The sequence below is a fragment of the Gammaproteobacteria bacterium genome, from assembly GCA_017999615.1.
Taxonomy (GTDB): Bacteria; Pseudomonadota; Gammaproteobacteria; order JAABTG01; family JAABTG01; genus JAGNLM01.
Genome location: JAGNLM010000001.1, coordinates 575,253 through 690,257, shown reverse-complemented (window position 1 = coordinate 690,257; position 115,005 = coordinate 575,253). Strand labels below are relative to the sequence as shown.

Genomic DNA, 115,005 nt, shown 5'->3' with positions numbered 1-115,005 from the left:
ATGCTGGCCCATGTCGTCAGCAGCGAGACCACGCCGAGGATGTTCGGGTGAAACGTTGGCCCCGCCCAGCGAAACTGATCTCCGATCTCCATGATTGCGAGCCGTGGCTGTCCCCAGACGAGGACAATGGTGGCAATCAGGAGGGAAAAACCGGGGATCCAGAGGGTCTTCGCGACGATACCCGCGGACCCTCTCGCAGCAATGGACGCCGCCATTGCGATGAATGCGTAGCCAAGCATATGGCCGGCGAATGTCATCACCGCGCCTGGATAGCTCGACCATACGGCAGATAGCGCAGCATACGCGATTAGTGCCCACAGGGCCGGCTGCGTCCGAGCCAGGTTCAATGCCTGTGTGGGCCGTCGAAGCAGCAACAGCCCCGCAAACGCGTAAATAGGGCCAAACAGAAGAGCTCTGCGCAGGTCGCCCTCCAGTATCCCACCTGCGGTCGAAGCGTTGCCACTGACGCGCCCAAGGCTCACCGTTGCGGCGACTAACGCCGCACTAAGTGGTAGCAGAAACAGCCACGAGGAGCCCTGGGGCGACTGCGCTGAGGGCAGTACTTGGGCTTCTCGGGTACCCGTCATTCCCCCCATCGTCACACCGTCGGGGCGCGCACGATGCGTGCTTGCCGGGGAATACTTGCTGTGATCCATGTGTTACGCACCTGCGTCCGAGCAGACCATGCCCTTTGCCGATTGCTGACGCGATTGTGCCCGGACCGCATACTGCTGTGCGTTGCTGCGGACCGACTACGAGTAGATGAATCCGTTGAAGGGGTATCGCCGAGCGCCCTCCGCGTCGTCAGGCCGTCGGGGCTCGGAAGCAGAACAGGACGTCCTCGGCGTACTCGGCGTACTCAGCGTTCTCGGCAGGGAGCCTACGAGCGGAACAGCTCGCGCAGGTCGACGACCACGCCGGGCAGCCCCGCCACGGACACGCTGGTGAGATCGGCCAGGCGCTCTGCGTGCCGGTAGCCGTCCGCGCTGGGCTCGCGGAAGACCTCCATCGCATTCTGCTCCAGGTCCACCAGCCACACCTCCGGGACCCCGTGACGGGCGTACAGCGGGAGCTTCACCTGGCGGTCGTAGCGCTGGGTGGTGTCGGCCACCTCGATGACGAGCAGCACGTCCTTGGCCTGCGGGTGGGCGGCCTTGTAGAAATCCGCCCGCGGCCGGAGCAGGGCGAGGTCGGGCTGAGGAGCCGAGCGAGGTCCCAGGATGATCGGGTCCTGCACGGACACGATGGCGCCCTCACCCACGGTCCGCATCAGGATGGCGCCTATCTGCTTCACTGTCCCGGCGTGCCGACTTCCTATCGGTGCCATCTCGGCAATCTCTCCCTCGATCAGCTCGACCCGCTCGTCCGCCCGCAGGATCCCTGCCTCGCCCATACGCAGGAACTCCTCCACCGTGTAGCGGTGGCGGCGGATCAGGTCTTCGGCGCGAGTGGCCATCTCGGTCATTCCCTATGGCTTCTGAGCTCGGTGCCACACTCCGCGCGGGGCACTTCGCCCGCCCCGCTCACCACGGCCCGCCGAGGCTCGCGAGGTACTGGTCCCGCAGGTCGACCAGGATCGCCTCGCCCGCCGCGTCGACCCGCAGTTCCCCGTAGCGGGCCGCGGCGTAGCGCTGGGCGTTGGCCTCGCGGAGCTGGAAGCCGTTGGCCCCGATCGTCGGCTCGCCGATGCGCACCCGGAATCGCACCGCCATCTCGTCCACGGTGAGCGGCGTGCCGTCGTCGAAGCGCACGAAGCTCGCAATCTGGTAGGGGTCGAGGTCCAGCACCAGACGACCTTCGCCGTTCACCCCAACGAGATTACCCCTGCCGAACGCCTCGTCCACGACGCGGAAGCGGAGCGCGAGGAAGTCCCCCTCCTTCAGGTCCCGGGTATCCACCGGCGCAAGCTCCAACAGCACCAGCTCTCCGCCCCGGAGAAGCCGCTCGCGCTGGTAGACCGTGTAGTTGACGGCGCCCAGGACGAGCAGGCCGACGAGAACGGCAACCCAGCGGCCCATGGCGTTGGGGCCCAGGGCGCTGCGGCTCAGGGCGCTGCGGCCCAGGACGCTGCGACCCAGGGCGTTGGGACCCATGGCGTTCGAGCCCATGGCGTTACCCGCAGTCCTCTTCGAGCCCACAGGTGCAGAGCTCACGCTGGGCCAGGGCGACCAGGAGCAGGGCGCCGCCGGTGATCATCATCAGGAGTGCCTTGTCGAGGAGCGGGGCCTCGAGCGCGTAGTAGTAGCGGGTCAGGTACGCCACCAGCGCGAAGACGGCGAGCGCCGTGAGCTGCCGGGAACCGGCGGAGAAGCCCGCGAGGAGCGCCACCATTGCCGGGGAGAAACCCGGGGCCTTGAGGCTCGTGATGGCGAGGATGCTCGCGCCGGCGAGCGCGACCGCCCCCGGGCGGGTGGAGAGCGAGTGGCCCTCGCGCCTCAGGAGCCGCCAGACCACCGCGACCAGGACCACGACGAGCAGTACCGAGCCCGCCCACTCGACCCAGACCCCGAGCGAGTCACCGCCAGGCCAGCCGAGGAGCACCGTGAGGTCGCACACCCGCCGTCCGCAGATGGGGAACTGCAGGGTCGCGAGCGCGAGCCCCCAGGCCGCCGCGTGGGCCCGCTCGCCGTAGTGGGCGAGCTCGGGCTCCTCGAGCCACATCCAGGCGAGGGCCGCCGTCAGCAGCCCCGGCCCCAGGGGCCCGAGCCCCAACTGCAACAGTGCGTGCCAGGCGAAGAACGCCGCCGCCCAGGCGTTCCAGACCCGGTGCACATAGTTCGGCACCAGGATGAAGAGCCCGATCTCGACCGTGACCATCGCCACGGCCAGGAGCCCGAAGTGCTCCCCGAGGAGCTGCCAGAAGCCGTAGCCGAGGAGCGACTGGCCGGCGAGGCTGACTGCGAACCCGAGCTGGCCCGCGAAGTCGCTCTCCGGATAGCGCCGGAAGCCGATGGCCGCGCCCACGCAGGCCGCCGCGCCCACGAGGAACGCCCCCACCGCGTCGGTGAAGAGGAAGGAGAAGGTGTTCCCGAGGAAGGCGAGCAGGAAGAGCGCCCCGAGCCAGCCGGTGACCCCCTGGAGCAGGCGCACGTACCAGGGCACGCGGGGGCGGTGCGGCGGCACCTCGCCGGTGACGATCCCGGCCGCCGCGATCCGCGACCAGACTTCGGCGCGGGTGGGTGCGCTCACCGGGGCTCCTCCTCCGAGGGCTCCTCTGCCGAGACCGCGCGCAGCCAGCGCGCGCCTGCCGCCGAGACGCCAATCACCACCAGGCTGACGATCAGAAGGGCGTTCGACTCGGGGATGTCGGCGCGCCAGATGAGGAAGGTTGCGGCGACCAGGACAATCGAGGACACCGCCGTCGCCAGCAGGAACACGTCATGGATGACGCGCCGGTACACGGCGTAGACGGCCCCGAGCCACAGGATCCAGGCCGGCACCCCCCAGCCCGATCCCCCCGCGGGGTCGACGATGCTCCAGAGCGCGAGCCCCGTGACCAGCCCCCCCGACACGACTCCCACGAGGCGCGGGCCCCAGCGCCCGGCGGCCCCGACCCAGGCCAGCACCTCCCAGAGCACCAGGACGGCGGTGTTCAGGGCGACGAGCGCCCAGAGCAGCCCCTCCACGCCCAGGGGGACGCCGAAGAGCCCGCCGAAGGCCCTGAAGTAGGCGAGGAAGGCCCCGTTCGCGACGGCCAGCAGGAGCAGCCACAGGGTCGGCATCCCGCCGACGGCGGCGAGCGGCACGAGCGCGAGGCCCCAGGCGACGAACAGTCCGTGGCTGTCGGCGCCGGTCGGGTAGGTTTGACCGACGAGTGCGAGCAGCGCCCCCACCAGCACCGCCGCCCCGAGGAGCGCGAGCTTACCCTCGATCCGCGCGAGCCCGAACCAACCGATCACCCCCAGCACCGCGGCGAACAGTCCCTCGACCACCGCGAGGCGCGCGAAGCGCCCCAGGATCTGCCAGTTGTACACGAGGAGCAGGACCACCCCGGCCGCGACCAGGGCGGTGCCGAGCCAGATGAGGAAGCGGGCGACGAACTGCCGCCACTGGGGGCCGGTCGGCAGCGCCCCGGCCGTGCGCAGCGCGCGCCGGGCGTCCTGGGGCGCGATGCGTCCCTCCTCCGTCCAGCCCAGGATGTACCGGCGCGTCCCCATGACTCACCCGGGAGCGGATCGAGCGCTTTTCACCCCACCGGGCGAAGCTTCTGGGTGTCGCCGAGGCGCGCAGGCTCGCGCTCTTCGTCCTGCGGGGCAGTGAACAGACCCGTCGCCACGCGGTCGCGAACCACCTCTTCGACAGTGGCACGGTCGACCTGGGTCTGACCGCTGGCGTACGCGTACACCAATGCCATGTCGCAGATGGTGTTGACGACCCGCGGCACACCCCGGCTGGCCCGGTGGACCCACTCCAGCGCGTCGCTGTCGAAGAGCCGCGGATTGCCGCCAGCGACCTTCAGCCGGTGGCGCACGTAGGCCACGGTCTCCTCGAGAGAGAGCGCCTCGAGATAATAGGCCACCGAGACCCGCTGCGCGAACTGCTCGAGACCGGGTCGGCGGAGCAACATGCGCAGCTCCGGCTGACCCACCAGGACGAGTTGGAGCACCAGGCTCTTGTCGGCGTTGATGTTAGAGAGCATGCGCAGCTCCTCCAACGTCTCGGGCGCCAGGTTCTGCGCCTCGTCGATGATGAGCACGGTGCGCCGGCGCTTCGAATACTCGCTGATCAGGAATTCCGTGAAGCGGTGGTGACGCGCGACCTTGTCGAGCCCCTGGTGCGGGATGCCGAAGGCGAGCAGGACCCACTCGAGGAGCTCCCCGAAGGAGCTGTGCGTGTTGGAGATGAGGCCGACGGTGACGTCCGACTCGAGTTGGTCGAGCAGGTGGCGGATGAGGGTGGTCTTCCCGGAGCCGATCTCGCCCGCGATGACCGTGAAGCCCGCCTGGCTGCGCACGCCGTACTGGAGCATGGCGAGGGCCATGCTGTGCCGGCGCCCGAGGTAGAGGAAGCCCGGGTCGGGGAGCAGCGAGAAGGGTTTCTCGCGAAAGCCGAAGTGCGTCTCGTACATCGCGTTCGTCAGTAATAGTACCCGGCGACGGACTCCTCGGACTTGTTCAGGACGGTGCCGAGCAGCTCGGTGTTGCGCAGGTAACCAACCGCGCGAGTGAGTTCGTCACGAGTGGTCTTGCCCTCCTCCACCACCAGCAGCGCGGCGTCCACGTGCGGGGCGAAGGCGACCGCGTCGTCGGCCGAGAGCAGCGGCGGCAGGTCGAACAGCACGATCCGGTTCGCGTAGCGGTGCTTGAGGTCCTGCACCAGGGCGAGCATCGCGGGCGAGGACAGCACTTCGGAGGAATGGGCCAGGGGCTCACGCCCCGGCAGCACGACCAGGCGATCGATCCCGGGGTGGATGAGCACCTCCGAGACCGGGACTCCTTGCAGGACGATGTCCGCCACCCCCCTCTCCGGCTGGAAGCCGAAACACTCGTGCACCGAGGGGTTGCGCAGATCGAGGTCCACCAGCAGCACGGTGTGGTTGACCTCGCGGGCAAGGCTGATCGCGAGGTTGACCGCGGTGAGCGTCTTGCCCTCCCCCGGCCCCGCGCTGGTGACGGCGAGCGCCCGCCAGCCCTTCTCCTTCATGCGCTGCAGGACCTGCGTGCGCAGCATCTTGTACGCCGCGAGCACGGAGGGCTCCTCGATGCCGCCGAGGATCCGGTTGGCCCTCAGGATGGCGAGGGGCGGCTGGAAGGTGCGGGTCTCGGTGTAGGTGACCTTGACGGGCTCGGCGCCTGCTGGGGCGCGCCGCGCGGTCCCCGCACCGGACAGCGGCATTCCCGCAGGGGGCATCCCCGGCGACGGTGCCTCGCCGCGCTCCAGGCGGGCTCTCTCGAGGGCTTGCTTGATTCGTTCCATGGTCTCTCGGACTCGCTCGATTCAGGCACGCTACCGCCAGGACCGCGCGGCGGGATGCCGGCGAACCGTCAACCGCCCGCATGGGGTGGGTCCGAGCTCCCCCACCCGCCGCCGTGGCCCCCTACAACCCCATCCGCCGCATGGCCACGTACCACGCCACGTCGAGCGGCATCACGTACAGGTGCACGAACAACGCCGCCGCGGCGAGGAGCACGAGCAGACCCAGAACCCACCACACCGGGCGGCGATTCCTGCGCCGGCGCTCCCGGTCGGTCTCGATGCGCGGGATGCTCGCGAGCGGCGGTGCGCCCAGCAACTCCGCCACCGCGGCTCGGCCCCTCACGGTGGTGTCGAGGCTCTCCGAGACCGCCGCGCTGCCGATGCCGCCCGCAAAAGAGAACACCAGGCCGAGGAAGGCGATGGCCAGCCGGTTCGGCTTCACCGGCTCCTCGGGCAGCAGGGGCGGCTCGATGAGCGTGAAGCGCTCGCCCTTGCGCTCGGTCTCGAGCGACTCCGCGAGTTGGGCCTGCATCTCCTTCGCCTTGATCTCCTGGTACTTCGCCACCGCGTTCTCGTAGTCCCGGGTGAGCGCCCGGTACTCACGCTCGACCTGGGGGCCCTGCGTGAGGCGATTCTCGTACTCGGCGAGCTTCTGCTTCAGCTCCTCGCGCTTGCTGCGCTGGGTCTTCAGCTCGGTGTCCGCGGCGTTGACCTGGGCCTGCAACTGCACGTAGGCCGGGTTGTCGGGCGGCGCGCTCGAGCGCACGCTGCCACGCCGGACACCCGCCTGGGCCAGCTCTCTTTCCAGGCTCGCGACACTGCGCTGGGCGCGCCGCACGTCGGGGTGCTCCGGGCCGTACTTCTGCCCCGCCGCGGCCAGCTCTGCCCGGGCCCCGTCGAGCCGGCGCTGCAGGTCCGAGGAGGCGTCCGCGCCGCCGACCTGGGCCTGGAGGGCACGCATCTCCTTGCGGGTCTTGACCACGTCGGGATGATCGGGGCCGTAGAGCGCGCTGAGGCTCGCGTACTGGCTCTGCAGGACCTTCAGGCGGTCCGCGGGCCCCAGGATCCGCTCGCCGGTCTCCGCGACCAGCTTCTCCATGGGGTTGACCTGGGCGAGCTGGGCCTGGAGCAGGATCTTGCGCTCCTCGAGGGAGCTGATCTGGCGCTCCACCTCGAGGATCTCGCGGTCGGTGCGGTCCATCATCTGCAGGTTGAGCTGGGCGAGCTCGGGCAGGAGACCCGCGTTCTTCTCCTTGAACTCCGCGAGCTTCTTCTCGAGCTCCGCGATCTGCTCCGACAGGCGCTTGCCCTCCTCGGCGAGGAACTTCGCGGCGTCCGAGGCGAGCTGGGCGCGGGTCTTCAGGTTCTCGTTCAGGTACAGCGACACCAGCTCGTTCGAGACCCGCTGGGCCAGCTGGGGAGACCGGCTCTCGTAGGAGACCGTGAACGCGATCGAGGCCTGGGTGGGGCGCCCCGTGCGCGGGTCGACGACCTCCGCGCTCACCATATCGACCTTGATGTCCCCGCGCATGTCCTCGACCACGACCTCCGCGGGCTCGCGCTTGCGCTCGTCGGGGTACAGGCCGTACTTGTCGATGATGCCGAGCAGGTTGGCGCTGGTCATCACCCGCTGGCCGATGACCTGGATGCGCTCGTCCGCGTAGCTGGTGACGGTGGACCGCACCAGTTCCACCGGGATCTCCTGCTGCTCGATCAGGATGGTGCCGGTCGACCGGTACACCGGCGGCAGCCCGAACGCGACGGCAAGGCTCGCCGCCAGGATGAGGAGCCCCGCCCACAGCATCTGCGACTTGCGGCGGCCTACGACGCTCAGATAGTCGTGCAGGGTCTTGACGTCTTGGTCCATGGTTCTGTCGGTGCGGCGATGCGGGCACGGCCGGTGCCGTACGCTGGGTTCTCGGCCGGAGGGGCCGGGAGCTTGAGGGAAGACTCTACCGGGACACCGCCCACTTGTCGCCCTGGTAGCCGATGCTGAGCCAGAAGGCGTTGGAGTTGGCGCCGTCGTCCGCGTACTCGTATTTTTCGTAACGGAACTGGTACTGCCCGGACAGCGTCCAGAACGGCGTCAGGCGGTAGCTGACGCCGGCTTCGAGGCGAGCGTACTTGCGGTCCGAGTAGTCCACGCTGCTCTTGAGACCGTCCTCCCGGAACCCGACGAGCCGCAGCCGGCCCGAGGTGCGGGGGGCAAGCTCCCGGGTGAGGCCACCGCTCACCTCGTCCCTGCGTACCAGCACGCCGTCGCCCGTCGGGCTGAGGGTCCGCGAGGCGGCGAGGTCCCACGTCATCCGCTCGAGCTTCTCGCTCAGGCTCAAGTTGAGGAGCTGGCCCCAGTCCGTGCTGTCCTCGACGAGCTCCACGCTGCCGAGACCCCATGGCAACCGGGCCTTCTCGGCGCTCAGCTCGGAGCGCACCACACCCGCGGCGACCCGGCCCTTCAGGGTCTCGGTGAGCGCACGCTCGTAGCCCGCCTGGGCGCCGATGCTGTCGGTCGTGGCGTCCACGTCGCCCCGCACCGGGACCAGCAGCGAGCCGCCACCGAAGGGGACCCGCAGGGTGGTCCCCGATTCGAGCATCGTGCGGTCGTACCGGGACAGGTAGACGATGGCGCTCACCGTATCCCGCTCGCTGAGCGCGTGGCCGAGGGAGAGGTTGGCGGTGTAGAACTGGTAGTCGTGGTAGCCCGGCCCCTGGTAGTCGACATCGGAGGCGGTGAAGTCGATGCCGAGCGTGTTGCGCTCGCTCAGGACGTAGGAGAAGGACGGTGTGATGCTGAGGCTGTCGCGGTCGACCTTGCGGTCGCGCCGCTCGCGGCCACCCGTCTCCTCCACCACGTCCTCGGTGGAGAGGACCGTGGCGAAGCTGGCGCTCGCGCTCAGGCCGAACTTCGCGCGATCGGTGCTCGTCGTGCCGCTCAGGGTGTAGTACTGGTCGAGACTGTCGAGCTCCGGGTGGTCGGATCCGTATTCGTTGTGACGCAGCCGCGGGGTGAAGGTGAGCTGGCTCGCCCCGTCCGACCAGCCCAGGTCGACGGCGGCCTCGGTGACGACCCCCAGTGCGTCGTTGGTGTGGTCGCGCCACAACCGCGGGTTGTCGTCGTAGACCAGCCGCGAGCTGATCCGGGGCCGCGCCGACCACTCGTCGGCGAGCGCAGCCAGAGGCAGGAGAAGGATGACGGCAGCCGCCAACGCCCGGGTCGCTCTCGCTGCCGGGGGGGCACCCTGCGGTCGGGGCAGTGTCACGCCGTCCGCTCGAAGGTGAGGTGCGCCGGACCCGTCCGGCTAGGGCACCACCACGACATCGCCGGCCTGCAGCTGGATGTTCTGCTCCAGTCGCCGGCCCGCCTCCACCTCCGTGTAATCGAAGGGGATGGCGCTCTGGGAACCGTCGACCTCGCGGCGCAGGACCACGATGTCGTCGAGGTCGGCGAAGACCGTCGTCCCCCCCGCCATGCTGATGGCCTTCATGACGTCCACCGGACCGTTCATGATGTACTCGCCAGGCCGGTTGACCTTGCCGACGACGTTGACGTTGTTGCCGAGCACCTTCATCACCGAGACGGTCACCACCGGCTCGGGGATGTAGCGCTCGATTCGGGACTTGATCTCCTGCTCGATGTCCGCGACCGGCCGCCCCTGGGCGTGGACCTGGCCGGCCAGTGGGAACGAGAAGCCGCCGTCGGGCCGCACGAGGAGCTCCCGGGTCAGCTCGGGCTCCTTCCAGACCGAGACCTGGAGGATGTCACCGGGGCGCACCAGGTACTCGCTGGCGACCGCCGTCTCCTGGGCCTGCGCCGCGGGGGTCCCGAGCAGGGCCACCGTCAGCCCGGCGAGCACCACGGGTGCGCCGACCAGGTACCGCCCCCACGCCATCACCCGCACCAGAACGCCGGCAACCGCCTCACCGGTCCGCTGCCAGGTCACCGCTCGCATCGCCGTCGCGTCCATCGCTGCCTCGCTTGCCCCACCGCCTGACTTGCCACAGTTTAGCAACAGATGCGTCTAATTGCGTGCGTCGGCTCCGGTTCTTGAGGCCAGGCATCCATTCTGCGGCCGGGAGCGATGCCTGCCACAAAAACAAAACCCCGCCGAAGCGGGGTCTCAAGGGCTCCTCACAGGCCGGTCGGGGTCCTGGCGCCTCCCCTCCCGTCCCGGGCCCCTTCCCGGGGACCGGTTGGTATCTGGCTCCTCATCCGATGCGCCGGCCGACCTGCCCTCCGGTCGGTGCGGCCAAGCCCCCCTAAAGGGGCATACCCCATGAGAGGGTGATGATCGTCAGCCTTCACTCCCGACGCGGTTCCGACGCCGACTCAGGAGCCCGACGCCGAACAGGGCCGAGCCCAGCAGCCACAGCGACGGCGGGAGCGGGACCGCTGCAATCTCGGCAAGCTGGGCGATGATGAACGCCGAATCCTTGGTGATGCTGGCATTTCCACCCGGCACGTCCACCGCCACGAGGCTGTTCGTGACCTGGATGGATACGGGTCCCTGCTCACCCTCCGTCACCGGGGCGTAGACAGGAATGGCAAAGCCGCCGAGGCTCCAGGTCTGGGTGCTCGGCAGGGGGGACGAGGGCAGGATCGTCGACGCGAGACTGTAGGACACTCCATCCACGACAATGGAGCCGGTCGCAAGCGCCACAGCGCCGCCGGTGTTGCTGCCAAGGCCAGACTCGCTGTACTCGACGTGCGTGATGTAGAAACCGGCCGGCGCCTTCGCGTAGAAGGAGAACGTGTCGAAGGCATTGATCACGGCAGCGCCGTCGGCCGTGAAGTTGCTCAGCCCGATGACCAGCTTGTTGCCGTCGGCGTAGGTGCCGCCCGGCTCGAAAAACCCGTCGGTCGAGGAACTGTAACCCGAGTACTCCACGTACTTCACGAAATCCGCGCGGGCCGGGCCGAACGCCACCAGCAGACCAGCCAGCAAACCTGTGAGAACACCCGCCTTTTTCATGCCACTCACTCCCATCGAGCCTATGCTTCCCTGCCACCGCCACTTCAACCGCAGGAGCGGGGCCATTCTCTGGTCTCGTGACCGGAGGATCAAATCTTCTGTGAAACCCGTCACACCTGCTTGCGGAAAGAAGCTGCAAATTCTGCACCAGGCGAGAGATTTCCTGGGGTTACAGGAGATATCGGGCAGCCCCCGTCAAGACTGCCGACGGAGGTTCAGGGCCCAAAGCTCGGAAGAAGGTTCCGAACAGGCCTGCAACCCATTGGAAGGCATGAGAAACGTCACGAAAGAAGGGGTCGTCGGCAGGCTGTAAAGCCCGCCGACAACCCTCCGTCTCGTCCTCTATGACGCCGCGGGCTCAGCGCAAGCCGGCGGGACGTCGACGGTCCTGTCCGCCGCCTTGCGGTCGCGCATGTCGCCGCACTCCACCGCGACGGCGATCTTCATCATCACCGTCACGAGCAGCAGCCCCACGGCCCAGACCATGAGCGCCACGCTTACCTCGAGGAAGTTCGGCAGGTACTCGTAGACCTCCCCCATGGTGGTGGGCACGAAGCCGGGGATGACGAGGCCCATCCCCTTTTCGATCCAGACCCCCGCCGCGGTCAGCACGCAGGCGAGCAGCAGCAGGATCGGCTGCCGGCGAAGCGGGTGGACCATCAGGATGAAGACCGCCACCGCGAGCATCCCGATGCCCGTCCAGATCCAGGGCACCAGCACGCCGTGCCCGTGCAGGCCGAGGAACAGGTAGCGCGCGGACGCCGCGTGGTGCCCCTCGTTGTAGAACTCGGTGAAGAGCTCCGCGCCCACGAAGAAGAGCGTGATCTGGAGCGCCACCGTCATCACCACCGAGAGCATGTCGATCACGCTCTGCTGCACGGGGTAGCGCGTCGTCTTGCGCACGATGGTGAGGGCGATGATGCTGAGCGCGGGTCCCGAGGCGAACGCAGAGGCGATGAACCGCGGCGCGAGCAGCGGGTTCGACCAGAACGGCCGGCCGCTGTTCGCGGAGAACAGGAAGGCCGTCACGGTGTGGATGGAGATCGCCCAGAACATCGCCAGCAGCACGAAGGGGAAGTAATAGCGCAGCACCGGCTGGCGGCCGCGGTAGTGGCTGTAGACGATGTAGAACGAGATCCCGAGGTTCAGCAGCAGGTAGCCCGAGAGCACCACCACGTCCCAGGCCAGCATCGAGGTCGGGAAGTTGAAGATGCCAACCCCCGGCAGCAGATGCCAGATGCGGTCCGGCCGCCCCAGATCGACCACCACGAACAGGATCGCCATGATCACCGCGGCGACCGCCATGGTGTCGCCGAGCAGCACCACGTCCTTCACGTCCTGGCGATGGAAGATGTAGGCGGGAATGACGAGCAGCACGGCCGCCGCGGCGACCCCCACCAGGTAGGTGAAGTTCGCGATGTAGAAGCCCCAGGAGACCTGGCTGCTCATGTTCGTGGCGATGAGCCCCTCGGACAGCTGGTGCGAATAGGCCCACAGCCCGTTCGCGATCACCAGCACCAGGAATCCCAGCCACGCCCAGTAGGTCGGCGAGCCCCGGAAGGCATGCCGCACTCCATTGGAAAGGAATCGAAACAGGGCCACGCCTCACCCCTCCTCAGACGTCCCGGTAGTACCAGAATTTCGGCTCGGTCCCCACGTCCTCCTTCAGCCGGAAGACGACCTTGTGCTCGAGCACGTAGCGGATCTCGCTCTCCGGATCGAGCAGGTTCCCGAACACCCGTGCCCCGGTCGGGCAGGCCTCCTGACAGGCGGGCAGCTTGCCGACGCGCGTGCGCTGCAGGCAGAAGTGGCACTTCTCGACCGATCCGGCCTGCCGCGGGCGGTTGCCGAGGTAGTGGGTCTTGGGGTTGATGCGCTCGGCCGGCAGGTCCGGCGCGCCCCAGTTGAACACGCGGGCCTGGTAAGGGCAGGCCGCCATGCAGTACCGGCAACCGATGCACCAGTCGTAGTCGACCACCACGACGCCGTCGGGCTCCTTCCAGGTCGCGCCGACCGGGCAGGCCTTCACGCACGGGGGGTTGTCGCACTGCTGGCACTGCACCGGGACGTAGTGCTTGCCCTCGACCGGGACCTGGTCGCCCGGGTAGTAGTGCTCGGCCTGCTCGAAGTTCAGGCTGCCCTGGTCGAGCTGCAGCACCCGGATGTACTGCATGTCGAGGCTCTGGTTGTTCTCCTCGCCGCAGGCGCGAACGCAGTCCCGGTATCCGCGGCACTTGGAGACGTTGATCGCGTACCCGAAGACGACCCCGGGCAGCGGCGGCTCGTTGCCGACGGTGATGTCCACGCCGTACAGGCGCTTCGCCCGGCGCTCGATGCGCCCGATCGCCTCCTTCACCTCTTCCGGCGTCATGCGCCGGTAGTTGTCCTGGAAGAACTCCCCCAGGGCGTCCTCGAGGGTCTTGCCGCCCCAGGCCCCCTCGCTCGCCGGGGCCGCCGCGGCTGCGGCTGCCACGGTACCGACCCGCTGCAGGAAGCGCCGGCGGGCGCGGTCGGGTGCGTCGTCGTGCTGGTCGTGGTCGCTCATGGCCAACGTTGTCCGTGTACGTGTTCGATCCGGATGTTTGGGTGCCGCCGAGTTACCCGGTCACTTGGTCACCGGGCCCTGGGCCCCGTGGCGCTCCCACACCGGCAACGGCTCGTGGGGATTGGTGTCCTGGCGAGGGAGGCCCCGGCGCACCGGCGGAGGCTCCTCGGCCTTGCGCGGGTCCATCTTCGGGCGGTGCTGGAAGTGGCAGACGGTGCAACTGAGCAGCGTGCGGTCTCCCTCCCAGCCCCCCACGCGCTTGCCGTGGGCGCCGTGGGTCCAGTCCCGGGCTTCCTGGGCGTGGCACTGGGAACAGATGACGTAGGCGTCGTCGAACCCGAGCCGCTCGCTCTCCATCGTCTTCAGGCCGCCCGTGCCCTTCACGCGATGGCAGGTGAAGCACCAGAACTCGCCGCGGCCGTGCAGCCCGTGCTCGAGCTTGAAGTCGTCGTGGGGCCGCTGCAGGTCCCGCGGCTTGAAGTCCGACAGCGTCTCGTCGTGGCAATCCCCGCAGGGGTGCATGTCCGAGTCCTTCTTCCGGGTGACGACCCGGAACAGCGGGGCTTCCTCGAACGGCGCCTGGCCGTCCACTGTCTTGGCGGGGTTCGCCTCCGGGTGGACCGTCTCCAGGGTGCGGGGCGCCGGTCGGGCGACCGCGGGCTTGTCGCTCACCTCGTCGCTCGCCCCGTCACCCACCGCTGCGAGGGGCAGCAGGGCCACCAGGCAGGCTCCGCTCCACAGGGCGCGCGACCGAAGCCATGTTCCAAGCGAGACCATCGTCAATCCTCCTGACCACCGATACCGTGGGGCTCGACCGACCGCTGCGGCCTCTCACGGGGCGGGCGTGCTGGCGCCCCGCCCGCCCCGGGAACCGCGTTTCGCCGCCGGGGTCCTCAGCTTTCGAAGCGTTCCTCGGCCGAGGCCGCGACCCTTGCCTTCTTCACTTCTTCCGGCAGCTTGTCCCCGAACATCTCGAGCACCGGCGGCGTCAGCAGGTGGTAGAGCAGCTCGGTGCGCACGATGCCGACGCCCGCGGCGGTGAAGCTGTACTCGAGCGCGCGGGTCTCGTCCGGCTGCAGGCGCGAGTCGTTCAGGATCTCGGTGGCCTCGGGTGGCATCACCGGCTTGCCGTCCTTGCCGAGGGCGAGGAGGAGGAAGGCCTTGGGGTCGTCCTTGGAGGGGTGCTTCTCGTAGTTCTGCCACAGCAGCTTCCCGTCCTTGTCGTACGCGGCCACCCGCACGATGGCGTTGCGGAACGGCGCGCCGGTCGGGTAGGCGTGCGGCAGGCGGTTACGCAGCGTGATGTCGACCTTGAAATTGTCCCCCTCGCGCTTCACGTCCATGCTCAACGCGACACCCTGGGTGATCATCTTGTCGTGGTGCCCACCGGCCATGGTGTGGTCGAACACCTTGACCTTCTCGCCGTCCTTGTTCACCACCTCGGTCGGCGCCATGTGGCAGGCCTGGCAGTTGATGAAGGCCTTGCCCTTCTCGTACTCGGGGCCGGTCATGCAGAGGGGCACTTCCTTCGGGTTGTTGCGCTGGTCGTGGCATCCCATGCAGAGGTCGTTGCTCTTGAAGAGCGACGCCTTGCTGCCCTTGATGGGCTGGGGGTGGTTGACCGGAATCGGCCACGTAGACCCTTTGGGCACCCGCTTCTTGGTGTAGGAGATGCCGGAGGGCCCGTAGAGCTGCTCGGTGTCGACCTGATAGGCCAGCTGGCCGAGCTGGTACTTGCCGTCCGGCTTCTTGATGCCCTTGAAGTGGGCGAAGGAGTGGCACACCACGCACCCGACGCCGTTGCTGTAGGCCTCTTTCTCGTCAAGCTTGGTCTTCTTCTCCATCGCCGCGACCGGCGCGTGGCACTGCAGGCAGACCGGATAGGTCTGAGACTTCTTGTGCTTGACGCCCTCCTCCGTCGGCGAGCCGACCTCCATCTGGTACATCGCCTCGTGGATGGGGTCCTTCAGCGCCGTGCTCTTCGCGTGCATCGAGGACTTCCACTGGTTGTAGATTTCCTCGTGGCACTTCTTGCAAGCTTCCGGGCGATAATACTGAACGGTCCTTCCCTGGAACGGCTCTTCGGCCTCGTCGTCCGCCGTCGTACGGGCGGCGTACGCCGAATGCGCCGGGAAACCTCCGATCAGCACGAGAGCGAGGGTCAGGACGAGTGAGCGGCTGCGCACGACGACCTCCATCCGATTCATCCAGGTTATTGTTGAAGAAAATCACCCCAAAGACGGTGAGGGAATCATGAGTGACGAACCGGAGTGCGTCCACCAGGTCCTTGACCAAGATGCAGGCCACTTGATCTGGCGCAAATCTGCGGGGAGGCGAAGCGCGGCTCCATTCGTGGCCCCGCTTGCGGGGAGCCCGGGCCGGTCGGACCGCCGCGCCGGCGGGAGCGTGCGCGCGCCGCTCCTGGCCCTCGCGCTCCTCACCCTGGCGCCCCTCGTGCTGACGCCCCTGGCCCTCACCGCCCTGCCCCTCACGGCCCTTCTCGGCCTCGAAGCGGTGGCCGCAGCCGCCGTCCCCGGATGCCTCGGCTGCCACCCCGTCCGCGACCAGGGCCACCCGGCGGGACATGCCTTCGCTGCGGGAGACTGCACCGCCTGCCACGCCGGCGACGCCGCGGCCGCGACACGGGAGCTCGCGCACGCCGGGCTCGTCGCCTTCCCGGGGAACCTGGAGAACGCGGAGCGGACCTGCGGGCGCTGTCACCCGGCAGAGCTGGCCGGTGTGCGCGCGAGTCCCATGGCGACCCTGCGCGGGATGGTGACGGGCAACCGGCAGGCCTTTGGCGAGGCCCCCGCAGGCGATCGGAAGTCCGCCCCGGCGGCGGCCGCGGGCGTCGCCAGCCTCGGCCAGTCACCGGCCGACTCGCTCTTTCGCAAGCTCTGCGCGAGTTGCCACATCGCGCACCCCAAGGCCCGGCACGCGCTCGACCCGGTGCGCGACCGCGGGGGCGGGTGCCTCGCCTGCCACCTGAACGACTACCCCGCGGGTGCGCACGCCGAGCTCTCCGCCCGGGTGCGGGACGAGCGCTGCTTCGGCTGTCACTCCCGCGCCACGCGCATGGCCCTCGCCTACTCCGGCCTCGCCGAGGTGGACGAGTCCGCGCTCGCACGGGTGGACCGGTCACGCCTGGGGCGGCTCCCCGACGGCCGACTGGTGGAGCGCGTCCCGGGCGACGCCCACCACCGGGCGGGAATGCGCTGCGTCGACTGTCACCGCGGGACCCAGGTGATGGGCCTGGCGGGGAAGGCCGGTCCCGTCTGCGAGGACTGCCACCGCGAGGGCGGAAAGGCGCGGATGCCCGCCCACCCATACGCGCGCGAGCACGCTCGCCTCACCTGCGAGGCCTGCCACAGCCAGTGGGCGCCCCAGTGCGAGGGCTGCCACGTGCGCTTCGAGCCGGGCGCCGAGCAGTGGGACCATCACGAGCGCCGGCTGACCCCCGGGCGCTGGCTCGCGGACCGCGGGAAGATGCAGCCCGTCGTGCCGAACCTCGGGGAGCGACCCGACGGGCGCATCGCACCCTTCGTCCCCGGCATGGCCATGAGCGCGGAGTTCCCGCCTCCCGCTGGCGGGCCCGCGGCGGTGCGGTCGTGGCGCGAGCTCGTGCCCATCAGCCCGCACACGGTGGGGCCGGCGCGGGCCTGCGGGAGCTGCCACGGCACGCCGCCCGCTCCCCCGCCCGCTACCCCGTCCGCTCCCCCGTCCGCTCCCCCGTCCGCTCCGTCGGCCGCTCCCCCGCCCGGCGAGGCCCCTGCCGAGCGCAACGGTCCCGAGCGCGTGCCCCTCACCCTGCGCGAGGGACTGCTGCACGTCCCGGTCCGGCTCGTGGGCTGCGTGCAGGACCCGGACCTCTCGTTGCTGCTCGACACCGGCTCGGCCGTCACCGTGCTCCCCCACCCGCACCTGCAGCGCATGTGCGGGCGCAACCGGGCGCTGCCCCTCGGGGAAGTGAACGTGGAGCTCATCCACGGTGGTGGCGCCGAGGCAAGGCACTACCTCCTCGAAGGACTGCGCATCGGTTCCTGCGTGTTGCCCGGCGTGCGGGCGCTCGCCTGTGCCTCCGCGGACAGCCACTGGAAGCCGGTGCTCGGGATGGACGTGCTCTCTCGCCTGCAGGACCTGCGCATCGAGGTCCGACCTGACGGCGGGGTGCTCGCCTTCGTCTGCCCACCCACGCCGACCGACCCCACCGCAAACTGCCTCCTCCCCTAGCGAACGAAATTTACATAGGCAATACACTTGGGTCATAGTTAGGGAGGCAATATCCCATAGGCAAACGCAGAACCAGAGGAGGATAGGAGCATGTCCCACAGGCGAATCACCTGCCTCGTCCTCGTCTTGACCGGCGGCCTCGCGCTGTCGGCCGGCGCTGGTGCGGACACCGTCAAGGGCCGCATCGACGACATCTCCAACAAGGGGTCCACCATCAAGCTGACCCCCGAAGGCCAGCCGCCGGTCACGGTTCTCTTCGGACCGGAGACGCAGTACGTGAACGCGGCCAGCGTGAAGGACCTCGGCTCGCCGGACCTGATCGAGGTCGAGTACGCCCCCGGCAAGCCCGCGACCAGGATCACCAAGGTGGTCTTCGGCCTGCCACCCGGAGCGGAGGTGAGCCTGCAGGAGCTCGAGGCGATTCGCGCGGGCAAGGAACCCTTCGTCCTCGTGGACGCCCGTCCCGAGAAGCAATATGTCACGGGGCACCTGCCGGGCAGCATCAACATCTTCCCGAAGGACTTGCCGAACCGCCTGAACGAGCTGCCGGCCGACAAGGGGGTGATGCTCATCTTCTACTGCGGCGGCCCGACCTGCCCGTACACGGGGCAGTCCATCGAGATCGCGGCCAAGGCCGGCCACACGAACCTGAAGGGTTTCCAGGCCGGAATTCCCGCCTGGAAGAAGGCCGGCAAGCCGGTCGTCGCCAGCCCCTCGTGGGTCGCCGCCGGTCTCGGCCCGAACACCGTGGTGATCGACGTGCGCGCGAAGGCCGAATCGGCCAAAGGTCATGTCAAAGGGGCCGTGGCGATGGAGGCTGCGGAGTTCCCTGCGATGACCCAGAAGTTCGTCGCCGAGAAGCAGGTGGCCCGGTTGCCGGGTGTCGCCGACATGGCGGCTCCCATCGTCGTGTACGGGGACACCGAGAACGGGCAGGACGTGCTCACGGCCTACGGGGAGCTGAAGAAGTACCAGTACAAGAACGCCGCCATCCTGAAGGGGGGTTACCCCGAATGGGTGAAGCAGGGCCTGCCGATCGAGGCGGGGGCGGCCACGACGCAGATCAGCTACGTGAAGAAGCTGAAGCCCGGCGCGGTGTCCCGGGACGAGTTCGCGAAGCTGGTCGAGAACCGGGGCGACACGATCCTGGTGGACGTGCGCGAGGACAAGGAGGTGGCAGGCGGCAAATTGCCGGGAGCGCTGCACATCCCCATCGACCGCCTTCAGGCCGACCCGTCCGTCCTGGCGAAGGACAAGCCCGTCATCACCTACTGCAGCAACGGCATTCGCTCGGAGATGGCGTACGACTTCCTGAAGAAGAACGGCTTCGAGAAGGTCCGCTTCCTGAACGAGTCACTGGTGATCAAGGGCGATGGCAGCTACGTCCTCGAGTGAACGATATTAATCTTAGTTAAAACAACCAGATACTCATCGCGGACGGTCGTCGTCAGGGCCTATACTCAGGGGGGCCTTCGGGCCCCCCGGGTTGGTGGTGTTGCCCCGCGCAGCGTGCCCCACCGGGAACTCAGCCACCTGCGAGGTATCCGCTCATGTCGATCCCGCGCCCGACGCCCCTCTCCGCCCTGCTCGCCGCCCTGCTCGCCCTGGTCCCGACCGCCCGGGCCGACACCGTGGAGGGCCGCATCGAAGACATCTCGAACAAGGCCAACACCATCCAGGTCGAGGTGAGCGGAAAGTCCCAGGTCGTGCTCTTCGGTCCGCAGACCGAGTTCGTCAACGCGGCGGGCATCAAGGAGCTCGGCACCCCGGACCTGATCAAGGTCGAGCACACGCCCGGTCAGCCGGCCACCCGGATCACCAAGGTGGTGTTCGCCCTTCCGCCCGGGGCCGAGATCAGCATGGAGGAGCTCGAGCGGATCCGCGCCGGCAAGGACCCGTTCCTGCTAGTCGACGCCCGCCCGAAGGGACCGTACCTCGAAGGGCACATCCCGGGCGCCATCCAGATCTTCTGGAAGGACCTGCCGAACAACCTGGACAAGCTGCCCACCGACAAGGGCACGATGGTCATCTTCTATTGTGGTGGTCCCACCTGTCCCTACACGGGCAGCTCCATCGAGATCGCCACCAAGGCCGGCCACACCAACCTGAAGGGCTTCCAGGCCGGCATTCCCGCGTGGAAGAAGGCCGGCAAGCCGGTGACCTCGGTACCCGAGTGGGTCGCGGCCCACCTCGACCCGCATCACGTCGTCATCGACGTGCGCCCGAAGGCGGAGGTGGCCGCAGGGCACCTGCCGGGGGCGGTGTCGATCGAGTCCGCGGCGTTCCCCGCGATGACCCAGAAATTCATCGCCGAGAAGGCACCGGCGAGGCTCCCGGGCGTGGCCGACATGGGGGCGCCCATCGTGGTCTATGGCAACACGGACAACGGCGAGGACGTCCTCACCGCGTTCGCGGAGCTGAAGAAGTACCGCTACAAGAACGCCACGATCCTCGGGGGCGGCTACCAGGCGTGGGTGAAGGAGGGCCGGCCGACGGTCACCGGCGAAGCCCCGACCCAGATCGCCTACACGAAGAAGCCGAAGGAAGGCTCGCTGTCGACCGAGGAGTTCGCGAAAGTGGTCGCCGCGCCCGGCAACGCGCTGCTGCTGGACGTGCGCGACGCCAAGGAGGCCGCGATGGGTGTGCTGAAGGGCTCGACGCACCTGCCCCTCGACAAGCTGCAGGCGGATCCCTCGTCGCTGCCGAAGGACCGTCCCATCGTCGCCTATTGCACCAACGGATCCCGCTCCGAGATGGCGTACCAGTTCCTGAAGAAGCTCGGCTACGACCAGGTGCGCTTCCTGAACGACGCGCTCACCATCAAGGGCGACGGCAGCTACGTCTTCGAGTGAGGGGCGAGCGACGGACTGGCGAAGATGTGCAACACTTGGGGTGTCCCCTTGCGGGGCACCCCATCGATCTCCGACCTTTTTCGAGAGCCCGAAGAACTTGAAACGGCGTGACTTCATCCGGATATCCGGCGCCGCCGGACTCGGTGCCGCCACGGGGGCGCTCCCCGGCTGCGGGGTCGAGCCCCGCGTGCCCCGGGACTCGGAGGCGGTGGTCACCCCGACCGTCTGCGAGGTGTGCTTCTGGAGGTGCGCGGGCTACGCCCACGTGCACGACGGGCGGCCCTGGAAGGTCAGCGGCCACCCGGACGACCCGCACTCGGGCGGGCGCTTGTGTACCCGGGGCACCGCCGGACCGGGGGCTTGGGACGACCCGAGCCGGCTGCGCCAGCCGCTGCTGCGCGAAGGGAAGCCCGGGCAGCAGCGCTTCCGGCCCGTCTCCTGGGACGAAGCGCTCGGTTACATCGCCGAGCGCCTGCAGCGGATCGCGAGGGAGCACGGCCCCGAGCGGGTCGCGCTCTTCAGCCACGGCTCCGGCGGGGCCTTCTTCCGACACCTGCTGCGGGCCTATGGCGCGGACACCTACGCCGCGCCCTCCTTCGCCCAGTGTCGGGGTCCGCGCGACGTCGGCTTCCGGCTGACCTTCGGGGAGCTGCTCGGCTCCCCCGAGCGCACCGACATGGCACGCTCGCGCTGCATCGTGCTGATCGGCTCGCACCTCGGGGAGAACCTGCACAACGGGCAGGTGCAGGACTTCATCGGGGCGATCGAGGCCGGTGCCAGCGTCATCACGGTCGACCCGAGGTTCTCGGTCGCCGCCGCGAAGTCCCGGTACTGGCTGCCGATCCGCCCGGGCACCGATCTGGCGCTCCTGCTCGCCTGGACGCACGTCATCGTGGGCGAGGGGCTCTACGACCGCGACTACGTCCAGCGCTACTGCCACGGCCTCGCCGAGCTGACCCGGCACGTCGAGCCGTTCACCCCCGAGTGGGCCTGGCTCGAGACGGGCATCGACCCGCAGGTGATCCGCGAGACCGCCCGCGAGATGGCGCGGCACGCCCCCGCGACCCTGGTGCACCCGGGCCGCCACGTCACGTGGTACGGGGACGACACCCAGCGCAGCCGGGCCATCGCCATCCTGAACGCGCTTCTCGGGTCCTGGGGCCGGCCGGGCGGCTTCTACGCGCCGGAGAAGGTGAGCCTGCCGGAATACCCGACGCCGCCCTACCCCAAGTCGAAGGCGGCGGACCTCCAGGCCCGGCGCGGGGGGTTCCCGTTCGCCGACGCCGACGTCACCAACGCCGTCATCGACGCCTCGGTGGGTGAGCGGCCTTACTATCGGGGCTGGATCGTCTACGGCACGAACCTTCCACTCAGCATCCCCGCGGTCACCGGCAAGCTCGAGGAGGCCTCGCAGAAACTGGACCTCTTCGTCGTCGTGGACGTGCAGCCCGCCGAGGTGACGGGGTACGCGGACGTCGTCCTGCCCGAGTGCACCTACCTGGAGCGCTACGACGAGCTGCGCAACGCCCCCGAGCGCGAGCCCTCCCTCGCCCTGCGCATGCCTGCGCTAGCCCCCCGCTACGAGACGAAGCCGGCCTGGTGGATCGCGCGCGAGCTGGGCCACCGCCTGGGGCTCGGCGCCTGGTTCCCGTGGCAAGACTACGCGGAGGTGCTGGACTGGCAGTTGCAGCAGGTCGGCAGTTCCCTCGCGGAGATGCAGCGCGTGGGGCTCAAGCGCTTCCCGCGCAAGACCGCAGCGTACTTCACGCCGGGACAGGCGGTGCGCTTCCGGACACCGACGGGCAAGATCGAGCTCCATTCCACGGAGCTCGCGAAGGCCGGGCTCGACCCCCTGCCCCGCTACACCCCGCCCGAGGAGACGCCCGCTGGCTTCCTGCGCCTCGTCTACGGCCGCGCGCCCGCCCACACCTTCGGGCGCACCGGCAACAACCCGCTGCTCTTCCAGTTGATGCCGGAGAACACCCTGTGGGTGCACCCGGACGCCGCCCGTCCGCGCGGCCTCGCGAGCGGGCAACGGGTGCGCCTGAAGAACCAGGACGGCGCGGTGAGCCTGCCGGTGCGCGTGCGCGTCACCGAGCGGATCCGCCCCGACTGCGTGTACCTCGCCCACGGCTTCGGCCACACCGCGCCCGGGCTCAACCTCGCCCGCGGGGCCGGGGCTGACGACACGGGCCTGATGACGCGGGTGAAGGTCGACCCGCTGATGGGCGGCACGGGCATGCGTGCGAATTTCGTGACCGTGATGGCGGAGGACACGCCGGCGTGACCCGCTACGCAATGGTGATCGACACCCGGCTGTGCATCGGCTGCGGGGACTGCGTGGTCGCCTGCAAGACCGAGAACCGCGTCCCCGACGGCCTGAACCGTGACTGGGTCGTCGAGGCCACCCACGGCCGTTACCCCGAGCTCCGCACAGAGTTTCGCAGCGAGCGCTGCAACCACTGCTCGCATGCCACCTGCGTGTACACCTGCCCCACCGGCGCGAGCCACTTCTGGGGCGACACCAACATCGTGCTGGTGGCACCCGAGAAGTGCACGGGCTGCAAGGCCTGCATCGCGGCCTGCCCCTACGACGCGCGCCTGGTGATGCGCCCCGACGGCTACGTGGACAAGTGCACCTTCTGCGCGCACCGCGTGGAGCGCGGACTCGACCCGGCGTGTGTCGCGACCTGCCCCACGCACTGCATGCACTTCGGCGTGCTCGACGACCCCGCGAGCACGGTGAGCCGCCTGCTGGCGACCCGCCCCTGGAAGGTCTTGCTCCCGGAGACCGGCAACCAGCCCAACGTGTACTACCTCACCTAGATGGCCACCGAAGAGCTGCTCGTCACGCTGCGCCACAACCCCGGCATCGACCCGGTGCTCTCCGTCTGGGGCTGGGAGATCCCGCTCTACCTCTACCTCGGGGGGCTCACCGCCGGGCTCATGGTATTCGCCGCGGTCATCGTGCTCACCCGGCGCGAGGAGCAGTCGCCCTTCGCCGGCCGGCAGGCGATCCTGCTGGCCCCCCTGGTGCTCTCCGCGGGGATGCTGTTCCTGTTCCTCGACCTCTCCCACAAGCTCTACGTCTACCGCTTCTACACCACCTTCGAGCCGACCTCGCCCATGTCCTGGGGCGCCTGGTTCCTCCTCCTCGTCTACCCGGCCAGCATCGCCCTCATCCTCGCAAGCCTGCGGGCCGGCTATCCCGCGCTCGCCGCCCAGGCGGCCCGGGTGCCCGGCATGTCCGCCCTGATCGATGCGGCCGAGCGGACACGCCGCCCCATCGCGGCGGCGACCCTCGTCTCCGGCGCCGCGCTCGGGGTCTACACCGGGATCCTGTTGAGCGCCTTCAACGCCCGGCCCTTCTGGAACTCCGGCGTCCTCGGGCCGCTCTTCCTCGTGTCGGGGCTCTCCACCGCGGCGGCGCTCATCGTCCTCGCGGCCCGCTTCCACCACGAGGAGAAGACCCTCTTCACCCGCATCGACATCGGCCTCATCCTGGCCGAGCTCGTGCTCGTCGCCCTCCTGCTGGTGAGCCTCGCGACGGGCAGCGCGGTCCAGGTGGAGGCCGCCCGCGAGGTGTTCTTCGGCGAGCAGGCGCTGGCCTTCTGGGTCCTGTTCGTGGGCCTGGGGCTCCTGGTGCCGCTCGGGCTCGAGGTGCTCGAGCTGAGGGGGATCTGCCTCTGGTTCCTCGCCGCACCGCTCCTCGTGCTCGTGGGCGGATACCTGTTGCGCGAGATCACCGTGGAGATCGGACAGCGCACCGCCTACCAGCAGTACGCCCAGGAGCACGACGCGCGGTGGCTGGAGCGGCTCCACTCAACTCGGGAGTGAACGAGACCATGAACGCAAAGGCCTTCCGCATCGCAGCCCTGGCCGCGGCCCTGGCGAGCACCCCCCTGGCCGGCTGTGAGCGGGCCCCGGTGGCCTCCGCCGCCCCCTCTCTCGGCGCGGTCGCGGCCGGCGTGGCCCAGGGGGAGTACCGGCTGACAGCGCAGCAGCTCTCGGACTGGGTCGCCGCGGGAAATCGCGCCCTGCGGCTCGTGGACCTGCGCACCCACTCCGAGTTCGACGCGGGGCCCATCCGGGGCGCGGAGCACATGCCGCTCCCGGAGGCCGTGAGCCGGGCGGGCGCCGAGCGCCTTGGCAAAGGGGGCGTGGTCGTGGTGTACGGGGAGGAGGCCTCTTCCGGGGCACAGGCTGCGGTGCTGCTGCGCCTCGCCGGCATCGAGGCCTATTCGCTCGACGGCGGCTACCGGGGTTGGCTCGCCCACCTGGGTCAGGCAACGGCCCTCGGGGCGCGCGATCCGGGCGACGGCAAGCGGCTCGCGGCGGCCTGCCGCGAATCCGCCGAGTGGGCCCAGGCACGCACGAGCGGCTTCGTGAGGGTCGCGGAGGCAGCCGCCTCCGCACAGGCACCGACGCCACCCGCCTCTGCGGCCCTGCCCTCTGCGCCGGCGGCCGCCTTCACCCCGCCGGTCGCACCGCTCGAGGCGCCCACTCCCGCCGCACCGGCGGCCCCGGCTGCCCCGATTGCGCCCGCGGCACCGGCCGCGCCCGCTGCGCCCACGGCTCCCGCAGCCCCGGCGGCACCCGCGGCACCGGCCGGCGGTGGGGGATTGATCGTGAACGAGGGCTGTTGAGGTGAGAGCGGCGCGCACCCGAATTCCCATCCACGGGGGAGGCTCTGACGTGTCTCGACTGACGCTCGCTCGCCGGGCACTGCCCACCCTGTTCGCCGCCGTCCTCGCCGGGTGCGGGGACGGCGCGCCACCCCCCGCCGCAGGGAACACCCCGTCTGCGGCCGGGAGTGCGCCGAGTGGCGAGGCCCCGCGGCTCGACACCGACGCCCGTCGCCTCAGCTACACCATCGGGTACCAGCTGGGGGAGCAACTGCGGCGCGAGGCGCTGCCCCTGGATGCCTCCGTACTGGCACGAGGGGTACAGGACGGCGCGGCCGGCTCGCCGCCGCGGCTCTCCGCGGGCGACCGCGAGAACGTGCTGCGCCAGTTCGAGGCGAAACAGGGCCAGGCGGGACTCGCCGAGGCGGAGCGCAACCGCAGCGAGGGGGCGGCATTCCTCACGGCGAACCGCAACAACCCCGACGTGGTGGAGCTTCCGGGGGGCCTGCAGTACCGCGTGGTCAAGGCCGGCACCGGGCCGGTACCCCAGGCCACCGACCAGGTGCGGGTGCACTATGCCGGGACCCTCATCGACGGTACGGAGTTCGACAGCTCCTACCGGCGCGGGGAGCCCACCGTACTCAGCGTCGGCCAGGTGATCGAGGGCTGGCAGCAGGCCCTCACCCGGATGCCGGTCGGCTCACGCTGGCAGCTCTTCGTGCCTTCCGACCTCGCCTACGGCCACGCCGGTGCGGGCGGGGTCATCGGGCCGGACGAGACGCTCATCTTCGACGTGGAGCTGCTCGGCATCGAGTGAGCCGCTCCGGGCTCGCCGGCGCACTGCGCATGAGTCCGCTGCGGGGTGAGACGAGCCACTGCGCCATCTCCTCGGCGGGCAGGGCGCGTGCGTAGTGGTAGCCCTGTCCGCAATCACAGCCGAGCTCGGTGAGCGCCTGCACCGTGTCGGCGTCTTCCACGCCCTCGGCGACGATCTTCAGCCCGAACGTGTGGCCCAGGTCCACGACGGCCTTCACGATCTTGGCGCTGCTCGGGTCCCCCAGCATCCCGAGGACGAAGGACTTGTCGATCTTCAGCTCGTCGACGGGCAGCTTGCGCAGGTAGTTGAACGACGAGTAGCCCGTCCCGAAGTCATCGATCGCCAGACCCACCCCGACCTCGCGCAGGCGCCCCAGGGTCGCGAGGCTGCGCTCCGGGTCCTCCATGACCGCGCTCTCGGTGACCTCGAGGGTGAGGCGGTCGGGGACCACGTCCCAGATGTTGAGCGCCTGCTGGACGAGCGCGGTGATCTCCGGGTCCGCCAGGAGTGCCGCCGAGAGGTTGACCGCGACGCTCGCCCCCGGCCAGATCTCGCTCCAGTCGCGCGCGTGCTTCAGCGCGACGTTGAGCGACCAGAGGGTGAGCGGCTTGATGAGGTCGTGCTCCTCGGCGACCGTCACGAACCGATCCGGAGAGACGAAGCCCCGCGTGGGGCTCCGCCAGCGGCTCAGCGCCTCCACACCGCAGATGCGGCCCTCGGCCAGCGCCACCTTCGGTTGGTAGTACAGCGAGAGGTCGTTCCCCGCGATCGCGGCCTCGAGCTCCTGCGCCAGCAGCAGTGCGCTGTCGGGCTGCCCTTCCAGCGCAGTCGCCGGAACGAAGGGCTTTCCGTGCTTGAGCGCCGTTCCGAGGGCGACGTCGGCGCGCTGCACCAGGCCTTCGGCGGTCCCCGCGTGGGCGGGGAACACCGCCACGCCGAGCGTCGAATTCATCCCCAAGAGCTCCGTGCCGACCTTCAACTTGCCGGTCAGCAAGCGTCTGACCTTGGCCACGGCGAGCAGCGCGTGCTCGGGGTTCTTCAACCCCGGCAGGACGACCGCGATCTCTCCGCCGCCCAGCGTGGCCACGCGGTCCACCGGGCGCAACTGGGCCTGCAGCATGGTGCCGACCTGCTGCACGAACTCTTCGCCGGCACCGTACCCGAAGGTCGTGTTGATGACCCGATAGGTGCGCAGTGCGAGGAGGATGAGCGCGGCGCTCGAGCCCGGGCTGCGGCCCAACTCCTCCGCGACCAGGGAGACCACCCCCGTGCGCGAAAGGCGCTGGCACGTCTCGTGGGGCCGGCCGAGGGGTTGCTGATCGAGCGCCATCCGTCGCCTGTCCGTTCGTCCCGTGCTGCCGAGAGGCTCGCCGGCCGTCAGATGAAGTACTCGCTCGCGTCCACCCCGTAGCTTCCGGGGGCGAGCGTCGAGGCAATCGCAACGGGTGTCCCGTGGTCGCTGACCGACTCGGTGAGGAGATCGACCTGGGGAAAGTGCTCGAGCGGCCGCTTGTCGGCGTCCAGGATCACCATGACCTTGGGGCGCAGCCGGCGGACCAGGTTTTGCTCCACCACGATGGCCACCTCACCGGTCGTCAGCTCCACGAGCGTGCCCGCCGGGTAGGTTCCGAGACACTGGATCAGGTGTTCGATCAGCTCCGGCTGGAAGTGTTTGTCGCGCAGCTCGTAGAGCTCGCGGATCGCGCTCTCGTGGGACATCGCGCTGCGGTACACGCGGGTGCTGGTCATCGCGTCGTAGGTGTCCACGAGCCCGACGATGCGCGCGAAGAGCGGGATGTCCCTGCCCACCCGTCCTTCGGGGTAACCGCTGCCGTCGTGACGCTCGTGGTGGTAGCGGGCCGCGTTGATGGTGCTCTCGTCGATGTCCCGCGTCTCCTTCAGCACCTTCACCCCGAATTCGACGTGCCGGCGCAAGAGCGACAATTCCGCTGCCGTCATGGGGCCGCTCTTCACGAGCAGCTCGTCCGGAACGTGGGTCTTGCCGATGTCGAACAGGGACGCCGCGAGGGCGAGCTTCTGCAGCTCGCCCTTCTCGAGCATGAGTTGTTTGCCGAGAATGACAGCCAGCAGCGAGCAGCTGAGGACGTGCGTGTAGGTGTAGTTGTCCTTGCGCTTGAGCCGGGCGAGGAGCAGTGCGGCGTCGGTGCTGCGCAGGACGCTGTCGACCAGCCCCGTGATGCCCGCCTTGAGCTGGGCGGTCTGGATGGCCCGACCGCCGGACTTGGCACCTTCGAAGATCCGCGTGAGCTCGCTGGAGACCTGCTCCGTGCTCTGCCTGGCCTTCGGGAGCTCGACCTGGGCCTCCACCGGGTCGGGCTTGCTCCTCAGGGTGGGCGGCGGGATGTCGAGCTTCTCGGGCTTGGCGTCGAGGCCCCGCTCGACGTCGATGTAGACGAATTTGCAGTGCTTGTGCAGCTCCGCGATGTCCGATCCGACGCGGATCTGGAAGCCCTGCAGGGGGAAGGGCGTCCCGAGCCACGGGCGGTCGAGCCGCGAGACGTACATGCCCGGGCGTAGTTGCCTGAGAGTGACTCTCTTCTCCAGCAAAGCTGGCCTCCTCACGCGGTGCACCGGCCCGGGCTCGGAGGACTTATCGGCACCCGTCCGTGGCGCTTGATGGGGCCGCGCTCAGGGGTAGCGCGGAAGGACCACCGGGCCCTCGGGGTGCTCCAGGTGCACGGTCTCGACGCGACCGCCGAGGACCACCGCGTAGCCGCGGCGCCGCTCGGTTCCCTCGACGCTGAACTCGAAACCGAACTCGCGCCGCAGGCGCAACCAGCCGCTCGCGCCCCGGGCGAAGGAGAGCCGGCGCAGTGCGACGGTCTGGTCCAGGAGCTGAACGTCCAGGTCCTGGCAGGCGCGGCGCGCGGCGGCCAGGGCCCCCTCACGGGCGCGCAGTCCGTCCTGCCAGAGATGGGTGGCCAGGGCGAGGGCCGCGAGCCCCATGACGACTTCCAGACTGAACACCCCGCGCCCCCCGCGCTGGCCGTGAGCCCGCGCCTCAGGCCCGCGCCATGAACTCGCCGGTGACCGTGTTCACCCGCACCCGCTCTCCTGGGGCGATGTACTCCGGCACCTGGACGACGAGGCCCGTGGAGAGAGTGGCCGGCTTGGTCCGAGCGGACGCCGAAGCGCCCTTCAGCGAAGGGGCGCAGTCCACGATCTCCAGCTCGACCGTCGCCGGAAGCTCGAGCCCGAGCACGGTACCTTCCGAGACCAGGGCGTAGAGGCCCGTGAGTCCGTCCACGAGATAGGGCAGTTCGGCGGCAATCGCCTCGTGGTCCATCGGGTACTGCTGGTAGTCCTCCAGGTCCATGAAGGTGCAGGAGTCCACTTCCCGGAACAGGAGCTGCACCGGCCGGCGCTCGAACGACACCTCCTGCAGGTCGTCGTCGCCCCGGTAGGACTGCTCGAGCTTCTGGCGGGTCACCACTTCACGGAACTGGACCTTGTACAGGGTGTTTCCACTGCGCGAGGAGGGCGATTGGACGCTCACCTCGCGTACCATGTACGCGCGGCCCTCGATGGAGACTACCGTGCCCCGCTTGAGCTCGCTTGCCTTCATTGCCGACCCCTCCGAAAACGGGCGCGATCCTACGGTGCCCCAACCGTCGACGCCAGGGTGCCTGCCATGCGACTGATCCTGCGCCTGGTCCTGTTCCTCCCCGCCATCGCCCTGGCCGCCGCCGGGCTGTTGCTGGTGCTGGCCCTGGACGACCAACCCCTCGTCACCAACGTCGCCCCTCTCTCGCCGGAGGAGCTCACCCGGGCCGAGCGCATGCTGCGCGAGCACGACCCCCGGCGGCAGCCGGAATCGGGCGACCGCACGCTCTCCCTGAGCGCCCAGGACGTGAACGCGCTGGTGGGTTACCTGGGTCAGCGCGTCGGGATGGCCGCGACGCGGGCGACCCTCGGGACCGGTGAGGTGCGTCTGGTCGGCAGCCGCGAGCTGCCCGAGAACCCGGCGGGGCGTTTCCTGAACGTCGAGGCGACCCTGCGCGCGAGGGGCGCCGAGCTCTCCCTCGGCGACCTGCGGGTCGGTCGGGTACCCGTTCCGGACGCCCTCGCCGCCTGGGCCTGGCGGCGGACGTGGGAACAACTGGCCAAGGAGCCGGGCTTTCGCATCGCCCGGGAATCGGTGCGCGAGGTCCAGGTCGCGCCCGACGCGCTCCGAGTCCGCTACGAGTGGCGGCCCGACCTGGTCGGTGCCGCGCGGGACCAGCTCGTGCCGCCCGCCGACCGGGAGCGCCTGATGGAGTTCCAGCGCAGACTCCTCGCATCCCTCGCCGCCGTGCCTGCCGGCCGGTCCTTGCCGCTTGCGAGCGCTCTCCGTGACCTCACCGGGGTGGAGCCCGCAGGGGACGACCCGGCGGCCGAGAACCGGGCCCTCCTGGTCGTCCTCGCCGCCCACGCCCTCGGCAAGGACCTGCGCCTGCTCGCGCCCGACGCCGAGGCCGCTCCCCGGCGCGGCGTGCGTCTGGTCCTGCGGGGCCGGGTCGACCTCGCCCAGCACTTCCTCACGTCTGCCGCGGTCACCGCGGCCTCCGGCAGCGCGGTCTCCGAGGCCCTCGGGCTCTCCAAGGAGCTCGCCGACGCCCGTGGCGGCAGCGGCTTCAGCTTCACGGACCTGGCCGCGGACCGGGCCGGGACTCGCTTCGGCGAGCTTGCCGTGCGCTCGCCCGACACCGCGCGTGCGTGGCGGGCCCGGCTGGCGGCGCAGACCACGGAGGCCGATTTCATGCCGGCGGTCGACGGCCTGCCCGAGTACCTCTCCGAAATCGAGCTCCGGCGCCGGTACGGCGAGGTCGGGAGCCCCGCCTACCAGGAGGTGCTCGACGAGGTCGACCGCCGCGTCTCGGCCTGCCCCATGTACCGCCCGTGAGCACGGCCCAGCGCAGGCCTGGCGCAGCCCTGCCGCAGGCCCGGCGCAGCCTCAGCGCAGGCCTGGCGCAGGCCTAGCGCAACGTGACCGTGAGCGTCGCTGGCTCGTCCGGGCCGATCCAGCGCCGGCGAAGGACCTCGACCGTGGACTGCTCACCGGCCGACCGATCCCAGAGCGCGAGGCGCACGTCCGAGAACCGCGCGACCGGATGACCGTCGATGGCGACGATCTCGTCGCCTTCCCGCATCCCCGCCTCCTGCGCGCCGCTGTTCGCTTCCACGGACGCCACCCGCACCCGGCCCTCCTGCGTCTCGATTCCCACCCCCAGCCGGCCCGACGGGGGCAGGCTCCGCGACGGGGAGGTCAGGAGGAAGTCGCCCACCTCGGGCTCGAGCGCCACACCGTCCATGGGCAGGAGCACCATTCCGGAGACACCCGAACGGCGTGCCACCCGGTTGGGGATCCCCGAGCGGTAGGTGAGATGCCCGGAACCGGCCAGCACGACCAGCGTGCGGCGGGGGTTCTCTGCGAGGTAACGGGCGGCGCACTCGGCCATGCCCTCGTCCCAGGTCAGCTGCACCTCGAGCCAGCGCTCGAAGCTCTGCTCGCCGCCCCTCGGGTGCTGATCGAAGATGGTGCGCAGCCGCGCGTGGTAGGCCTCGTCGCTGCGGTCGATCTCCGCGGGCACCTGGGCGCGCTCGGCCTCGCTCAGACCCCCGAGGCCCTCCCGGCCGATCTTCGTGGTGATCTCGGCGGGAACGTTCAGGGCGACCAAGGGGATGCCGTGCTCCCGGGCGTACTGCAGGATGGGCCGGTACAGGCGGTAGTCGAAGCGCCAGCGCTCGAAGTACTCCGTACGCTCCAGCATCTCGCGCTCGGAGACGCGGCCCGCCACGTAGTCGTCGAGCACACCCTGGAAAGGCTGCTGGAACTGTTCCATGCCGATGGCGATCGCCCGGCGCCGCGCGTGGAGGCCCCGGATCACCTCGAACTGGTTCAGGTGGTGGTCGAGACGGTCGTGAGTCTCCCCGACGAACACGACCCGCGTCCGGTCCAGACGTGGGATGATCCGCTCCAGGGCGGGCACTGCGCGCATATCGATGGCCCTCGCGACAGGCGAACCTTCCGGGGCCGCCAAGCCCTGCGCCGGCCGCTCACGCGGCCCTGCGCCGGGAACCGATCCGGGACCCGAGCCGGGAACCGCGCCGGGAACCGCGGCGGCAGGAACCGACAGGAGCAGCACCGCAAGGGTCGCGGCGGCCGCACCGGAACGAGCGATGAGGTTCATGCGGATGTCCCGTTCTGCCTACCCCTACCCTGACCACCGGACCCCCTTCTGGGTTCCAGCGCTCCTCGGCGTGCTCGCGCTCACCGTCACCCCACCCGCCCCGACCCAGGTCCACCATGACCTGCAGGTCCAGCTCGACCCCCTGCGCGGTAGGCTCGATGCGGAGGATACGCTGACGCTCCCCGCCGGGACGACCACGCTCGAGCTTACCCTGCACGCGGGTCTCGAGCCGAGGACCGGGACGCCCGGCGCAAGCCTGGAGCGGACCGGCACCGCCACCGCCGCCGTCCCGCTCGAAAGGTTTCGCGCGCAGGTCCCGGCGCAGAGCCCCCGGCTCACGATCCGTTACGGGGGACTCTTGCGCCACCCCGTCACCGACATCGCGACCGACGGCGGCAGACCGATGCCCAGCACCCCGGGCCTGATCGACCCTGCGACCGTGTACCTGGACGGGGCGAGCGGCTGGTATCCCGACCCTGGCGGACCCCTCACCTTCTCCCTCACGGTGTCGCTTCCCCCGGGCTGGAGGTCGGTGAGCCAGGGGGTCGAGGACGGTGCCGGGACGGTGGGCGGGACCGAGGGGACCCGCTGGACAGAGGGGACCCGCTGGGTAGAGCGCCGGCTCCAGGACGAGATCTACCTCGTGGCCGCCCCTTTCACGGTGTACCGGAAGGCGACGCCCCACGGCGAGGCCCAGGTCTACCTCCGGGCCCCGGATCCGGACCTCGCCCAGCGCTACCTGGAGGCCACCGACCGCTACCTGGACCTCTACAGCCAGCTCCTGGGGCCCTACCCCTACGGGAAGTTCGCGCTCCTGGAGAACACCTGGGAGACCGGCTACGGGATGCCCTCCTTCACCCTCATCGGCTCCCGGGTCCTGCGGCTGCCGTTCCTGCTGGAGAGCTCCTACCCCCACGAGATCCTCCACAACTGGTGGGGCAACGGGGTCTGGATCGACTACCGCGCCGGCAACTGGGCCGAGGGCCTGACCTCGTACCTGGCCGACCACCTCGTCCAGGAGCGGCAAGGACGCGGCACGGCCCACCGGAGAGCGGCGTTGCAGAAATACGCGGACTACGTCGACGAGGCGCAGGACTTCCCCCTCACGTCCTTCCGGGGACGCCACGGGGAGGTCACCCAGGCGGTGGGGTACAACAAGGCCCTGATGGTCTTCCACACCTTGCGCCAGGAGGTCGGCGAGCGGGCCTTCGTGGAGGGGCTGCGCCGGCTCTACCGGGAGCACCTCTTCCGCACCGCGGGCTGGGCGGACGTGCAGCGAGCCTTCGAGGCCGAGGCGGGGCGCGATCTGGGCTGGTTCTTCGCGCAGTGGGTCGAGCGCACGGGCGCGCCGAGGATCCGTCTGTCCGGGGTCACCGCGACCGCCGTGGGCGGCGGATACGCGGTGAGCGGACGCATCGAAGAGACCGGCACGGGCCGGCCGTATCGCCTGCAGGTGCCCGTGGCGGTACAGGGCGAGGGAGACTTGCCGGCGGTGGTGAAGACCGTCGCGCTCGACGGGCGGTCCGCCCCGTTCGAGGTGCGCACGAGCACGCGGCCCGTGCGCCTGCAGGTGGACCCGCGGTTCGACCTCTTCCGCCGGCTCGACCCTGCGGAGCTCCCGGCCTCTCTCGGCCGGCTCTTCGGGGCCCGTCAGCCCCTGCTGGTGCTACCCGGTGCGGCGCCGGCCACCCTTCTCCAGGCGTATCGGTCGCTCGCCGCCGAGTGGGCCCGTGGCGGCGGAGAGGCCGTGCTGGACAGTGAGGTCCAGAGCATTTCCGCCGATCGCCCGGTGTGGGTCCTGGGGTGGGAAAACCGCTTCCTCGCTGACGTGGCGGACGCCCTCGCCCGGCAGGGCGACCACCTCGAGGAGCCGCACCCGCGCGGACGGGACGAATTTGATGCCTCCCCCCCGGGGAGCAGCGGCCTCTCCGGCGGCCGGGTCACGCTTGCCGACCGGACGCTGCCGAGGGCCGGGCACGCCTTCACGCTCGCGCTGCCCCGCCGGGACGCGCCGTCCGCGGTGCTGGGCTGGGTGGGCGCCGAGGATGAGGCAGCCGTCGCGGGCATCGCCCGCAAGCTGCGCCACTACGGGCGTCAGGGCTACGTCGTCTTCGACACACCGAGCCTGCAGGCCGCCCTCCAGGGCGAGTGGGCGGCGCTCGATTCTCCCCTCGGCGTGGTGCTGGACCCCGCGGGGGCCAACACCCCCCTGCGGCTCCCGCCGACCCCGCCGCTCGAGCCCTAGGGACTTGCCCGAGCCTTCGCCCCGGGGATGCAGGCCCGAGACTGCACGGGCCCCTCAACCGTTTGCGCCGGCGTCGACCACCCGGAAGAGCCGCGGCGGGCGGCCGACCTTCGGTGGGGGAACCACGCGCTCGAGCCGCCCCTGCTCGACCAGGCTCTCGATGACCGGCTCGAGCTGCGCCGCCTTACGGAAGCGCCCCCGCAGCCGCTGCTGACACTCCCGCAGGGTGAAGGCCTCCAGGGCGTTGGCCCGGATCCAGCGCAAGACCAGGGCCGCATCGCCGATGCCCCGCGAACGTTCTTCGCCTGCATTCATCGCCGGTACCTCCTCTACCCGTACACAGAATAGAGGAGGCGCCTGAATCCAACCTTAAAACGGGCCGTACCCGGCCCCAGGAAGGCGGACCTCGGCACGCAGGCCGCCGAGGGCCTGCGAGCGGGAGAAGGCAAGGGAGCCGCCGTAGTGGTCCACGATCTCCCGTACGATGGGGAGTCCGATGCCGTGACCGGGGACCGACTCGTCGAGCCGGACCCCGCGCCCCGAGAGCTCTCCCAGCCGCTCCCCGGGGATGCCCGGACCATCGTCCTCCACGGTGAAGGCGAGGCCCGCGCCCTCACTCACCCGCAGGACCACCCGCTCTCTGGCCCACTTCGCCGCGTTGTCGAGGAGATTGCCGAAGAGCTCCAGGAGGTCCTGCCGGTCGCCCCGGAACGCAAGCCCTTCCGGCACCTGCAACTCGAAGTCGAGCGCACGTCCGGCGTGAGCCCGGCGCATCACCTCCACCAGGTCGGGGAGCTCCCGGGCCGGCGCGAAGCTCTCGGTCGAGGACGAGCGTCCCGCCAGACGGGCCCTCGCGAGCTCGTGATCGACCACCTCCTGGATCTTCGCCACGCCCTGACGCACATCAGGCCCGAGCCGCTCCCCTCCCCGCTCATCCAGGGCGTGAGCCAGCAGAGTGAGCGGCGTCTTGATGGCGTGGGCGAGATTCCCGAGGGCATTCCGCGAGCGTTCCAGGCGCTGATTCATCACCCCGAGGAGCCGGTTCACCTCGTTCACGAGCGGACGGACCTCCAGGGGCACGTCCTCGCACAGTCGGCCCACCTCGCCCGACTCGAGCCGCAGGCAGTCCTCCCGCACCCGCTCGAGGGGGCTCAGCCCCCAGCGGACCACCACCCCCTGGATGAGGAGCAGCAAGCCCATGACCGCCAGCGTGCCCACGGAGAACCACAGATGCATGCGAGCGAGGTGCTCCCTGACCGGGGTGAGGTCCTCGGCGACCATCAGACCCACCGGCCTGCCGGACACCACGTGCGTCTCGGCCCGCACGAGCAGCGGCTGGCCCCGCGGACCCCAGGCCTCGGAGATCCTCACCACGCCCGGTGTCTCCGGGGCACGCCCCGGGAGGTCCTCGCCGTGCAACGATCGGGACCGGACCTCGCCCCGCTCACCCGAGATGACGAAATAATGCCCGGAAAAGGGGCGATCGTAGACCGGCGCGACGTGCGTCGCGTCGAGCCGCAGCCCCCCTGCCTCTTCCACGTGCAGGCCCGCGAGGAGGGACTCCGTATCGTGCCCGAGCCGCGTCGCCACGAAGTCCTGGGCGATGAACCGGGGCGCCATCCCCGAAACGAGCCAGTGCAGGGCGAGCAGGATCACCAGCGTGACCACCAGCCAGCCGGTGAGCCGCGCCCGCAGGGAGAACACGTCAGTCCCCCTCGCCGAAGACGTAGCCCTGCCCGCGGCGGGTGCGGATCAGGTCCTTTCCGAGCTTCTGGCGCAGGCGATTGACGTAGACCTCGATGACGTTGCTGTCCCGGTCTTCGTCGAGCTCGTACACGTGCTCGCTCAGCCGGCTCTTCGACAGTACCCTGCCCGGGTGGTGCATGAGGTAGCGCAGGAGCCGGAACTCGGTCCCGGTGAGAGGGACCACCTGGCCGTCGGCCCGCACGGCCACCTGCCGGTCCTCGTCCAGGCGCAATCCCTCGGCCGCCAGGGAGGACTCCGCCTCGGGGTGGCTCCGGCGGAGGAGCGCGTTCAGACGGGCCACCAGTTCCTCCAGGTGGAACGGCTTGCCCAGATAATCGTCGGCCCCCGCCTTGAGGCCGTCCACCCGCTCGGACCAGGTATCCCGGGCCGTCAGTACGAGCACCGGGACCTGATTTCCCTCCGCCCGCCAGCCACGCAGCACGTCGAGACCACTCTTGCCGGGCAGCCCCAGGTCGAGCACGACCGCGTCGTAGGGCTCGGCCACCCCGCAAGACTCGGCCTCGAGCCCGTCAGCGGCGACATCGACGGCGAAGCCCGCCTGACGCAGCCCCGAGCGCAAGCGCTCACGCAGCGGCGCGTCGTCCTCGACCAGTAAGAGCCTCATCGCGCCAGCTTCCCCCCGGGAACCCCGGTCACGGGAGCACCGAGCCCTGCAGCCGGGGACCCCTCAGCTCAGCAGGTCGGCAAAACTGCGATAGCCGACGAAGTCGCCGGGTGCGACGACCTTGCCCTCGAGCAACTCGACCAGGCCATCGGCCCAGGCGATAGAGGAAAGGACCTCCGAGCCTTGGCGCGGGAAGAGCGTCGCCTGCGCCGTCCCGTCCGGCCCGGCGACCAGGCGGGCGCGCAGGAACTCCCGGCGCTTTCCCGCCCGCTCGTGCCGGAAATCCGCGGGCACCGAGAACCGCGGGACCTCGGGCCTCAGCACCCCCATGCGCCGCAGCAGGAAGGGCCGCACGAAGAGCAGGAAGGTGACGAAGGCCGAGACCGGATTCCCGGGCACACCCAGGAAATCCGCCTCCCCCACCCGGCCGAAGGCCAGCGGCTTGCCGGGCTTGACGCGGATCCGCCAGAGGTCCAGGCGGCCGAGCGAGCGCACCGCTGCCTTGACGTGGTCTTCCTCCCCGACCGAGACGCCGCCGGTCGTCAACAGGACGTCGGTGGCCCCGGAGGCCTCCGCGAGCGCCCGACGCGTCGTCTCGAAGTCGTCGGCAACGATGCCCAGGTCGCGGACCTCGCACCCGAGCATCCCGAGGAGGGACCGAAGGGTGTAGCGGTTCGAGTTGTAGATCTGCCCCTCGCCGAGCGGCAGACCGGGCTCGACCAGTTCGTCTCCCGTGGAGAACAGCGTGACGCGCAGGCGGCGGTACACCTCGAGACGAGCGGCGCCGACCGAGGCCGCCAGACCGAGATGCTGGGGGCGCAGCCGCTCGCCGCGGCCCACGACCTCGCTGCCGGCCCGGATGTCGCTGCCGCGGGGGCGAACGTTGTCACCAGCGCGTACCGGGCCGGAGAGGATCACCTCCCCCGCCTCCTCCCGGCAGTCCTCCTGGACGACGACCGCCTCGGCGCCCTCGGGCACCGGGGCGCCGGTGAAGATGCGCGCGGCTGTCCCGGGGACGAGGGGCTCGCCCCGGTGTCCAGCCGGGATGCGTTGGCTCACCCGAAGCCGCGTCTCGCCCGCGCCCGAGACGTTCGCCACGCGCACGGCGTAACCGTCCATGGCGCTGTTGTCCCAGGGCGGGACGTCGTGCGGAGACACCACCGGCCCTGCCAGCACGCGGCCCAGCGCGGCCGGCAGCTCCGAGGTCTCGGTGTCCTGTACGGGCCGGGCGCGCTCGAGCAGAAAGGCGAGCGCATCATCGAAAGAAAGCGTGGAGGCTTCGCCGCTCATGGGGGCAATGGGATACCGACGCTGCTGGGCGCGGGGCGCGCCTGCCAATGCAAACTACCGAAGCGGGGCAACACGCTGTCTGCCCCGCCTCGAAAGACCCTCGACTCCGCCCCGGGGCGGAGGGGGCTCCCCTGGGGAAGCCCCGCGCGAGACGGACGGCTACTTCTTGAACGTATTCTCGACCAGCGGCTTCGCGTCCGCCTGTGCCTGGTGGCACAGCGTGCACTTGTAACGGGACCCGTCCACTTCCTTGTCCACCTTGGTCGGTGAATTCCGCAGGTCCGTGTAGTGGCTCGCGGGCATCGGCGTCGGCATCCCCGCGGCGACCTTCTGGCCCATCTTGTCCGGCTGCTTGTGGCAGCTGACGCACATGTTCATGGTGGGCGTGATGTTCTCGTAGGCCGCGATCGAGTGCGGGATCATCGGCGGGGCATCCCCGAAGTAACGGGGCATCGTCCCCTGCGTCGTCGCGTAATCCCACGCCGGCGGGACGGGCACGTCGAAGACGCTCGACTTGCTGAGTCCCATCTCCTTGTCGTCCATCGCGGTGCCCGCAGCCTGCACGATGCCCGCGGCCGCCAGCGCCAATGCGGAAGCGATCAGAACGGTTTTGATTTTCATGCGACCCTCCTTTTGGGTGGTACCTGCGACTTTTCGAGCCCCGAATCCCCCGCGCGCCGTGCCGCCACGATACGGTGGCGCCAATCGAACCGCAGGGCATCCTCGGGGCAAACTGGAATACAGCTCCCGCAGTTGATGCACTCTCCTGAGGCAACCATGCCGGCCTCTGCGGCCTTCTTGAAATTCAGGACCTGCGGCTCCGGGCAGACCCGAACACACTCTCCGCAGCGGCTGCAGCGTTCGTCCACGAACGCAACCCGCACCTGCGCCGTGCGCTCCCCCAGCACCGCGTAGAAGGCCCCGAGCGGACACAGGTGCCCACACCAGCCATCACGCAGCACGAGGGCGTCGAACAGGAACACGCCGAGGACCGCGGCCCACCCGATACCCGCCCCGAAGAGGAGTTCCCGGTGGAACATCGAGATCGGGCTGACCCACTCGAACGCGGCCACACCCGCGAGGGCGGAGAGAACGAGGGTGAGTGCGAGCACCCCGTAACGGACCTTGCGGGTCACGTTGGCGAGGTCCCGGACCTTCAGGCGCTTGCGCAGCCAGGCCGCGGCATCGGTCACCAGGTTCATGGGACAGACCCACGCACACCACGTCCGCCCCCCGACGACTCCGTAGAACAGCAGGACCAGGCCCCCGCCGATCAGCACCTCGGCGGTCGGAAAGTAACCGGTGAGCACCGTCTGCAGAACGGCGAACGGGTCGGCGAGCGGCACGAGCCCCAGCACCTCGGAGGCCGAGTAGTTGCCCACCAGGAGCAGCCGGCCGAACAGGCTCCAGCCCCAGTGCAGCGACCCGAAGAAGAGCAACAGCAGGCCCGCCTGGACGGCGCGCCGGGCGATGAGGAAGCGCCACACGCGAAGCTTGCCCCCGAGGGTCGCTGGCATCACGAAGGGCCGCGCGGGCGGACGCCCCCCCCGCTGCGAACCCTCTCTGGTGTCAGGTGCCGTTGCCATGACTCCGCTCAGTCATTCAGATAATCGATGCCGGCCCCGGTCGTATCGCGCCCCGGTCCGGCCGGGCCCGCCTCCTGGGCCGGCACGAACTCCTGGGTGATCGGGGTGTCGATGGTCCACCCGAGCCGGTAGTGCGCCCCCATCTTTCCCTGCACGAGGTCCGCCTGGACGATGCGGATGGCCGGCACGTCCGTCGGGCACGCCTTCTCGCACACCCCGCAACCGGTGCAGTGCTCGCTGTGCACCAGCGGTACGAACACAGCGTGCTTGCTGGTCTTGCGCGGGTGGTGAGCGACCGTGATCGCCTGGTTCGACACCGGGCATTCCCGGTGGCAAACCTCGCACCGCAGACCCTGCCAGGACAGGCAGCTCTCGATGTCGATGACCGCCAGCCCCATGCGCGCCTGGTTGATGTCCGTGAGCCCCGGATCGAGGGCCCCCGTGGGACAGGCCACCTTGCAGGGGATGTCCGGGCACATGTAGCAGGGCACGTCCCGGGGCAAGAAGTACGGGGTGCCGATGGGGATGGACTCACCCGCGGCCGCCAGCTTCAGCGTGCCGTAGGGGCACGCCGGCAGGCACAGGCCACACTTGATGCAGAGCGCGTTGAACTCGGCCTCCGTGCCCGCCCCCGGGGGGCGGATCGCGAACGGCGTGGCCCGCGCCTGATTCTGCAGCAGGAACCACCAGACCAAGCCGCCCGTCGCCGCCAGAGCCGTGCCCTGGGCCGCCTTGATCAAGAAATCACGCCGCGACGATTCACTCACGACAGCCCAACGCCTTCCGGTCGATTTCCACAAAGCACACAGAGGGCACCGGGGATGGAACGCCTTTCACTCGGGGCCCTCTGTGGGCTCTGGGGTGGGCCGCCGGAGAACCGCGCTCCGACGGCCACCACGCGAGGCAGCCGGCCAGGAACGACCGGCCACCTCGTCCCCCACGGCTTACGCCTTGTAGACCTTCACCGCCGCCTTCTTGAAGTCAGCCTCTTTCGACTGCGGGCAGGTCACGTCCAGACACACCTTGTTCACGAACACGCCTTCGTCGTGGAACACGATGAAGGTGTATCCCTTGGGCATGGTGTTCCGGCCCTGGGTCTCGACCGTCGCCTGGATCTTCCCGCGCCGGGACTCGATCCAGACCAGGTCGTTGCGCTTCAGGCCCCGCGCCTCGGCGTCCTTCGGGTTCATCCAGAGCTGGGCGGCCGGATAGGCCCGGTGGAGCTCCTCCACGCGCCGGGTCATGGTGCCGGTGTGCCAGTGCTCGAGCACGCGGCCGGTGCAGAACCAGAGGTCGTAGTTCTTGTCCGGCGCCTCGGGCGGAGCGGCGTACGGCCGGAAGAAGATCTTGGCCTTGTCGCCGAGCTTCACCTTCTCCTCGCCCGTCACCTTGTCCAGATCACCCTTGGGCAGTTCCTTGAAGGCCTTGCCGTAGAACGAGAAGCCCTTGCCCTTCTCGACGTACGGGTCGTGCTCCTCGTTGTACCGCCACACGGTCTCCTTGCCCTTCACCACCGGCCAGCGCAGACCGCGCACCTTGTCGTCGTAGTAGAGGTCGAAGTCCCCCAGGTCGTGGGCGTGGCCACGGCCGAACTGGGCGTACTCCTCGAACAGCGCCTTCTCCACGAACCAGTTGACGCCGAGGTACTTGACGGTCTGGTTGTCGTGGCCCTTGGCGACCGGGTCCGGCCACTTGAACTTCTTGTTGGCCTCGGTCTCGAAAAGCACCTTGTAGAGCGTGTCCTCGGGCGAGTAGCCCATCTTCTCGGCCTCGGCCAGCACGCTCGGCAGCTTGCCGTCTTCGAACCCCTCCGCCTTGAGGCCGGGAATCGACTTCTCGCCCCAGACCTCCTTCAGTTTGAAGCGCTTGGAGAACTCCAGCATCATCCAGACGTCGCTGCGCGAATCACCCATGGGCGGCACCTGCTGGCGCCAGACCTGGGTGCGGCGCTCGCCGTTGCCGTAGGCGCCCCACTTCTCGAAGATCATCGACGCCGGCAGGATCAGGTCGGCCACCTTGCCCGAGACCGTCGGGTAGGGGTCCGAGACCACGATGAAGTTGTCCATGTCGCGCGCCGCCTTCAGCCAGTGGTTGGCGTTCGGCGATGCCTGGAACGGGTTGTTCACCTGCACCCAGCAGAACTTGACCGACCCGTCCTCGAGGTCGCGCAGGATCTTCATGATGTGGCTGCCGACCTTCGGGTTGAGCGTCTTCGCCGGCAGCTTCCAGATGCCCTCGGTGGTCTCCCGGTGCTTCGGGTTGGCGACCACCATGTCGGCGGGCAGCCGATGGGAGAAGGTCCCCACCTCGCGCGCGGTGCCGCACGCCGAGGGCTGGCCGGTCAGGGAGAACGGCCCGTTACCCGGCTGGGCAATCTTGCCGAGCAGCAGGTGGATCATGTAGAGCTGCTCGTTGACCCAGCTGCCCCGATAGTGCTGGTTGAAGCCCATCGTCCACCAGGCAGCGACCTTGCGCTTCGGGTCGATGTACCAGTCGGCGAGCTGCTGCAGCTTCTTCTTGTAGGCATCCAGCGGCTCGTCCACGTCGCCCTTGGAGAGCTCGGCGACGAAGTCGAGCGTGTAGGGCTCGACCGCCTTCTTGAAGTCCTCGAAGCTGATGACCCAGTGAGCGTCGGGGTTCGCCGCGCTCTTCTGCTCCACCACCTCCCCTTCCTGGCGGCGCTGACCGACGGCCTCGTACTTGTCCAGCGCGACCTTCAGCTCCTTCGCCTGGATGTCCTTCTCGGCCGGGAACGCGAACTTGTCGGTCGGGCGCATGCCGTAGCCGATGTCGTAGGGCCCGGTGACGAAGGCGCAGTGCTTCTCGACGAAGGGCTTGTTCCAGGCGTCGCGGGCGACGATCTCTCGGGCGATGTAGTTCGTGATCGCGAGGTCGGTGCCGGGCCGGAATATGATCTCGACGTCCGCGATGTGCGAGGTCTGGTTGCGGAACGTCGTCAGGTTCACCACCTTGACGTTCGGGTTGCCAATCTTGCGGTCGGTGACGCGGGACCAGAGGATCGGGTGATCCTCGGCCATGTTGGCGCCCCAGGACACGATCGTGTCGGTGTGCTCGATGTCGTCGTAGCTGCCCGCGGGCTCGTCGATGCCGAAGGTCTGCATGAATGCCACGACCGCCGAGGCCATGCAGTGCCGGGCGTTCGGGTCCAGGTTGTTGCTGCGGAAACCGCCCTTGATCAGCTTGGAGGCGGCGTAGCCTTCCTGGATCGTGTACTGTCCCGACCCGATGACGGCGATACCGGTCGGCCCCTTCTCGTCGTAGGCCTTGCGGAACTGCTTCTCCATCTCGTCCAGCGCCTGCTGCCAGGTCACCGGCGTGAACTTGCCCTTCTTGTCGAACTTGCCGTCGGTCATCCGCATCAGGGGCTGCGTGATGCGGTCCTTGCCGTACATGATCTTGCCGTTGAAGTAGCCCTTGATGCAGTTCAGGCCCTTGTTGACCGGCGCGTCAGGGTCACCCTTGGTGGCGACCACCCGCCCGTCCTTCGTGGCGATCATGATGCCGCAGCCCGTGCCGCAGAACCGGCACGCCCCCTTGTCCCACTGCCAGCCCTCTTCGCCGCCACCCGCGGCGGCCGCGGCGGCCTCGCCTATGGGCAACCCGACCGCCATGGCCGTGGATGCCGCAACACTGCTCTTCAGGAAATCACGACGGGTAACAGCCATAGCCAGCCTCCTCGAGTGTCGTGCTGTTATTCCAGCCTTGGGGTCCGGTCCTACTCATTCAGAAACGGCGGAACTCGCGCGAGGCCGTCGTCCTCCTCCAACTCCGACGGTATCGCGTCGATGATCTCGCTGCTGTCCTCGAATCGGTGGTGCACCATCTCGGCGAGCACCACGTACGGAAGGGCCTTGATGCGCTTGAGTCCGTCCACCTCGGCGCCGATGGTCTCCCCCTCCTGGGTGATGACGATCCGCCCGGTCGCGGGGTCGGTGTGGTGCACGTCGACCCCGGGTAGCGCGGCGAGCTCCAGGACTGCCTGCTCCAGGCGCTCGGGCGGAACGACGACCAGGATTCCGGATATGTTCATGGGCGGGGGGGGGGACCTACACGCAAGAGTCTAGACGAGATTAATAACAGCCGACACGCCAGATCCGCGAGCGCTGGATTGACCAACGTCAAAAGTTGATTGTGTGGATAGGGTAAGCAGCGCTCCAACCGCCGGCAGGCCACGCCCGCCCCCCTCCAGGGGCACTCGAACCCGCCGGGTGTCGGCACCTCCCTACTCGGAGGATGAGGTCGGGCTCAGGGGCAACCCGGGGTCCTCCGGCGGTCCCTCCTCGTCCGCCTCGGACACCTCGGCGAGACCGGTCCGGCCGACCAGCGGGGCGAGCTCCTCGAGCGCGCGCTGGTAGACCTGCCGCTTGAAGAAGACCACCTCTTTCAGGGGGGTCCAGTAGTCCACCCAGCGCCAGTCGTCAAACTCCGGCCGCTCGCCCCGGGTAAGGCAGACGTCTGTCTCCTCCCCCACGAAGCGCAGGATGTACCAGCGCTGCTTCTGGCCCACGCACAGGGGCTGGCGGTGGCGGCGGATGAAGCGCTCGGGCAGGCGATAGCGGAGCCAACCGCGGGTGCAGCCGATGACCTTCACCTGAGAAACAGTCAGGCCGACCTCTTCGTAGAGCTCGCGAAAGAGCGCCTCGTCGGGCCTTTCGTGCCGCCGGATGCCGCCCTGGGGAAACTGCCAGGCGTCCTGGCCCACGCGACGCGCCCACAAGACCTGACCGCCCTGATTGATCAGGATGATTCCGACGTTGGGCCTGAAACCGTCGGCGTCGATCACGGTTGCTGGCTTCGAGTGCTCTGGTAGGATTCTTGCACAAGGCCCTGGGCACGGCAAATGCCCGTCGTCCCCGGGGGATGGGTCCCGCGCACTCCACGTGCGCACTCCACGGGAGACCGGTCGTGCAGCTTGCCATCTTCGATCTCGACAACACCCTCATCGCCGGCGACAGCGATTACCTCTGGGGCGAGTTCCTCGCCGAGCTCGGCAAGGTGGACGCCGAGGCCTTCCTGCGCGAGCACGAGCGCTACTACGCCGACTACCTCGCCGGCCGCCTCGACATCGGGGAGTTCCTGCGCTTCCAACTCGCGCCGCTCGCCCGCTTCCCCCTTCCCGACCTGCTGGCGTGGAGAGAGCGATTCATCGAAGAGAAGATCCGCCCCATCCTCCTGCCAGCGGCGGCCGTCCTGCTGGAGCGGCACCGGCGCGCCGGTCACCGGTTGCTGATCATCACTGCGACCAACCGCTTCATCACCCGCCCCATCGCAAGCCTGCTCGGGGTCGAGGATCTGATCGCGACGGACCCCGAGACCTCAGCCGGCCGATTCACCGGGGAGGTCGCCGGGGTTCCCGCCTACGCCGCGGGCAAGGTGACCCGATTCGATGCCTGGCTGGAGGAACAGGGGCAGCCCGCGAGCGAGACGTGGTTCTACAGCGACTCGCACAACGACCTGCCCCTGCTCGAGCGTGTGGACCACGCCGTCGCCGTGGACCCGGACGAGACGCTGCGCACCATCGCCCGGAGCCGTGCGTGGCCCATCGTCCACCTGCGGGAGGGAGCCTGACGAAACCGGGCTCCCGTGGGAGCCCGGCGAGGGGAAATACCGGTCTCGATCCCCCCGGTCCCGCCCCGGACCACGCCGGGAGAACAGGGCCGCGGGTGGCGGCGTGTCAGGCAGCCGTCGGCGCCGCCACCACTGCCTTCTTCGCCCGCACACGCTCGCGCTTGCGGCGGATGCGGGCCTTCTCCTTCATGCGCTCCTTGCGCCAGAACTCCTTCTCGAAGCGCTTGCCCTCACGGGCGAGGAATTTCTCCTTCGCCTTCTCCAGACGTGCCACCAGACGCGCCTCGCGGTCGTCCACTGGCACCGCCTTCTTCCGGGTGGCCGTGCGGGCCCGAGCGGATGCGGCGCGCCGGCTCGTGGTCTTGCGGGCCACTGCCGCCCTGGCGACGGTGCGGCGCGCAGCAACCGCTTTGCGCGCGGCAACTGTCCGGGTCGTCTTCTTCGCCTTCGCCTTCGCCTTCGCCGCAGCCGGCTTGGCCGTCGCTTTGCGGCCTGCCACGGCCTTCCGGGCACCCGCCTTTCTAGTAGCAGCCATCAATCCATCCCCCAGTTGTCTGCCGATGTCCCCGCTCCGGAACGCGCTTCGTCGAATCATCATCGTTGCGTCGGACGGTTATTGCGTACTGTAGTTCAAAAACACAATCGGTCAAGCAATCCGTGTGGAATCAACCGAGGGCTGCAACGATCGCGTCGCGGACAGACTCGACCGGCCCCACGCCGTCGATGCGCACGTATTTCGGTGCACGCGGATCGCCGGAACGCGCAAGCCCGGAGTAAAAACTCACGAGCTGTGAGGTCTGGCTGTGGTAGACCGCAAGACGCTTGCGTACTGTCTCTTCCCGGTCGTCCTCACGCTGGGTAAGCTCCTCGCCCGTGACGTCGTCCTTGCCGGGGACTTTGGGAGGATTGAAGACGACGTGGTACGTGCGGCCCGACGGGAGGTGGACGCGGCGCCCGCTCATGCGCTTGATGATCTCCTCGTCTTCGGCCACGATCTCCACCACGTAATCCACGTCCACGCCCTGCTCGCGCAGAGCCTCCGCCTGGGGGATCGTCCGTGGGAACCCGTCGAAGAGGAATCCGCTCGTGCAGTCCGGCTGCCTGATCCGCTCCGACACCAGGCCGAGGATGATCGAGTCGGAGACGAGGCCTCCCTCGTCCATGATCTTCTTCGCCTGCAGACCGAGCGGTGTGCCGGCCTTCACAGCCGCACGGAGCATGTCGCCGGTGGATATCTGGGGGATCCCGTAGCGCGCCTTCACGTAATTGGCCTGCGTCCCCTTGCCGGCGCCCGGCGGGCCCAAAAGGATGAGTCTCATCTCGCGTTCCCTCCTGTTATCGTTGACGACGTGCGAGAAATCAGTATGCCCCACCCCCCCGATCCCCGCCAGCGCGCCACGCGCCGCAGAACGACTCCGCAGCCCCGCGTCACCGGCAGGCGCGACCCTGCAGCGGCACGCGAGAACGTCCGCCCGTGAAACTGGAGCGCACGGATGGCGGCGTCCGCGCCAGCGTGAGCGCCTATCGTGAGGGCGCGGTGACGGTCGACGGGAAGGTCCTGACCCGCAGCTTCCTCCTCAGCACGGACCGCCTGCTGCAGGATTGGCGCCCCACGGCGGCGGCCGAGCTCGCGGCCTCGGACTTCGAGGAGCTCGCGGCACTGCACCCGCAGGTGGTCATCGTTGGCACGGGACGACGCCGCGAACAGCCGCCAGCCCACTGCCTGGAGCCGTTGATCAGGGCGAAGATCGGTTTCGAGACGATGGACACGGGTGCGGCGTGCCGCACCTACGGTGTGGTTGCGGCGGAGGGCCGCAGGGTAGTGCTCGCCGTGTTGATGCCGCGAGGCTAGCCCTCGAACACGGTCTCCACGGAAAAGCCCTCCCGCTCCAGGATCTCCCGCAGGCGGCGCAAGGCCTCGATCTGGATCTGACGCACGCGCTCCCGGGTCACGCCGAGCTCGTTGCCCACCTCTTCGAGCGTCGAGCTCTCGTGGCCGTGCAGACCGTACCGGCGCTCCACCACGGCTCGCTGTTTGTCGTTCAGCTTCGACAGCCAGAGGTCGATGTGGAGCTGCACGTCCCGGTCCTGGAGCAGCAGGGAAGGGTCGGTATTCTGCTCGTCGGGGATGGAGTCGATGAGGGACTTCTCGGTGTCCTGCGTCCTCGGGACGTCCACCGAGGCGACACGCTCGTTCAGGCCCAGCATGCGCTTGACCTCCTCGATGGGCTTGTCGAGCATCCCGGCCACGTCCTCCGGACTCGGCTCCCGATCGAGAGACTGCGCGAGCTTGCGCGCGGCACGCAGGTAGACGTTGATCTCCTTCACCACGTGGATGGGCAGACGAATGGTGCGGGTCTGGTTCATCAGCGCCCGCTCGATGGTCTGACGGATCCACCAGGTAGCGTACGTGGAGAAGCGGAAACCGCGCTCGGGGTCGAACTTCTCCACCGCCCGGATGAGGCCGAGGTTGCCCTCCTCGATCAGATCGAGCAGCGCAAGGCCCCGGTTCATGTACCGGCGGGCTATCTTCACCACCAGCCGGAGATTGCTGGTGATCATGCGCTTGCGCGCCTCTTTGTCGCCCCGCTGCCCCGCACGCGCGAAACGCACTTCTTCTTCCGCGGTCAACAGGGGGGAGTAGCCGATCTCGCTGAGGTACAGGCGGGTGGCGTCCATCTCCCCTTCCGGGATGTCCCGGGGAAAGGAGACGGTCTCCGGCTCGGCCAGCGCGGGATCCTCCTCGAGATCCTCCGCCAGAGTCTCGACCAGCCCCTCGCCGATTGCGGGTTCGAGCAGCTCGTCGTCGCCGAGCGCTTCTTCGCTCGGCTCGCGGTTCTGTTCGAGGACTTCCTCTCGCTCCTCGTCCCGCTCAAGCATCCGAATCCTCCTGGGGCAGGTCCCGGCGCGGAAGGTAAATCAGCGGATCGACCGGCCTGCCGTCCCGACGGATCTCGAAGTGCAGCTTCACCCCCTGTGTGCCGGTCTGACCCATCTGGGCGATGCGCTGACCGCCCGTCACCGAGTCACCTTCCTTGACCAGGAGCTTGTCGTTGTGCGCGTACGCACTCAGATAGCTCTTGTTATGTTTGACGATGATAAGCTTGCCGTATCCGACGAGTCCACTGCCCGAATAGACCACTCGGCCCCGCGCGGCGGCGCACACGGGCAACCCCGTTCGACCGCTGATGTCGAGGCCCTTGTTGCCTCCCTCGGAGAACCCGCGCAACACGCGGCCCGTGGCGGGCCAGACCCACGCAAGCACCTCGGGCTGGACCTTCTTCGCCGATTTCGCCGACGTCACCGGCTTCCGGGGCTTCGTCTCGACCGCTGCTCTCGCCCTCTCGCGTGGTGCGGTTGCGACCTGCTGGCTCCCTGGATCCCGAGCCTCGGTGGCCACCGGCTGCTTCGTCGGCTCCGGCACCTCCCTCGGAACCTGGCGCCTCGTCAGCTCCGACACCTCCGTCGCAGCCTCCCGCCTTGGCGGTTCCTGAGGCCTGCGGGCACCCCGGACGCGGGGAGCGTCAGGGACCGAGATGGAACCCACCACAGCCCGCTCCTCGACCGGGGCCCTGACGCCACTGGAACCACAGCCGGCCAGGGTGAGCACGACCACTGAACCGAGCGCACATCTCCAGGTCCAGGTGCGGGCCCTCACGCGCCGTCACCCGGTCCCGGCAACCAGCGGCACGAAGCTCACCGCCTCGAGAGTGCGCTGTTGAAAGCCTTCCTCCTCGCGCACCATGAGCACGAGGCGTTGCGCGCCGCGCGTGCCCACGGGGGCGACCAGGCGCCCGCCGGGGGCCAGTTGCTCGCAGAGTGCCTGGGGGATCGACGGGGCCGCAGCGGCGACCAGGATGCCATCGTAGGGGGCATGCTCCGGCCAGCCGAGCGAGCCGTCGGCCAGCCGCAGGCGTGCGTTGTTGATCCTCAGCTGATAGAGCCGCTCCCGGGCCTGGTGCAGCAAGGCCTGGATCCGCTCCACGCTGAAGACCGCGGGCACGAGTTGCGCCAGCACCGCGGTCTGGTAGGCACAGCCCGTGCCGATCTCCAGCACCCGCTGGGGAGAGCGCTCCCCGATCAGCAACTCGGTCATGCGCGCGACGATGTAGGGCTGGGAGATCGTCTGACCGTGACCGATCGGCAGCGCGGTGTCTTCGTAGGCGCGGCTCGCGAGCGCCTCGTCCACGAAGATGTGGCGCGGAGTGCGCCGGATCACCTCGAGCACCGCCGGGTTGCTGATCCCCTGCGCGCGCAGGCGGTCGATCAGCCGGTCCCGCGTGCGCTGGGAGGTCATGCCGATGCCGTTGAATCGCGTGGTCACCGGACCCGCAGGCCTCCGACCCAGCGCGAGAGGTCCTCTATTGCCGCATGCCGAGTGAGGTCGACGTGCAGCGGCGTGATGGACACGTAGCCCCCGGCGAGCGCATGGAAGTCGGTGCCCGGCCCCGCGTCCTGTCCCGGCCCGGCCGGCCCGATCCAGAAGATCTCCCGGCCTCGAGGGTCGTGGGTGCGCACGACGGGCTCCGAACGATGCCGCTGCCCGAGGCGGGTGACGCGAAATCCCGACAGCTCCTCGGCAGGGACGTCCGGCACGTTCACGTTGAGGATCGTCGCCGGGGGAATGGGCGAGGTCTGGAGGCTTCGCACGAGGGACACCACCACGTCGGCCGCCGTCTCGTAGTGCTGGAACTGGTCCCCCACCAGCGACACCGCGATCGCTGGCAGTCCGAGGAAACGCCCCTCCATCGCCGCGGCCACCGTGCCCGAGTAGAGCACGTCGTCGCCGAGGTTGGCCCCCGCATTGATGCCCGCCACGACGAGGTCCGGCTCGGGGTCGAGCAACCCGGTGATCGCGAGGTGCACGCAGTCGGTGGGCGTCCCGTCCACATAGATGAATCCGTTCTCGGCGCGCCGCGCGCGCACGGGGTTGCGCAAGGTGAGCGAATTGCTCGCGCCGCTGCGCTCACGCTCCGGCGCCACGACGGAGATCTCGCCGACCTCGCCGAGGCGTCGCGCGAGACAGACGATGCCCGGAGCCTGGTAGCCGTCGTCGTTGCTGATCAGGATGCGCACGCGGCGAACCGGTCCGGACGCTCAGCGACGCAGCAGGAACTCCAACAACGCCTTCTGAGCATGCAGTCGGTTCTCCGCCTCGTCCCACACGACACTCTGGGGGCCGAGCAGGACGTCCTCGGTGACCTCCTCACCCCGGTGCGCCGGCAGGCAGTGCATGAACAGGGCGTCCGGTGCGGCCAGCCGCATCAGGTCCCGATTGACCTGGTAAGCCGAGAAGCGCTCGATGCGCTGGGTCTGCTCGGATTCCTGGCCCATGCTCGCCCACACGTCGGTCGCCACCAGGTGGGCCCCCGCTACGGCCTCCCTGGGATCTCGCATCACCTCGACCCAGCCCGAGCCGGCCGCTACCAACTGCGGGTCCGGTTCGTATCCCTCGGGCGAGGCCACCCGCAGCCGGAACTCCAGTTGCCGGGCGGCGTCGATGTACGAGTGGCACATGTTGTTGCCGTCACCGATCCAGGCCACCGTGCGCCCGGCGATCGAGCCACGGTGCTCGAAGAAGGTCTGCATGTCGGCCAGCAACTGGCAGGGGTGGTGCCGGTCGGTGAGCGCGTTGATGACGGGCACACCGGAGTAGGCGGCGAAGCGCTCGATCTTCTCGTGCTCGAAAGTGCGGATCGCCACGGCGTCCACCATGCGCGAGAGGACTCGTGCGGTGTCCTCGATGGGCTCGCCACGCCCGAGCTGGGTGTCCCGCGGAGAAAGGAACAGGGTCGCCCCCCCGAACTGGACCATCGCGGCCTCGAAGGAGACACGGGTGCGGGTGGAGGACTTCTCGAAGACCAGAGCGAGCGTCCGATTCTTCAGGGGCTCGTCGATCACACCGTCGCGAAGCCGCGCCTTGAGCTCGGTGGCGCGGTCGATCAGGGCGACGATCTCCTCGGAGGTCAGGTCGAGCAACGTGAGGAAGTGCCGGATAGCCATGGAAGCCTCACACCCGCGAGCAGAATTCGCGGATCAGGTCGGCGAGCGTGTCCGCCAGGAGGTCGGCGTCCCCGCGCGTCAGGATGAGCGGTGGAAGCAGGCGCACCACTCTCTCGGCCGTCACATTGATCAGCACCCCGCGCTCACGGGCCTGCGCGACCAGGTCCCCGCAAGGGCGCGCGAGCTCGACCCCGATCATCAGTCCCCTGCCCCGCACGGCACGCACGCAATGGAGCCCCTGCAGCGCCCCGGCCAGGCGTTCGCGCAGATACGCGCCCGTGGCCTCAGCGCGCTCCGCCAGCCGCGCCGACTCGACTGTCTCGAGCACCGCCAGGGCGGCCCGGCAAGCGAGGGGGTTGCCCCCGAAGGTCGAGCCGTGGCTGCCCGGTCCCATCAGTTCCGCCGCGGCGCCGTGCGCGAGACAGGCACCGATGGGAACGCCGTTCCCGAGCCCCTTGGCGAGGGTCATGACGTCGGGCAGGACCCCGTCGTGCTGATGGGCGAACCAGCGGCCCGTGCGGCCGATCCCGGTCTGGATCTCATCCAGCATCATCAGCCAACCCTGCGCGTCACAGATCCGCCGCACACCCGCGAGGTAACCGGCACCGGGCACGATGATTCCACCCTCCCCCTGCACCGGCTCCACGAGAACCGCCGCCACGTCCTTGCGCTCGCGCGCCACCCGCTCGAGGGCCTCGAGGTCGTCGTACGGAACCTGCAGGAAGCCCTGGACCAGCGGCTCGAAGCCCACCTGGACCTTGCGGTTCGCCGTCGCGCTCAGGGTGGCGAGGGTGCGGCCGTGGAAGCTGCCTTCCATGACGACGACCACCGGCACGTCCACCTGGAGGCCGTGCCCGTGCAAGCGGGCGAGCTTGATGGCCGCCTCGTTCGCTTCCGCACCGGAATTGCAGAAGAACGCCCGGCTCATCCCCGAGATCCGCCTGAGCGCGTCCGCCAACTCTTCCTGGGCGGCGATCCGGTACAGGTTCGAGGTGTGGACCAGGCGGCCCGCCTGCTCGCACAGGGCCTTCGTCACCGCGGGGTGGGCGTGGCCGAGGCCGCAGACCGCGATGCCCGCGACGGCATCGAGGTAGCGGCGACCCTCCTGGTCCCACAGCCAGACGCCTTCCCCCCGATCGAAGGTGACCGGTTGGCGGGCGTACGTCCGCATCAGGGAATCTGTCATCACGCACTTCCTGAACGCAAAGAGGCCGCCCGCGGCTGCCGCCCGGCGTGTCCTCAGCCGGCGAAGTTCTTCGCCACGAACTCCCAGTTCACCAGCCCCCAGAGGGACTCCACGTACTTCGCCCGGGCGTTGCGGTAGTCCACGTAGTAGGCGTGCTCCCACACGTCGCACGTGAGCAGCGCCGTATTCCCGCTCGTCATCGGCGTGCCCGCGTTGCTGGTGTTCACCACCTCGAGACTGCCGTCTGCATTCTTCACCAACCAGGTCCAGCCGGAGCCGAAATTGCCGACGGCCGAACTGGAGAACTTCTCCTTGAAGGCCGCGAAGGAACCGAAGGCCTTGTCGATGGCCGCAGCGAGCGCCCCCGTCGGTGCGCCACCGCCGCCCGGCTTGAGGCAATTCCAGTAGAACGTGTGGTTCCACACCTGGGCCGCGTTGTTGAAGACACCCCCCGAGGACTTGCGCACGATGTCCTCGAGCCCCATGGCCTCGAGCTCACTGCCCTTGATGAGATTGTTCAGGTTGGTGACGTAGGCCTGGTGGTGCTTGCCGTAGTGGTACTCGACCGTCTCCTCGGAGATGGTCGGGGCCAGGGCGTTCTTTGCATACGGGAGGGGCGGAAGCTCGAAGGCCATGGGAGTTCTCCTTTGGTCGACTCGCTGGACGGGGGCAGGACGGATGCCTGCAGCGTTTAAGGCAACGGGACCGCGGCGTAAGGTCGCCCCGCCCGAAGTGGAGCGAGTCTAGACACGGTGCCCGGGCGATTCAAGGCGCCCTCGTCCTACCAGCCGAGTTCACGCCAGAGGCAACGGCCACCGCTCGCCCGGTCCAGGGCGGCCAACCGGGCCTCGTGCGCGGCGGCCTCTTGCCCGTCCGCGTGATGGACGGGCAGCCGCGCGCGATTCCCGCTCCACGCCCCACCCTCTCCAGCCCGCTTCCCCATCCCCGCGGCGGCCCTCGGAACCAGGGAGAGCGTGACCTGCCCCCCCGTCATCGCAAGGTACACCTCTGCCAGCAACTGGGCGTCGAGCAGGGCCCCGTGCAGGTCCCGGCGCGAGTTGTCCACACCATAGTTCCGGCAGAGCGCGTCGAGACTGTTCTTCTTACCCGGATGACGCTCCCGGGCGAGCGCCAGGGTGTCCGTCACCGTGCAGTGGCGCTCCAGCGGCTCGAGGCCCACGGACAGTTGCGCAAGCTCCTGGTTCAGAAAGGCGACGTCAAAGGCCGCGTTGTGAATGAGGAGCTCCGCCCCGGCCAGGAACTCGAGCAGGTCGTGCGCCACGTCCGCGAAACGTGGCTTGTCCGCCAGGAACTCGTTGCTGATCCCGTGGACCTGGAGGGCGCCTGCTTCGACCTCACGCTCGGGGTTCAGATACTGATGAAAGGTGCGGTCGGTCACCCGGCGATTCACGATCTCCACGCACCCCACCTCGATGATCCGGTGGCCCTGTGCGGGGTCGAGACCGGTGGTCTCGGTGTCGAGGACGACCTGTCGCATGGATGCCCTTCTCAGTTCGGAGACTGACGGGCCGCCGCTTCGCGCGCCGCCGCGTCTACGCGCTCGTTTTCCGGGTGTCCGGCGTGGCCGCGCACCCATTGCCAGTCGACCGTGTGGGCAGAGCGCGCCCGATCGAGCCGCTCCCAGAGGTCGACGTTCTTCACCGGCTGCCCTGCCGATGTCTTCCAGCCCTTGCGCTTCCAGCCGGCGATCCACTCCGTGATGCCTCGCCGCACGTACTCCGAGTCCGTGTGCAGGCGAACGTGGCAGGGGCGTTTCAGCGCCTCGAGGGCGTAAATGGCGCCCAGCAACTCCATCCGGTTGTTGGTGGTGTGGGGCTCGCCCCCGGAGATCACCTTCTCGTGGCCATTGTAGCGCAGCAGCGCCGCCCACCCGCCGGGCCCCGGGTTACCGCGGCAGGCACCATCGGTGAAGGCCTCGACCCTGTCCCGCGTCACGCCGCCAGGTCCCCCCCGCGTCGAGTGGGTGGCATCTCCAGCCCGGGGTCCCAACGGGCCGACGGCTCGGCCAGGCGGACCCCAACGAGGCCCCGGCGCGGCAACCAGCGCGGCTTGATGGGCGTCAGCGTCGCGACGCGCTTGCGTGCGACGATCACGTAGACACCGCCGGTATAGGGCCACAGGCGGGCACCGATGGACTCCAGCCGGCGAAGCCGCCGCAGCAGCGCCGGACGGGAGAACGGCGGGCGGAAGAACACCATACGCACCTCCGTCGCCTCGAATCCGAGCAGCGCGAGCCAGTCCTTGACCCGCGTCGGACTGACGAAGCGCCCCGACCAGGGCGGACCGGCGCGTCGCCGCTCTGCGGCCCGCCACAGCCCGAGGAGGCTGAACGGGTTGAAGCCCGCCAGCACGAGGTGTCCTTCCGGGACCAGCACCCTCTCCGCCTCGCGCAGCGCCTCGTGCGGCGAGTCCTGAAACTCCAGTACGTGCTGCAGCACGACGACGTCGACGCTGTCGGCCGCGAACGGGAGCGCCTGGGGTGACCCCACGACCGACGTACACTCCGCGTCGAACCTCGGGCGCGCGTCCGTCACCCAGACACGGCTGCGGATGCGGCTGGCGCTGAGGGCCTGTGGGTCACACAGACTGCCCACCTGCAACAGATAGTAACCGAAGAGATTCGGAAGGAATTCCTCGAGCGCCGCACGCTCCGCCGCAAGAACCGCGCGGCCCGGCCAGGAGGTGGACCAGGCCCTCAGCCGAGCCCCCAGCGTCAACGGGGCCACGCCACGGGGCTCGCCACCGTCACGGACCGTGAACCACTGTCGGCACTCACCGATGTCTCCGCAGACGCTTGACCGACCGCACGCAAACTCCTACGCTACCAGCACGATGACAATAAGAGCGACCCGGCGCCTGATCGTCCCGGGGGTTCTGGTCGGTATTGTATCGCTCTCTTCCGGCTGTGGGCTCCAGCCTGCGCGCTCTGGTTTCGGCGCGGATGCGGAAGGGTGGGACTTCGGCCAAGTAACCTCTAGCGACGGACGTCCCGTGACCGACTCGGGCAGAGGCGCGGTCGCGTCCGACGTAAAGGCGTATCGGAGCGCCCCGCGTGGCCGCTTCAAACCGGAGCCCGGCAGCAAGGATTCCCCCGACCTGTGGGCGCGGATCCGCAGCGGGTTCAGCATGCCGTCGCCGGAGCAACCGGCGATCGATGCGGAAATCGACCGATACGTGCGCAATACGAGTTTCCTGGACCGCACGGCCCAGCGCGCACGGCCCTACCTGCACTACATCGTCGAACAGGTCGAGTCGCGGGGCGTGCCGAGCGAGATCGCGCTCCTCCCCATCGTCGAGAGCGCGTTCCAGCCCTTCGCGTATTCGCCGGCGCGGGCGTCCGGGATCTGGCAGTTCATCCCGGAGACGGGGCGGCGTTTCGGCTTGCGGCAGAACTGGTGGTACGACGGGCGTCGCGACATCCTCGCCTCCACCCGCGCCGCTCTGGATTATCTGACGGCCCTGCGCGATCAGTTCGGTGGCGACTGGCAACTGGCGGTCGCCGCGTACAACTGCGGCGAAGGCGCCGTGGCCCGAGCGGTCCAGGAGAACCAGCGGGCGGGGCTGCCGACCGATTTCTGGAGCCTGTCCCTTCCGGAAGAGACCCGCAGCTACGTGCCGCGGCTCCTCGGGCTGGCGCGCGTCGTCGCGAGCCCACGCGCGTACGGGGTGCAGCTCGCCGCCATTCCGAACGAGCCGTATCTCACCCGGGTCGGGCTCCAGGGTCCCGTCGACCTGAACGTCGCCGCTTCGGCAGCGGGGATTCCGCTGGCGGACCTGCGCCACCTGAACCCCGGCTTTTCGCGCTGGGCGACGGACCCCGACGGGCCACACCACCTGGTACTGCCGATCCACAAGGCGGACTCCTTCTCTGCGCGCCTGAGCGAGATGCCCGAGCACGAGCGGCTGCCCTGGAGGCGCCATGTGGTGCGCCGCGGTGAGACGCTCGCGATGTTGGCAAGCCGCTTCGGGACGACACCGGACACGTTGCGTGAGGTGAACCAGCTGAGCGGCAACCGGGTCCGCCCCGGGAACGTCGTCCGCGTGCCGCTTGGCGCCAAGACCGCAAACGCCGCCGTCCTGGTCGCCGATGCATCCGAGGCCGTGGCCCAGCCCGCGTCCCGCTCCGCTGGCGAGGACGAGAACAGGGGACGGAAGACCCCCGCGACTCTCAGGGTGAGCGAGCCGGCAGCGGTCACCCAGAAGTTCGTCGTCCGTCCGGGCGAGACGCTCTACTCGCTGGCTCGCCGCTACGGCGTGACGCCGCAGGCGCTGGCGAGCATGAATGGCATCTCGTCCAAGACTGGCGTGAAGGCGGGCCAGACCCTGGCGGTCCATGTTCAGGACGATCGCACCGTGGTGGCCAGCGCAGGCGGGCCGCCCAACAAGACCGAGGCGGGCCAGAAGGGCGGCAAGGCCGAGCCCGAGAAGGCGACGAGGCCCGATGCCGCCGCCTCCGCCCCAGGCAAGAAGGCAGCCGCCACCCAGGTAGCCAGTGTCGTAGCGCCTGCCAAGCCTGGCGCTGCGAAGCCCGACACTGGAAAGGCGTCCGCCGCGGCCACGAAGACAGCGAAGACGGCGAAGACGGCGACGCCCGAGTTGATCCGTTACAAGGTGAAACCCGGCGAGACGCTCTGGGCGATCTCCCAACGCTTCGGTGTCAGCCCGGCGATGCTCCGGCGCTGGAACAAGCTCGGGGAGAGTCAGGGAGTACGGGCAGGCCAGGAGTTGAACGTCTACCGCGAAGACACACGCGTCGCGCGAGCTGGTTGACCCCCTCTCCGTACAGACTTCCTGCCGCCGGGCCACCCCTGGGGCCCTCGGCGCCTCGCGGCCGTCCGCCCACTCCATGAGTTCCGGTCCAGACGAAACCCTGCCCGGTCACGGTCCCGCTGACGCTCCGCGCAAGCTCGGCAAGTACGAGTTGCTCGCGCCCATCGGGCGGGGTGCGATGGGCGTGGTCTACCTCGGCCATGACCCCTTTGCGGAACGCCCGGTCGCCATCAAGGTAGGAGGCATCCCCACTTCCGCCGAGGCCGCCCGGCTCTCGCACCGGATCTTCTTCAACGAGGCCCGGCTCGCGGGCCTGTTGAAACATCCGAACATCCTGTCCGTCTACGATGCCGGCGAGGAGGACGGGCGGCCCTACATCGTCATGGAGTACGTGGAGGGGTCGCGGACGCTCAAGGACCACTGCCAGGCGGACTCCCTCCTGCCGCTGCGGCGCGTGGTGGAAATCGCGTTCAAGTGTGCGCGTGCGTTGGACTACGCGCACCGCGCGGGGGTCATCCACCGGGATATCAAGTCGAGCAACATCCTGCTGACCCCCAACGGCGACGTGAAGATCGCGGACTTCGGCATCGCCCGCAAGCTGCACTCGGACACCACGCAGGTCATGGGGATGGTCGGGTCACCGCGGTACATGTCTCCCGAACAGGCCCAGGAAGCGGAGCTGACCCACCAGACGGACCTCTACTCGCTCGGCGTCGTGATCTACGAACTCCTCGCCGGGCGCACGCCCTTCCAGGCGGAGAACCTCTCGAGGCTCATCTACCGCATCGTCCACGACGCCCCACCGCCCGTGCGCACCCTGCGCGCGGACATCCCCCCGGAGCTCGAGGCCATCGTCATGAAGGCGCTGGCGCGGGACCGCGCCCAGCGTTACGCGATGGGCAACGAGATGGCGGCCGACCTCTCGCAGGCCTTCGACCACCTGGACGGCGTCGAGGCCCACGTCGAAGAGCAGGAGCGGTTCGAGAGCGCCCGCAAGCTGGAGTTCTTCTCCGAATTCTCCGACGCGGAGCTGTGGGAAGTGGTGCGTGCCGCCAGCGGCCACCGTTTCACCGGCGGTGACCGGATCGTGAGCGAGGGCGCGATCGAGGATTTTTTCTACATCATCGTGTCGGGTGACGTCATGGTGAAGAAGGGGTCCCGGGTTCTGAGCTCGCTCGCTGCCGGAGACTGCTTCGGAGAGATGGGCTACTTCGGAAAGGTGCCCCGCAGCGCCAACATCGTCGCCCTGAACGACGTCTCCGCCCTCCGGCTCGGCGCGAGCCACGTGGAACAGGTCTCCGCCGGGGCCCAACTCCGATTCCTGCGGGCCTTCGTGAAGACGCTGGTGTCCCGGCTCGGCAAGACCAGCGAGACCCTCGCGCGCCCCTGAGCGTCGGGCGCGATGCGCCCTGCTTCTTCCCGTTACGACGAAGGGTACAGGTGGCAGGCCACCCGGTGGCCGGCACCGACCTCGACCGTCTCCGGATAGGTCTCACGGCACACGTCCACGGCCTGAGGGCAGCGGGGGTGGAAGTGGCAGCCCCGGGGCGGATGGGAAGGAGACGGCAGCTCGCCCTCCAGGTGGATCACCGCGCGCCCGCTCGTCGGGTCGGGGACCGGCACCGCTGAGAGCAGCGCCCGAGTGTAGGGATGGGCGGGGCCGCGAAGCACCGCGCCCACCGGACCTCGCTCCACGATCCGGCCCAGATACATCACCGCGACCTCGTGGGCGAGATATTCCACGACCGCCAGGTTGTGGGTGATGAACAGGTAGGCCAGCCCCAGGCGGTCCTGCAGGCTCCGAAGCAGATTCAGGATCTGTGCCTGCACCGACACGTCGAGCGCGCTCGTCGGCTCGTCGCACACCACCAGCCTCGGCTCCACGGCCAGGGCGCGGGCGATCGCGATGCGCTGGCGCTGACCGCCCGAGAACTCGTGGGGGTAACGGTCCGTGGCCCCGGGGCCGAGTCCCACCTGCGCCAGCAACTCTGCCACCCGGCTCCGTCGTGCAGGCCGGTCCGGCAGCGTGCCCTGGGCAAGCATCCCCTCCACCACGATGTCCCCCACCAGCATGCGGGGGTTCATCGAGGCGTAGGGGTCCTGGAAGACGATCTGCAGTTCCCGCCGGCGGCGTCTCAGGGCCGGGCCGGAGAGGTGGGTCAACTCCTCGCCGTCGAAGCGTACCGAGCCCGCGGTCGGGCGCCGAAACTGCAGGATCGCGTGGCCGACTGTGGTCTTCCCACAGCCCGACTCCCCCACCAGGGCGAGCGTGCGCCCCGCCGCAAGGTCCAGGTCCACCCCGTCGACGGCGCGCACCTGCGCGACGACCCGCTGCAGGAGCCCGCGGCGGATGGGAAAATGCACCTGCAGCCCCTGGATCCTCAGCAGGGGTGCCGGGGTCCCCTCCTCGGGAACGGCCATGGAGGTCCGGGCCACGGCGGGGCCGGAAGGCAGGCCGGGCGCCGCGTCCCGGCCTTCCGCGTACAGATGGCAGCGCACCCCTTGCCCCTCCCCGAGCGGGTGCCAGCCGGGCGCCGCGGCGCGACAACGCGCCCACGCCTGCTCGCAGCGCGGGGCGAAGCGACAACCCGGGGCGTCCTCGGTCAACGACGGCACCGTCCCCGGGATGACCTCGAGCGCTCCGCCCCGTTTTCCCACGGCAGGCAGGGCCGCGAAGAGTTTCCGCGTGTACGGGTGCAGGGGTCGGGCGAAGAGGCTGGCCGTCGCACCCTCCTCGACCACCTGTCCGGCGTACATGACCGCCACCCGCTGCGCCGACTCCGCCACGACCCCCAGGTCGTGCGTGATCAGCAGGACCGCCATTCCCCGTTCGCGGCGCAGCCGCTCCAGCAGTTCCAGCACCTGGGCCTGAATGGTGACGTCGAGCGCGGTGGTCGGCTCGTCGGCGATCAGGAGGTCCGGCTCACCGGCCAGGGCGCTGGCGATCATCACTCGCTGCTTCATGCCGCCGGAGAGCTGGTGCGGGTACTCGCTCACCCGCCGGGAAGGGTCCGGGATGCCGACCGCCTCCAGCAGCTCCACGGCCCGACGCAGCGCCGCCCGGCGCGACAGTCCCCGGTGCCGGCGCACGCCCTCGGCGATCTGGTCGCCCACGGTCAGCACCGGGTTCAGCGAGGACTGAGGCTCCTGAAAGATCATGGCGATGCGCCCGCCCCGAACGGCGCGCATGGCGTGCTCGGGCAGGCGCAGCAGGTCGGTCCCGTCGAGCCGTACGCTGCCGTCCACGACCCGCCCGGCCACCGGCAGCAAACGCAGGATCGAGAGCGCCGTCATGGACTTCCCGCACCCCGACTCCCCGAGGATCGCGTGCGTCTCCCCGGGCATCACCGTCAGGTCCACGCCGTCGACCGCGCGCACCGTCCCGCCCGGCACGCTCAGCGACACCCGCAGGCCACGGACCTCGAGGAGGGCCTGCGCGGAGGCGGTCACGCGGGACGCTCGCTGCCCCGCAGGCGCGGGTCGAAGGCGTCGCGCACCACGTCGGCGAAGAGGTTGGCGGAGAGCACCAGGGAGAACATGAAGACGAAGGCCGCCGCGAGGGACCACCAGACGACCGGCTCCCGGGCGAGCTCCAGGCGTGCGCTGTTGATCATGTTGCCCCAGCTGATGGTGGTCGGGTCGACGCCGATGCTCACGTAGGACAGCACGGCCTCGGCCAGGACGAGCCCGCTGAAGTCGAGCACCACCGTGATGAGGACGATGTGCATCACGTTGGGCAGGATGTGGCGCGACAGGATGCGTCCGCTCGCCACACCGAGGGCCTGCGCCGCCAGCACGAACTCCACCTGGCTCAGCTTGAGCGTCTCGGCGCGCAGCAACCGGGCGAGGCCCGTCCAACTGGTCACCCCCAGGATGATGCTGAGGAACAGCAGTCGCAGGTCTGCACGCTCGGCAAGGCTCTCGAAGTCGTCGGGGTGGTTGGCCATGTAGACCTGCAACATCAGGACCGCCGCCGCGATCAGCAACACCCCCGGTATCGAGTTCAGCGTGGTGTAGAGATACTGCACCGCGTCGTCGACGAGCCCCCGGAAGTATCCGGCCGAGATCCCGAGGGCGATGGCGAGGGGGAGCATCACGAGCGTCGAGACCGTGCCGATGACGAGCCCGGTGCGAACGCTCTTCAGGGTCTGGTACAGGACGTCCTGACCCACCTTGTCGGTGCCGAGAACGTGGTAGGCGCCCGCAAGGGCGACACCCAGGGTCACCAGGGTGAGCAGTACCCCCGCGGTCGCCAGGAACGCGCGCCAGGGCCACTGCCAATGCCCGGCCCAGAGGGCCCGCCAGAGGGGCCCGAACCGATCTCCTCGCCGGGCTGTCCGAACCGCGACGAAGAGGGCCACCAGGGCCAGCCAGAGGGCGATGCTCGCACCGAGTCCCGCGAGGGTCCGGAGCGCGATGTCCGCCCCCCTCCTGCCCGGGTCGCTCAGATGCGCCCCGCCGTGGACCAACCGGGGGTACTCCCGCGCCTGCCGTCCCCCCCCGAGGTCGAGGGTCTCCTTCGCATAGGCGTGGGTCCCGAACGGTGCGGAGTAGGTCTTCTCGACCCGCTCGCGCAGGGGCCAGACGAGAAGGTCGAAGACGCTCACGACCTCCGTCGAGTAGTGCTCGGCGCTGCCCCCCTCCTCCGCCCCGTCGAGCCGTGGGTGGAAGTGCAGCGAGTCCAGCAGGCCGACGGCGACGAAGGCTGCGAGCACCGTCCCCGCGGCGACCCCCTTGGGGCTGCGCGCCACGCGCCGCCAGGGCTCGCGCAGGTGCTCACGGCGTCGCGCGTGCAGACCGAAGACCAGCGCCACACCGACGAGGGTGAAGATCAGGGCATCGGTCCAGAGGACGACCGGCGCAATCACTCGAGGCGCACCCGCGGGTCGACGAGCGTGTAGGAGATGTCGGTCAGGAGCAGCCCCACGATGTAGAGCACCGACCCGAGGAACACCATGGCTCGGACCACCGCGAAATCCTGCTGGTGGATGGCGTCGATGGTGTAGCTGCCGAGGCCGGGGATGCCGAAGAACGCCTCCGTGATCAGGCTGCCCAGGAACAGCAGCGGCAGTACCACGACCACGCCGGTGAGGATCGGGATGAGGGCGTTGCGCAGAACGTGCTTGAAGAGCACGGCACGCTCGGCGAGCCCCTTGGCGCGGGCGGTCCGCACGTAGTCCCGGCCCAACTCTTCCAGGAAGAGCGTGCGGTACCAGCGCGTGCCTGACCCCACACCGGCCGCGAGGCTGACCAGCACGGGCAGGACGATGAATTTCAGCGCGTCCAGCCCCCCCTCGTAACCGGAGATGGGGACGAGACGGAGCAGCTTCCCCACGAGGTACTGCCCGCCGATGATGTAGAAGAGGCTGGACACCGACATCAGCACCACGGCGAAGACGACCCCCCAGGCGTCGAGGTACGTGCCGCGGAAGAACGCGAGCGTCATGGCCACCGTGACGTTCACCAGCAGCCCCACCAGGAGCGCCGGCACCGCGATGGCCAGACTCGGCCACGTGCGCTCGGCGATGTCGCGGGAGATCTCCCGGCCCTCGTCCGAACGCCCGAAGTCGAAGGCGAACAGTCGCACCGACTTCTGAAAGAAGATCGTTTCGGTCAGCGCGGCGAGCCCCGGCTCGGGCGCGTTCCAGAAGAGGGGGCGGTCATATCCCCGCTCGGCCTTCCACTTCTCGATGGCCTCCGGGGTCACGCGCTTCACCCCGAGGTGCAGGCGCGCCATGTCGTCCGGGCTGTTGACGACGAAGAAGAGGAAGAACGTCAGCACGTTCACGCCGACCAGGATGGGCAACGCGTAGAGCAGCCGGCGAGCCAGGTAGGCGATCACAGGGCGCCCCGGTGCTGGCGACGCCGGTAGCCCGCGATGGCCGGCACGAGCGAAAGGAGGACCGCGGCGCCGCCGGCCACGACCGGCCAGAGCACGGGGCGGTTCCACTCGGCGAGACGACGGGCCCTCAGGTCCGGGTCGACCCGGCGGTACTTCAGCGTGTTGTTCGCCATCAGGTTGACCTTCACGTTCGAGTACCAGCCGTGGTGCAGGGAGTAGGCCTTCGGGTGCAGCCCCCACATCCAAGGTGCGTCGCGGCGCGCGACCTCCACCGCACGGTCGATGAGGGCCTGGCGCTCGGGGCCGTCCTCCAGATCCTTGAGCGCCTCGAACAGGCGGTCGAACTCGGGGCTCGCGTAATTGGAGGCATTCTCCCCCCCGTGTTCCACCTTCCCGTTGGGCCCGTAGAGCAGGAAGAGGAAATTCTCGGGGTCGGGGTAATCCGCGTTCCATCCCCACTGGTAGATCTGCGCGGTACCCTTGCGCATCTTCTCCTGGAACCGGTTGTAGTCGGTCGCGCGCACCGCCAGTTGCACCCCGATCTTCGCGAACTGCTTGCGCATCCAGTCAAGCCGGGCCTTGTCGTCGGGGCCCGAGGCCGTGGTGTCGAGATTCAGCAGCAGGGGCTTGCCGGTCGCCTGATCGCGGCCGTGGGGAAAGCCCGCCTGCGCCAGCAGCCGCTTCGCCTCCTCGAGACCCCGGCGCGCGGCCCCGCCGTCGCGCCAGAGATAGACGTAAGGGTTGACGCCGGCATTGCCCTCGCGGTGTCCGAAGATCCCGGGCGGAACGGGCCCCTGCGCCGCGACTCCCCGGCCGTTGGCGAAGATGGAGATGAATTCCTCGAAGTCGACAACGATGGAAAGGGCCCGGCGCAGGAGGCGCGCGGGCTCGCCGTGGCCGCCGACGACGGGGTCGAGCATGTTGAACCCCGTGTACGAGGTCGAGACCCGCACCGCCGTCACCAGGCGCACGCCCTGCCCGCTCAGGCGCTCCGTCACCTCGGGGTCGCCCTGGCTGCCGAGACGTACCGCCTGGTCGAAGCTGTCGGAGGTGATGCCGGAGGCGTCGTAGTACCCCTGGAGGAACTTGCTCCAATAGGGGATGTCCTCCTTCTCCAGGCTGTAGACGGCGCGCTCGATGAACGGCATGGGCTTGCCGGCGTCTTCCAGCAGGCCGAGAGACCGGTCCTCGGGCTCGCCCTCTCCCGGGTACGGCTCGCCCCGAAAATTCGGGTTGCGCACCAGCACCATGCGCCGGTTCGGGTTGTTCTCCACCAGCATGTAGGGGCCCGTGCCGACCGGATACCAGTCCAGCACGAGGTTGCGTTCCGCCATTCCGGGCTGCGCGTAGAAGCGATCGACCTCCCAGGGCATGGGGGCGAAGAACGGCATCGCCAGCCAGTACAGGAACTGGGGATACTTCCCGCGCACGGTGATCCGGAAGGTGTAGCGATCCACCACCTCCGCACCCGGGACCGGAAACTCCCGCAGATCGAGAAAGGCACCCTCGCCCGCCCTTTGCTCACGCCCGGCGAGGGCCGCGCGCAGGGACTCGCCGTACCCGGTGAGGCCCGCGATGTACTCACCCATCACGCCGGCAATCGGAGAGTGGAGCCGCGGGTGGGCCATGCGCTTGATCTGATGAACGTAGTCCTCGGCCACCAACTCGCGCGTGCCGGTGCGTGGAAAGTCGCCCAACCCGCGCACCCGATCGAGCGCCCCGGGCGGCAGGTCGAGGTACAGCGCCCTTCCCTCCTCGTCACGCGCGAAGGCGGGGTGCGGCTGATAGAGGATCCCGGGCTGGATCCGCACCTCGTACACGGAGAGCGCGACCGCCGCGGCCGGCGCGTCCGGGGCAAGCGTGCGCCCCTGCGCGTCCCGATAGACCGGCTCGGGCATGGCCGCGGCCGTGAGGGGCACCAGTTGATACGGGCGCTTGAGGTAGTGGTACTGGAGGGGCGGCTCGTAGATCTGGCCGATGAACGCGTATTCGTTCTCGCTGTACGAGCGCACCGGGTCCAGGTGCTTCGGGCGCTCGGAGAAGGAGCTGAAAAGGACGTTTCCGCCGGCCTGTGCCCGCGGGTAGGGATCGTTCCAGGGCTGCGGTCCGCACCCCGCGAGGGCAGCGGAACACACTCCCGCCAGCAGGCGCAGGCACCGCGGGGAGAGAGCGAAAAAGCTGCGCGAACGAGGCGCCAAGCAGGTTTGCCTTTGGGGGGCCGACCGATTATAACTCGCCGGCATGCTCACACACTCGGGGGCTAACGCCATGGGTTTTCTCGAAGGGAAACGCGGCCTGATCGTCGGACTCGCGAGCAACCGCTCCATCGCCTGGGGGATCGCGCAGGCGATGCACCGTGAGGGCGCCACCCTGGCGTTCACCTACCAGAACGACAAGCTGAAGGACCGGGTCGAGAGCCTGGCGCCGGAGGTCGGCTCCAACCTGTGCCTGCCCTGCGATGTGTCGAGCGACGCGGAGATCCAGGCGCTCTTCGACCGGCTCGGCCGCGAGTGGGGCGCACTCGACATCCTGGTGCACTCGGTCGCCTACGCGCCAAAGGAGCAGCTCGAGGGCAACTTTCTGGACACCGTGACCCGCGATGGGTTCCGCACCGCCCAGGACATCAGCGCCTACAGTCTCGCCGCGCTCGCGAAGGGCGCGCGCCCACTCATGCGCGGGCGCAAGGCCGCGATCGTTGCCATGACCTATCTCGGTGCGGTACGCGCCGTGCCGCACTACAACGTCATGGGGATCGCCAAGGCGAGCCTGGAGGCGACGGTGCGCTACATGGCGGACAACCTGGGCCCCGAGGGGATCCGGGTGAACGCCGTGTCCGCGGGTCCCATCCGCACGCTCGCCGCCGCCGGGATCAGCGACTTCCGGCGTCTCCTGGACTACAGCGAGCGCAACACCCCGCTGCGGCGCAACGTCACGATCGAAGAGGTCGGAAACGTCGCGGCCTTCCTCTGCTCCGACCTGGCCGCGGGGGTGACCGGAGACGTCGTGTACGTGGACAGCGGATTCCACGTCACAGCGATGGGCTCCGGCCCGCTCTGACTCCCGCCTGACGCCCGCGCCGCCGCCTGACGCCCGCGCCGGAACCGGGCTCCAGAGACGGACTCTGTAGCCCGGTGTCCCGGACCGCCGCAGGCCTCAGAGCCGGTCGTTGTAAACCTCGACGCTCGCGCCCGTCCGCAGGGTCTCGACCAGGGAATCGTACGTCGCCTGGCCATAGGCCTGATCGAGGATGCGGTCCGCGGGCGCGCCCGCCTTCTTCGCGGCAGGCTCTCCGTCGAGGACCGACTGCAGCGCGATCACCGCGGCATCCCCGTTGGCGACCGGGGTGGTGCCAAAGACCCGTTGCTCCGCGACCGGCTTCGGCAGTTGGAAGACACGGGCGGTGATCGCCGGGTCGATGCCGCTCGCGCGACGTTTGCCCTCGACCACCTCCACCCACTCCAGGCCCTCGCGCCGCGCCAGCTCGGTGCGATCGAGGCCCCCTTGCAGTTCCTGCGCGACCGCTCGTGCCGCGGCCTCGGCCCGTTCCGTCGCCGCCCGAGCGGTCAGCCGCTCGACGATCTGCGCGCGGACCTCGTCCAGGGAGCGCTGAACCGCAGGCCGGACGTCCCGGGCACGCAGCACGATGACACGCCCCCCGGACAACTCCACCGGCTCCGAGTTGTGCCCCTGCTGGAACACCTCTTCAGCGAAGGCAGCGGAGGCGAAGCGGGGCTCCACCGCGATGCCCTCCCCGCCCTTGCGGGAGAAGAAACCGGTGCTGAGAACCTCGAGCCCCAGCGCCTTGGCCGCGGGCTCCAGAGAGTCCGGGTGCTCGAAGGCAAGGTTGGCGAGCCGCTCCCCCTGCTCGAAGTAGGGCGCCTCCGAACGCTCGAGTTGGACCTCGCGCAGGAGCGTGGCCCGCACGTCCTCGAAGGAGCGATCGCCGAAGCTCGCGCGCTGGGAGTCGTAGCGTTGCCGGAGCTCCTCCTCGGAGACTCCCACGCCGGCGGCCAGCGCTTCGCGCGACACCTCCACGTACTCGGCGTCGACCTGCTCGGGCGAGAGGAAATCGGACTGGTGCTCGCGATAGAACTCCTGCACCTGCTCGTCGCTCACCTGCACCTGGCCCCGGTAGCGCGCGGCCGGGATGACCAGGTACGCGAAGCTCCGCCGCTGCCCCTGGAGGCGCTCGAGCCGCTCGCGCTCGGCCCCTGTCAGGAAGGCGGCCTCGACGACCCCTTGTTGCAGTTGCCGGATGACCAGCGATCGACGGAAGCTCTGCTCGAACCCTCCGGGGGCGTAGCCCTGGCGGTGGAGCCAGGCTTCGTACCGGTCGCGGGAGAATTGCCCGTTGGACTGAAAGGCCTGCTGCGCGTGGATGAGCGTGGCGAGATGCTCGTCACCCACCGTCATTCCCTTGCGGGTCGCCCGGTCGACCAGCACCGACTCCTCGACCATCCCGTTCAGGGTCTCGCGCTTCAGGCGGTCTTCGGCGGCCTCGTCCAACTCGAGACCGCTCCCCATGACCGTCTGAAGGCGATAACGCTGCTGCTGCAGAGCCTGCTGGAACTCCCTCACCCCGATCGGGGTGCCGTCCACCTCGGCCACGACCATCGAGCCGCCGCCGTGGAAGTACTGGTTGATGCCCCAGAAGGCGAAGGGGACGATGATCATCACCAGCAGGATCGTCATGAGCCAGGAGTGGGCCCAGCTCCGGATGTCCTCTAGCAGCATGGCAAGACCCCTGTGGAACGGCGGCCTGGCGGTCCCGCTGCCGGAGCGGCCCACGGCCCCCCTGCGGCTGGACCCCCAAACCAAAAGGGGTGTGCCGTTCTGGCACACCCCCGGTCAGGTATTGGCGGAGTGGACGGGATTCGAACCCGCGACCCCCGGCGTGACAAGCCGGTATTCTAACCAGCTGAACTACCACTCCGAGACAGGCTGGTGGGTGCTGAGGGGCTCGAACCCCCGACCCTCGCCTTGTAAGGGCGATGCTCTCCCAGCTGAGCTAAGCACCCCAAGGCATAGCGTCAATTTACCGCATCCTTGAGGGCCTTGCCAGCCTTGAACACTGGCGTCGAGGAGGCGTCGATCTGGATCGTCTCCCCCGTCCGCGGATTGCGGCCCGAGCGGGCAGGCCGCTCCCGCACCGAAAACGTCCCGAAACCCACCAGCGTCACGCTCTCCCCGGACTTGAGGGCGCTGGTGATGGCGGCGACCATAGAGTCGACCGCCCGGGCGGCGGAGGCCTTCGAGATGTCCGCGTCGGCCGCGACCGCGTCAATCAGTTCTGCCTTGTTCATTCGGATCCCCCATCGTTCGTTATGGCAGCTGCTGGCTCTTCGACCGTCCCCGGGACTCTAGACCGTCACCCTGGACGAACGGGGCTTATACCAACAGCCTTCCGAGAGTGTCAAGAAATGCGCCCTCCCCGCCCCGCGTGACCACGCCGGCGAAGGGGCGTCGCCACCACCGCCGGCTCAATGCGTCGTCGCCACCCCGCCCCGCTTCCTGCCGGCCGCCTTGCCCTCGCGCTTCGCGACGGGCGCCTCGGGAGGAGGCTCCAGCTTCTCCGCCTCCATGGGCTGAGGCAGATGGAGCAAGGCCATCCCCAGCACCTCGTCGATCCACTTGACCGGCCTGATCTCCAGGTGCTGCTTGATGGTGGCGGGGATCTCCGTGAGGTCCCGACGGTTTTCCTCCGGTATCAGGACCGTCCGCAACCCCCCCCGCAGGGCGGCCAGGAGTTTCTCCTTCAACCCGCCAATGGGCAGAACCTCTCCCCGCAGCGTGATCTCGCCCGTCATCGCCACGTCCGATCGCACGGGGATCCCCGTCAGCACAGAGACCAGGGCCGTGCACATGCCGATACCCGCGCTCGGGCCGTCCTTCGGGGTCGCGCCCTCCGGCACGTGGATGTGGATGTCGTGCTTCTGGTAGAAGTCGGGATCCACACCGAGGCTCTTGCAGCGACTTCGCACCACCGTCATCGCGGCCTGGATCGACTCCTGCATCACGTCGCCCAGCTGCCCGGTGTGGATGAGCTTGCCCTTTCCGGGCATCACCGCGGCCTCGATGGTCAAGAGGTCCCCGCCGACCTCGGTCCAGGCGAGCCCGGTCACCTCACCGATCCGGTCCTGCGCCTCTACCTTGCCGTAGCGGTAGCGCTTGACCCCGAGATAGGTCTCGAGATTGCGCGCGCTCACCGTGACCTTTCGGCGCCCGGGAGTCCGCACCAGCTCCTTCACCACCTTGCGCGCGATCTTGGCGATCTCGCGCTCGAGGTTGCGCACGCCAGCCTCTCGCGTATAGAAGCGGACGATGTCGCGGATCGCGCTGTCAGTAATCCTGAGCTCGGCCTCCGTGAGGCCGTTGTTCTTGATCTGCTTCGGGATAAGGTAGCGGGTGGCGATGTTGAGCTTCTCGTGCTCCGTGTAGCCCGAGAGCCGGATGACCTCCATCCGGTCGAGCAGCGGCGGCGGGATGTTCAGCGTGTTCGCCGTGGTGACGAACATCACCTCGGACAGGTCGTAGTCGACCTCCAGGTAATGGTCGTTGAACGAGTTGTTCTGCTCCGGGTCCAGGACCTCCAGCAGGGCCGACGCCGGGTCTCCCCGGAAATCCATCGACATCTTGTCGACTTCATCGAGCAGATAGAGAGGGTTGCGCACACCGGACTTCGCAAGGTTCTGGAGGATCTTCCCCGGCAGCGCCCCGATGTACGTGCGCCGGTGGCCGCGGATCTCCGCCTCGTCCCGCACGCCCCCGAGCGACATGCGCACGAACTTGCGATTCGTGGCCCGCGCGATCGAGCGTCCGATGGACGTCTTGCCCACCCCCGGTGGGCCCACCAGGCAGAGGATCGGGCCCTTCAGCTTCTTGACGCGCTGCTGCACCGCAAGGTACTCGAGGATGCGCTCCTTCACCTTCTCCAGGCCGTAGTGGTCCTCGTTCAGAACCGCCTCGGCGGCGCCCAGGTCGAAGCGGATCTTGCTCCTCTTCTTCCAGGGCACGTTGACGAGCCAGTCGATGTAGTTCCGGACGACGGTCGCCTCGGCCGACATCGGTGACATCATCTTCAGTTTGTTCAGTTCGCCCACGGCCTTGTCCCTGGCCTCCCGCGTCATGCCCGCCTGCTCGATCTTCTTGCCGAGTTCCTCAATCTCGTTCGGAGCCTCGTCCAGGTCCCCCAGTTCCTTCTGGATGGCCTTCATCTGCTCGTTCAGATAGTACTCGCGCTGGCTCTTCTCCATCTGCTTCTTCACGCGGCCGCGGATGCGCTTCTCCACCTGAAGCAGATCGATCTCGGTCTCCAGCAGCCCGATCAGCGCCTCCATCCGCTCGCGCGTATCCTCGATCTCGAGGATCTTCTGCTTCTGATCGAGCTTCACCGCAAGGTGCGCGGCCACGGTGTCCGCCAACCGCCCCGGAGACTCGATGGACGACAGGGACGCCAGGATCTCGGGCGGAACCTTGCGGTTCAACTTCACGTACTGCTCGAACTGCGTCAGCACCGAGCGGCTGAGGGCTTCACCCTCACGCTCGTCGGTCTCCTGAGCCTCGAGGACCCGAACCTGCGCGAAAAAGTACTCGTCCTCCCCGAGGAAATGGACGATCCGCGCCCGCTTGACCCCTTCCACGAGCACCTTGACGGTGCCGTCCGGAAGCTTCAGCAGCTGGAGGATCGTAGAGAGCGTTCCGATGCGGTAGATGTCGTCGGTGGTCGGGTTGTCCTGTGCCGCACTCTTCTGCGCAACCAGCAGGATCTGCTTGTTCTCCTCCATCGCCCGCTCGAGTGCGCGGATGGACTTGTCGCGCCCCACGAACAGGGGGATGACCATGTGCGGGTAGACGACGACGTCCCGCAGGGGCAGTACCGGACTCCCCAGTGTCGGTTCCACCACCTCGGACGGCTTGTTGGATTCGACCACGGAAGCCTGCCTCTCAGTCGCCCGCAGCCCGCTGCTGCTTGTCACCCCGATACATGATGAGTGGCTTGGTCTCGCCGCCGATCACCGCCTCGTCCACCACGACCTTCGCGACGTTCTCCAGCGACGGCAGGTCGTACATGATGTCCAGCAGAACGTGCTCCAGAATCGAGCGTAGTCCCCGCGCCCCGGTCTTTCGCTCCATCGCGCGCTGGGATACCGCCCTCAGGGCCTCCTCCCGGAACTCCAGGTCGACTCCCTCCATCTGGAAGAGCTTCTGGTACTGCTTCACCACCGCGTTCTTGGGCTCGGTCAGGATCTTGATCAGCTGATCCGTGTCGAGCTCGTGCAGCGTCGCGAAGACGGGCAGGCGCCCCACGAACTCGGGAATGAGTCCAAACTTGATCAGGTCCTCGGGCTCCACGTCCTGGAGCAGCTGGCTCACTGACTTCTGCTCGGCCTTGCCCTTCACTTCCGCCGCGAAGCCGATGCCGCCCTTTTTCGACGATCTCGCCTTCACGATCTTGTCGAGACCGTCGAAGGCGCCACCGCAGATGAACAGGATGTTCGAGGTGTTGACCTGCAGGAACTCCTGCTGGGGATGCTTGCGCCCACCCTGCGGCGGAACCGAGGCGATCGTCCCCTCGATCAGCTTCAGCAGGGCCTGCTGCACGCCCTCTCCGGACACGTCCCTCGTGATCGAGGGGTTCTCGGACTTGCGCGAGATCTTGTCGATCTCGTCGATGTAGACGATGCCCGTCTGGGCCTTCTCCACATCGTAATCGCACTTCTGGAGCAGCTTCTGGATGATGTTCTCGACGTCCTCGCCGACGTAGCCCGCCTCCGTGAGGGTCGTCGCGTCGGCGATCGTGAACGGCACGTTCAGGAGACGAGCGAGCGTCTCCGCAAGCAGCGTCTTGCCGCAGCCCGTGGGCCCGATCAGAAGGATGTTGCTCTTCGACAGCTCCACGTCGTCGTTCTTGCCGCCGTGGTCCCGCCGCTTGTAGTGATTGTATACGGCGACGGACAACACCTTCTTCGCGTGATTCTGGCCGACCACGTAGTCGTCCAGGATCTCGTTGATCTCCCGCGGGGTCGGCAGCTTGCTGCCCTTGGAGGTCCCGGACTTGTCCTGGACCTCTTCCCGGATGATGTCGTTGCAGAGCTCGACACACTCGTCGCAGATGAACACCGAGGGGCCCGCGATGAGCTTGCGGACCTCGTGCTGGCTCTTGCCGCAGAACGAGCAGTAGAGCAGCCGGTCGCTGTCTCCGTTCCTGCCCTGCTTGTCGCTGCTCATACGCTACCTCGCTTCCAGACGTCGGCGACGGAACCCGCGCACCCTGGCTCGCCTACTTCGCCGGGGACTCGCGCCGGCTCAGGACCCCGTCGATGAGGCCGTACTCCACGGCCTCGGTCCCACCCATGAAGAAGTCGCGGTCGGTGTCCTGCCGAATCCGCTCCAGGGGCTGGCCCGTGTGGCGGGACAGTATCTCGTTCAGGCGCTCCCGGGTCTTGAGGATCTCCCGCGCGTGAATGTCGACGTCCGTTGCTTGGCCCTGAAAACCACCGAGCGGTTGGTGAATCATGATCCTCGAGTGCGGCAGCGCGTAGCGCTTGCCCTTGGCGCCACCCGCCAGGAGCAGCGCGCCCATGCTGGCCGCCTGCCCGACGCACATCGTGCTCACGTCCGGCTTGATGAACTGCATCGTGTCGTAGATCGCGAGACCCGCGCTCACCAGCCCACCGGGGGAGTTGATGTAGAGGTGGATGTCCTTGTCCGGATTGTCCGACTCGAGGAACAGGAGTTGGGCGATGATCACGTTCGCCACGTGGTCTTCCACGGGCCCAACCAGGAAAACGACGCGCTCCTTGAGGAGGCGGGAGTAGATGTCGTAGGCACGCTCGCCCCGCGCCGACTGCTCGACGACGATGGGGACGAGGTTCAGCGCCCGCTCTTCCGGACCGCTGGCGCGGTCAGCAAAGTGTGGCATTTCGCGTTCAGCCTCCGCCGGGAGTCTGCCCAGGCTTCATCACGGCGTCAAACGTCGTGGGCGAATCCGTGACCTGTGCCCGCTCGAGGATCCAGTCGACCACCTGGTCCTCCAACACGACGTTCTCCGCGTCGGCCAGACGGCGCTTGTCGGAATAATACCACCGCACCACTTCCTCTGGCTCCTGATAGGTCGAGGCGATGGACGCCACCCGGGCGCGAACCCGCTCGGGGTCGACCTTGAGCTCGTTCGCACGCACGACCTCCGACAGGATCATGCCGAGAGCGACCCGCCGCCGCGCCTGGTCCTCGAACAGCGTCAGCGGCAGCTCCAGGGCCGGCGCCCCGCCGCGGCCCTGGACCAGGCCTTCCTGGGCCTGGCGCCGAAGGGCCTGGGCCTCGGAGTCCACCAGGACCTTGGGGACATCCAGCGGAATGGCGGCCAGCAGGCCGTCCATCACCGCCGTCTTGACCCGGCCCTGAAGGTTCTCGCGCAACTCGCGCTCCATGTTCTCCCGCACCTCGCGGCGCAGGGCAGCCTCACCCCCATCGGCGACCCCGAAGCTGGCGAAGAAGCCCTCGTCCATCTCCGGCAGCTGCGGCTCCTCGACCCTGTGGGCGGTGATCTTGAAGAACACCGTCTTGCCCGCGGCCGAGGCGTTGCGATGGTCGGCCGGGAAGTCCACGGTGACCTCACGCTCCTCGCCCGCCCGGATTCCGGCGAGGCGCTCCTCGATCTCCCCGACCAGCCGGTGGGTGCCCAGCTCCACGGGCACCTCTTTGCCCGCATTGCCCTCCAGAGGCGCCCCGTCCACCGAGCCCTCGTAGTCGAGCACCACGCGGTCGCCCGTCTGGGCCCCACGGTCGACCACCCGCCAGGTCTGCCGCTGCCGGCGCAGGGTCAGGATCATCTGGTCCACGTCCTGTTCCTTTACCTCGGCAACGGGACGACTGACCTTGAGCTCCTTCAGGTCCGGCAAGCTCAGCTTCGGGTACACCTCGAACACGGCGGTGTAGGAGAGCCCCTGCCCAGGGGCCGCCGCCAGCTCGTGGATGGTCGGCCCGCCCGCGGGCGCCAGGGAGTTCTGGGCGACGGCGTCGGCGAAGCTCGAGCGCAGGATCTCCCCCACGACCTCGTCCCGGACCTGCCGCCCGTAGCTGCGCTCCACGACCGGCGGTGGCGCCTTGCCTGGACGGAAGCCGTGGATCCGGGCCGTCTTGCCCAGTCTTCGCAACCGGCTCTGCACCTCCGAGGCAATCCGCTCCTCCGGCACCTCGACCGTCATCCGCCGCTCTAGGCTTCCCGTCGCTTCCACTGTGACCTGCATGTCGCTACCTCAGAGACACTTCCACGTGACTGGACGCGAGGCGCCCCCGCGCCCCGCGAGATTCGCCCCGTTCCCGGGGCCCTTCAACCCTGGGGAGGGATGGTAACTGGCGTGCCGCCGGCCCGCGCGCGGCAGCGCACGGGCCGCCCGCCCTGGACGCACCAGGGGCAGGAGCTTGGTGCGAAAGGAGAGACTCGAACTCTCACGGGTTGCCCCACTGGAACCTAAATCCAGCGCGTCTACCGATTCCGCCACTTTCGCAGGGGATCGCGGTCGTGGGCGGCCCTGCCCCGGATTATACGTCAGTCGCCCTGACTGGGGCGCCGGATGATGTAGCCCCCGGACTTCTCGTCGAGCTCGAGGCCGAGCAGGCCCCGCGCCTGCGCCTCCTCCAGCAGCTTGCCGAAGGTCCGGAAGCCGTGATAGGCCTCGTTGAAGCCCGGCCGCCGGCGCTTGAGGGTCTGCTTGATCATGGACCCCCAGACCTTCTCCTCGTCCCCCCGCTCTTCGAAGAGCGACTCGACGATCTCCATGACCAGGTCGAGCGCCTGCTGCTGCTTGTCCTCCTCGCTGGGGACCGGGGCCGGCTCGGTGGGCGCGGCCTTCGCCACGGGTTTCTTACGCGTCCTGCGCTGCTTCTCGCTCTCGCGCACCAGGTCGTCGTAATAGATGAACTCGTCGCAGTTGGCGATGAGCAGGTCGGAGGTGGACTTCTTCACCCCCACGCCGATGACCGCCTTGTTGTTCTCCCGCAGCTTGCTGACCAGGGGCGAGAAATCCGAATCCCCGCTGATGATGACGAACGTGTCGACGTGGGATTTCGTGTAGCAGAGGTCGAGCGCGTCCACCACGAGCCGGATGTCGGCGGAGTTCTTGCCCGACATGCGCACGTGCGGGATCTCGATAAGCTCGAAGGACGCCTCGTGCATCGAGGCCTTGAACTCCTTGTACCGCTCCCAGTCGCAGTAGGCCTTCTTCACGACGATGCTGCCCTTCAGGAGCAGGCGTTCGAGCACCTTCTGCATGTCGAACTTCGCGTACTTGGCGTCGCGCACGCCGAGTGCCACGTTCTCGAAATCGCAGAAGACGGCCAGGTTCTGGGTTCGTTCTCTATCGCTCACGGATGGGTTCTCGTTGGGAGCCAGGGCTGCGGCCGAAAGGGGCCGTCGGTGGGATCGGGTCCACCGGGGCGGGTTATCATAAGTGGAGCATAGAGGGCCGGGCCGCCGGACCGCAACGCCGGGCGTGGGGGGAACGGGTGGACACGAGCAAGCTGGACCGGGTGGTCGCCGAGGCCCGCAAGGCCCAGACCGCACGCGAGCGGGACTACCGGGAGCAGGCCCTGAAGCTCTACCCCTGGGTGTGCGCCCGCTGCGGGCGGACCTTCGACCGCCCCAACCTGAGCGAGCTCACCGTCCACCACAAGAACCACGACCACGACCACAACCCTGCGGACGGCAGCAACTGGGAGTTGCTCTGCCTGTACTGCCACGACAACGAGCACCAGCGCCAGCTCGAGGCCCAGGGGCTCTCCGCGCCGGGCGCCGGGGCCGGGCCGGGCAAGGCCGCCACCCATCAGCCGTTCGCCGCGCTGAAGGACCTGCTCCGAAGCCGCTGACGCGAGGGTCACCCCGCTCAATCGCCCCCCCGGGGGCAGTTCGAGATGCATTCCCACTCGACCGTCTTCCGGCCCCCGCAGGCGCGGAAGCAGCCGTCGTACTCGAGCTGGCAGCCACAGTCCTGGGCGCAGGCGCGCCAGAGGTAGCGCCGGACCTCCTCCGCGCGGTCGGGCGCCCGCGGGGGCGGACCGGCGTAGCAACCGTACCACGGGTCGTACCAGGGGCCGCCCCAGGGCAGGTACCAGCTCGAGCCCACCGACCAGAGGTCGTGACCGTGGTGGTGCCCACCGTAATAGCCCCACCCCAGGCCAATGGTCGGGCCACAACCCCACGCCGCCGACCGGTAACGCGACAGGTCGGCCTCGTAACGGTCCACCAGGCGGTCGGCGTGCGCCTGCGCCGCAGGCTCCGCGTCGACCAGACAGGCCTGATGGGCGACCCGGCAGCGGTCCTGACAGGCCTGGAGGACCTGGGGGCAGCGCTCCGCACAGGCCCGGCCCTGGGGGTCCGCGGGCGGGTCATAGTGGAACACGGTCTGGTAACGCGGCCCCGCACAGCCCGCCAGGACGAGCTGAGTAGCCAACAGACTCCAGTACATCCAGGGGCGGTTCACCCTTCACTCCCTCCGGACACCGACGCGTTGCGGGGGCAGACCGAACGCGTGCCCCTTCAGCCTCGACTATAGACAAGAAAACCGGCCGAACGCTCCCGTGCGGGCGAGGCGCCAGGCACGCGGGCGGCCCAGCCCGTCCTCGCGCCCCGGGCGTTGCGAGGCGAGGCCAGCCATCCCCTTGCCGTGCCCCTCGGGCCGGTCCATGCTCCACCATCGAGGTCTGAGGGACCGTCGCGCCGCATCCCCTGCCCGACGGCATTGCCAGGCGCGATGCTCGCTCTTCCGTTACACCCTTTGGGAGGAACACCGCACATGTGGGTCTTTCTGAACAACGCCATGCTGTCCATCGTCGCCCAGCGGTCCCAGCCCGGGACCCTGCTCGTCCGCGCCTGCACCGCGGGAGACATCGAGCGTGTGTTCCCCGACGTGAAGGTCTCGGAGACACCCACGGCGGACTATCGCTACCGCGCGGAGATCTCCGCCGAAGAGGTCGCTAGGGCCCTCGCCGCCCAGGTCCGCGCCATCGACTACCCCAACTTCAAGGCCACCGTGCGCGACGCCGGGCGCCTGAGCGCCTATCACGACGTGTGGGACGTGATGGCCCGCTACCAGGAAGTGAAACACCCGCGGGACCGCTGAGAACGCCTCGCGCGCCGGGCCCCGGAGGAGTCGTTCGCCCATGCAGATCACCTTCCACGGCGGCGCGGGAGAGGTCACCGGCTCCTGTCACCTGATCGAGGCCAACGGGAGGCGGCTGCTGCTCGACTGCGGCCTCGTCCAGGGCTCTCGAAAGGAGGAGGAGCGCAACCGGGCCCCGTTCCCGTTCGAGCCGGGCAGCATCGACGCCCTCGTCCTGAGCCACGCCCACATCGACCACTCGGGGCGTCTCCCCTTGCTGGTCAAGGCTGGCTTCAGCGGCCCCATCTACACCCACCGGGCCTCCCGCGACCTCTGCCGCATCATGCTCCAGGACGCGGCCTACCTGAACGAGCGCGAGGCCGAGTGGGAGAACCGCAAACGCGAGCGCAAGCACCTGCCCGCGGTCACCCCACTCTACGACCATCAGGACGCCCAGCGGGCGGTGCGGCGGATCCGGGGGCTCGGCTACGACGAGCCCCGGGAGGTCCTGCCCGGAGTCCGCGTGTGCCTGCGCGACGCGGGGCATATCCTGGGCTCGGCCATCGTCGAGCTGACGCTGGTCGAGGGCGGCACCGAGCGCAAGGTCGTCTTCAGCGGCGACCTCGGGCAACAGGGGATGCCGATCCTTCGGGACCCCACGCCCATCCGGGAGGCGGACCTGGTGCTCCTCGAGAGCACCTACGGCGACCGGGCACACCAGTCCCGGGAGGCCACGCTCGCCGAGCTGGGCACGGTGCTGAAGGGGGCGCGCGAGGACCGGGGCAACGTCCTCATCCCGGCCTTCGCGGTCGGCCGCACCCAGGACCTGCTCTATCTCCTCGCCCGGCACTACGAGGAGTGGGACGTCGGGGACTGGCAGGTCTTCCTCGACAGCCCGCTCGCGATCGAGGCCACGGCGATCTACGCACGGCACAGCGACCTCTACGACGGGGAGGCGAGCGCCATCTGGCACCGGCGCGAGACCGCCTTGCCGAACCTGCATCTCATGCACACGGCCCCGCAGTCCATGGCGCTGAACCGCGTCCGGACCGGCGCCATCATCATCGCCGGCAGCGGCATGTGCAACGGCGGGCGCATCCGCCACCACCTCAAGCACAACGTCTGGCGCGAAGGCTGCCACGTGGTCATCGTGGGCTTCCAGGCCGAGGGGACCACGGGGCGGGCCCTCGTGGACGGCGCGAAGCACATCAACCTCTGGGGCGAGCGGGTCCGCGTCGCCGCCCGCGTGCACACCATCGGGGGGCTGTCGGCCCACGCCGGTCAGGACGGCCTGCTCGCGTGGTACGCGGGATTCGAGCGCCATCCGCCGGTCGCCCTGGTGCACGGAGAGCCCGCCGCCCAGGCAGCCCTCGCCGCCCGCCTGGCCGCCGACCACGGCGTCCGAGCCCTGACCCCCGCGCGCGGTCAAGGAATTGACCTGACGGGACTACGACGGTAGCCGTCAGTACGCACCCCCCCGGGGGCCGAAGCCACCTCCCCGGACCGGGGCACGACCCATCCGGTCCCACCGCGTTGCGGGGTGCAGCCGGTCTGCCCAGGGGCTAGACTCTAGGCCGCGCCGACGGCCTGTCGTGGCGTCGACGGCGACGCGTTCCAGGGCAGTTGCCTGCCGCCACTCCACTCTGACAGGGGGCTTTCCATGACCGACATCGTTGGACTGCTCGGCGCCGAAGCCGAGTCGCTCCTCTCCCACACCTGCCGGACGATATCGCGCGAGTCCCTGCACCTGCCCGGACCGGACTACGTCGACCGCGTGGTCGCACCGAAGAACCGCAGCCCCCGGGTCATGCGGAGCCTGCAGGGGCTCTTCTCCCAGGGCCGCCTCGCAGGCACGGGCTACCTCTCCATCCTGCCGGTCGACCAGGGCATCGAGCACTCCGCGGGCGCCTCCTTCGCGCCGGCCCCGATCTACTTCGACCCGGAGAACATCGTACGGCTCGCGATCGAGGGCGGATGCAACGCGGTGGCCTCGACCGTGGGGGTGCTGAACGCGGTCGCGCGCAAGTACGCGCACAAGATCCCGTTCATCCTCAAGATCAACCACAACGAACTGCTCACCTACCCCGCGGTCCACGACCAGACCCTGTTCGCCTCGGTCGAGCAGGCCTTCGACATGGGCGCCGTGGCCGTCGGGGCCACCGTCTACTACGGGTCTCCCGAATGCCGCCGCCAGATCCAGGAGATCTCGGAGGCCTTCCAGCAGGCCCACGAGCTCGGGATGGTCACGGTGCTCTGGGCCTACCTGCGCAACCCCGCCTTCCAGCAGGGGGGCACCGACTACCACGTGTCGGCCGACCTGACAGGCCAGGCCAACCACCTGGCCGCCACCATCGAGGCCGACATCGTCAAGCAGAAGCAGGCCGAGAACAACGGCGGCTACACCGCCCTGAAGTTCGGCAAGACCCACGCCAAGGTCTACTCCGAGCTCACCACGGATCACCCGATCGACCTGGTGCGCTACCAGGTGGCGAGCACCTTCATGGGCCGCGCCGGCCTGATCAACTCGGGCGGCGGCTCAGGCCAGAACGACCTCGGCCAGGCCGTGCGCACGGCCGTCATCAACAAGCGCGCCGGCGGAATGGGACTGATCTCGGGCCGCAAGGCCTTCCAGAAGCCCATGGCCCAGGGCGTCGAGCTGCTGCACGCGATCCAGGACGTGTACCTTTCGGCGGACGTGACCGTCGCCTGAGCGCCAAGGCCGGGGCCCGGGCCGGGGCCAAGCCCCGGCCCGGCGACCGAAGCAGTAACCGCGGTCCCCGCCCCGAGGCGTGCGCCGCCCGAGCGGCGGGGAATGGCGGCGGCAGTCCGCCGTCACCGCTCAGCAGTCAGCTGCCAGCAGTCAGCAGTCAGCAGATGGAGAGCTCGGCCCCGCAGAGGAGGCGAGCGGCGCCGGGAAAACGTGACGAGAAGACCTCCTCGGCGCGTTTGCCGGTGCAGTGTCCTACCGCACACTGGCGCAGCCCCAGGCCGGCCAGCTCGTCGACCGCCCGCTCGACGGCCCCTGCGGAGCTCGCCCCCAGGTGCAGCCCCCCCACCAGCCAGGCGAGCGGCACGCCGGGGCGCAGCCGCGCCACGTGGTCGAGGATGTTCACGACCCCCGAGTGGGCGCAGCCGCAGATCACCGTCAGGCCGCCAGCACCCTCCACCACCACTGCCTGGTCGTCCTCGAAGCGGTCAGGGGTCTGACCGTCGGCGTCCAGCACGAGGAAGGCGTCCTCGTTGCCCGGGTGACGGCGGGGAATGGCGCCCGTCACCCAGACCCCGGGGCCCGCGGTGGCAGGCCCCGAGGCCAGCGTGACACTCACCCCCGGGGCGGCGAGCGCTTCTCGGCTCGCCACCGGCATCCCGATGGAGCGCGGGGAGCCCGTCCGCAGGCTGAAGCGCTCGCGGGCGGCCGACGGGTGCAGGAAGACCCGCAGGGGGCGACCCCCGCGGGCCGCCACCACCGCCGGCAGCCCCCCGGTGTGGTCGTAGTGCCCGTGGCTCAGGAGCACCGTTTCCACTCGCCCGAGGTCGAGCCCTAGGCGCACCGCGTTACCGGCCAGCACGCCCGGGTCGGGACCCGTGTCCACGAGCAGCACCGCGCCGCCCGACTCGAGCCACAGGCTCAACCCGTGAGCGGCCTCGCAAGGAGGCCCGGCGCGGTCCTCGACCAGGACCACGAGACGCTGGCCCGCCACGGGCCCCGGGGCCGACCAGGCGGGGGTCAGGACCGCACGTCCCCGACGGGGATACCCAGCGCGTCCGCCACGCCCTTGCCGTAGGCCGGGTCGGCCTTCAGGCAGTTGCCGATGTGGCGCATCCTGACCTTCTCGTCGACCATCGCCATCTCCGCCGCGGTGTTCGCGAACAGCACCTGCTGCTGCGCCGGCGTCATGAGGCGGAAGAGCAGCCCCGGCTGCGTGAAGTAGTCGTCGTCGTCCTTGCGGAAGTCCCAGTGGTAGGCGGCGCCCTCGAGCGCGAGCGGCGGCTCCATCACCTCCGGGCTCGACTGCCAGAGGCCGAGGCTGTTGGGCTCGTACCCCTTGGTGCTCCCGTAGTTCCCGTCGACCCGCATCTGGCCGTCGCGATGGTAGCTGTTCACGGGGCAGCGCGGCCGGTTCACGGGGATCTGCCCGTGGTTCACACCGAGGCGGTAGCGCTGCGCGTCGCCGTAGGAGAAGAGGCGCCCCTGCAGCATCTTGTCCGGCGAGAAGCCGATCCCGGGGACGATGTTGCCCGGGTTGAAGGCCGACTGCTCCACCTCGGCGAAGTAGTTCTCCGGGTTGCGGTTCAGCTCGAGCACCCCGACGTCGATCAGCGGGTAGTCCGAGTGCCGCCAGACCTTCGTCAGGTCGAAGGGGTGGAAGCGGTACGTGGCCGCGTCCTTCTCCGGCATGATCTGGACCTGGAGGTCCCAGCGCGGGAACTCTCCCCGCTCGATGGACTCGTAGAGGTCACGCTGGTGGCTCTCGCGGTCTTTCGCGATGATCTCCGCGGCCTCGGCGTTGGTCAGGTTCTGGATGCCCTGCCGGCAGCGCAGGTGGAACTTGACCCAGAACCGCTCGTTCGCGGCGTTGATGAAGCTGAAGGTGTGGCTGCCGAAACCGTGCATGTGGCGGTAGGTGCGCGGAATGCCGCGGTCGCTCATGACGACGGTGACCTGGTGCAGCGCCTCGGGCAGCAGGGTCCAGAAGTCCCAGTTCGTCTGGGCGCAGCGCATGTTGGTGCGCGGGTCGCGCTTCACGGCGTGGTTGAGGTCCGGGAACTTCAGCGGGTCGCGCAGGAAGAACACCGGGGTGTTGTTGCCCACGAGGTCCCAGTTGCCTTCCTCGGTGTAGAACTTGATGGCGAACCCGCGGATGTCGCGCTCGGCGTCCGCCGCGCCGCGCTCCCCCGCCACCGTCGAGAAGCGCACGAACAGGTCCGTCTTCTTGCCCACCTCGGAGAAGATCTTGGCCTTGGTGTAGCGCGTGATGTCGTGGGTGACGGTGAACGTCCCGTAGGCACCCGAGCCCTTGGCGTGCATGCGCCGCTCGGGGATCACCTCGCGATCGAAGTGAGCCAGCTTCTCCAGGTACCAGACGTCCTGGAGCAGCATGGGGCCCCGCGGCCCTGCGGTCATGACGTTCTGGTTGTCGGCGACCGGGGCGCCGCCCGTGGTGGTCAGCTTCTTCTCACTCATCAGACTCTCCTCTCTCGTGCCCTGTGGCGTTCGAACTCACGACGTTTGAAATTGCGACGCTGCAACTCGCGGCGCGTCATTCCTCAGCGCGGCGACTCTCGTCGCCCGCCTCCATGCAGGCCGCACAGATACCCCGCACCTCCACGTGGGAGCTCAGGACCTGACCGAAGCGGGTCACGGTGCCCGGCACCGGCAGCGCGTCGAGCTCGGGGCTGTCGAAATCCCGCAGCGCACCGCAGCGCACGCAGAGGTAGTGATGGTGCTTCTCCAGATTGGCCTCGAATCGGACGCCGCCCTGCCGCGGACCGAGGGTGGTCAGGAGCCCGAGGTCAGTGAGCAGCCAGAGCGTGCGGTACACGGTATCGAGCGACACCGTCGGCATCTCCGGACGCACGGCGTTGTAGACGGCCTCCGCGGTCGGGTGCTCCACGCTCGCCGCGACGGCCCGGAAGATGACGAGGCGCTGGTGCGTGAGCTTGACCCCGGCCTCCCTTGCGACCGACTGGAAGCGCTCGAGCCGACTCTCGACCTCGAGGTCATCGACCATCCGGGGATCCGCTCCTGGTTGCGGAGAATACGCAGATAGTAACCTACTCCTGACAAGCGGCGCGTGCAAGCGTTGCGGGGACGCGGGGCCACTCAGCGTTCGGGGGTGGGGTCCGGGGCAGTGGCCGGTCGCACCGGAGGCTCCAGCCATTGCCCGGCCAGAATGGACAGGACCGCGTAGCAGGCGAAGAAGAGCGTCCCCACCTGGAGCTCGGCGCTCATGAATCTCTGGTGCTCGCTCGCGAGGAAGGCGAGGATCCAGCCGGTGAGACACACGTCGGCCATGGACCACTTGCCGATGCGGTGAACGATCGAGAGGACCCCCCTGCCGAGGCGCCCCGAGGACACCGCCGCCACCCCCATCACCACCGTCTTGGCGAGTGGCAGGATCACGCTGAAGAGGAGGATCGGGATCCCAATGGCATAACTGCCGTGGGGGCCGAGGAGGGCCAGGATGGTCGAGAGGATGCCGCGGGACTCGAAGTAGAGCACGACCTTGCCGACGGCCGGGAGCTCCTGTGCGGCGGTGAGGGCCATCGCCGGAGCCAGGAGGCCGGCAACAAGGGCGATGAGCGAGGCGACGAGGAGCCCCACGACGACCGTGCTGCGGCGCCTGCGGGCTGCGACCGCGAGCAGGACGCCCGCGGTCGCAGCGCCGACGAACCCCAGGAACTGGAGGTGGGCATCGCGGCGCGCCCGGGCCGCGGCCTCCCGCTGGGCGTCGAGGGTGCGGATCTCCTTCTCGTAGCCCTCCAGAGGGAAGACCGGGAGCTCGCCGAGCCAGCGCTTGACCGCCCGCCTGAGCTGCGCGTTGGGCTCTGCCTGGGCGGCGAGCGTGGTCGCCCGGGTCTCGTAATCGACCGCGCTGCCATACGCCGACCACGCCATCCACCCGGCGAGTCCACCGAAGAAGAAGAGCGCGAGCAACGACAAGCGGAGGTCCTGCGTGAGTTTCATGCCCTTCCCCCTTCAGCGGCCGGTCCGGGACAGGAGCGGGCACCGGAAAGCTGGCTTATAGTGCGCCCACGCAGACGCCGCCAGTAGACCATGGCTCACCGTAACTCCTCGCAGCCGCCCGTCCCCCCCGCGTTCGGGACCCGGGCAAGCCCCCGGACCGGACTCAGGACGTCGCCCGGGCCATGGCGCTGCTCTGGACCTACCGACCCCGGTCGGCGGTCCACGACCTGTTGCGCCTGATGGGGGCGAATCAGGCGAGCGGTCGTGTCTATACCCAGGAAGACGTCCGGCTCGCGATCCGGGAGCTGCAGGACCGCGGCATGCTGGTGGCGATGCCCCATCGCGAGGGCTACCACCGGCTGACCGACGAGCTGCGGGCCCGGCTGTACCGGGAGGCGCTCGAGGAGGGGCAGCGCGAGCGGCTGCGGGAGGCCCTCTTCCGTTTGGAGTCGTTCGAGCCGCAGCAGGCCCGGTATTACTGGCCGGTCTACGACTTCTCGGCCACCGTGGCATTGCTGCGGGTCGTGCTCTTCTCCGGCATGCCGGCGGCCGAGATCGAGCCGATGGCCAAGGTCCTCGCCCGCAGCCCCGACTGGGGCGAGATCCTGAGAGGGGCCGCACTCGATGCCTTCGACGGACCGAGCTTCGAGTACGTTGACCCGGCGTAGCAAAAGGACCTCCTGTACATGGCCGCGGTCAATCTCAGTCGGTCCTGGGACCCGACCATGGTTCCGCCCACCGACTGGGCCCTGGCCAAGCTGGACAGCGACCGCACCCGGCTGATGGCGGCCATCGGGGGAGAGAGCGTCGGCACCCGGCGTGACCTCGAGGCCGAGCGGGCCGGGCTTGCGACCGTGCTCCACGCGCTGCCTTTCCTCGAGGAGCCCGGCGAGGCGCAGGCCGGGCTCGAGTGGGTCGTGGACGACCCCGAGGACGCTTTGACGATGGTCGAGACCCTGCCCCGCCTGGAGGCCGTCGGGGCCGTGGACTGGCCCAAGGGCAAGAGCGTGCGGGTGCTCACCGTCGATGCGCGGCGCGTGAGCTTCAAGGTCGAGGCCCAGCGCGACTGGTTCCGGTTGATCGGCCAGGCGACCCTCGACGAGGGCCGCGTGCTGGCGCTCGAGCAGCTCCTCGCCGCCGCACGCGGGCGAAGCCGCTTCGTGCCCATGGGCGAGGGCCTCTACGTCGCGCTCACCCGCACCCTGAAGGAGCGCCTCGCCGAGCTGGAGGCGGTCGCCGAGCTCGACCGCCAGGGCACGCGGCTTCCCCGCCCCGCAGCGGGCTGGCTCGAGGGCGTCCTCGAGGGCATGCCGCTCGAAACCGACGCCGGCTTCCGGGACGCCATCGAGCGGTTGCGCATTGCCCAGGACGAATCGCCTCCGCTGCCTCGCGCCCTGCAGGCGGAGCTTCGCCCCTATCAGGAGGACGGTTACCGCTGGGCCATGCGTCTCGCCTCGGCCGGCCTCGGCGGTTGCCTCGCGGACGACATGGGCCTCGGCAAGACGCTGCAGGCGCTCGCCGAGAGCATCCTCGCCGAAGGCGAGGCCACCGCCCTGCCCTCGGCCGAGGAGCTGATCGCCCTGATACGGGAGGGCTGAGACCACACGGCGCCGCGTCCTGGTTGAGTGCGGGGGGGCACGGATGCCGACAGCCAAGGCCATTCTCGCCGCGTGGGCGTGCAACTCCGTGCCGAGCGGATCCCGAGCTCTGCAAACCGGCCCTATCTCTTCTGTAGTCCAGAGACCACACCGTAGCAGTCGGCCAGGACCGGACCTTCGGCAAGAGCAGCAGCAAACGTTTGTGCCTCCATCTGCCGGAAGCTCAGCGCGTCGCGGCCCGATTCAGAAGTGCCAGCCCACATCCATCCGCGCGTGCAGTACGCGAACTACCAAGATGCCGCTCTCGGAAAGTCGGTAAAAGACGACGTGGCTCTCATGGCTGAAGCGGCGGTAGCCGGGCCGAACATTGTCGGCCGTAGTACCCATGCCCGGATTCTCGCTCAGCAACTCGAGGCAACGCTTTAACGACTCATAGTACTTCTCGGCTCGAAGCAGGCCGAACTCCGCCACCGATTGGTCGAGAATGGCCTCGATGTCCTTGGCGGCCGCCGCGGAGAGGTCAATCGTTGACACGGTGCCGTGCATTCACATCATTCCAAATCCCCGAGATATCTCGGCCCGAAATCCCACTGGTCTCTCCGGTGACCAAGGCCTGTACCAACGCTTCCCGCTGGGCCTGATCCTGCTGGTCGCGGCGGATCAAGTCACGGACGTAATCGCTGGCGTTACTGAAGTGGCCAGTCTCGACCTGAGTCTCGACCCACGCCTTCATCGGATCGGGAAGGGAAACGTTCATCGTCGCCATTCGGGTAGCCTCCTGGAGTCAGACTGACACATGATGACAAACTTTGCCATCTCCCTTGTCGGGGGGGCCGTCAGGCAGTCAGCCCGGAGGTCTGCTCAGGGTCGGGACCACCCGGTAGCCGCCAGGCTTTGAAGGTCCGGAGTCAGACGCATAGCTGACGGTCAGAGCCGGCGGCCGCGCGCCGACCCGCACCCGGCGCCAGCAGGCAGGTGTCAGATTTTCCGACAGGGCTGACCCCAAACCCCAGGATCGCGGGCACCGGGGGCTCCCGGTCTCCCTTCGGCCAGCTACGGACTACAGCCACCACGGTCGTGGGGCCGGTCTACCCTGCTTGCGGACATTGCGGTGACCATGAGGAGTCGCGGTCGCTGAGCGGAGGCGTTGACTAGGCCTAATGCTTCGGGTGGCGGCCTGTCATTTAGGCGGTGCACCGGGTTGCTGGCTACGACCGCCCGGAGTCGGCGATCAGCGGCGCCGTTCGCGCCTGGCGGGCACGCGGATGGTGTCGATGAACGCGGCGAGGGCGGGCGATAGTTGGCGTCGTCCGGGGTAGTAGAGAAAGAAGCCGGGAAACGGCGGACACCAGTCCTCGAGCACGCGCACAAGCTCCCCCGCCTGAAGCAGGGGGGCCACCTGCTCCTCGATGACGTACCCCAGGCCCACACCGGCCAGCGCAGCGTCGACGACCATGCCCTCGTCATCGAAGATGAGCGGCCCTTCGACCGCCAGCTCGATGCTGTGATGCGCCTTCTCGAACTCCCACTTGTAGAGCGTGCCGGGGGCCGGTGACGGCAGGCGGAAGTTGATGCAGCGGTGGGTCCGAAGATCATGCGGCGTTGCCGGCGGTGGACGGGACGCGAAATACTGCGGCGCGCCGACGACGGCCATCCGCTGCGGTCCCGACACCGGTACGGCCACCACGTCCTTGTCCAGCGACTCGCCAAGGCGGATACCGGCGTCGAACCGCTGCGCGACGATGTTGGTCAGCCCGGGGTCGATGACGATCTCGAGGACGATCTCTGGATAGGCCTGGGTGAACCGGGGCAGGACGGGGGCCACCACCATGCGCGCGGCCGAGCGCGAGGTGGTGATTCGGACGTGTCCCGAGGGCCGGTCGAGCAGACGCCCCAGGTCCTCGACCGCGTTGGCAATCGCCTCGAGCGCCGGGCCGAGGCGGGCCAGCAACCGTTCGCCGGCCTCCGTCGTCGAGACACTGCGCGTGCTGCGGGCCAGCAGGCGAATGCGCACGCGTTCCTCGAGGCGGCGCAGCGTGTGGCTGAGCGCCGACGGCGACACCCCGAGCCGCGTGGCGGCCCGGGTAAAGCTGCGCTCCTCCGCGACCACCGCGAACGCCGCCAGGCTGCCCCAGTCTTCCCGGTCCATTCCTGACAATTTCTCAATACCTCATGCGAACTATACGCCTATATCACTGATGTGGCCGCGCGCATCAGCTCGCTCACGAAATGGCGAAGGCGAGGAGGCAATGTGGAAAAGCGCAAGTTGGGAACCAGCGGCCTGGAGGTGTCGGCCCTCGGCTACGGTGCAATGGGCAACAGTTTCGGCTACGGGCCCGCGGCGGACCGGAAGGAAGCGACCCGGGTCATCCGTACGGCATTCGACCACGGCGTGACGTTTTTCGACACCGCCGAAGCGTACGGCCCCTTCACCAACGAGGAGCTAGTAGGCGAAGCCGTCGCGTCGTTCCGTCACGACGTGGTGATCGCCACGACATTTGGCTTCAAGATCCAGGACGGCGCCATCGCCGGCCTCGATAGCCGGCCCGAGCACATCAAGGAGGTCGCCGACGCCTCGCTCAAGCGCCTGAAAGTCGATGCCATCGATCTTTTCTACCAGCACCGGGTCGATCCAGCCGTGCCAATCGACGACGTCGCCGGCGCAGTGAGGGATCTGATCCAGGCGGGCAAGGTCAAGCACTTCGGTCTCTCGGAGGCCAGTGCGCGGACTATCCGCCGCGCGCACACCGTCCAGCCCGTCACCGCCGTGCAGACCGAGTACTCGGTGTGGACCCGCGATCCCGAGGCGGACGTACTGCCAACCTGCGAGGCGCTGGGGATTGGCTTCGTGCCGTGGAGCCCGCTGGGTCAAGGCTACCTAACCGGGAAAGTCGACCCGGCCATGGCCTTCGACCCCGTCTCCGACCTGCGCGCGACGTTCCCGCGCTTTACGGCGGAGGCGCGGAAGGCCAACTGGCCCGTGGTCGAGCTGCTGGCCCGCATCGGTTCGAGAAAAAAGGCCACACCCGGTCAGATTGCCCTTGCCTGGCTGCTCGCCCAGAAGCCCTGGATCGTCCCGATCCCGGGAACGCGAGGGCTGGATCGCTTGGAGGAGAACCTCGGGGCGGTAGGCGTCGAGCTCACTGCAGACGACCTCCGCGAGATCGAAGGTGCCCTCGCGAAGTTCGAGGTGCAGGGGGCCCGCCTTTCCGAGATGCACATGCAGCTCATCGACCGCTGATCGCGCCCGCCGGCGATGACGACCATCGGTCTCGACTTGGTTAGGGAGGAAAGAATGCAGATGCGCAAACTGGGACGCAGCGGTCTCGAGGTATCGGCGATCGGGCTCGGCTGCATGGGGTTGAGCTATGGGTATGGTCCGGCAACGGACAAGGTAGCGGGCATCAAGCTGATCCGCGCCGCATTCGAGCGCGGCGTCACGTTCTTCGATACGGCCGAGGCCTACGGTCCAGGCGCGAACGAGGAACTGGTCGGCGAGGCGTTGCAGCCGTTTCGCGATCGCGTGGTGGTTGCGACCAAGTTCGGATTCAAGGGCGGGCACGCGGACGCGGGCCTGGATAGCCGGCCGGAGCGCATCCGGCAGGTCGCGGAGGAGTCGCTCAAACGCCTCAGAACCGACCGAATTGATCTCTTCTACCAGCATCGCGTCGATCCGAGCGTGCCGATCGAAGACGTCGCCGGAACGGTCAAGGAACTGATCCGCGCCGGGAAGGTGAACCACTTCGGCCTGTCGGAAGCGAGCGCGGAGACGATCCGCCGCGCGCACGCCGTTCAGCCCGTTGCCGCTGTCCAGAGCGAGTACTCGATGTGGTGGCCCGAGCCGGAGGAGAGGATCCTGCCGACGCTCGAAGAACTGGGCATCGGCTTCGTGGCGTTCAGCCCCCTTGGCAAGGGCTTCCTGACCGGCGCCATCGACGAGACGACGACGTTCGATCGCACCGACTTCCGCAACACGGTGCCGCGCTTCACACCCAAGGCCCGCCAGGCGAATCAGGCCCTGGTCGGCCTGCTCCGCGACACCGCGGCGCGCAAGCACGCAACACCGGCGCAGATCGCGCTCGCGTGGCTGCTGTCGCGCAAGCCGTGGATCGTCCCGATTCCAGGCACAACGAAGCTGCATCGGCTCGAGGAAAACATCGGCGCTGCTGCGGTCGAACTGACGGCCGAGGAAATCGGCGGCATCGACGCGGTGCTGTCAACGATCACGGTGCAGGGCGCGCGCTACTCGCCGGACCGGCAGAGGTTGGTCGGTCGGTGATGCGCTACCAAGACGCTAGGTGCAAGCGTGGACGTCACACCGCCTCGCAGTCCACGATGAGCGAAGCAAAGGAGGTGCTTAAATGACCAGCGCCAGCTCCAACGCAAAGGCCTACGCCGTCGCCGATGCAACGGCGCCGCTCGCCCCGACGACAATTGCGCGGCGTGGCCTGACGGCGCGCGACGTGCAGATCGATATCCTCTTCTGCGGCATCTGCCACTCCGACCTGCACTACGCCCACAACGAATGGCCTGACGTCCTGCCGGCCATGTACCCGTGCGTCCCGGGCCACGAAATCGTGGGGCGGGTCACGAAGGTCGGCCCGGGCGTGACGAAGCACGAGCCCGGCGACCTCGTGGCGGTTGGCTGTCTGGTCGATTCCGACCACACCTGCCCGAACTGCCAGGCCGGGCTCGAGAACTTCTGCCCGAACCTGACACTGACGTTTGGCTCGGTCGACCGGCACGGTGCGGCTCCGATGACCTTCGGTGGCTACTCCGACAGCATCGTGGTCGATGAGCACTTCGTGCTGCGCGTGCCGCCGAATCTGGACCCTGCCGGAACGGCCCCGCTCTTGTGCGCCGGCATCACGACGTACTCGCCGCTGCGGCGTCAGGGGATCGGCAAGGGCAAGAAGGTCGGCGTCGTCGGCCTGGGCGGGCTGGGTCACATGGGCACGAAGTTCGCCCGAGCCTTCGGTGCCCACGTCGTCGTCTTCACCACCTCCCCGCGCAAGACCGATGACGCGATCCGCCTCGGCGCACACGAGGTCGTAGTCTCCCGCAATGCGGACGAGATGAAGCAGCACGCCGGCTCCTTCGACTTCATCCTCGACACGGTTTCGGCAGACCACGACATCAATCAATACCTCAACTTGCTGCGGCTCGACGGAAACCTCACGCTCGTCGGCGCGCCACCGAAGCCGCTGGCGCTGTCGTCGTTCGCGTTGATCCTCGGCAACCGCAGCGTCGCGGGCTCGAACATCGGCGGCATTGCCGAGACCCAGGAGATGCTCGACTTCTGCGGGCAGCACGAGATCACGGCCGACGTCGAGGTCATTCCTATCCAGAAGGTCAACGAGGCCTGGGAGAGACTCGTCAAGGCCGACGTGAAGTACCGCTTCGTGATCGACATGGCGTCGCTGAAGGTCTGACATCCACCTCGCACCTACCAGGAGGCTCTCATGAAGGCGCTCGCCGCGACAGCGATGTCGCTCTCTCTCTGCTCAGCCCGGTCTGGGTCCAGGCAACCGAGGCCGGCCCCGCACAAGGGTCCGCGGCCACCGCGGGCGCGGCGGCGGCACAGCGGCTGTTCGGCGACGTCGCACCCAAGTTGGCCGAGCTCACCGACAACGTGCTGTTCGGCGACGTGTGGGCGCGTCCCGGCTTGTCGCCGCGGGATCGCAGCCTCGTGACGGTCAGCGCCCTGACCGCGCTGAACCGCCCCGATCAGCTGCGGTTCCACCTCGCCAAGGCCCGCGAGAACGGCGTGACCCAGGACGAGCTGATCGAGACCATCACCCACCTGGCGTTCTACGCGGGCTGGCCCAACGCGGTGACGGCAATCGCCGTGGCCAGGGAAGTCTTTCAGAAGAACTGACCCCTGCTGTGCAAGAACAGGCCAGGAGCCAGAACGGAGAAAGTCCTATGAGCAAGATCCCCATCAGTAGAGACGGAGAGGACGACCTCCTCAGACGCGATCGCCGCGAGTTCATTCTGTCAGGCCTTGCTGTGGCAGCCGCCGCGGTGTTCCCGCGCATCGCCGCCAGTGCTCCGGCAACGCAACCCACGGTGAGTGCTCGCCGCATGCTCGGCACGCTGGAAGTCTCGGCGCTTGGGCTCGGCTGCATGGTCATGAGCGGCATCTACGGACCACCCAGAGACAGGCAGCCCAAGGACAAGCAGGGAATGATCCGGCTGCTCCATGCCGCCGTCGATCGTGGCGTCACCTTCTTCGACTCCGCAGAACTCTATGGTCCGCTGACGAACGAGGAACTCCTGGGCGAGGCGCTCGCGCCTTTTCGCGACCGGGTGGTGATCGCCACGAAGTTCGGCTACTTCGGCGCGCCGGGCGTCCGGCCGGAGCTCAACAGCCGCCCGGAGCGCATCAGGGCATCGGTAGAGGGATCGCTCAAGCGTCTCAGGACCGACGTCATCGACCTGTATTACCAGCACCGCGTCGACCCCAACGTGCCGATCGAGGACGTCGCCGGGACGGTGAAAGAGCTGATCCAGCAAGGCAAGGTTAAGCACTTCGGCCTGTCCGAGCCGGGCCTGCAGACGCTCCGCCGCGCCCATGCTGTCCAGCCGATCACCGCGATTCAGAACGAGTATTCCCTGCTGTGGCGGGAGCCGGAGGCAGAGGTCCTGCCCACGCTCGAGGAACTCGGCATCGGGCTGGTGGCGTACACGCCCTTGGGGGCCGGCCTTCTCACCGGCGCGATGAACCAGGACACGCGGTTCGACGGCTCGGATTACCGTAGCCGCGTTCCCCGGCTGGCCCCCGCGGCGCTGACGGCGAACCTGGCACTGGTCGACCTGCTGCGCGAGTGGGCGCGGCGCAAGGGAGCTACACCCGTCCAGATCGCGCTGGCCTGGCTGCTCGCGCAGAAGCCCTGGATCGTTCCCATCCCGGGAACCACGCAACTTCCCCATCTTGATGAAAACCTCGGGGCGGTCGCAGTCGAGTTCACCCCCGACGAACTGAAGGAGCTCAATGCCGCCGCCTCGACCATCAAGTTGCAAGGGGCTCGCTTGCCTGCGCCCTCGCTGGAATTGACTCGGCGCGAGGCACCACTCAAGAAATAGCGCATCAAACAATGCTGGGTGCATGCCGGGCAGGCGGCAAATGGAGGGGCTATGCGGGTCGGCATCCTGGGCTCCGGGCTGATGGGCGGCAAGCTCGGAACAATCTTTGCGCGAGCGGGACACGAAGTGGTGTTCAGCTATGCCCGCACCCGCCGGAAGCTCGAGACGCTCGCCCGGGAGGCCAAGGGCACGGCAAGGGCCGGCACTCCGTGCGAGGCGGCGGAGGAATCAGACGCTCTCTTGCTTGCCGTGCATTGGCCTCGAGTGGACGACGTGCTGAGCCAGGCCGGCGATCTTTCGAACAAGGTGATCGTCAACTGCTCCTTGCCGATGAACGCCAGTAACACCGACCTCGTCGTCGCCTACACCTCCTCGGGTGCCGAGCGGCTGGCGAAGAAGGTGCCGAAGGCCGCGATCGTTTCGGCGTTCGGCACGGTGCCGAGCGAAGTGCTGTTCGACGTCTACGCCGCCCGACGCAAGGCAAGCCGCCCAAGTCTCGTGTACTGCGCCGACGATTCGGCGAGCAAGATAGTGGCCGCCGAACTGATCCGTGATGCAGGGTTCGATCCTTGCGATGCGGGCCCGCTGCGGATCGCCCGCTACACCGAGCCGTTCGCGTTGCTCGTTGCCCAGTTGGCATACGGGGTAGAAGCGAACCCGGCACTGGCGTACCGGTTCGAGCGGGTTGGGGATAGCAATGTCCAGCAAGGCCACGCACGGGCCGCTCGATTGAGCATGACTCGCGTGCCTCCCCCGGCCGAGTCCTGCTGAAGGGCATCACTGGGCATGGTTTCCTGGCTCGGTGTCGAAGCTGCTGACCCCGTTGTTGAGTCGGCCGTGCGCCAGATCCGCAGCCTCTGGGACGCCCATGGACCGCTTTCTGTGCGAAAGCTGCCGTTGGCCGGACACCGGCTATGTCTGGGTCGGGTCGAAAGGGGGAATTCCCAGGCCGGACGCCATCCGGGGACCTGTAAGAATTTCCGATACCGTCGGATCACGTAGGCGGATCCGCCCGGGTTCGCGCCGCGCGTTGCCCGCCCGGCGCCCACGGGCCGCTTCGCCACGGTAAGCCGCCCTTCCCGAGCCCGCCCTTTCGCCAACACCGCATCGCCCGTTCCACCGCCGCGAGCCCCCGCCCCTCCACCGCCTCCCGCATCTGCGCGACCCGGGCATAGCGCTTCGCCCAGCGCGTCTCCCACACGTGGCGCCCGACCCCGAACTGCTCGGCCAGCACCCGCGCCCCCCAGGGCCGCCAGCCGAGGCCCCCGCAGGCGGGGCAGGTCCCCCGCACCGACCTCGCCCTCCAGCACCTCCCCCGCCCCCGCGCAGGTCCGGCACACCCGCGGGTTCCGCCGGCGCTCGGCCACCGCGACCTCCAGCAGCTGGCGGATGGCGGTGGCCGTGACCACGGTCTTCCCGAGCCCCATCTGGGCCCAGAGACTGGCGGCCGGGCGCTCCATGAGCGGCGTGCACCAGGGCGCGCTCCACGGTGCGCTCGGGGGCGTCGGCCGCCCGGGCCGGGACGCGCCCCCCCCCTCCAGGGCCTCCGACGACTGACGACCATCCCTCGCGCGCGAGGAGGCGTCGCCATCAGGGGCGTATGTCATGGTTCCTCCGTTGCGTTGGTCCTGTTTCGTTGCGGTCAATAGGGCTTTCTCGGTCGTTCGGTCGTCAACTTCTCGGCTTCGGTCGTCGTCGCGGTTTCGCTTCGGTCGCGGCTAGAAGGGCACGTCATCGGGGTGTCCGTCGGGTCCTCGGAGGGGGCCGCCGATGGGACGGCCGTCGGCGCGTCCCTCGCACCGCTCGAAGGCCTTCTGCTGGCCATAGGGGCCCATCGGCCGGCCCCTGCCGACCAGCGTCTTGCGCGCGACCGCCCGGGTCAGCCCGGGGGCCGGAGGCCCAGGGATCACGCTTCGGAGCGATTGAGAAGATCGGGGGCGGGGCAAGGGCCGGGAATGGCTGGAGCGCCGATGCGGTTCCCGACGGTCCCATTGGAGCGTTGGACCCGCAGAATTCAGCTTTGACGCGGTAGCCCGTTAGCCTCAGAAAAGCAGCCACGGAGCGGCTACAAAACAGGGATTTCTGCTTTACCTGTCCCTTCGAACGTCTTCTAACAGTCTGTTTTTGTTGGTGCCGGTGGAGGGAGTCGAACCCCCGACCTACTAATTACGAATCAGTTGCTCTACCGACTGAGCTACACCGGCACACTGGCGAGAGAGTATAGCGGCCGCTCGCGGTGTGGTTAAGTCCCTTCGAGGTGGTACCGTCAGCGGCCCCAGGCTCATGCCCCTGGGCTCGATGCCCCCCGTCGGCCCCGGCTGACCGTTCGTCGGGTGCCGACTGACAGAGCACCCTCCTCCTGCTACTTCCTCGTCCAGGCACGGTCTGACCGCGCCTGCCCTCGACTCCCGTGCCAGATGGGGTCCGCCGGAAGGACGGTTGAGACCGACCGAACCCTCGGGGCAGACGCCTGGGGTATCCCATGAAGCCGAGGACACTGCCACCGCTCGCCCTCCTCCTCACCCTCCTTGCGACGGTACCCGCCAACGGGGCGACCGTGAGCCGCGTGACCGACCTGGGCAGGGACGGCAAGCACTACTACACCGTCGCCTGCAGCGACGGCAGCAGGGCGAGCATCGTGGTCGCGGAGTCGCCCCGCAGCATCTGCATCGTGGCCGACCACTTGGGCCGCAGCTGCCGGCCCGACTGGACCGTGGACAACGCAGCCGCCTTTGCCTGCCGCACGGCGCCGCCGCGTCCTGCCGCGCCATGAGGCCGGTCATGGGCCGGCCACGGGGATTCACGCTGGTCGAGCTCGTCATCGTGGTGACGGTGGCGGCCATCCTGCTCGTCATCGGCGTCCCCGCCCTTCAGGACCTGGTGCGCAACAACCGGCTCGTGACCGAGGCCAACAATCTGGTGGCGCATCTGAGTCTGGCGAGGAGCGAGGCGATCAAACAGCGCTTTCCGGTCGTTGTCTGCAGTTCCGCGGCACCCGACGCGGCAGTGCCCGCCTGTGACGGTGGCACGGACTGGAGCGCGGGGTGGGTCGTGTTCTTGGACGAGAACGGGAGCAGGACACCGGACGGCGAGGTGGACATCCTTCGCCGGAACGGCGCGGTGAAGGGCGCGATCAACATGCGGGCGATCGGCGGCACGGTAACGTTCTCACCCCGTGGCAGCACCGAGGAGGGCGGGGAATTCACCCTGGTTCTGTGTGACGAGCGGGGACGGGAAAAGGGCCGGGAGGTTCAGGTCGCCCGTATCGGCCGCGCTCAGGTGATCAAACCACCCCTCGTGGACTGCGTGCCATGAGGCCCATGCCACGCGCCCCCGCTTCTGGCACCCCCGGCGTGCGACCCGGTCTCCGAGGCTTCAGCCTGCTGGAAGTTCTCGTCGCCCTCCTCGTCCTCGCCATCGGCCTCCTGGGTCTCGCGGCGCTGCAGGCGCGCGGGGTCAAGTTCAACCACGAGGCCTACGCCCGAAGCCAGGCGACCTACCTCGCCTACGAGATCATGGACCTGATGCGGGCCAATCGGGCGAGAGCGCCTCAGTACGTCACGACCAAGCTCGAGCGGCCCTGCGACTGCGACCCACTGCTCTCCACCAACGTGGCCAATGACCTGTGCTGCTGGACCGACGCTCTGGAGGCGGCCCTGCCGTCCGGTAGCGCCGTCCTCACGCAAACGACCGGAGCCGGCACACCCGACGAAAACGACGACCGGTTCGAGGTCACCATCCGCTGGCTGGAGCGTGGCGCGAGAGACGCCCGGAACGAGAGCGAATGCACCCAGGGCGGCACCCTGGAGGCCACGCGTGCCTGGGACAAGTCTGGAACTGGTTCCGAGGGGTTGTGCCTCGTGAAGCAGACCTGGACCTTCGACCAGGTCTGGAGACCCTGACGATGGCCCTATCTTCCCCCACCCGCTTTGCGCGCGGCCTGAGCCTGGTGGAGTTGATGGTGGCTCTCGTGGTCGGCCTCCTGCTGACCGCCGGGGCGATCTCCGTCTTCCTGTCCAACAAGAGCACCCACGAGGTCACCAGCGGTCTCTCCAGGCTGCAGGAGAACGCCCGGTTCGCGCTCGAGACGATGCTGCGGGACCTGCGAATGGCCGGAGGGGTTGGCTGCGTCGACAACGTCGGCGCCATCACCAACAAAGCTATGAGTGCCGGGGGTTCGCGAGGAGTCCTCTGGGACCTCGGTGTTCCAGTGTCACCGCCGGACCAGCCTCCCGGAGTCGGGGTGGAAGGGCTGGACAACGTTCAACCGGGCACTTCGCTTTGGTCCGCCTGGGCCAGCCCTTCAGAGAAGTCCCCGGAAGACATCATCGAAGGCACCGACGCAGTGACGGTACGCTATCTCGAGGGACCCGGGAAGCGGCACGAAGGCACGGTCTCGGATATCTTGGTCGGGGGAACCCCCGCAGTGTTAGACGACCTCGACGTCTCCGCCGGCGACTATGTCGGGCTCGTGGATTGCTCCGCCGGCGTCCTGTTCCAGGTCTCGCAGACGTCCGGTGCCACGGTGACCTCCGCATCGTCGGAGTCAGGTTCCGGAAAAGATTTCTATCCCCGGTTGTTCCGCCTGCACGCCGCCCGCTACTACGTGGGAGCCGTTAGGGCGGAACCCGGCAGTGCGGCTGAGAATTCTCGCTCGCTGTACCGCCAGACAAAGACCTTGGAATCGCCCCCGGAAGAGATCGCTCCGGGCGTCGAGAACATGCAGATCCTCTACGGCATCGCCAGCGGGGACGCACCGGAGGCGTACGTCAGTGCCGGGGACCCGGAACTCGACACCCCGGAGGAGTGGCGGAGCGTCGTGAGCATCCGGTTCGGGCTGCTCCTGCGAACGGTGGACGAGCAGGGAGCGGAGCCGGACACCAGGGCGTACGACCTCTTTTCAGGCCGCTCCTTCCCGAGTCGCGAAGAGTGTGGCAAGGGTCCCGGCTGCGTGGACCCACCGGACCTGCGCGTCCGGCGCCGCGTGTTCACCACCACGGTCTATCTCCGGAACCGCACATGATCGCCAGATCCAAACCCAGAGCGGCTTGTCCGCGCTCGCGACCTCCCTCGGCCGAGCGGGGCGCCGTCCTGATCGTCTCTCTCATTTTGCTCGCGGTGCTCACGCTGCTGGGTCTGAGCACCATGAGCACCACCTCCCTGGAAGAGAAGATGGCGGCCAACACGCAGGAGAGCGTGCGGGCGTTCCAGATCGCGGAGACCGGGCTTGCCCGGGCATTTCGCACACCTGGGCTCTCCGAGGTGACCACGATGGAGTCTGAACCGGTCAAGCTTGCCGATTCGCAGCGGAAGGTGGGAAACGTCACCTACGTGATACGTCAAGACGGCGAGTACCTTCCACCCCTCGGATCTCTCTTCAGCGCCACGCGCTTCCGCTCACAACACTTTGATGTCGAGAGCACGGGGGAGACCTGGAGCGGGGACGAATCCAACCGCATCCGCTCCGTTCATCACGCCGGCGCCTATCAGATCATCCCCAACTTCCAGAACTAGGGCGCGCCCCCCCGACGTCTCCAGGAGACAGAGGCATGAAACGCCGTACGCTGCTCCCCTTCACCCTGGCCTTCGCAACGGGTGTCGCCGCCGGTCTGCCCGCCGCGTCTCTCGCGGACGACACCGAGGTCTATGTCGGCTCGGAGGAACTCGCCCAGTCCCAGGGAATCCGCCCTAACGTCCTGGTTATCCTCGACACATCGGGCAGCATGAGCGAACTGGTGCCGGGCACCGGCAAGAGCCGCCTGGAGAACATGAAGGAGGCCCTGCACTCTCTTCTCGACGGACTCAACAACGTCAACGTCGGCCTGATGCGCTTCAGCAACCCCGGGGGTCCGATTCTCCTGCCTGTCGCTCCCATCGACGCCGACGCTTCGGAAGCCCTCAAGTCCGGCCAGGCCGACGTTCTCGCCCGCCTCTCCGATGGGGCGGACGACGTGGAGGAACTGAAGTCGACCGGAGAGATGGACTTTTTCAGCAGCCGAATTGAGTTGGTGGACACCCCCGCCTTCGGCCCTGAGACCGTCTTCGCCCGGAGCGTCGAAGCGAGCGCGGACGACGCGGAGGAGGTCTACATCGGCGGGATGGGTGGCGCCGGCCTGCTTGACCTCACGAGCTCGGAGCTCGAGATGGTCAGGGACGGTGACGGGACACGGCGCGGCGGGGTCGTATTTCGAGGAGTCTCCATTCCGAGGGGCGCGTACGTGACGGCAGCCGAGTTGCAGTTCACGGCCGCCCAGAACGACGCAGCGGACACGACTCTCGAATTCAGGGGCTGGGCGGCAGACGATGCTGGCGTGTTTTCGCCTCAGCTCAAACCATCCAGTGCGGCCCTGACGCAGACGACCTCGAAGGTCGTGATGTCGGGCATCGCGCCCTGGACCAGCGGGCAACGATACGTCACCGATGACCTCTCGCCCCTCCTCCAGGAGATTGTCGACCGCCCGGGTTGGGCGGAGGGCAACGGCCTCGGCATCCTGGTGACGGGAACCGGGCTGCGGCAGGCGAAGACCTACGACAGCGGCAGCGACGCCCCGAGGCTCGCCGTCGTCTACGGCAGCGGCAACCCTGGCGAACAACGCGTGGGCCTGCGGTTCCGCAATCTGGGCATCCCCCAGGGCGCTACCATCGACAGCGCCGTCCTGGAAGTCTCTCCTTCCCGCACCCTTTCGGACCCCGTGACATTGCGAATCTACGGGGAGAACGTCGGAGACGCCAAGCCCTTCGACTCCAGTCAACAGTCCTTGAAAGAGAAATTCGAGCGCAAGACTTCCACCTCGGTGGACTGGCCCATGACCACGGAATGGACTGCGCGGGGCAGCCAGGGCCAAGCGCAGAGGTCCCCCGACCTTTCAGCGATCCTCCAGAAGGTGGTCGACCTCGGCGATTGGTGCGGAGGAAATGACTTGGTTCTCCTCATGGAGAAGGCCGGCGGAACTGGCTGGAGGTCCGTCTACAGCTATGACGGCGACCCGAACTTCGCTCCGGTGCTGAAAGTGAATTACACCTTTGACGGGGCCGCGCGCGGGGGAACCGGATGCGCGCTCCAGACCCTTCAGCGCCAGGTCCGGGCCGGCAGCGATGACGCCGAGCAGGCCGACGAAAGTGGGACGATGCAGTTGGTCGACAAGATCCTGGACATGCCGAACGCGGAGAAGACCCGCCAGACGGTCGGGATTCGGTTCCAGGATATCCCGATCGAGCGGGGTTCCAAGGTTCTTGACGCTCGTCTCGTATTCACGAGCCGCAACTCGAGGGAGTCCGGAACCTCGATCGTCATCTACGGTGAAGCGTCTGACGATGCTGCGCCCTTCACGGCCAAGGAGCGTGACCTGACCCTGCGCGCCGAGACCACCGCCTCGGTCACCTGGAATTCGTCCTCACCAGATGCTCCTCTCGACGCATGGAGAATGAACGAGTCTCATGAGACACCCAACCTGAAGGCCATCGTCCAGGAGGTCGTCAACCGCGCTGGCTGGGAACCCAGAAATTCACTTTCCTTCATCATCAAGGGGGGTAACGGACAGCGAAAAGCGTACAGCTTCGACGACAGCCCCGCCCAGGCGCCCGTGTTGAGAATCACCTACGAGGCCAAGCAGGGCGCCTCCAGCGCGTCTTCGGCCAGCGTCCGGCAGCTCCTGAAGCAGACGGTCACCGAACTCCAACACGGCGGCTGGACACCGATCGTCGACACGCTCTACGAGGCAGCCCGTTATTACCGGGAAGAGGGGGTCGTTCATGGCGCTCGCCGGGGGGATGGGACGGACGGTGACGCGGTCACCCTCAACACCCGACTGAGTCATCCGTCTTCCTACGAGGGCGGCACGGTCGTCCGCGAGACGGGGTGCACGGACGCCAATCTTGGGGCCGAGGCCTGCCGCACCGAGAAAATCGAGGGCAATGCCCGTTACGTCTCCCCCATCCGGGAGCTGTGCGGCTCGAACTACATCATCCTGCTGACCGATGGGGAGGCGAACAACAACCATTCGGCGGACCTCGTGCGGAAGATGACCGGCGTGTCGTCCTGCGAGACGAAGCTCTCCGATGGGACGGCCGTCACCACGAGCGCCCCTCCGGGGCCTTCCGAGGAGTGCGGCATCGACCTCGGGCGTTTCCTCCACGAGAAGGATCAACTGTCGTCCCTGGCCGGCAACCAGACCGTCTCGACCTACACCATCGGCTTCAACCTGGACTCCAGCGATTCAGCGCAGTCGCATGCCATCCAGTTCCTCAAGGACTTGGCAAAGGAGTCCGGCGGGCAGTTCCGCACGGCCACCACGGCGGCCGATCTGACTGAAACCTTCAAGTCCTTCTTTCTCGACATTCTGAATCGCAGCACGTCGTACGCTGCTCCGAGTGTCTCGGTGAACACCTTCAACAAGCTCTACCACCGCAACGACGTGTACCTGTCTTTGTTCGAGCCGTCGGACCGTATCCGCTGGGTCGGCAATCTCAAGAAATACCAGTTGCGGACGGACCCAACCCGATGCCCTGGTGGGGTCTTCACCAAGGAGTGCAGTCTCGGTGAGATCCTGGACCGCGACGGCGTGGAGGCCATCGGGCCTGATGGCCGCATCAAGGATGGCATCAGTAGTTTCTGGAGCTCCGGGGACGGCAATGAGATCCAGGAAGGCGGCGCCGGCCGCGCAGGTCCCCCCAGCGGTGACCGCCGTGTCCTGACCCACGTGGTCACCTCCCCCCCTTCCCACGGTCTCTCCGGCCTCAGTCACCGGGTCACCGTCTCCAATTCCTCGATTACGAACGAGATGCTGGGGCTCGAGGCGAGTGCGAGCACGGCCGCCCGCAAAGCGATGATCGATTGGGTGCGGGGCGTCGACGTGGACGACGAGGATGGAGACGAAGACAGGGTCGAGGACCGCTACAGCTTTGGCGACCCCTTGCACTCGAGCCCGCTCGCAGTGACCTACGGCGGCACGGACACCGCACCCGTGGTCAAGCTCTTCGTCGGCACGAACGATGGCGGGTTGCGGATGATTGATGCGGAGAACGGCCAGGAGGAATGGGTCTTCTATCCGCCGGAGACCCTCTCGATGCAGGCCCGGCTCCGCGCCAACCCCAATGGCCAACACGTGTACGGCATCGACGGCACCCCCACGGCGTGGAGGCGGGATGGAGACGGTGACGGGACGATCGGAGACTCGAGCGGCGACTTCCTGCGCATCATCTTCGGCATGCGGCGCGGGGGTAGTCATTACTTCGCCCTCGACGTGACCCCCGGCAGCCCCCTCACCCAGCCGGGCGTCATCGGCCCCACCTATCCCACGTTCCTCTGGCGAATCGACGGCGGAAGCGCCGAGTACCCGAGTCTGGGCCAGACGTGGTCGCAGCCGGTGGTCACAAAGTTGCGAGTGGGCAGCGGCGCGCAGGGCGGGAGCGAGGTCAGGGAGTTCCTGCTCTTCGGTGGGGGGTACCACGAATCCCAGGACACTGCCTTCGGTCGGAGCCCCTTGGGCAACGCGGTCTACATCGCAGACCCGGCGACCGGCGAGCGCAAGTTCTGGGTCAGCGGCACCGCTCACTCCTCGGGACCCGGCGTCAAGGTCCTGGACATGCAGCACCCGATTCCCTCGGACCTGGCGCTCATGGACTCCGACGGTGACGGCGCCACCGACCGCATTTACGTCGGGGACACCGGTGGCCAACTCTGGCGCATCGATCTGGCCCCTGCTTCCGGGGAGTCTGGCATCAGCGCGGTCGTTGGAAAGCTCGCGACGGTTTCCAGCGACAAGAGTCAGAAGGACCAGCGCAAGTTCTTCTATCCACCGGATGTCGTGCAGGCGCTGGACAGCAAGTATTCGGGGGTTTCACGCTACGACCTGGTCGCGATTGCGAGTGGGGACAGGGAGCACCCCTTGAGCGAGGCGGTGGCCGACCGGCTCTACGCCTTCCGCGATTTCGTCTACAGCCCCATGGTCGACGGGAACGGCGACGGGTTGGCGGACGACTACCCGAGGAAGATTTCGGGAGAGTCTTCGCCGAACTCGTTGATTTCGGGCGCCCCGTTGCAGGGCCCCCTGGATGGTCCACCGGCCGCTGCCGGTGACCTCTTCGACGCGACCCAGGTGGACGATGTCGAGGCAGGAGGCACCACGAATCTCTCGCAGTTGCGCAGCGCAGCGGGTTGGTACCTGCGCTTGACCCAGCCCGGTGAGAAGGGGCTTTCCTCGCCGGTCGTGCTCGCAGGCAAACTTTTCCTCACGACCTTCACTCCTCAGCCCACACAGCTGGGGGACGTGTGTCAGTTGATGGAGGGCGGGGGGCGCCTCTACGGCCTCGACGTCCTCAACGCGGAGCCGAAGTTCAACTGGGACACCCTGGACGAGGTCACGGTCAAGGACCGGGTGTACGAGTTGGCCGCAGGCATCCCGTCGGGTGCGGTTCCGATCTTCCAGAAAGAGGGGGTGACCCTGCTCATCGGCGTCGGGGGCGGTGTGGAGGCAGTGAACCCCGAGCTCTCCCTCGGACCCGTCCCGACCTACTGGTTCCAGGAGTGATCCGCGTGTCGACCACCAACCAGGAGCGCCACGCCCTCGTCACGAAGCCGTACGAGCCGCGAGGGCGGACGAGAGGGCGGGCCCCTCCCGGCTTTACCCTGATCGAACTGATGATCGTGGTGGCGATTGTCGGGATCCTCGCGGCCATCGCCTACCCGTCCTACACGGAGTACGTGCGCCGCGCGGCGCGGGCCGACGCCCAGGGGGCCCTGACCGGCCTGGCGGCGGTGATGGAGCAGTGGTTCTCGGACCACAACACCTACGGGGAAGTGGCTGGCAAGAACCCGCTCACCGCAGGCCTTCACCCTGACTACTCGCCGCTGGACGAGCCTGAGGCCAACCGCCGCTACAACCTGAAGATCGAGGCAGCAGGCGCCACCGGCTACACCCTGAGCGCCACGCCCCAGCCCGGGACCGTGGTGGCCGACAACGGCTTCCTGGAGCTTGACTCCACCGGCCGCCGGGGCTGGGACCGGGACCACGACGGCACCATCGACGACAACGAACGCACATGGGAGCGCTAGCCGGAAGGCTGGCGGCATCGCCGCACCGGCAGGAGGTTGTTCACCGCAGAGACACAGAGACGCAGAGATGCCAGGGGCACGGGGAGGCAGCGGGACTTCCCCTTTTCCCACATCGAAATGCCTATTTCCTCTGCGCCTCTGTGTCTCTGCGGTTCGCTCTCGCCAGCCGGCGCCTACAGCAACTCCCGCGGCAACCCGAACGAGACGTCCTCGGGCTCTGCCTCCACCTCGACGACCCGCTCCGTGCCCCAGGCGCGCAGGCGTGCGACCACCCCCTGCACCAGGCTCTCCGGGGCGGATGCGCCCGCGGTAACGCCGACCACCGCACGCCCCACCACCCACTCCGGGCGCACGTCCTCGGGACCGTCCACGAGGTAGGCGGCCTTGCCCGCCTTTTCGGCGATCTCCCGCAGCCGATTGGAATTCGAGCTGTTGCGCGAGCCGACCACCAGCACCACGTCGGCCTGGCGGGCGAGGTAGCGCACGGCATTCTGCCGGTTCTGGGTGGCGTAACAGATGTCGTCCTTGCGGGGGCCGACGATGGCGGGGAAGCGTTCCCGCAGCGCGCGGATGACCTCCGCGGAGTCGTCCACCGAGAGCGTGGTCTGGGTCACGTAGGCGACCCGATCGGGGTCGCGAACGTGGACCTGCGCCACGTCGGCGGGGGTCTCCACCAGGTGCATCGCGCCAGCGCCCTTTCCGGCGCCCGCCGCCTGACCGAGCGTGCCCTCCACCTCCGGGTGGCCGGCGTGGCCGATCAGCACGACCTCGAAGCCCTCCCGCAGGTACCGGACGACCTCGTTGTGGACCTTGGTCACCAGAGGGCAGGTGGCGTCGAAGACCCGCAGGTTGCGCCGCGCGGCTTCTTCCTGCACCTCGAGGGGCACCCCGTGGGCGCTGAAGACGAGGGTGGCCCCCTCGGGGACCTCGGCGAGGTCGTCCACGAAGACCGCCCCCCGGGCCCGCAGGCTGTCCACCACGTAACGGTTGTGGACGACCTCGTGGCGGACGTACACGGGGGGCCCGAAGCGGTCCAGCGCCCGCTCCACGATGGCGATGGCGCGGTCGACACCGGCGCAGAAACCGCGGGGGTTGGCGAGAGTGACTTGCATGGCGTTCCGTCCCGAGCCGTTCCGTCCCGAGTCGTTCTCTCCCGAGCCGTTCGGGGCCACGCCCGGGAGGCACCGGCCCTGGCGCGCGCCCTCAACCGCCCGCGGGCTGCGGTTCCGTCCCCCTGACCTCCAGGACCTCCACCTCGAAGACGACCGAGCGTCCGGCGAGCGGGTGGCTGAAGTCGACCCGGACCCCGCCCTCCCCCGCCTCCAGGACCGTGCCCGCGACCTCCAGGCCCGAGGGGGCGGTGAAGGCCACCACCGCTCCCGGCTCGAGCGCCATCCCCGGCGGGAAGTCCGCCCGCGGCAGGACGTGGACGGCCTCAGGGTCCGGCAGACCGAACGCCTGCCCGGGCGCCAGATGGAAGGTCGCCCGGGCGCCGGCCCCCAGGCCCAGCAGGAGCGCCTCGAGGCCCTCTTCCAGGGTCCCGTCGCCGACCGTGAGCACGAGCGGCTCGCCCTCCTCGCTCGCGTCCACGAGTGTCCCGTCGGCGAGCGAGAGCCGGTAGCGAAGAACCACCCGGGCCCCGTAGTCGACGACCGTCCCGGATTCGCCGGGCGTCCCGTATTCGCCGGGCGTCCCGCGGTCGACGGCCGTCACGGCTGAACCCAACCCCTACCGATCACCCTCTGCGCCTCTGTGCCTCTGCGGTTCACCCCGCGATGCCCCCCACCCCCTGCCCCTGCCCCGTCCCGCGCAGGGCGTCCACCAGCAGCACCGCGACACCGAGGGTGATCGCCGAGTCCGCCAGGTTGAAGGCCGGCCAGTGCCAGCGGCCGTAGAACACGTCGAGGAAGTCCACCACGTAGCCGAGGACCAGCCGGTCGCCCAGGTTGCCGATGGCCCCCCCGAGCACCAGCGCGAGGGCCGCCGAGACCCACCACTCGCCGCGCGGCACGCGGCGCATCCAGAGCACCACCGCGACGCTGACCCCGGCGGCGACCGCGGCAAAGAACCACCGCTGCCAGCCCCCGGCCTCACTGAGGAAGCTGAACGCGGCGCCCGTGTTGTGGGTGAGCGTCAGGTTCACGAACGGCACGAGGGGCAGCGGCTCGTGGAACACGAGCAGCGTGCTTGCCAGCCACTTGCTCAGCTGGTCGAGCGCGACGACGACCGCGGAGACCCAGAGCCAACGCATGTCAGGCAACCCGCCTCATGTCACCCAAACCACCGCGTCCAGCCAACCCGCCGCACTCAGGCGAACCGGCGCTTCTCGCCGTCGCCGGCGACGTTCTCCACGCAGCGCCCGCAGAGCTCCGGGTGGTCCGGGTGACTGCCCACGTCCTCCCGGTGGTGCCAGCAGCGCACGCACTTCCCGTGGGGCGACCGGCTGACCGAGACACCGATCTCCCCGCTCCCCGGCAGGACGTGGGTGGCCGCGGTCTCGGGCTTCTCCTCCACCGCAAACACGTGGGCGCTCGAGGTGATCAGCACGAACCGCAGCTCCTCGCCGAGCTTCGCGAGCTCCCGCCGCAGCCCGGGCTCGGCGTAGAGGCTCACCTCCGCGTCGAGTGAGGACCCGATCTCGCCGCCCGCGCGCAGGGGCTCGAGGGCCCGCAGCGCCGTCTCGCGTACCGCGATCACCGTGTCCCAGAAGGCGGGCCCCATCTCGGTGTCCTCGAGCGGGTAGAGCCCCTCGTACCAGGTGGCCAGGAACACGGACTCCTCGCGCACGCCGGGCAGGTGCTGCCAGATCTCCTCGGCGGTGAAGCTCAGGACGGGCGCGAGCCAGCGCACGAGGGCCTCGGCGATGTGGAACATCGCGGTCTGGGCCGAGCGGCGCGCCAGGCTGTCCGCGCGCGTCGTGTACTGCCGGTCCTTGATGACGTCCAGGTAGAACGCCCCCAGGTCCACCGTGCTGAAGTTGTGCAGCATCTGGTAGATGAGGTGGAACTGGTTCTCCTCGTAGGCCTTGCGCACCCGCTCCTGCAGGCGCCAGGCCCGGTCCACGACCCAGCGGTCGAGCGGCAGCATCCGGGGGGGCGACACGGTGTCGCGCGCGGGGTCGAAGCCGTTCAGGTTGGCCAGCAGGAAGCGCGCGGTGTTGCGCAGCCGTCGATAGGAGTCCGACATCCGCTTCAGGATCTCGTCGGAAACGCTCATCTCGGCACGGTAGTCGGTCGCGGCCACCCACAGCCGGAGCACGTCGGCGCCGAGCGTGTTGACCACCTCCTGGGGTGCGACGACGTTGCCGCGGGACTTGGACATCTTCATGCCCTCGGCGTCCACGGTGAACCCGTGGGTCAGCACCGCCCGATAGGGCGCGACGCCTCGCATCGCGACGGAGCTAAGCAGCGAGGACTGGAACCACCCCCGGTGCTGGTCCGATCCCTCCAGGTACAGGTCCGCCGGGAAGGCGAGACCCGCCCGGCGCTCGAGCACCGTGAAGTGGGTGACGCCCGAGTCGAGCCAGACGTCCAGGGTGTCGCGCACCTTCTCGTATTCGGCCGCCTCCGCGCCCAGCAGCTCCGCCGCGTCGAGCTCGAACCAGGCCTCGATCCCCTGCTTCTCGACCCGACGGGCCACCTCCTCGATGAGCCTCGGGGTCTCGGGGTGCAGCGTCCCGGTGTCGCGGCGCACCAGCAGCGGGATCGGCACGCCCCAGGTCCTCTGGCGCGAGATGCACCAGTCGGGGCGGTTCTCGATCATCCCCGTGATCCGCGCCTCGCCCCACGCGGGCTCCCAGGCGACGCCGCGGATAGCCTCCAGCGCCTGCCGGCGCAGCCCCCCCTGGTCCATGCTGATGAACCACTGGGGGGTGGCGCGGAAGATGATGGGCGTCTTGTGCCGCCAGCAGTGCGGGTAGCTGTGCCGGAACGGCTCCACGTGCAGGAGCGCGCCGCGCTCGCGCAGCACCGCGACCACGTGGTCGTTCGCGGCGAGCACGTGCTCGCCCGCGAAGATCGCGGTCCCGGGCACGAAGCGGCCCTCACCGTCCACGGGGTTGTCCACCGCGAGCCCGTAGCGGGCGCCCACCACGAAGTCCTCCTGGCCGTGCCCGGGGGCGGTGTGCACGGCGCCGGTGCCGGCATCCAGGGTGACGTGCTCCCCGAGGATGACGGGCACGGGCCGGTCGTAGAAGGGGTGGCGAAGCGCGGTGCCCTCGAGGGCCGCGCCCTTCACGAAGGCGAGCGTCGCGTAGTCCTCCACGCCGTAGCGGACGAGCGACGCCTCGAGGAGTCCCTCGGCGAGCACCAGCCGCTCCGGTCCCGCGGGCGTGGTGACCTGCACCAGCACGTACTCCAGGTCCGGGTTGAGCGCGACCGCCTGGTTGGCCGGAAGCGTCCAGGGCGTGGTGGTCCAGATGGGCACCGAGATCGGCCCCCCCCCGGCATCGGCGTTGAGCTCCAGGCGGTCCAGGAAGGAGCCCTCGTCGATGACGCGGAAGCGCACGTCGATGGCGGGCGAGGTGCGGTCCTCGTATTCGACCTCGGCTTCGGCGAGTGCCGAGCCGCACTCGGTGCACCAGTGCACGGGCTTGTAGCCGCGGTCCAGGTGGCCATTCGCGACGATCCGGCCGAGGGCACGGATGATGTCCGCCTCGACCGCGAAATCCATGGTGAGGTAGGGGTTTTCCCAGTCCCCGAGGACACCGAGACGCACGAAGTCCGCACGCTGGCGCTCCACCTGCTCCCGGGCGTAGGCCCGCGCGGCCCGCCGGAAGGCCGCGGCGTCGACCCGCTCCCCGGGCTTGCCGATCTTCTTCTCCACCTGCAGCTCGATGGGCAGCCCGTGGCAGTCCCAGCCGGGGACGTAGGGCGCGTCCAGGCCGTCCAGCGAGCGGGCCTTGACGATGATGTCCTTCAGAACCTTGTTGACGGCGTGGCCGATGTGGATGTCGCCGTTCGCGTACGGGGGGCCGTCGTGCAACACGTAGCGGGGCCGGCCGGCGCGGCCCTCGCGCAGGCGCTGGTAGAGCCCGCCCTCGGTCCAGCGCCGGACCGCCTCGGGCTCCCGCTGGGCGAGGTTGCCCCGCATGGGAAACGCCGTCTGGGGCAGGTTCAGGGTGTTCTTGTAGTCGGCCACGCCGTCGTCTCTCCAGTCTCTACCGCTGGGCTACGCCCCCCCCGGCCGGGGCTGTCGAAGAAGGCGCGGGCCTGCGCCTCGTCGCGCTCGATCTGGGCCCGCAACTCTTCGTACGAATCGAACTTGCGCTCCTCCCGGATCCGGAACAGGAACTCGACCCGGACGTGGCGCCCGTACAGGTTCCCGGAGAAATCGAGCAGGTGGACCTCCAGGATGGGCACCGCGAGCCCGCCCGCGATGGTGGGCCGGTAGCCGAGGTTGGCGACGGCCGGCGCGGGCTGCTTCGCCACGCCGCGCACCTGACAGGCGAAGACGCCTAGCAGGGGAACCGCGCGCCGCAGCAGGTGGATGTTCGCGGTGGGGTAGCCGAGCGTGCGGCCCCGGCGGTCACCGTGCGCCACGCGGCCATGGATGGCGAAGGGGTACCCCAGCAGGGTCGCCGCCCGCTCCAGGTCGCCGCTGCCGAGCGCCTCGCGCACCGCGGTGCTGCTGACCCGCTTGCCGTCGATGACGAAGGTCGCCTGCTGACCCACGTCGAAACCGTGCCGGCGCCCGGCGGCCTGCAGCCACTCGTAGTCCCCCGAGCGCCCCTGCCCGAAGCGGAAGTCGTCGCCCACCAGTACGAAGCGCGCGGCGAGCCCGTCCACCAGGATGCGGTCGACGAACTCCTCCGGCGTGATGGCGGCGAACTGCGCGTCGAACCGCACGCAGAGCACGCGGTCCACGATGTCGAGGTTGAGGGCGCTCAGCTTTTCGCGCAGGCGCGTGAGCCGCGGGGGCGACCGGTCGGGCCGGAAGAACTCGAGCGGCTGGGGCTCGAAGATCATGACCACCGAAGGCAGCCCGAACTGGGCCCTGCGGGCCGCCAACTGGTCCATGACCGCCCGGTGACCCCGGTGCACGCCGTCGAAATTCCCGATGGTCACGACGCACCCACGGTGCCGTGGGCGCAGGTTCTGCAGTCCTCGTATCAGTTCCACCGGAGGGTCCGCATCGGAGCCAGGGGCCGCGGCCGGCGGCCGCGCAAGGGTGCGATTATAGGGCCCCCCGCGCGTCAGACACGAGCACTCGGAAGCAGGTCGCGCTTGCGGAAACCGAGCAGGGCGAGGGCGCCGAGATAGGCGGCGACACCCGCGAGGACCCAGAGCCCGAGGTCGAGCAGCCGGGACCGGGCCGTCAGGTGGGTCCAGACCGCAGTCTCGGCAGGGCCGAAGAAGAGCAGCCCCGCGAGCGCCACGTTGGCGGCGAGAACCCGCAGGAGGAATGCCGGCCAGCCGGGGGCCGGCTGGTAGACGCCCTGGGAGCGCAAGAGCCGGTACAGGAGCCCCGCGTTGACGAACCCCGCGAGGGAGGTCGAGAGCGCCAGGCCCGCGTGTGCGAGGGGGAAGATGAGCATCAGGTTCATGACCATGTTCGCCGCCAGCGCCACCACTGCCACACGCACCGGCGTGCGGGTGTCCTGGCGGGCGTAGAAGGCAGGCGCCAGGACCTTGACCGCCATGAACCCCACGAGCCCCGCGGAGAACGCCACCAGGCTGAGCTGAGCCATGTAGACGTCGGCCGAGCGGAATTCCCCGTGCTGGAAGAGCGTGGCGAGGAGCGGCCCCGCGAGCAGGCCGAGACCGATGGTGGCCGGCAGCCCGAGGAGCAGCACGGAGCGCAGGGCCCAGTCGACCGTGGCCGAGAAGGATTCGTGCGCCCCTTCCGAGAAACGCCGGGACAGGCTCGGCAGGATCACCGTGCCAAGCGCGATGCCGAAGATCCCGAGGGGAAATTCCAGCAGACGGTCCGAGTAGTAGAGCCAGGACACGCTCCCGGTCTCGAGGAAGGATGCGAGGAGCGTGTCGAGCAGCAGGCTCACCTGGGCCACCGAGACCCCGAAGATCGCCGGCAGCATCAGGCGCATCACCCGGCGCACGCCCTCGTGACGGAACCCGAGGCGCGGGCGGACCAGGAAGCCCCGGCGCCAGAGGAACGGCAACTGGAAGAGGAGCTGGGCGAGCCCGCCCGCGAACACCCCCCAGGCGAGGGCGACCACGGGCTCGTCCATGCGCGGGGCGAGCCAGAGCGCCGCCGCGATCATCGCGAGGTTGAGGAAGGCCGGCGTCACGGCCGGCACCCCGAAGCGGTCGTAGGTGTTCAGGACGCCGCCCGCGAGCGCGGTCAGCGACACGAAGAAGAGGTACGGGAACGTGATGCGGAGCATCTCCGAGGCCAGGGAGAACTTCTCCGGCTGGTCGAGGAAGCCCGGCGCGAAGGCGAGCACCAGGAGCGGCGCCGCGATGGCCCCTGCGATCGAGACCAGGAGCACCACCAACCCCAGGGTGCCGGAGACGCTCGCGACCAACTCGCGCACGGCGGGCTCCGGCTGCCGGGTACGATACTCGGAGATCACCGGCACGAAGGCCTGGGAGAACGCCCCTTCTGCGAACAGGCGGCGCAGCAGGTTGGGGATACGGAAGGCGACGAAGAACGCGTCGGTGCCGATGCCGGCGCCACCAAGCGTGGCGATGAAGACGTCCCGGATGTAACCGAGGACCCTGGACGCGGTCGTGAGCAGTCCGACGAGGGCGGTCGAGCGGAGGAGTCGCGGGCTCAGGGGAGAACCTCGGTCAGGGGTGGGCGGGTGGCGTGTCCGCGTTGATTATCGCAGAGCCGGAGCCCGTGCCGAACATTGACACCGAGGCGCGCCCGCGGCATGCTTCCGCGTCTTGATTTGAGCCCAACGGATTCAGGAGAGAACGCTTGGCCAACAATACCCAGGCCCTGAAGCGGGCCCGGCAAGCCGAGGACCGCCGCCAGCAGAACACGTCCCAGCGCTCCATGCTGCGCACGTACGTGAAGAAGGTGGTCGCAGCGATCGCCGGCGGTGACGCCGATGCCGCCAAGGCGGCGTACCAGGCAGCGGTGCCAGTCGTGGACCGGATGGCCGACAAGGGCATCATCCACAAGAACAAGGCAGCCCGCCACAAGAGCCGCTTGAACGCCCGCATCCGGGCGATGCAACCCGCTTCCTGATCCCCGCCGGGGCAGACGGCCGGACTCGAACCCTGATCCGCGCGGAGGCATCGCCCTCTGCGCGGGTTATGTATTTTGGCGAGGGTTACGTCTCCGGGCGAGGGTCCTGCCCACTCTAGCCGGCTTCGCCCGTCCGCTCAGTCCGTGACCACCAGGTTGTCGCGGTGGATGACCTCGGGCTCGTAGACGTAGCCCAGCAACTCCTCGATCTGGCTGCTCGGCTTGCCCGCGATCCTTCGGGCCTCGTCGCTGCCGTAGTTGACGAGGCCACGGGCGACCTCGCGCCCGTCGGGCCCGATGCAGGAGACGAGCTCGCCGCGCCCGAAGCGCCCCTCCACCTCCCGCACGCCGACCGCGAGCAGGCTGCGTCCGGATTCCCGCAGCACGCGGGCCGCCCCCTCGTCCAGATGCAGGCGGCCCTTCGAGCGCAACTGCCCGGCGAGCCACTGCTTGCGGGCGCCGACGGCCGCCTGGCTCGGCAGCAGCAACGTGCCCACTTCCTCGCCGGCGCCGATGTCGAGCAGTACGCCGTCACGCCGCCCGGGGGCGATGATGGTGGCGGTTCCGGAGTGCGCCGCCAGGGTCGCCGCGCGCAGCTTGGTCTGCATCCCGCCGCGCCCGAGCGAGCCGCTGCCCCCCGCCATCGCCAGGAGCGCCGGGTCGCCCGCCCTTCCCTCGCGCACCAGAGGCACCCCCGGGTGGGTCCGCGGGTCCGCCTCGTAGAGCCCGCCCTGGTCGGTCAGGATCACCAGCAACTGGGCCTCCACCAGGTTCGCCACCATCGCGCCCAGGGTGTCGTTGTCGCCGAGGCGGATCTCGTCGGTGGCCACCGTGTCGTTCTCGTTGACGACCGGGACCACGCCGAGACCGAGCAGCGTCCGCAGGGCGCTGCGGGCGTTCAGGTAGCGGTCACGGCGGGCGACGTCATCGTGGGTCAGGAGCACCTGGGCCGTGTGCAGGCCGTGCTCCTTGAACCGGGACTCCCAGACCTGAACCAGCCCCATCTGCCCCACCGCCGCGGCGGCCTGGAGCTCGTGCACGGCCTTTGGGCGGCTCGCCCAGCCGAGCCGCCGCATGCCCTCTGCGACCGCTCCCGAGGAGACGAGCACGATCTCGGTGCCCCGCTCGCGCAGGGCCGCCATCTGGGCGACCCACCCCCCGATCGCCTCGCGCGCGAGCCCTCGGCCGTCGTTGGTGATGAGGGCGCTGCCAATCTTGATGACCCAGCGGCGCGCGGCGCCGGTCCTCTTGCGGTTGCTCATGGGCTCTCCGACGGCTCGGCAGCCGGTGTCTGCCCCGCCGGCTGAGACTGCAGGAAGTCCATCGCCCGTCGGGTGAGCGCCTCGCAGCCCTCAGCGGTCAGGCCGGACACGCAGAAGTGGGGACCCCTCCAGCGCAGCCGCCGGAGGATGTCCCGGCAGTGCCGCTCCCGGTCCTCCGGGGGCAGAAGGTCGATCTTGTTCAGCACGAGCCAGCGGGGGCGCGCCGCGAGCTCCGGGCTGAACCGGCGCAGCTCGGCCGCGATCGTCCGGGCGTCCTTCACGGGGTCCGACTCGGGGACGAGCGGGGCCACGTCGACCACGTGCCAGAGCAGCCGGGTACGCGACAGGTGGCGCAGGAAGCGCGTGCCGAGGCCAGCCCCCTCGGAGGCGCCCTCCACCAGTCCCGGGATGTCCGCAACCACGAAGCTGCGGTCCGCGCCGACCCGCACGACACCGAGCTGCGGGTAGAGCGTCGTGAAGGGGTAGTCCGCGACCTTGGGCCGCGCGGCGGAGACGGCCCGGATCAGGGTCGACTTGCCGGCGTTCGGGAGGCCGAGCAGACCCACGTCGGCCAGGAGCTGCAGCTCGATCCGCAGCCGCCGGGCCTCTCCCGGCTCGCCGGGCGTGGTCTGCCGCGGGGCCCGATTGGTGCTGCTCTTGAAACGGACGTTGCCGACGCCGTGCCGGCCGCCGCGGGCCACGAGGAGCTCCTGGCCCGGAGCGACGAGATCGCCCAGCCGCTCCCCCGTGTCGTCGTCGTAGACGAGCGAGCCCACGGGAACCCGGACCTGGCAGTCCTCACCGCTGCGCCCGGTGCGCTCGGCGCCCGCCCCCGACTGGCCGGACTCGGCGCGGTAGCGGCGCTGGAAGCGCAGGTCCACCAGGGTGTTGAGGCTCTGCTCCGCGACCAGCAGCACGTTGCCGCCGTCGCCGCCGTCCCCGCCGTCGGGGCCACCCCGGGGGATGAACTTCTCGCGACGGAAGCTGAGGCAGCCGTTGCCGCCCCGACCGGCCTCCACCTCGATAGTCGCCTCGTCGACGAACTTCACCGAATCGACCTCAGAAACAGAAGAGCCCCGTGGCGACGGGGCTCCTCAGGCTGGCACCCCGTGGGGGCGCTCAGACCGGCTCGACGCGCACGTGCTTGCGGCTCTTCGGGCCCTTCTCCTCGAACACCACGCGCCCGTCGGCCGTGGCGAACAGGGTGTGGTCACGGCCGCAACCGACGTTCGTGCCGGGGTGGAAGTGGGTGCCCCGCTGACGGACGATGATGTTGCCCGCCGTCACGAGCTCGCCACCGAAACGCTTGACCCCCAGCCGCTTCGATTGGGAGTCGCGACCGTTGCGGCTGCTGCCGCCTGCCTTTTTATGAGCCATCTCGCCTTCTCCCGCAGGTTCAACCGGCAGTGATGCCGGTGACCTCGATCTCGGTGTAGTCCTGCCGGTGACCCTGGCGCTTCATGTAGTGCTTGCGCCGGCGCATCTTCAGGATGCGGACCTTGTCGGCCCGACCGTGGGCCTTCACCTGCGCCGTCACGCGCCCGCCCTCCACGTACGGCGTGCCGACCCGGACCGCACCTTCCTCACCCACCATCAGGACCTGGTCGAAGTCGACCTGCTCGCCCGGTTCCGCGGCAAGCCGCTCGACGCGCAACTTATCCCCCTGCGCGACCCGGTATTGCTTGCCGCCCGTCGTGATCACCGCGTACATGCCACCATTCTCCCTGCCGAGGCCGATTGCCGGGGACCCCCGCAAAACGGCGCGCCTTCACGAAGCCCGAAAGTTTAGGCGATTCCCCCAGTCGGCTCAAGCGCCCCGTTTCGCGGCCTTGACAGCCGGAGAGCGCCGCTCCTAGCATCCGGGGCTGCTTCGCTCGGGTTCCCACCATGCAGATCGACGAGGTACGCGCGCTGGTCGCACGCGACATGTCTGTCGTGAACGACCTGATCCTCGAGCGCCTGCGGTCCCAGGTCACCCTCGTCAACCGGCTCGGCCACTACATCATCGACAGC

General features: G+C 68.9%; 108 protein-coding genes and 4 tRNA genes (2 of these 112 running past the window's edge). 37 read left to right on the top strand and 75 right to left on the bottom strand.

Translation table 11 applies throughout. From position 1 onward, the window contains the following. The 15 genes from KA217_03045 to KA217_02975 all read right to left on the bottom strand — a co-directional run. Positions 1-656, bottom strand: partial view of an O-antigen ligase family protein gene (locus KA217_03045; protein MBP7711429.1) — the start only. It extends 754 nt beyond the left edge of the window; only the first 656 of its 1,410 coding nucleotides appear in the window; its start codon is at positions 654-656; its stop codon lies beyond the left edge, outside the window. A 224-nt stretch (positions 657-880) separates the two neighbouring features. Further along, a complete protein-coding gene (locus KA217_03040) occupies positions 881-1,456 on the bottom strand; it encodes a Uma2 family endonuclease (protein ID MBP7711428.1) in 576 nt (191 codons plus the stop codon). 67 nt (positions 1,457-1,523) lie between these two features. Then, positions 1,524-2,108 carry a GDYXXLXY domain-containing protein gene (locus KA217_03035; GenBank protein MBP7711427.1) on the bottom strand — a complete coding sequence of 195 codons (585 nt, stop codon included), beginning with the start codon at positions 2,106-2,108 and terminating at the stop codon, positions 1,524-1,526. A gap of 4 nt (positions 2,109-2,112) precedes the next feature. Beyond that, positions 2,113-3,189: a DUF4401 domain-containing protein gene (locus KA217_03030; GenBank protein MBP7711426.1), complete on the bottom strand. Its 1,077-nt coding sequence runs from the start codon at positions 3,187-3,189 to the stop codon at positions 2,113-2,115. Beyond that, on the bottom strand, positions 3,186-4,157 hold the full coding sequence (locus KA217_03025) for a DUF2157 domain-containing protein (GenBank protein ID MBP7711425.1): 972 nt from the start codon (positions 4,155-4,157) through the stop codon (positions 3,186-3,188). The genes KA217_03030 and KA217_03025 overlap by 4 nt, the downstream gene beginning before the upstream one ends. Positions 4,158-4,186: 29 nt before the next feature. After that, a complete protein-coding gene (locus tag KA217_03020) occupies positions 4,187-5,068 on the bottom strand; it encodes an AAA family ATPase (protein MBP7711424.1) in 882 nt (293 codons plus the stop codon). Positions 5,069-5,076: 8 nt separating this feature from the next. Next, positions 5,077-5,916, bottom strand: coding sequence for a CpsD/CapB family tyrosine-protein kinase (locus KA217_03015; protein MBP7711423.1), 840 nt, complete (start codon positions 5,914-5,916; stop codon positions 5,077-5,079). Positions 5,917-6,037: 121 nt separating this feature from the next. Beyond that, positions 6,038-7,783 (bottom strand): lipopolysaccharide biosynthesis protein, encoded by a 1,746-nt coding sequence (locus KA217_03010; protein MBP7711422.1) that lies wholly within the window; start codon positions 7,781-7,783, stop codon positions 6,038-6,040. An 85-nt stretch (positions 7,784-7,868) separates the two neighbouring features. Further along, positions 7,869-9,122 (bottom strand): hypothetical protein, encoded by a 1,254-nt coding sequence (locus KA217_03005; protein MBP7711421.1) that lies wholly within the window; start codon positions 9,120-9,122, stop codon positions 7,869-7,871. A gap of 93 nt (positions 9,123-9,215) precedes the next feature. Continuing rightward, positions 9,216-9,806 carry a polysaccharide biosynthesis/export family protein gene (locus KA217_03000; protein MBP7711420.1) on the bottom strand — a complete coding sequence of 197 codons (591 nt, stop codon included), beginning with the start codon at positions 9,804-9,806 and terminating at the stop codon, positions 9,216-9,218. Positions 9,807-10,208: 402 nt separating this feature from the next. After that, positions 10,209-10,886: a hypothetical protein gene (locus tag KA217_02995; GenBank protein ID MBP7711419.1), complete on the bottom strand. Its 678-nt coding sequence runs from the start codon at positions 10,884-10,886 to the stop codon at positions 10,209-10,211. A 342-nt stretch (positions 10,887-11,228) separates the two neighbouring features. Then, complete coding sequence (gene nrfD, locus KA217_02990) at positions 11,229-12,488, bottom strand: polysulfide reductase NrfD (protein MBP7711418.1); 1,260 nt, start codon at positions 12,486-12,488, stop codon at positions 11,229-11,231. 13 nt (positions 12,489-12,501) lie between these two features. Next, a complete protein-coding gene (locus KA217_02985) occupies positions 12,502-13,431 on the bottom strand; it encodes a 4Fe-4S dicluster domain-containing protein (protein MBP7711417.1) in 930 nt (309 codons plus the stop codon). Between the two features lie 60 nt (positions 13,432-13,491). After that, complete coding sequence (locus tag KA217_02980) at positions 13,492-14,151, bottom strand: hypothetical protein (GenBank protein MBP7711416.1); 660 nt, start codon at positions 14,149-14,151, stop codon at positions 13,492-13,494. 173 nt (positions 14,152-14,324) lie between these two features. Next, entirely contained in the window at positions 14,325-15,617 is a 1,293-nt protein-coding gene (locus tag KA217_02975) for a cytochrome c family protein (protein MBP7711415.1), read from the bottom strand. A gap of 220 nt (positions 15,618-15,837) precedes the next feature. Here KA217_02975 and KA217_02970 point away from each other — a divergent pair, with 220 nt between their 5' ends. The 8 genes from KA217_02970 to KA217_02935 all read left to right on the top strand — a co-directional run bounded on the left by KA217_02970 (position 15,838) and on the right by KA217_02935 (position 25,955). After that, positions 15,838-17,661: a hypothetical protein gene (locus KA217_02970; GenBank protein ID MBP7711414.1), complete on the top strand. Its 1,824-nt coding sequence runs from the start codon at positions 15,838-15,840 to the stop codon at positions 17,659-17,661. 90 nt (positions 17,662-17,751) lie between these two features. Then, positions 17,752-19,056 carry a hypothetical protein gene (locus tag KA217_02965; protein MBP7711413.1) on the top strand — a complete coding sequence of 435 codons (1,305 nt, stop codon included), beginning with the start codon at positions 17,752-17,754 and terminating at the stop codon, positions 19,054-19,056. A 155-nt stretch (positions 19,057-19,211) separates the two neighbouring features. After that, positions 19,212-20,513, top strand: coding sequence for a hypothetical protein (locus KA217_02960; protein MBP7711412.1), 1,302 nt, complete (start codon positions 19,212-19,214; stop codon positions 20,511-20,513). A 97-nt stretch (positions 20,514-20,610) separates the two neighbouring features. Further along, positions 20,611-22,800: a molybdopterin-dependent oxidoreductase gene (locus KA217_02955; GenBank protein MBP7711411.1), complete on the top strand. Its 2,190-nt coding sequence runs from the start codon at positions 20,611-20,613 to the stop codon at positions 22,798-22,800. Beyond that, positions 22,797-23,339 (top strand): 4Fe-4S dicluster domain-containing protein, encoded by a 543-nt coding sequence (locus KA217_02950; protein ID MBP7711410.1) that lies wholly within the window; start codon positions 22,797-22,799, stop codon positions 23,337-23,339. The genes KA217_02955 and KA217_02950 overlap by 4 nt, the downstream gene beginning before the upstream one ends. Next, positions 23,340-24,350 carry a polysulfide reductase NrfD gene (nrfD, locus tag KA217_02945; protein MBP7711409.1) on the top strand — a complete coding sequence of 337 codons (1,011 nt, stop codon included), beginning with the start codon at positions 23,340-23,342 and terminating at the stop codon, positions 24,348-24,350. 8 nt (positions 24,351-24,358) lie between these two features. After that, positions 24,359-25,159, top strand: coding sequence for a rhodanese-like domain-containing protein (locus KA217_02940; protein MBP7711408.1), 801 nt, complete (start codon positions 24,359-24,361; stop codon positions 25,157-25,159). A gap of 49 nt (positions 25,160-25,208) precedes the next feature. Then, positions 25,209-25,955: an FKBP-type peptidyl-prolyl cis-trans isomerase gene (locus tag KA217_02935; protein MBP7711407.1), complete on the top strand. Its 747-nt coding sequence runs from the start codon at positions 25,209-25,211 to the stop codon at positions 25,953-25,955. Here KA217_02935 and KA217_02930 read toward each other — a convergent pair. The 4 genes from KA217_02930 to yeiP form a co-directional block, all read right to left on the bottom strand. Next, positions 25,921-27,285, bottom strand: a complete 1,365-nt coding sequence (locus tag KA217_02930) for a bifunctional diguanylate cyclase/phosphodiesterase (GenBank protein ID MBP7711406.1) — start codon at positions 27,283-27,285, stop codon at positions 25,921-25,923. The genes KA217_02935 and KA217_02930 overlap by 35 nt on opposite strands. Positions 27,286-27,332: 47 nt before the next feature. Continuing rightward, the gene (locus KA217_02925) at positions 27,333-28,523 is read right to left on the bottom strand and encodes an HD-GYP domain-containing protein (GenBank protein MBP7711405.1); all 1,191 of its coding nucleotides are present in this window, start codon (positions 28,521-28,523) and stop codon (positions 27,333-27,335) included. Positions 28,524-28,604: 81 nt separating this feature from the next. After that, positions 28,605-28,922: a DUF3301 domain-containing protein gene (locus KA217_02920; GenBank protein MBP7711404.1), complete on the bottom strand. Its 318-nt coding sequence runs from the start codon at positions 28,920-28,922 to the stop codon at positions 28,605-28,607. A gap of 55 nt (positions 28,923-28,977) precedes the next feature. After that, positions 28,978-29,541, bottom strand: coding sequence for an elongation factor P-like protein YeiP (yeiP, locus tag KA217_02915; protein ID MBP7711403.1), 564 nt, complete (start codon positions 29,539-29,541; stop codon positions 28,978-28,980). A 66-nt stretch (positions 29,542-29,607) separates the two neighbouring features. Here yeiP and KA217_02910 point away from each other — a divergent pair, with 66 nt between their 5' ends. Further along, positions 29,608-30,858, top strand: a complete 1,251-nt coding sequence (locus KA217_02910; protein ID MBP7711402.1) for a hypothetical protein — start codon at positions 29,608-29,610, stop codon at positions 30,856-30,858. 73 nt (positions 30,859-30,931) lie between these two features. On the opposite strand, the gene KA217_02905 is transcribed toward KA217_02910, so the two are convergent. Next, the gene (locus tag KA217_02905; protein ID MBP7711401.1) at positions 30,932-31,954 is read right to left on the bottom strand and encodes a ChaN family lipoprotein; all 1,023 of its coding nucleotides are present in this window, start codon (positions 31,952-31,954) and stop codon (positions 30,932-30,934) included. Between the two features lie 196 nt (positions 31,955-32,150). Between KA217_02905 and KA217_02900 the strand changes: the two genes are divergently transcribed. Next, positions 32,151-34,391: a M1 family peptidase gene (locus KA217_02900; GenBank protein MBP7711400.1), complete on the top strand. Its 2,241-nt coding sequence runs from the start codon at positions 32,151-32,153 to the stop codon at positions 34,389-34,391. Positions 34,392-34,445: 54 nt separating this feature from the next. On the opposite strand, the gene KA217_02895 is transcribed toward KA217_02900, so the two are convergent. The 10 genes from KA217_02895 to KA217_02850 form a co-directional block, all read right to left on the bottom strand. Further along, positions 34,446-34,706 (bottom strand): hypothetical protein, encoded by a 261-nt coding sequence (locus KA217_02895; protein ID MBP7711399.1) that lies wholly within the window; start codon positions 34,704-34,706, stop codon positions 34,446-34,448. A 54-nt stretch (positions 34,707-34,760) separates the two neighbouring features. Further along, positions 34,761-36,095, bottom strand: a complete 1,335-nt coding sequence (locus tag KA217_02890) for an ATP-binding protein (GenBank protein ID MBP7711398.1) — start codon at positions 36,093-36,095, stop codon at positions 34,761-34,763. Position 36,096: 1 nt separating this feature from the next. Further along, positions 36,097-36,762, bottom strand: coding sequence for a response regulator transcription factor (locus tag KA217_02885; GenBank protein ID MBP7711397.1), 666 nt, complete (start codon positions 36,760-36,762; stop codon positions 36,097-36,099). Between the two features lie 63 nt (positions 36,763-36,825). Continuing rightward, positions 36,826-38,052, bottom strand: a complete 1,227-nt coding sequence (locus KA217_02880; GenBank protein MBP7711396.1) for a molybdopterin molybdotransferase MoeA — start codon at positions 38,050-38,052, stop codon at positions 36,826-36,828. Between the two features lie 159 nt (positions 38,053-38,211). Continuing rightward, a complete protein-coding gene (locus tag KA217_02875; GenBank protein ID MBP7711395.1) occupies positions 38,212-38,673 on the bottom strand; it encodes a nitrate reductase cytochrome c-type subunit in 462 nt (153 codons plus the stop codon). Continuing rightward, positions 38,670-39,638 carry a quinol dehydrogenase ferredoxin subunit NapH gene (gene napH / locus KA217_02870; protein MBP7711394.1) on the bottom strand — a complete coding sequence of 323 codons (969 nt, stop codon included), beginning with the start codon at positions 39,636-39,638 and terminating at the stop codon, positions 38,670-38,672. Before napH ends, KA217_02875 begins: the two co-directional genes overlap by 4 nt. Before the next feature lie 8 nt (positions 39,639-39,646). Further along, complete coding sequence (gene napG / locus KA217_02865) at positions 39,647-40,405, bottom strand: ferredoxin-type protein NapG (GenBank protein ID MBP7711393.1); 759 nt, start codon at positions 40,403-40,405, stop codon at positions 39,647-39,649. A gap of 177 nt (positions 40,406-40,582) precedes the next feature. After that, positions 40,583-43,324 (bottom strand): nitrate reductase catalytic subunit NapA, encoded by a 2,742-nt coding sequence (gene napA, locus KA217_02860; protein ID MBP7711392.1) that lies wholly within the window; start codon positions 43,322-43,324, stop codon positions 40,583-40,585. 50 nt (positions 43,325-43,374) lie between these two features. Continuing rightward, the gene (locus KA217_02855) at positions 43,375-43,689 is read right to left on the bottom strand and encodes a chaperone NapD (protein MBP7711391.1); all 315 of its coding nucleotides are present in this window, start codon (positions 43,687-43,689) and stop codon (positions 43,375-43,377) included. A gap of 192 nt (positions 43,690-43,881) precedes the next feature. After that, positions 43,882-44,442: an RNA pyrophosphohydrolase gene (locus tag KA217_02850; GenBank protein ID MBP7711390.1), complete on the bottom strand. Its 561-nt coding sequence runs from the start codon at positions 44,440-44,442 to the stop codon at positions 43,882-43,884. 122 nt (positions 44,443-44,564) lie between these two features. Here KA217_02850 and KA217_02845 point away from each other — a divergent pair, with 122 nt between their 5' ends. Further along, positions 44,565-45,227: an HAD family hydrolase gene (locus KA217_02845; protein ID MBP7711389.1), complete on the top strand. Its 663-nt coding sequence runs from the start codon at positions 44,565-44,567 to the stop codon at positions 45,225-45,227. Between the two features lie 106 nt (positions 45,228-45,333). Here KA217_02845 and KA217_02840 read toward each other — a convergent pair whose 3' ends face one another. Next, entirely contained in the window at positions 45,334-45,762 is a 429-nt protein-coding gene (locus KA217_02840; protein ID MBP7711388.1) for a hypothetical protein, read from the bottom strand. A 130-nt stretch (positions 45,763-45,892) separates the two neighbouring features. Beyond that, entirely contained in the window at positions 45,893-46,546 is a 654-nt protein-coding gene (gene adk / locus KA217_02835; GenBank protein MBP7711387.1) for an adenylate kinase, read from the bottom strand. A gap of 155 nt (positions 46,547-46,701) precedes the next feature. On the opposite strand from adk, the gene KA217_02830 reads away from it, so the two are divergent. Continuing rightward, positions 46,702-47,079 carry a hypothetical protein gene (locus KA217_02830; protein ID MBP7711386.1) on the top strand — a complete coding sequence of 126 codons (378 nt, stop codon included), beginning with the start codon at positions 46,702-46,704 and terminating at the stop codon, positions 47,077-47,079. Here the strand turns inward: KA217_02830 and rpoS are convergent. The 10 genes from rpoS to KA217_02780 all read right to left on the bottom strand — a co-directional run bounded on the left by rpoS (position 47,076) and on the right by KA217_02780 (position 55,163). Next, a complete protein-coding gene (gene rpoS / locus KA217_02825) occupies positions 47,076-48,107 on the bottom strand; it encodes an RNA polymerase sigma factor RpoS (GenBank protein MBP7711385.1) in 1,032 nt (343 codons plus the stop codon). The two genes, KA217_02830 and rpoS, sit on opposite strands and share 4 nt — an antisense overlap. Then, the gene (locus KA217_02820; protein ID MBP7711384.1) at positions 48,100-48,885 is read right to left on the bottom strand and encodes a peptidoglycan DD-metalloendopeptidase family protein; all 786 of its coding nucleotides are present in this window, start codon (positions 48,883-48,885) and stop codon (positions 48,100-48,102) included. Before KA217_02820 ends, rpoS begins: the two co-directional genes overlap by 8 nt. Before the next feature lie 6 nt (positions 48,886-48,891). Next, complete coding sequence (locus tag KA217_02815) at positions 48,892-49,524, bottom strand: protein-L-isoaspartate(D-aspartate) O-methyltransferase (GenBank protein MBP7711383.1); 633 nt, start codon at positions 49,522-49,524, stop codon at positions 48,892-48,894. Positions 49,525-49,547: 23 nt separating this feature from the next. Further along, positions 49,548-50,303, bottom strand: a complete 756-nt coding sequence (surE, locus tag KA217_02810) for a 5'/3'-nucleotidase SurE (protein MBP7711382.1) — start codon at positions 50,301-50,303, stop codon at positions 49,548-49,550. A 21-nt stretch (positions 50,304-50,324) separates the two neighbouring features. Next, positions 50,325-51,230, bottom strand: a complete 906-nt coding sequence (argF, locus tag KA217_02805; GenBank protein ID MBP7711381.1) for an ornithine carbamoyltransferase — start codon at positions 51,228-51,230, stop codon at positions 50,325-50,327. A 7-nt stretch (positions 51,231-51,237) separates the two neighbouring features. Then, positions 51,238-52,416, bottom strand: coding sequence for an acetylornithine transaminase (locus tag KA217_02800; protein ID MBP7711380.1), 1,179 nt, complete (start codon positions 52,414-52,416; stop codon positions 51,238-51,240). Between the two features lie 53 nt (positions 52,417-52,469). Beyond that, positions 52,470-53,051 carry a superoxide dismutase [Fe] gene (locus KA217_02795; protein ID MBP7711379.1) on the bottom strand — a complete coding sequence of 194 codons (582 nt, stop codon included), beginning with the start codon at positions 53,049-53,051 and terminating at the stop codon, positions 52,470-52,472. A gap of 146 nt (positions 53,052-53,197) precedes the next feature. Then, positions 53,198-53,914: a DNA polymerase III subunit epsilon gene (gene dnaQ, locus KA217_02790; GenBank protein MBP7711378.1), complete on the bottom strand. Its 717-nt coding sequence runs from the start codon at positions 53,912-53,914 to the stop codon at positions 53,198-53,200. 11 nt (positions 53,915-53,925) lie between these two features. Continuing rightward, on the bottom strand, positions 53,926-54,372 hold the full coding sequence (rnhA, locus tag KA217_02785; protein ID MBP7711377.1) for a ribonuclease HI: 447 nt from the start codon (positions 54,370-54,372) through the stop codon (positions 53,926-53,928). Further along, on the bottom strand, positions 54,369-55,163 hold the full coding sequence (locus KA217_02780; protein MBP7711376.1) for a class I SAM-dependent methyltransferase: 795 nt from the start codon (positions 55,161-55,163) through the stop codon (positions 54,369-54,371). The genes rnhA and KA217_02780 overlap by 4 nt, the downstream gene beginning before the upstream one ends. A gap of 265 nt (positions 55,164-55,428) precedes the next feature. On the opposite strand from KA217_02780, the gene KA217_02775 reads away from it, so the two are divergent. Beyond that, the gene (locus KA217_02775; protein MBP7711375.1) at positions 55,429-57,207 is read left to right on the top strand and encodes a LysM peptidoglycan-binding domain-containing protein; all 1,779 of its coding nucleotides are present in this window, start codon (positions 55,429-55,431) and stop codon (positions 57,205-57,207) included. Positions 57,208-57,283: 76 nt separating this feature from the next. Then, entirely contained in the window at positions 57,284-58,597 is a 1,314-nt protein-coding gene (locus tag KA217_02770) for a protein kinase (GenBank protein MBP7711374.1), read from the top strand. 32 nt (positions 58,598-58,629) lie between these two features. Here the strand turns inward: KA217_02770 and KA217_02765 are convergent, their stop codons facing one another. From KA217_02765 to KA217_02750, 4 genes are read right to left on the bottom strand one after another with little or no spacing between them, the layout of a single operon-like run. Next, entirely contained in the window at positions 58,630-60,657 is a 2,028-nt protein-coding gene (locus tag KA217_02765; protein ID MBP7711373.1) for an ABC transporter ATP-binding protein, read from the bottom strand. After that, on the bottom strand, positions 60,654-62,072 hold the full coding sequence (locus tag KA217_02760; GenBank protein ID MBP7711372.1) for an ABC transporter permease: 1,419 nt from the start codon (positions 62,070-62,072) through the stop codon (positions 60,654-60,656). The genes KA217_02765 and KA217_02760 overlap by 4 nt, the downstream gene beginning before the upstream one ends. Next, positions 62,072-63,049 carry an ABC transporter permease gene (locus KA217_02755; GenBank protein MBP7711371.1) on the bottom strand — a complete coding sequence of 326 codons (978 nt, stop codon included), beginning with the start codon at positions 63,047-63,049 and terminating at the stop codon, positions 62,072-62,074. Before KA217_02755 ends, KA217_02760 begins: the two co-directional genes overlap by 1 nt. After that, positions 63,046-65,292 (bottom strand): ABC transporter substrate-binding protein, encoded by a 2,247-nt coding sequence (locus tag KA217_02750; protein MBP7711370.1) that lies wholly within the window; start codon positions 65,290-65,292, stop codon positions 63,046-63,048. Before KA217_02750 ends, KA217_02755 begins: the two co-directional genes overlap by 4 nt. A gap of 25 nt (positions 65,293-65,317) precedes the next feature. On the opposite strand from KA217_02750, the gene KA217_02745 reads away from it, so the two are divergent. Continuing rightward, positions 65,318-66,106 (top strand): enoyl-ACP reductase, encoded by a 789-nt coding sequence (locus tag KA217_02745; protein ID MBP7711369.1) that lies wholly within the window; start codon positions 65,318-65,320, stop codon positions 66,104-66,106. A gap of 96 nt (positions 66,107-66,202) precedes the next feature. On the opposite strand, the gene KA217_02740 is transcribed toward KA217_02745, so the two are convergent. The 10 genes from KA217_02740 to KA217_02695 all read right to left on the bottom strand — a co-directional run bounded on the left by KA217_02740 (position 66,203) and on the right by KA217_02695 (position 75,419). Further along, positions 66,203-67,783 (bottom strand): SurA N-terminal domain-containing protein, encoded by a 1,581-nt coding sequence (locus KA217_02740; GenBank protein ID MBP7711368.1) that lies wholly within the window; start codon positions 67,781-67,783, stop codon positions 66,203-66,205. A 122-nt stretch (positions 67,784-67,905) separates the two neighbouring features. Next, positions 67,906-67,982, bottom strand: a tRNA-Asp gene (locus tag KA217_02735). A gap of 9 nt (positions 67,983-67,991) precedes the next feature. Next, positions 67,992-68,067, bottom strand: a tRNA-Val gene (locus tag KA217_02730). A gap of 12 nt (positions 68,068-68,079) precedes the next feature. Then, a complete protein-coding gene (locus KA217_02725) occupies positions 68,080-68,352 on the bottom strand; it encodes an HU family DNA-binding protein (GenBank protein ID MBP7711367.1) in 273 nt (90 codons plus the stop codon). 177 nt (positions 68,353-68,529) lie between these two features. Further along, positions 68,530-70,980 (bottom strand): endopeptidase La, encoded by a 2,451-nt coding sequence (lon, locus tag KA217_02720; GenBank protein MBP7711366.1) that lies wholly within the window; start codon positions 70,978-70,980, stop codon positions 68,530-68,532. 13 nt (positions 70,981-70,993) lie between these two features. Then, the gene (clpX, locus tag KA217_02715; GenBank protein MBP7711365.1) at positions 70,994-72,277 is read right to left on the bottom strand and encodes an ATP-dependent Clp protease ATP-binding subunit ClpX; all 1,284 of its coding nucleotides are present in this window, start codon (positions 72,275-72,277) and stop codon (positions 70,994-70,996) included. Between the two features lie 52 nt (positions 72,278-72,329). Beyond that, on the bottom strand, positions 72,330-72,971 hold the full coding sequence (gene clpP, locus KA217_02710; protein ID MBP7711364.1) for an ATP-dependent Clp endopeptidase proteolytic subunit ClpP: 642 nt from the start codon (positions 72,969-72,971) through the stop codon (positions 72,330-72,332). A 7-nt stretch (positions 72,972-72,978) separates the two neighbouring features. Then, positions 72,979-74,298: a trigger factor gene (locus tag KA217_02705; protein MBP7711363.1), complete on the bottom strand. Its 1,320-nt coding sequence runs from the start codon at positions 74,296-74,298 to the stop codon at positions 72,979-72,981. Positions 74,299-74,474: 176 nt separating this feature from the next. Then, positions 74,475-74,559: transfer RNA gene (locus tag KA217_02700), tRNA-Leu, on the bottom strand. Positions 74,560-74,600: 41 nt separating this feature from the next. Then, complete coding sequence (locus KA217_02695; GenBank protein MBP7711362.1) at positions 74,601-75,419, bottom strand: NYN domain-containing protein; 819 nt, start codon at positions 75,417-75,419, stop codon at positions 74,601-74,603. A gap of 137 nt (positions 75,420-75,556) precedes the next feature. Here KA217_02695 and KA217_02690 point away from each other — a divergent pair, with 137 nt between their 5' ends. After that, positions 75,557-75,916 (top strand): YajD family HNH nuclease, encoded by a 360-nt coding sequence (locus tag KA217_02690; protein MBP7711361.1) that lies wholly within the window; start codon positions 75,557-75,559, stop codon positions 75,914-75,916. A 17-nt stretch (positions 75,917-75,933) separates the two neighbouring features. Here the strand turns inward: KA217_02690 and KA217_02685 are convergent, their stop codons facing one another. Next, on the bottom strand, positions 75,934-76,530 hold the full coding sequence (locus KA217_02685) for a hypothetical protein (GenBank protein MBP7711360.1): 597 nt from the start codon (positions 76,528-76,530) through the stop codon (positions 75,934-75,936). Between the two features lie 312 nt (positions 76,531-76,842). On the opposite strand from KA217_02685, the gene KA217_02680 reads away from it, so the two are divergent. From KA217_02680 to KA217_02670, 3 genes are all read left to right on the top strand, one after another. Beyond that, positions 76,843-77,169 (top strand): hypothetical protein, encoded by a 327-nt coding sequence (locus KA217_02680; GenBank protein ID MBP7711359.1) that lies wholly within the window; start codon positions 76,843-76,845, stop codon positions 77,167-77,169. A gap of 40 nt (positions 77,170-77,209) precedes the next feature. Further along, entirely contained in the window at positions 77,210-78,607 is a 1,398-nt protein-coding gene (locus KA217_02675; protein MBP7711358.1) for an MBL fold metallo-hydrolase, read from the top strand. A gap of 201 nt (positions 78,608-78,808) precedes the next feature. Beyond that, positions 78,809-79,858: a class I fructose-bisphosphate aldolase gene (locus tag KA217_02670; protein ID MBP7711357.1), complete on the top strand. Its 1,050-nt coding sequence runs from the start codon at positions 78,809-78,811 to the stop codon at positions 79,856-79,858. 157 nt (positions 79,859-80,015) lie between these two features. Here the strand turns inward: KA217_02670 and KA217_02665 are convergent, their stop codons facing one another. The 4 genes from KA217_02665 to KA217_02650 form a co-directional block, all read right to left on the bottom strand. Next, positions 80,016-80,849, bottom strand: coding sequence for an MBL fold metallo-hydrolase (locus KA217_02665; protein ID MBP7711356.1), 834 nt, complete (start codon positions 80,847-80,849; stop codon positions 80,016-80,018). 26 nt (positions 80,850-80,875) lie between these two features. After that, on the bottom strand, positions 80,876-82,333 hold the full coding sequence (locus tag KA217_02660) for a catalase (protein MBP7711355.1): 1,458 nt from the start codon (positions 82,331-82,333) through the stop codon (positions 80,876-80,878). Between the two features lie 76 nt (positions 82,334-82,409). Beyond that, positions 82,410-82,880, bottom strand: a complete 471-nt coding sequence (locus KA217_02655; protein ID MBP7711354.1) for a transcriptional repressor — start codon at positions 82,878-82,880, stop codon at positions 82,410-82,412. Between the two features lie 92 nt (positions 82,881-82,972). Continuing rightward, a complete protein-coding gene (locus tag KA217_02650) occupies positions 82,973-83,836 on the bottom strand; it encodes a paraquat-inducible protein A (GenBank protein ID MBP7711353.1) in 864 nt (287 codons plus the stop codon). Between the two features lie 182 nt (positions 83,837-84,018). Between KA217_02650 and KA217_02645 the strand changes: the two genes are divergently transcribed. Beyond that, positions 84,019-84,504, top strand: a complete 486-nt coding sequence (locus tag KA217_02645) for a hypothetical protein (protein MBP7711352.1) — start codon at positions 84,019-84,021, stop codon at positions 84,502-84,504. An 18-nt stretch (positions 84,505-84,522) separates the two neighbouring features. Further along, positions 84,523-85,434 carry a hypothetical protein gene (locus KA217_02640; GenBank protein ID MBP7711351.1) on the top strand — a complete coding sequence of 304 codons (912 nt, stop codon included), beginning with the start codon at positions 84,523-84,525 and terminating at the stop codon, positions 85,432-85,434. 243 nt (positions 85,435-85,677) lie between these two features. Here the strand turns inward: KA217_02640 and KA217_02635 are convergent, their stop codons facing one another. The 3 genes from KA217_02635 to KA217_02625 all read right to left on the bottom strand — a co-directional run bounded on the left by KA217_02635 (position 85,678) and on the right by KA217_02625 (position 87,583). Then, a complete protein-coding gene (locus tag KA217_02635) occupies positions 85,678-85,980 on the bottom strand; it encodes a type II toxin-antitoxin system RelE/ParE family toxin (GenBank protein ID MBP7711350.1) in 303 nt (100 codons plus the stop codon). Continuing rightward, positions 85,955-86,200 (bottom strand): type II toxin-antitoxin system ParD family antitoxin, encoded by a 246-nt coding sequence (locus KA217_02630; GenBank protein ID MBP7711349.1) that lies wholly within the window; start codon positions 86,198-86,200, stop codon positions 85,955-85,957. Before KA217_02630 ends, KA217_02635 begins: the two co-directional genes overlap by 26 nt. A gap of 465 nt (positions 86,201-86,665) precedes the next feature. Next, the gene (locus KA217_02625) at positions 86,666-87,583 is read right to left on the bottom strand and encodes a LysR family transcriptional regulator (GenBank protein MBP7711348.1); all 918 of its coding nucleotides are present in this window, start codon (positions 87,581-87,583) and stop codon (positions 86,666-86,668) included. A gap of 102 nt (positions 87,584-87,685) precedes the next feature. Between KA217_02625 and KA217_02620 the strand changes: the two genes are divergently transcribed. From KA217_02620 to KA217_02590, 7 genes are all read left to right on the top strand, one after another. Further along, positions 87,686-88,675: an aldo/keto reductase gene (locus KA217_02620; protein ID MBP7711347.1), complete on the top strand. Its 990-nt coding sequence runs from the start codon at positions 87,686-87,688 to the stop codon at positions 88,673-88,675. 54 nt (positions 88,676-88,729) lie between these two features. Next, positions 88,730-89,713, top strand: a complete 984-nt coding sequence (locus KA217_02615) for an aldo/keto reductase (GenBank protein ID MBP7711346.1) — start codon at positions 88,730-88,732, stop codon at positions 89,711-89,713. Between the two features lie 82 nt (positions 89,714-89,795). Beyond that, on the top strand, positions 89,796-90,866 hold the full coding sequence (locus tag KA217_02610; protein MBP7711345.1) for an NAD(P)-dependent alcohol dehydrogenase: 1,071 nt from the start codon (positions 89,796-89,798) through the stop codon (positions 90,864-90,866). A 68-nt stretch (positions 90,867-90,934) separates the two neighbouring features. After that, positions 90,935-91,312 (top strand): carboxymuconolactone decarboxylase family protein, encoded by a 378-nt coding sequence (locus tag KA217_02605; protein MBP7711344.1) that lies wholly within the window; start codon positions 90,935-90,937, stop codon positions 91,310-91,312. A 47-nt stretch (positions 91,313-91,359) separates the two neighbouring features. Next, a complete protein-coding gene (locus KA217_02600) occupies positions 91,360-92,520 on the top strand; it encodes an aldo/keto reductase (protein MBP7711343.1) in 1,161 nt (386 codons plus the stop codon). Between the two features lie 51 nt (positions 92,521-92,571). Then, the gene (locus KA217_02595; GenBank protein ID MBP7711342.1) at positions 92,572-93,291 is read left to right on the top strand and encodes an NAD(P)-binding domain-containing protein; all 720 of its coding nucleotides are present in this window, start codon (positions 92,572-92,574) and stop codon (positions 93,289-93,291) included. A gap of 630 nt (positions 93,292-93,921) precedes the next feature. Continuing rightward, positions 93,922-94,077, top strand: coding sequence for a hypothetical protein (locus KA217_02590; GenBank protein ID MBP7711341.1), 156 nt, complete (start codon positions 93,922-93,924; stop codon positions 94,075-94,077). A gap of 571 nt (positions 94,078-94,648) precedes the next feature. On the opposite strand, the gene KA217_02585 is transcribed toward KA217_02590, so the two are convergent. After that, positions 94,649-94,724 (bottom strand) — tRNA-Thr (locus KA217_02585). Between the two features lie 278 nt (positions 94,725-95,002). Here KA217_02585 and KA217_02580 point away from each other — a divergent pair. The 7 genes from KA217_02580 (at position 95,003) to KA217_02550 (ending at position 103,573) form a co-directional block, all read left to right on the top strand. Beyond that, a complete protein-coding gene (locus KA217_02580; GenBank protein ID MBP7711340.1) occupies positions 95,003-95,293 on the top strand; it encodes a hypothetical protein in 291 nt (96 codons plus the stop codon). Positions 95,294-95,301: 8 nt separating this feature from the next. Beyond that, positions 95,302-95,835 (top strand): GspH/FimT family pseudopilin, encoded by a 534-nt coding sequence (locus KA217_02575; protein ID MBP7711339.1) that lies wholly within the window; start codon positions 95,302-95,304, stop codon positions 95,833-95,835. A gap of 38 nt (positions 95,836-95,873) precedes the next feature. Beyond that, entirely contained in the window at positions 95,874-96,422 is a 549-nt protein-coding gene (gene pilV / locus KA217_02570) for a type IV pilus modification protein PilV (protein MBP7711338.1), read from the top strand. A gap of 2 nt (positions 96,423-96,424) precedes the next feature. Beyond that, the gene (locus tag KA217_02565) at positions 96,425-97,543 is read left to right on the top strand and encodes a PilW family protein (protein ID MBP7711337.1); all 1,119 of its coding nucleotides are present in this window, start codon (positions 96,425-96,427) and stop codon (positions 97,541-97,543) included. Continuing rightward, positions 97,540-98,034 carry a hypothetical protein gene (locus tag KA217_02560; GenBank protein ID MBP7711336.1) on the top strand — a complete coding sequence of 165 codons (495 nt, stop codon included), beginning with the start codon at positions 97,540-97,542 and terminating at the stop codon, positions 98,032-98,034. The genes KA217_02565 and KA217_02560 overlap by 4 nt, the downstream gene beginning before the upstream one ends. A gap of 35 nt (positions 98,035-98,069) precedes the next feature. After that, positions 98,070-103,049, top strand: a complete 4,980-nt coding sequence (locus KA217_02555) for a VWA domain-containing protein (protein MBP7711335.1) — start codon at positions 98,070-98,072, stop codon at positions 103,047-103,049. Between the two features lie 110 nt (positions 103,050-103,159). After that, complete coding sequence (locus KA217_02550) at positions 103,160-103,573, top strand: hypothetical protein (GenBank protein ID MBP7711334.1); 414 nt, start codon at positions 103,160-103,162, stop codon at positions 103,571-103,573. A gap of 173 nt (positions 103,574-103,746) precedes the next feature. Here the strand turns inward: KA217_02550 and ispH are convergent, their stop codons facing one another. From ispH to murJ, 6 genes are all read right to left on the bottom strand, one after another. Beyond that, positions 103,747-104,685, bottom strand: coding sequence for a 4-hydroxy-3-methylbut-2-enyl diphosphate reductase (gene ispH / locus KA217_02545; GenBank protein MBP7711333.1), 939 nt, complete (start codon positions 104,683-104,685; stop codon positions 103,747-103,749). Positions 104,686-104,776: 91 nt separating this feature from the next. Further along, complete coding sequence (locus tag KA217_02540) at positions 104,777-105,286, bottom strand: FKBP-type peptidyl-prolyl cis-trans isomerase (GenBank protein MBP7711332.1); 510 nt, start codon at positions 105,284-105,286, stop codon at positions 104,777-104,779. 52 nt (positions 105,287-105,338) lie between these two features. Next, positions 105,339-105,824 (bottom strand): signal peptidase II, encoded by a 486-nt coding sequence (lspA, locus tag KA217_02535; protein MBP7711331.1) that lies wholly within the window; start codon positions 105,822-105,824, stop codon positions 105,339-105,341. 56 nt (positions 105,825-105,880) lie between these two features. After that, positions 105,881-108,712 (bottom strand): isoleucine--tRNA ligase, encoded by a 2,832-nt coding sequence (gene ileS / locus KA217_02530; protein MBP7711330.1) that lies wholly within the window; start codon positions 108,710-108,712, stop codon positions 105,881-105,883. After that, positions 108,688-109,692, bottom strand: a complete 1,005-nt coding sequence (gene ribF / locus KA217_02525) for a bifunctional riboflavin kinase/FAD synthetase (GenBank protein ID MBP7711329.1) — start codon at positions 109,690-109,692, stop codon at positions 108,688-108,690. The genes ileS and ribF overlap by 25 nt, the downstream gene beginning before the upstream one ends. 74 nt (positions 109,693-109,766) lie before the next feature. Beyond that, positions 109,767-111,311 carry a murein biosynthesis integral membrane protein MurJ gene (gene murJ / locus KA217_02520; GenBank protein MBP7711328.1) on the bottom strand — a complete coding sequence of 515 codons (1,545 nt, stop codon included), beginning with the start codon at positions 111,309-111,311 and terminating at the stop codon, positions 109,767-109,769. 146 nt (positions 111,312-111,457) lie between these two features. Between murJ and rpsT the strand changes: the two genes are divergently transcribed. Continuing rightward, positions 111,458-111,730, top strand: coding sequence for a 30S ribosomal protein S20 (rpsT, locus tag KA217_02515; GenBank protein MBP7711327.1), 273 nt, complete (start codon positions 111,458-111,460; stop codon positions 111,728-111,730). A 137-nt stretch (positions 111,731-111,867) separates the two neighbouring features. On the opposite strand, the gene KA217_02510 is transcribed toward rpsT, so the two are convergent. The 4 genes from KA217_02510 to rplU form a co-directional block, all read right to left on the bottom strand. Then, positions 111,868-112,992 carry a glutamate 5-kinase gene (locus KA217_02510; GenBank protein MBP7711326.1) on the bottom strand — a complete coding sequence of 375 codons (1,125 nt, stop codon included), beginning with the start codon at positions 112,990-112,992 and terminating at the stop codon, positions 111,868-111,870. Beyond that, positions 112,989-114,041 carry a GTPase ObgE gene (obgE, locus tag KA217_02505; protein MBP7711325.1) on the bottom strand — a complete coding sequence of 351 codons (1,053 nt, stop codon included), beginning with the start codon at positions 114,039-114,041 and terminating at the stop codon, positions 112,989-112,991. Before obgE ends, KA217_02510 begins: the two co-directional genes overlap by 4 nt. 70 nt (positions 114,042-114,111) lie before the next feature. Next, a complete protein-coding gene (rpmA, locus tag KA217_02500; protein ID MBP7711324.1) occupies positions 114,112-114,369 on the bottom strand; it encodes a 50S ribosomal protein L27 in 258 nt (85 codons plus the stop codon). A gap of 19 nt (positions 114,370-114,388) precedes the next feature. Next, complete coding sequence (rplU, locus tag KA217_02495) at positions 114,389-114,703, bottom strand: 50S ribosomal protein L21 (protein ID MBP7711323.1); 315 nt, start codon at positions 114,701-114,703, stop codon at positions 114,389-114,391. A gap of 176 nt (positions 114,704-114,879) precedes the next feature. Between rplU and ispB the strand changes: the two genes are divergently transcribed. Further along, positions 114,880-115,005 carry the beginning of an octaprenyl diphosphate synthase gene (ispB, locus tag KA217_02490; GenBank protein MBP7711322.1) on the top strand. 843 nt of this gene lie beyond the right edge of the window, so the window shows 126 of its 969 coding nt (coding positions 1-126); it begins with the start codon at positions 114,880-114,882; its stop codon lies off the right edge, out of view.

Excerpts from the sequence above, each read along its gene's own strand:
- argF (MBP7711381.1), bottom strand. The coding sequence starts at position 51,230 with ATGGCTATCCGGCACTTCCTCACGTTGCTCGACCTGACCTCCGAGGAG.
- KA217_02740 (MBP7711368.1), bottom strand. The coding sequence starts at position 67,783 with ATGCTGCTAGAGGACATCCGGAGCTGGGCCCACTCCTGGCTCATGACG.
- KA217_02625 (MBP7711348.1), bottom strand. The coding sequence starts at position 87,583 with ATGGACCGGGAAGACTGGGGCAGCCTGGCGGCGTTCGCGGTGGTCGCG.
- KA217_02855 (MBP7711391.1), bottom strand. The coding sequence starts at position 43,689 with ATGAACATATCCGGAATCCTGGTCGTCGTTCCGCCCGAGCGCCTGGAG.
- KA217_02750 (MBP7711370.1), bottom strand. The coding sequence starts at position 65,292 with ATGCCGGCGAGTTATAATCGGTCGGCCCCCCAAAGGCAAACCTGCTTG.
- KA217_02675 (MBP7711358.1), top strand. The coding sequence starts at position 77,210 with ATGCAGATCACCTTCCACGGCGGCGCGGGAGAGGTCACCGGCTCCTGT.
- KA217_02645 (MBP7711352.1), top strand. The coding sequence starts at position 84,019 with ATGGCGCTGCTCTGGACCTACCGACCCCGGTCGGCGGTCCACGACCTG.
- KA217_02600 (MBP7711343.1), top strand. The coding sequence starts at position 91,360 with ATGAGCAAGATCCCCATCAGTAGAGACGGAGAGGACGACCTCCTCAGA.
- ispH (MBP7711333.1), bottom strand. The coding sequence starts at position 104,685 with ATGCAAGTCACTCTCGCCAACCCCCGCGGTTTCTGCGCCGGTGTCGAC.
- KA217_03015 (MBP7711423.1), bottom strand. The coding sequence starts at position 5,916 with ATGGAACGAATCAAGCAAGCCCTCGAGAGAGCCCGCCTGGAGCGCGGC.
- rpmA (MBP7711324.1), bottom strand. The coding sequence starts at position 114,369 with ATGGCTCATAAAAAGGCAGGCGGCAGCAGCCGCAACGGTCGCGACTCC.
- KA217_02815 (MBP7711383.1), bottom strand. The coding sequence starts at position 49,524 with ATGACCTCCCAGCGCACGCGGGACCGGCTGATCGACCGCCTGCGCGCG.
- KA217_02565 (MBP7711337.1), top strand. The coding sequence starts at position 96,425 with ATGGCCCTATCTTCCCCCACCCGCTTTGCGCGCGGCCTGAGCCTGGTG.
- KA217_02960 (MBP7711412.1), top strand. The coding sequence starts at position 19,212 with ATGTCGATCCCGCGCCCGACGCCCCTCTCCGCCCTGCTCGCCGCCCTG.
- KA217_02655 (MBP7711354.1), bottom strand. The coding sequence starts at position 82,880 with ATGGTCGATGACCTCGAGGTCGAGAGTCGGCTCGAGCGCTTCCAGTCG.
- KA217_02795 (MBP7711379.1), bottom strand. The coding sequence starts at position 53,051 with ATGGCCTTCGAGCTTCCGCCCCTCCCGTATGCAAAGAACGCCCTGGCC.
- clpX (MBP7711365.1), bottom strand. The coding sequence starts at position 72,277 with ATGAGCAGCGACAAGCAGGGCAGGAACGGAGACAGCGACCGGCTGCTC.
- yeiP (MBP7711403.1), bottom strand. The coding sequence starts at position 29,541 with ATGAAGGCAAGCGAGCTCAAGCGGGGCACGGTAGTCTCCATCGAGGGC.
- KA217_02650 (MBP7711353.1), bottom strand. The coding sequence starts at position 83,836 with ATGAAACTCACGCAGGACCTCCGCTTGTCGTTGCTCGCGCTCTTCTTC.
- KA217_02885 (MBP7711397.1), bottom strand. The coding sequence starts at position 36,762 with ATGAGGCTCTTACTGGTCGAGGACGACGCGCCGCTGCGTGAGCGCTTG.
- KA217_02555 (MBP7711335.1), top strand. The coding sequence starts at position 98,070 with ATGAAACGCCGTACGCTGCTCCCCTTCACCCTGGCCTTCGCAACGGGT.
- KA217_02910 (MBP7711402.1), top strand. The coding sequence starts at position 29,608 with ATGCGACTGATCCTGCGCCTGGTCCTGTTCCTCCCCGCCATCGCCCTG.
- KA217_02660 (MBP7711355.1), bottom strand. The coding sequence starts at position 82,333 with ATGAGTGAGAAGAAGCTGACCACCACGGGCGGCGCCCCGGTCGCCGAC.
- KA217_02900 (MBP7711400.1), top strand. The coding sequence starts at position 32,151 with ATGTCCCGTTCTGCCTACCCCTACCCTGACCACCGGACCCCCTTCTGG.
- KA217_02550 (MBP7711334.1), top strand. The coding sequence starts at position 103,160 with ATGATCGTGGTGGCGATTGTCGGGATCCTCGCGGCCATCGCCTACCCG.
- napA (MBP7711392.1), bottom strand. The coding sequence starts at position 43,324 with ATGGCTGTTACCCGTCGTGATTTCCTGAAGAGCAGTGTTGCGGCATCC.
- KA217_02995 (MBP7711419.1), bottom strand. The coding sequence starts at position 10,886 with ATGAAAAAGGCGGGTGTTCTCACAGGTTTGCTGGCTGGTCTGCTGGTG.
- KA217_02905 (MBP7711401.1), bottom strand. The coding sequence starts at position 31,954 with ATGCGCGCAGTGCCCGCCCTGGAGCGGATCATCCCACGTCTGGACCGG.
- dnaQ (MBP7711378.1), bottom strand. The coding sequence starts at position 53,914 with ATGCGACAGGTCGTCCTCGACACCGAGACCACCGGTCTCGACCCCGCA.
- rplU (MBP7711323.1), bottom strand. The coding sequence starts at position 114,703 with ATGTACGCGGTGATCACGACGGGCGGCAAGCAATACCGGGTCGCGCAG.
- KA217_03010 (MBP7711422.1), bottom strand. The coding sequence starts at position 7,783 with ATGGACCAAGACGTCAAGACCCTGCACGACTATCTGAGCGTCGTAGGC.
- rpoS (MBP7711385.1), bottom strand. The coding sequence starts at position 48,107 with ATGCTTGAGCGGGACGAGGAGCGAGAGGAAGTCCTCGAACAGAACCGC.
- KA217_02985 (MBP7711417.1), bottom strand. The coding sequence starts at position 13,431 with ATGAGCGACCACGACCAGCACGACGACGCACCCGACCGCGCCCGCCGG.
- adk (MBP7711387.1), bottom strand. The coding sequence starts at position 46,546 with ATGAGACTCATCCTTTTGGGCCCGCCGGGCGCCGGCAAGGGGACGCAG.
- KA217_02940 (MBP7711408.1), top strand. The coding sequence starts at position 24,359 with ATGAACGCAAAGGCCTTCCGCATCGCAGCCCTGGCCGCGGCCCTGGCG.
- clpP (MBP7711364.1), bottom strand. The coding sequence starts at position 72,971 with ATGCCACACTTTGCTGACCGCGCCAGCGGTCCGGAAGAGCGGGCGCTG.
- napH (MBP7711394.1), bottom strand. The coding sequence starts at position 39,638 with ATGGCAACGGCACCTGACACCAGAGAGGGTTCGCAGCGGGGGGGGCGT.
- KA217_02610 (MBP7711345.1), top strand. The coding sequence starts at position 89,796 with ATGACCAGCGCCAGCTCCAACGCAAAGGCCTACGCCGTCGCCGATGCA.
- KA217_02630 (MBP7711349.1), bottom strand. The coding sequence starts at position 86,200 with ATGGCGACGATGAACGTTTCCCTTCCCGATCCGATGAAGGCGTGGGTC.
- KA217_02705 (MBP7711363.1), bottom strand. The coding sequence starts at position 74,298 with ATGCAGGTCACAGTGGAAGCGACGGGAAGCCTAGAGCGGCGGATGACG.
- KA217_02640 (MBP7711351.1), top strand. The coding sequence starts at position 84,523 with ATGGCCGCGGTCAATCTCAGTCGGTCCTGGGACCCGACCATGGTTCCG.
- KA217_02560 (MBP7711336.1), top strand. The coding sequence starts at position 97,540 with ATGATCGCCAGATCCAAACCCAGAGCGGCTTGTCCGCGCTCGCGACCT.
- KA217_02920 (MBP7711404.1), bottom strand. The coding sequence starts at position 28,922 with ATGGGGCTCGCGGCCCTCGCCCTGGCCACCCATCTCTGGCAGGACGGA.
- KA217_02635 (MBP7711350.1), bottom strand. The coding sequence starts at position 85,980 with ATGCACGGCACCGTGTCAACGATTGACCTCTCCGCGGCGGCCGCCAAG.
- KA217_02895 (MBP7711399.1), bottom strand. The coding sequence starts at position 34,706 with ATGAATGCAGGCGAAGAACGTTCGCGGGGCATCGGCGATGCGGCCCTG.
- nrfD (MBP7711409.1), top strand. The coding sequence starts at position 23,340 with ATGGCCACCGAAGAGCTGCTCGTCACGCTGCGCCACAACCCCGGCATC.
- KA217_03020 (MBP7711424.1), bottom strand. The coding sequence starts at position 5,068 with ATGTACGAGACGCACTTCGGCTTTCGCGAGAAACCCTTCTCGCTGCTC.
- KA217_02615 (MBP7711346.1), top strand. The coding sequence starts at position 88,730 with ATGCAGATGCGCAAACTGGGACGCAGCGGTCTCGAGGTATCGGCGATC.
- KA217_03035 (MBP7711427.1), bottom strand. The coding sequence starts at position 2,108 with ATGGGCTCGAACGCCATGGGTCCCAACGCCCTGGGTCGCAGCGTCCTG.
- KA217_02875 (MBP7711395.1), bottom strand. The coding sequence starts at position 38,673 with ATGAAAATCAAAACCGTTCTGATCGCTTCCGCATTGGCGCTGGCGGCC.
- KA217_02680 (MBP7711359.1), top strand. The coding sequence starts at position 76,843 with ATGTGGGTCTTTCTGAACAACGCCATGCTGTCCATCGTCGCCCAGCGG.
- KA217_02965 (MBP7711413.1), top strand. The coding sequence starts at position 17,752 with ATGTCCCACAGGCGAATCACCTGCCTCGTCCTCGTCTTGACCGGCGGC.
- KA217_02930 (MBP7711406.1), bottom strand. The coding sequence starts at position 27,285 with ATGGCGCTCGATCAGCAACCCCTCGGCCGGCCCCACGAGACGTGCCAG.
- KA217_02770 (MBP7711374.1), top strand. The coding sequence starts at position 57,284 with ATGAGTTCCGGTCCAGACGAAACCCTGCCCGGTCACGGTCCCGCTGAC.
- KA217_03040 (MBP7711428.1), bottom strand. The coding sequence starts at position 1,456 with ATGGCCACTCGCGCCGAAGACCTGATCCGCCGCCACCGCTACACGGTG.
- KA217_02510 (MBP7711326.1), bottom strand. The coding sequence starts at position 112,992 with ATGAGCAACCGCAAGAGGACCGGCGCCGCGCGCCGCTGGGTCATCAAG.
- KA217_03000 (MBP7711420.1), bottom strand. The coding sequence starts at position 9,806 with ATGGCGTGGGGGCGGTACCTGGTCGGCGCACCCGTGGTGCTCGCCGGG.
- KA217_02725 (MBP7711367.1), bottom strand. The coding sequence starts at position 68,352 with ATGAACAAGGCAGAACTGATTGACGCGGTCGCGGCCGACGCGGACATC.
- KA217_02575 (MBP7711339.1), top strand. The coding sequence starts at position 95,302 with ATGGGCCGGCCACGGGGATTCACGCTGGTCGAGCTCGTCATCGTGGTG.
- KA217_02840 (MBP7711388.1), bottom strand. The coding sequence starts at position 45,762 with ATGGCTGCTACTAGAAAGGCGGGTGCCCGGAAGGCCGTGGCAGGCCGC.
- lspA (MBP7711331.1), bottom strand. The coding sequence starts at position 105,824 with ATGCGTTGGCTCTGGGTCTCCGCGGTCGTCGTCGCGCTCGACCAGCTG.
- KA217_02745 (MBP7711369.1), top strand. The coding sequence starts at position 65,318 with ATGGGTTTTCTCGAAGGGAAACGCGGCCTGATCGTCGGACTCGCGAGC.
- KA217_02800 (MBP7711380.1), bottom strand. The coding sequence starts at position 52,416 with ATGACAGATTCCCTGATGCGGACGTACGCCCGCCAACCGGTCACCTTC.
- KA217_02580 (MBP7711340.1), top strand. The coding sequence starts at position 95,003 with ATGAAGCCGAGGACACTGCCACCGCTCGCCCTCCTCCTCACCCTCCTT.
- KA217_03025 (MBP7711425.1), bottom strand. The coding sequence starts at position 4,157 with ATGGGGACGCGCCGGTACATCCTGGGCTGGACGGAGGAGGGACGCATC.
- KA217_02670 (MBP7711357.1), top strand. The coding sequence starts at position 78,809 with ATGACCGACATCGTTGGACTGCTCGGCGCCGAAGCCGAGTCGCTCCTC.
- KA217_02880 (MBP7711396.1), bottom strand. The coding sequence starts at position 38,052 with ATGAGCGGCGAAGCCTCCACGCTTTCTTTCGATGATGCGCTCGCCTTT.
- KA217_02595 (MBP7711342.1), top strand. The coding sequence starts at position 92,572 with ATGCGGGTCGGCATCCTGGGCTCCGGGCTGATGGGCGGCAAGCTCGGA.